106 protein-coding genes, 1 pseudogene and 1 riboswitch (2 of these 108 running past the window's edge) are annotated in these 115,343 nt (G+C 54.8%); of the genes and pseudogenes, 63 read left to right on the top strand and 44 right to left on the bottom strand.

The features are described from left to right. The 3 genes in view from EDF78_RS18990 to EDF78_RS18980 are tightly spaced (at most 15 nt apart) and all read left to right on the top strand, a layout consistent with a single transcriptional unit that may run on beyond the window. Positions 1-215: the 3' portion of an ABC transporter ATP-binding protein gene (locus tag EDF78_RS18990; RefSeq protein ID WP_095924311.1), read on the top strand. It extends 778 nt beyond the left edge of the window; the window shows 215 of its 993 coding nt (coding positions 779-993); its start codon lies beyond the left edge, outside the window; it ends in the stop codon at positions 213-215. Then, positions 212-868: an HAD family hydrolase gene (locus EDF78_RS18985; RefSeq protein WP_095924312.1), complete on the top strand. Its 657-nt coding sequence runs from the start codon at positions 212-214 to the stop codon at positions 866-868. Before EDF78_RS18990 ends, EDF78_RS18985 begins: the two co-directional genes overlap by 4 nt. 15 nt (positions 869-883) lie before the next feature. Further along, positions 884-2,536 carry a Na/Pi cotransporter family protein gene (locus EDF78_RS18980; protein ID WP_095924313.1) on the top strand — a complete coding sequence of 551 codons (1,653 nt, stop codon included), beginning with the start codon at positions 884-886 and terminating at the stop codon, positions 2,534-2,536. Positions 2,537-2,597: 61 nt separating this feature from the next. Here EDF78_RS18980 and panS read toward each other — a convergent pair whose 3' ends face one another. Continuing rightward, positions 2,598-3,515, bottom strand: a complete 918-nt coding sequence (gene panS / locus EDF78_RS18975) for a ketopantoate/pantoate/pantothenate transporter PanS (protein ID WP_095924314.1) — start codon at positions 3,513-3,515, stop codon at positions 2,598-2,600. A 90-nt stretch (positions 3,516-3,605) separates the two neighbouring features. Further along, complete coding sequence (gene lysC, locus EDF78_RS18970; RefSeq protein ID WP_095925258.1) at positions 3,606-4,997, bottom strand: lysine-sensitive aspartokinase 3; 1,392 nt, start codon at positions 4,995-4,997, stop codon at positions 3,606-3,608. A gap of 108 nt (positions 4,998-5,105) precedes the next feature. Beyond that, positions 5,106-5,294: riboswitch (Lysine riboswitch) on the bottom strand. A 228-nt stretch (positions 5,295-5,522) separates the two neighbouring features. Between lysC and pgi the strand changes: the two genes are divergently transcribed. The 4 genes from pgi to ubiA all read left to right on the top strand — a co-directional run bounded on the left by pgi (position 5,523) and on the right by ubiA (position 9,365). Beyond that, positions 5,523-7,169: a glucose-6-phosphate isomerase gene (gene pgi, locus EDF78_RS18965; protein WP_119823727.1), complete on the top strand. Its 1,647-nt coding sequence runs from the start codon at positions 5,523-5,525 to the stop codon at positions 7,167-7,169. Between the two features lie 251 nt (positions 7,170-7,420). Then, positions 7,421-7,828 carry a phosphate-starvation-inducible protein PsiE gene (gene psiE / locus EDF78_RS18960; RefSeq protein ID WP_095924316.1) on the top strand — a complete coding sequence of 136 codons (408 nt, stop codon included), beginning with the start codon at positions 7,421-7,423 and terminating at the stop codon, positions 7,826-7,828. Positions 7,829-7,917: 89 nt separating this feature from the next. Beyond that, entirely contained in the window at positions 7,918-8,457 is a 540-nt protein-coding gene (gene ubiC / locus EDF78_RS18955) for a chorismate lyase (protein ID WP_119823725.1), read from the top strand. Positions 8,458-8,498: 41 nt separating this feature from the next. Next, positions 8,499-9,365: a 4-hydroxybenzoate octaprenyltransferase gene (ubiA, locus tag EDF78_RS18950; RefSeq protein WP_133823668.1), complete on the top strand. Its 867-nt coding sequence runs from the start codon at positions 8,499-8,501 to the stop codon at positions 9,363-9,365. Positions 9,366-9,463: 98 nt separating this feature from the next. Here ubiA and plsB read toward each other — a convergent pair whose 3' ends face one another. Next, the gene (plsB, locus tag EDF78_RS18945; protein WP_095924319.1) at positions 9,464-11,947 is read right to left on the bottom strand and encodes a glycerol-3-phosphate 1-O-acyltransferase PlsB; all 2,484 of its coding nucleotides are present in this window, start codon (positions 11,945-11,947) and stop codon (positions 9,464-9,466) included. Between the two features lie 130 nt (positions 11,948-12,077). Between plsB and EDF78_RS18940 the strand changes: the two genes are divergently transcribed. The 4 genes from EDF78_RS18940 to EDF78_RS18925 all read left to right on the top strand — a co-directional run bounded on the left by EDF78_RS18940 (position 12,078) and on the right by EDF78_RS18925 (position 15,242). Then, the gene (locus EDF78_RS18940; RefSeq protein ID WP_095924320.1) at positions 12,078-12,446 is read left to right on the top strand and encodes a diacylglycerol kinase; all 369 of its coding nucleotides are present in this window, start codon (positions 12,078-12,080) and stop codon (positions 12,444-12,446) included. 119 nt (positions 12,447-12,565) lie between these two features. Continuing rightward, positions 12,566-13,174 (top strand): transcriptional repressor LexA, encoded by a 609-nt coding sequence (gene lexA, locus EDF78_RS18935; RefSeq protein ID WP_095924321.1) that lies wholly within the window; start codon positions 12,566-12,568, stop codon positions 13,172-13,174. Positions 13,175-13,477: 303 nt separating this feature from the next. Further along, complete coding sequence (dinF, locus tag EDF78_RS18930) at positions 13,478-14,833, top strand: MATE family efflux transporter DinF (protein WP_133823661.1); 1,356 nt, start codon at positions 13,478-13,480, stop codon at positions 14,831-14,833. Between the two features lie 199 nt (positions 14,834-15,032). Next, positions 15,033-15,242 carry a CsbD family protein gene (locus EDF78_RS18925; RefSeq protein WP_013577368.1) on the top strand — a complete coding sequence of 70 codons (210 nt, stop codon included), beginning with the start codon at positions 15,033-15,035 and terminating at the stop codon, positions 15,240-15,242. A gap of 134 nt (positions 15,243-15,376) precedes the next feature. Here the strand turns inward: EDF78_RS18925 and zur are convergent, their stop codons facing one another. After that, entirely contained in the window at positions 15,377-15,886 is a 510-nt protein-coding gene (gene zur, locus EDF78_RS18920) for a zinc uptake transcriptional repressor Zur (RefSeq protein WP_095924323.1), read from the bottom strand. Between the two features lie 264 nt (positions 15,887-16,150). Here zur and dusA point away from each other — a divergent pair, with 264 nt between their 5' ends. Together dusA and pspG are read left to right on the top strand one after the other, a co-directional pair. After that, on the top strand, positions 16,151-17,158 hold the full coding sequence (dusA, locus tag EDF78_RS18915; RefSeq protein ID WP_133823660.1) for a tRNA dihydrouridine(20/20a) synthase DusA: 1,008 nt from the start codon (positions 16,151-16,153) through the stop codon (positions 17,156-17,158). Between the two features lie 201 nt (positions 17,159-17,359). Further along, positions 17,360-17,596: an envelope stress response protein PspG gene (pspG, locus tag EDF78_RS18910; protein ID WP_095924325.1), complete on the top strand. Its 237-nt coding sequence runs from the start codon at positions 17,360-17,362 to the stop codon at positions 17,594-17,596. Between the two features lie 396 nt (positions 17,597-17,992). On the opposite strand, the gene EDF78_RS18905 is transcribed toward pspG, so the two are convergent. Next, positions 17,993-18,976, bottom strand: a complete 984-nt coding sequence (locus tag EDF78_RS18905; protein WP_095924326.1) for a quinone oxidoreductase — start codon at positions 18,974-18,976, stop codon at positions 17,993-17,995. Between the two features lie 182 nt (positions 18,977-19,158). On the opposite strand from EDF78_RS18905, the gene dnaB reads away from it, so the two are divergent. Further along, positions 19,159-20,565: a replicative DNA helicase gene (dnaB, locus tag EDF78_RS18900; RefSeq protein ID WP_013577363.1), complete on the top strand. Its 1,407-nt coding sequence runs from the start codon at positions 19,159-19,161 to the stop codon at positions 20,563-20,565. A 179-nt stretch (positions 20,566-20,744) separates the two neighbouring features. Then, positions 20,745-21,824, top strand: coding sequence for an alanine racemase (alr, locus tag EDF78_RS18895; RefSeq protein WP_095924327.1), 1,080 nt, complete (start codon positions 20,745-20,747; stop codon positions 21,822-21,824). 3 nt (positions 21,825-21,827) lie between these two features. Here the strand turns inward: alr and EDF78_RS18890 are convergent, their stop codons facing one another. Further along, positions 21,828-22,607: a transporter substrate-binding domain-containing protein gene (locus tag EDF78_RS18890; RefSeq protein ID WP_095924328.1), complete on the bottom strand. Its 780-nt coding sequence runs from the start codon at positions 22,605-22,607 to the stop codon at positions 21,828-21,830. A gap of 123 nt (positions 22,608-22,730) precedes the next feature. Here EDF78_RS18890 and EDF78_RS18885 point away from each other — a divergent pair, with 123 nt between their 5' ends. Together EDF78_RS18885 and EDF78_RS18880 are read left to right on the top strand one after the other, a co-directional pair. Further along, positions 22,731-23,195, top strand: a complete 465-nt coding sequence (locus tag EDF78_RS18885) for an Lrp/AsnC family transcriptional regulator (RefSeq protein WP_131694005.1) — start codon at positions 22,731-22,733, stop codon at positions 23,193-23,195. 245 nt (positions 23,196-23,440) lie between these two features. Next, positions 23,441-24,073 carry a YitT family protein gene (locus EDF78_RS18880; protein ID WP_133823659.1) on the top strand — a complete coding sequence of 211 codons (633 nt, stop codon included), beginning with the start codon at positions 23,441-23,443 and terminating at the stop codon, positions 24,071-24,073. An 88-nt stretch (positions 24,074-24,161) separates the two neighbouring features. On the opposite strand, the gene EDF78_RS18875 is transcribed toward EDF78_RS18880, so the two are convergent. Further along, entirely contained in the window at positions 24,162-24,911 is a 750-nt protein-coding gene (locus tag EDF78_RS18875; RefSeq protein WP_119823717.1) for a 3-oxoacyl-ACP reductase family protein, read from the bottom strand. A 127-nt stretch (positions 24,912-25,038) separates the two neighbouring features. Between EDF78_RS18875 and EDF78_RS18870 the strand changes: the two genes are divergently transcribed. Beyond that, the gene (locus tag EDF78_RS18870; RefSeq protein WP_133823658.1) at positions 25,039-25,983 is read left to right on the top strand and encodes a LysR family transcriptional regulator; all 945 of its coding nucleotides are present in this window, start codon (positions 25,039-25,041) and stop codon (positions 25,981-25,983) included. Positions 25,984-26,099: 116 nt separating this feature from the next. Further along, positions 26,100-27,293 (top strand): amino acid aminotransferase, encoded by a 1,194-nt coding sequence (locus EDF78_RS18865; RefSeq protein WP_095925259.1) that lies wholly within the window; start codon positions 26,100-26,102, stop codon positions 27,291-27,293. Between the two features lie 164 nt (positions 27,294-27,457). On the opposite strand, the gene EDF78_RS18860 is transcribed toward EDF78_RS18865, so the two are convergent. Further along, complete coding sequence (locus EDF78_RS18860) at positions 27,458-28,243, bottom strand: DeoR/GlpR family DNA-binding transcription regulator (protein WP_095924333.1); 786 nt, start codon at positions 28,241-28,243, stop codon at positions 27,458-27,460. A 36-nt stretch (positions 28,244-28,279) separates the two neighbouring features. Continuing rightward, positions 28,280-29,176, bottom strand: coding sequence for a sugar kinase (locus EDF78_RS18855; protein ID WP_119823715.1), 897 nt, complete (start codon positions 29,174-29,176; stop codon positions 28,280-28,282). 172 nt (positions 29,177-29,348) lie between these two features. Between EDF78_RS18855 and yihU the strand changes: the two genes are divergently transcribed. The 7 genes from yihU to EDF78_RS18820 all read left to right on the top strand — a co-directional run bounded on the left by yihU (position 29,349) and on the right by EDF78_RS18820 (position 37,769). Continuing rightward, a complete protein-coding gene (gene yihU / locus EDF78_RS18850; RefSeq protein ID WP_133823657.1) occupies positions 29,349-30,245 on the top strand; it encodes a sulfolactaldehyde 3-reductase in 897 nt (298 codons plus the stop codon). Positions 30,246-30,267: 22 nt separating this feature from the next. Then, a complete protein-coding gene (gene yihT / locus EDF78_RS18845) occupies positions 30,268-31,146 on the top strand; it encodes a sulfofructosephosphate aldolase (RefSeq protein ID WP_133823656.1) in 879 nt (292 codons plus the stop codon). Positions 31,147-31,161: 15 nt separating this feature from the next. Then, positions 31,162-32,403: a sulfoquinovose isomerase gene (gene yihS, locus EDF78_RS18840; protein WP_133823655.1), complete on the top strand. Its 1,242-nt coding sequence runs from the start codon at positions 31,162-31,164 to the stop codon at positions 32,401-32,403. 17 nt (positions 32,404-32,420) lie between these two features. Next, positions 32,421-34,457: an alpha-glucosidase gene (locus EDF78_RS18835; RefSeq protein WP_133823654.1), complete on the top strand. Its 2,037-nt coding sequence runs from the start codon at positions 32,421-32,423 to the stop codon at positions 34,455-34,457. Positions 34,458-34,513: 56 nt separating this feature from the next. Further along, positions 34,514-35,899: an MFS transporter gene (locus EDF78_RS18830; protein ID WP_133823653.1), complete on the top strand. Its 1,386-nt coding sequence runs from the start codon at positions 34,514-34,516 to the stop codon at positions 35,897-35,899. A gap of 23 nt (positions 35,900-35,922) precedes the next feature. Beyond that, positions 35,923-37,338 (top strand): MFS transporter, encoded by a 1,416-nt coding sequence (locus tag EDF78_RS18825; RefSeq protein ID WP_095924340.1) that lies wholly within the window; start codon positions 35,923-35,925, stop codon positions 37,336-37,338. 77 nt (positions 37,339-37,415) lie between these two features. Beyond that, the gene (locus tag EDF78_RS18820; protein WP_119823703.1) at positions 37,416-37,769 is read left to right on the top strand and encodes an MmcQ/YjbR family DNA-binding protein; all 354 of its coding nucleotides are present in this window, start codon (positions 37,416-37,418) and stop codon (positions 37,767-37,769) included. Here the strand turns inward: EDF78_RS18820 and EDF78_RS18815 are convergent. Then, positions 37,751-38,671, bottom strand: coding sequence for a pyridoxamine 5'-phosphate oxidase family protein (locus EDF78_RS18815; RefSeq protein ID WP_133823652.1), 921 nt, complete (start codon positions 38,669-38,671; stop codon positions 37,751-37,753). The two genes, EDF78_RS18820 and EDF78_RS18815, sit on opposite strands and share 19 nt — an antisense overlap. Positions 38,672-38,677: 6 nt before the next feature. Continuing rightward, complete coding sequence (locus EDF78_RS18810; RefSeq protein ID WP_133823651.1) at positions 38,678-39,298, bottom strand: glutathione S-transferase; 621 nt, start codon at positions 39,296-39,298, stop codon at positions 38,678-38,680. A 653-nt stretch (positions 39,299-39,951) separates the two neighbouring features. On the opposite strand from EDF78_RS18810, the gene EDF78_RS18805 reads away from it, so the two are divergent. The 3 genes from EDF78_RS18805 (at position 39,952) to EDF78_RS18795 (ending at position 41,853) form a co-directional block, all read left to right on the top strand. Further along, the gene (locus EDF78_RS18805) at positions 39,952-40,197 is read left to right on the top strand and encodes a hypothetical protein (protein WP_243839466.1); all 246 of its coding nucleotides are present in this window, start codon (positions 39,952-39,954) and stop codon (positions 40,195-40,197) included. A gap of 235 nt (positions 40,198-40,432) precedes the next feature. Next, the gene (locus EDF78_RS18800; protein WP_133823650.1) at positions 40,433-41,041 is read left to right on the top strand and encodes a hypothetical protein; all 609 of its coding nucleotides are present in this window, start codon (positions 40,433-40,435) and stop codon (positions 41,039-41,041) included. Between the two features lie 92 nt (positions 41,042-41,133). After that, positions 41,134-41,853 carry a hypothetical protein gene (locus EDF78_RS18795; RefSeq protein WP_133823649.1) on the top strand — a complete coding sequence of 240 codons (720 nt, stop codon included), beginning with the start codon at positions 41,134-41,136 and terminating at the stop codon, positions 41,851-41,853. A gap of 90 nt (positions 41,854-41,943) precedes the next feature. Here EDF78_RS18795 and EDF78_RS18790 read toward each other — a convergent pair whose 3' ends face one another. Continuing rightward, entirely contained in the window at positions 41,944-42,228 is a 285-nt protein-coding gene (locus EDF78_RS18790; RefSeq protein WP_133823648.1) for a hypothetical protein, read from the bottom strand. 305 nt (positions 42,229-42,533) lie between these two features. On the opposite strand from EDF78_RS18790, the pseudogene EDF78_RS18785 reads away from it, so the two are divergent. The 4 genes and pseudogenes from EDF78_RS18785 to EDF78_RS18770 form a co-directional block, all read left to right on the top strand. Then, positions 42,534-43,415: pseudogene (locus EDF78_RS18785) on the top strand (LysR family transcriptional regulator); the annotation flags it as partial. A 114-nt stretch (positions 43,416-43,529) separates the two neighbouring features. Next, positions 43,530-44,711 carry an esterase gene (locus EDF78_RS18780; RefSeq protein ID WP_133823667.1) on the top strand — a complete coding sequence of 394 codons (1,182 nt, stop codon included), beginning with the start codon at positions 43,530-43,532 and terminating at the stop codon, positions 44,709-44,711. Between the two features lie 79 nt (positions 44,712-44,790). Beyond that, entirely contained in the window at positions 44,791-45,831 is a 1,041-nt protein-coding gene (locus EDF78_RS18775) for a hypothetical protein (protein WP_133823646.1), read from the top strand. Continuing rightward, the gene (locus tag EDF78_RS18770; protein ID WP_133823645.1) at positions 45,810-46,565 is read left to right on the top strand and encodes a hypothetical protein; all 756 of its coding nucleotides are present in this window, start codon (positions 45,810-45,812) and stop codon (positions 46,563-46,565) included. The genes EDF78_RS18775 and EDF78_RS18770 overlap by 22 nt, the downstream gene beginning before the upstream one ends. 54 nt (positions 46,566-46,619) lie before the next feature. Here the strand turns inward: EDF78_RS18770 and uvrA are convergent, their stop codons facing one another. Next, positions 46,620-49,475, bottom strand: coding sequence for an excinuclease ABC subunit UvrA (gene uvrA / locus EDF78_RS18765; protein WP_133823644.1), 2,856 nt, complete (start codon positions 49,473-49,475; stop codon positions 46,620-46,622). Positions 49,476-49,800: 325 nt separating this feature from the next. Between uvrA and EDF78_RS18760 the strand changes: the two genes are divergently transcribed. Further along, positions 49,801-50,343, top strand: a complete 543-nt coding sequence (locus tag EDF78_RS18760) for a single-stranded DNA-binding protein (RefSeq protein WP_095924349.1) — start codon at positions 49,801-49,803, stop codon at positions 50,341-50,343. 88 nt (positions 50,344-50,431) lie between these two features. Here EDF78_RS18760 and EDF78_RS18755 read toward each other — a convergent pair whose 3' ends face one another. Together EDF78_RS18755 and EDF78_RS18750 are read right to left on the bottom strand one after the other, a co-directional pair. Further along, on the bottom strand, positions 50,432-51,850 hold the full coding sequence (locus EDF78_RS18755) for an amidohydrolase family protein (protein WP_133823643.1): 1,419 nt from the start codon (positions 51,848-51,850) through the stop codon (positions 50,432-50,434). A 95-nt stretch (positions 51,851-51,945) separates the two neighbouring features. Continuing rightward, the gene (locus EDF78_RS18750) at positions 51,946-52,800 is read right to left on the bottom strand and encodes a LysR family transcriptional regulator (protein ID WP_095924351.1); all 855 of its coding nucleotides are present in this window, start codon (positions 52,798-52,800) and stop codon (positions 51,946-51,948) included. Between the two features lie 258 nt (positions 52,801-53,058). Here EDF78_RS18750 and hpxO point away from each other — a divergent pair, with 258 nt between their 5' ends. Further along, positions 53,059-54,216: an FAD-dependent urate hydroxylase HpxO gene (gene hpxO / locus EDF78_RS18745; protein WP_133823642.1), complete on the top strand. Its 1,158-nt coding sequence runs from the start codon at positions 53,059-53,061 to the stop codon at positions 54,214-54,216. 126 nt (positions 54,217-54,342) lie between these two features. Further along, the gene (locus EDF78_RS18740; RefSeq protein WP_133823641.1) at positions 54,343-55,914 is read left to right on the top strand and encodes a hypothetical protein; all 1,572 of its coding nucleotides are present in this window, start codon (positions 54,343-54,345) and stop codon (positions 55,912-55,914) included. A gap of 96 nt (positions 55,915-56,010) precedes the next feature. On the opposite strand, the gene EDF78_RS18735 is transcribed toward EDF78_RS18740, so the two are convergent. Beyond that, on the bottom strand, positions 56,011-56,502 hold the full coding sequence (locus tag EDF78_RS18735) for a hypothetical protein (RefSeq protein ID WP_133823640.1): 492 nt from the start codon (positions 56,500-56,502) through the stop codon (positions 56,011-56,013). A 129-nt stretch (positions 56,503-56,631) separates the two neighbouring features. Here EDF78_RS18735 and EDF78_RS18730 point away from each other — a divergent pair, with 129 nt between their 5' ends. Together EDF78_RS18730 and EDF78_RS18725 are read left to right on the top strand one after the other, a co-directional pair. Continuing rightward, complete coding sequence (locus EDF78_RS18730; RefSeq protein WP_133823639.1) at positions 56,632-58,053, top strand: aldehyde dehydrogenase family protein; 1,422 nt, start codon at positions 56,632-56,634, stop codon at positions 58,051-58,053. A gap of 6 nt (positions 58,054-58,059) precedes the next feature. After that, a complete protein-coding gene (locus tag EDF78_RS18725) occupies positions 58,060-58,965 on the top strand; it encodes an AraC family transcriptional regulator (protein WP_119823682.1) in 906 nt (301 codons plus the stop codon). Here the strand turns inward: EDF78_RS18725 and EDF78_RS18720 are convergent. Further along, on the bottom strand, positions 58,955-59,863 hold the full coding sequence (locus EDF78_RS18720) for a LysR family transcriptional regulator (protein WP_119823680.1): 909 nt from the start codon (positions 59,861-59,863) through the stop codon (positions 58,955-58,957). The genes EDF78_RS18725 and EDF78_RS18720 overlap by 11 nt on opposite strands. A 119-nt stretch (positions 59,864-59,982) precedes the next feature. On the opposite strand from EDF78_RS18720, the gene EDF78_RS18715 reads away from it, so the two are divergent. The 3 genes from EDF78_RS18715 (at position 59,983) to EDF78_RS18705 (ending at position 61,438) form a co-directional block, all read left to right on the top strand. Further along, entirely contained in the window at positions 59,983-60,723 is a 741-nt protein-coding gene (locus EDF78_RS18715; protein WP_133823638.1) for an SDR family oxidoreductase, read from the top strand. A gap of 122 nt (positions 60,724-60,845) precedes the next feature. Then, entirely contained in the window at positions 60,846-61,094 is a 249-nt protein-coding gene (locus EDF78_RS18710) for a transcriptional regulator (protein WP_095924359.1), read from the top strand. Then, on the top strand, positions 61,094-61,438 hold the full coding sequence (locus tag EDF78_RS18705; protein ID WP_133823637.1) for a type II toxin-antitoxin system PemK/MazF family toxin: 345 nt from the start codon (positions 61,094-61,096) through the stop codon (positions 61,436-61,438). Before EDF78_RS18710 ends, EDF78_RS18705 begins: the two co-directional genes overlap by 1 nt. 7 nt (positions 61,439-61,445) lie before the next feature. Here the strand turns inward: EDF78_RS18705 and EDF78_RS18700 are convergent, their stop codons facing one another. Further along, complete coding sequence (locus EDF78_RS18700; protein ID WP_133823636.1) at positions 61,446-62,348, bottom strand: EamA family transporter; 903 nt, start codon at positions 62,346-62,348, stop codon at positions 61,446-61,448. A 189-nt stretch (positions 62,349-62,537) separates the two neighbouring features. Here EDF78_RS18700 and EDF78_RS18695 point away from each other — a divergent pair, with 189 nt between their 5' ends. The 4 genes from EDF78_RS18695 (at position 62,538) to EDF78_RS18680 (ending at position 65,682) form a co-directional block, all read left to right on the top strand. After that, positions 62,538-63,407 carry an AraC family transcriptional regulator gene (locus EDF78_RS18695; protein WP_095924362.1) on the top strand — a complete coding sequence of 290 codons (870 nt, stop codon included), beginning with the start codon at positions 62,538-62,540 and terminating at the stop codon, positions 63,405-63,407. A 25-nt stretch (positions 63,408-63,432) separates the two neighbouring features. After that, positions 63,433-63,966 carry a GNAT family N-acetyltransferase gene (locus EDF78_RS18690; protein ID WP_133823635.1) on the top strand — a complete coding sequence of 178 codons (534 nt, stop codon included), beginning with the start codon at positions 63,433-63,435 and terminating at the stop codon, positions 63,964-63,966. A 34-nt stretch (positions 63,967-64,000) separates the two neighbouring features. Then, on the top strand, positions 64,001-64,624 hold the full coding sequence (locus tag EDF78_RS18685) for a glutathione S-transferase (protein ID WP_095924364.1): 624 nt from the start codon (positions 64,001-64,003) through the stop codon (positions 64,622-64,624). Between the two features lie 200 nt (positions 64,625-64,824). Continuing rightward, complete coding sequence (locus tag EDF78_RS18680) at positions 64,825-65,682, top strand: PA4780 family RIO1-like protein kinase (RefSeq protein WP_095924365.1); 858 nt, start codon at positions 64,825-64,827, stop codon at positions 65,680-65,682. 20 nt (positions 65,683-65,702) lie between these two features. Here EDF78_RS18680 and modA read toward each other — a convergent pair whose 3' ends face one another. The 3 genes from modA to EDF78_RS18665 all read right to left on the bottom strand — a co-directional run bounded on the left by modA (position 65,703) and on the right by EDF78_RS18665 (position 68,359). Then, positions 65,703-66,443, bottom strand: coding sequence for a molybdate ABC transporter substrate-binding protein (gene modA / locus EDF78_RS18675; RefSeq protein ID WP_095924366.1), 741 nt, complete (start codon positions 66,441-66,443; stop codon positions 65,703-65,705). Between the two features lie 47 nt (positions 66,444-66,490). Continuing rightward, the gene (locus EDF78_RS18670) at positions 66,491-67,540 is read right to left on the bottom strand and encodes an ABC transporter substrate-binding protein (protein ID WP_229920964.1); all 1,050 of its coding nucleotides are present in this window, start codon (positions 67,538-67,540) and stop codon (positions 66,491-66,493) included. Between the two features lie 186 nt (positions 67,541-67,726). Beyond that, positions 67,727-68,359: a LysE family translocator gene (locus EDF78_RS18665; protein ID WP_095924368.1), complete on the bottom strand. Its 633-nt coding sequence runs from the start codon at positions 68,357-68,359 to the stop codon at positions 67,727-67,729. A 157-nt stretch (positions 68,360-68,516) separates the two neighbouring features. On the opposite strand from EDF78_RS18665, the gene EDF78_RS18660 reads away from it, so the two are divergent. Then, positions 68,517-69,320, top strand: coding sequence for an inositol monophosphatase family protein (locus tag EDF78_RS18660; RefSeq protein WP_095924369.1), 804 nt, complete (start codon positions 68,517-68,519; stop codon positions 69,318-69,320). Positions 69,321-69,545: 225 nt separating this feature from the next. After that, on the top strand, positions 69,546-71,108 hold the full coding sequence (locus EDF78_RS18655; RefSeq protein WP_133823634.1) for a methyl-accepting chemotaxis protein: 1,563 nt from the start codon (positions 69,546-69,548) through the stop codon (positions 71,106-71,108). 10 nt (positions 71,109-71,118) lie between these two features. Here the strand turns inward: EDF78_RS18655 and EDF78_RS18650 are convergent, their stop codons facing one another. Continuing rightward, entirely contained in the window at positions 71,119-73,212 is a 2,094-nt protein-coding gene (locus tag EDF78_RS18650; protein ID WP_133823633.1) for a bifunctional diguanylate cyclase/phosphodiesterase, read from the bottom strand. A gap of 268 nt (positions 73,213-73,480) precedes the next feature. Here EDF78_RS18650 and EDF78_RS18645 point away from each other — a divergent pair, with 268 nt between their 5' ends. The 3 genes from EDF78_RS18645 (at position 73,481) to EDF78_RS18635 (ending at position 77,892) form a co-directional block, all read left to right on the top strand. After that, positions 73,481-74,149, top strand: coding sequence for a glutathione S-transferase (locus EDF78_RS18645; protein WP_119823656.1), 669 nt, complete (start codon positions 73,481-73,483; stop codon positions 74,147-74,149). Positions 74,150-74,559: 410 nt separating this feature from the next. Beyond that, the gene (locus EDF78_RS18640) at positions 74,560-75,927 is read left to right on the top strand and encodes an NCS2 family permease (RefSeq protein ID WP_133823632.1); all 1,368 of its coding nucleotides are present in this window, start codon (positions 74,560-74,562) and stop codon (positions 75,925-75,927) included. Between the two features lie 315 nt (positions 75,928-76,242). Further along, complete coding sequence (locus tag EDF78_RS18635; protein ID WP_095924374.1) at positions 76,243-77,892, top strand: Na+/H+ antiporter; 1,650 nt, start codon at positions 76,243-76,245, stop codon at positions 77,890-77,892. Between the two features lie 81 nt (positions 77,893-77,973). On the opposite strand, the gene EDF78_RS18630 is transcribed toward EDF78_RS18635, so the two are convergent. Beyond that, a complete protein-coding gene (locus tag EDF78_RS18630) occupies positions 77,974-78,852 on the bottom strand; it encodes a LysR family transcriptional regulator (RefSeq protein ID WP_095925260.1) in 879 nt (292 codons plus the stop codon). A gap of 143 nt (positions 78,853-78,995) precedes the next feature. On the opposite strand from EDF78_RS18630, the gene EDF78_RS18625 reads away from it, so the two are divergent. Both EDF78_RS18625 and EDF78_RS18620 read left to right on the top strand, forming a co-directional pair. Next, positions 78,996-79,418, top strand: a complete 423-nt coding sequence (locus EDF78_RS18625; RefSeq protein ID WP_119823181.1) for a CidA/LrgA family protein — start codon at positions 78,996-78,998, stop codon at positions 79,416-79,418. Continuing rightward, positions 79,411-80,100 (top strand): LrgB family protein, encoded by a 690-nt coding sequence (locus EDF78_RS18620; protein ID WP_095924376.1) that lies wholly within the window; start codon positions 79,411-79,413, stop codon positions 80,098-80,100. The genes EDF78_RS18625 and EDF78_RS18620 overlap by 8 nt, the downstream gene beginning before the upstream one ends. 265 nt (positions 80,101-80,365) lie before the next feature. Here EDF78_RS18620 and EDF78_RS18615 read toward each other — a convergent pair whose 3' ends face one another. The 18 genes from EDF78_RS18615 to msrP form a co-directional block, all read right to left on the bottom strand. Continuing rightward, positions 80,366-81,127 carry an amino acid ABC transporter ATP-binding protein gene (locus EDF78_RS18615; RefSeq protein ID WP_013577309.1) on the bottom strand — a complete coding sequence of 254 codons (762 nt, stop codon included), beginning with the start codon at positions 81,125-81,127 and terminating at the stop codon, positions 80,366-80,368. An 8-nt stretch (positions 81,128-81,135) separates the two neighbouring features. Next, the gene (locus EDF78_RS18610) at positions 81,136-82,239 is read right to left on the bottom strand and encodes an amino acid ABC transporter permease (protein WP_095925261.1); all 1,104 of its coding nucleotides are present in this window, start codon (positions 82,237-82,239) and stop codon (positions 81,136-81,138) included. Between the two features lie 15 nt (positions 82,240-82,254). Continuing rightward, the gene (locus EDF78_RS18605) at positions 82,255-83,433 is read right to left on the bottom strand and encodes an amino acid ABC transporter permease (protein ID WP_095924377.1); all 1,179 of its coding nucleotides are present in this window, start codon (positions 83,431-83,433) and stop codon (positions 82,255-82,257) included. 184 nt (positions 83,434-83,617) lie between these two features. Further along, entirely contained in the window at positions 83,618-84,643 is a 1,026-nt protein-coding gene (locus tag EDF78_RS18600) for an amino acid ABC transporter substrate-binding protein (RefSeq protein WP_095924378.1), read from the bottom strand. 407 nt (positions 84,644-85,050) lie between these two features. Further along, complete coding sequence (locus tag EDF78_RS18595; RefSeq protein WP_119823090.1) at positions 85,051-85,236, bottom strand: hypothetical protein; 186 nt, start codon at positions 85,234-85,236, stop codon at positions 85,051-85,053. An 87-nt stretch (positions 85,237-85,323) separates the two neighbouring features. Then, positions 85,324-86,244, bottom strand: coding sequence for a kdo(2)-lipid IV(A) palmitoleoyltransferase (gene lpxP / locus EDF78_RS18590; protein WP_095924380.1), 921 nt, complete (start codon positions 86,242-86,244; stop codon positions 85,324-85,326). A gap of 424 nt (positions 86,245-86,668) precedes the next feature. Next, positions 86,669-87,097: a DoxX family protein gene (locus tag EDF78_RS18585; RefSeq protein ID WP_095924381.1), complete on the bottom strand. Its 429-nt coding sequence runs from the start codon at positions 87,095-87,097 to the stop codon at positions 86,669-86,671. 200 nt (positions 87,098-87,297) lie between these two features. Then, positions 87,298-87,594, bottom strand: coding sequence for a DNA-binding transcriptional regulator Fis (gene fis, locus EDF78_RS18580; protein WP_004097144.1), 297 nt, complete (start codon positions 87,592-87,594; stop codon positions 87,298-87,300). Between the two features lie 21 nt (positions 87,595-87,615). After that, entirely contained in the window at positions 87,616-88,581 is a 966-nt protein-coding gene (gene dusB / locus EDF78_RS18575; RefSeq protein ID WP_095924382.1) for a tRNA dihydrouridine synthase DusB, read from the bottom strand. A 388-nt stretch (positions 88,582-88,969) separates the two neighbouring features. After that, positions 88,970-89,722 carry a carbonic anhydrase family protein gene (locus EDF78_RS18570; protein ID WP_133823631.1) on the bottom strand — a complete coding sequence of 251 codons (753 nt, stop codon included), beginning with the start codon at positions 89,720-89,722 and terminating at the stop codon, positions 88,970-88,972. Positions 89,723-89,869: 147 nt separating this feature from the next. Beyond that, the gene (gene prmA / locus EDF78_RS18565; RefSeq protein ID WP_095924384.1) at positions 89,870-90,754 is read right to left on the bottom strand and encodes a 50S ribosomal protein L11 methyltransferase; all 885 of its coding nucleotides are present in this window, start codon (positions 90,752-90,754) and stop codon (positions 89,870-89,872) included. A 43-nt stretch (positions 90,755-90,797) separates the two neighbouring features. Continuing rightward, a complete protein-coding gene (panF, locus tag EDF78_RS18560; RefSeq protein WP_095924385.1) occupies positions 90,798-92,243 on the bottom strand; it encodes a sodium/pantothenate symporter in 1,446 nt (481 codons plus the stop codon). After that, a complete protein-coding gene (locus EDF78_RS18555; RefSeq protein WP_119823095.1) occupies positions 92,233-92,475 on the bottom strand; it encodes a YhdT family protein in 243 nt (80 codons plus the stop codon). The genes panF and EDF78_RS18555 overlap by 11 nt, the downstream gene beginning before the upstream one ends. Before the next feature lie 84 nt (positions 92,476-92,559). Further along, positions 92,560-93,909, bottom strand: a complete 1,350-nt coding sequence (gene accC / locus EDF78_RS18550; RefSeq protein ID WP_095924386.1) for an acetyl-CoA carboxylase biotin carboxylase subunit — start codon at positions 93,907-93,909, stop codon at positions 92,560-92,562. 11 nt (positions 93,910-93,920) lie between these two features. Beyond that, positions 93,921-94,382, bottom strand: coding sequence for an acetyl-CoA carboxylase biotin carboxyl carrier protein (accB, locus tag EDF78_RS18545; protein ID WP_095924387.1), 462 nt, complete (start codon positions 94,380-94,382; stop codon positions 93,921-93,923). 32 nt (positions 94,383-94,414) lie between these two features. Next, complete coding sequence (gene aroQ, locus EDF78_RS18540; protein ID WP_095924388.1) at positions 94,415-94,867, bottom strand: type II 3-dehydroquinate dehydratase; 453 nt, start codon at positions 94,865-94,867, stop codon at positions 94,415-94,417. Between the two features lie 241 nt (positions 94,868-95,108). Beyond that, a complete protein-coding gene (gene msrQ / locus EDF78_RS18535) occupies positions 95,109-95,711 on the bottom strand; it encodes a protein-methionine-sulfoxide reductase heme-binding subunit MsrQ (RefSeq protein WP_133823630.1) in 603 nt (200 codons plus the stop codon). Positions 95,712-95,729: 18 nt separating this feature from the next. After that, a complete protein-coding gene (gene msrP / locus EDF78_RS18530) occupies positions 95,730-96,764 on the bottom strand; it encodes a protein-methionine-sulfoxide reductase catalytic subunit MsrP (protein WP_233432886.1) in 1,035 nt (344 codons plus the stop codon). A 283-nt stretch (positions 96,765-97,047) separates the two neighbouring features. Here msrP and csrD point away from each other — a divergent pair, with 283 nt between their 5' ends. The 8 genes from csrD (at position 97,048) to tldD (ending at position 109,722) form a co-directional block, all read left to right on the top strand. Further along, on the top strand, positions 97,048-98,982 hold the full coding sequence (csrD, locus tag EDF78_RS18525; protein WP_133823629.1) for an RNase E specificity factor CsrD: 1,935 nt from the start codon (positions 97,048-97,050) through the stop codon (positions 98,980-98,982). Between the two features lie 354 nt (positions 98,983-99,336). Further along, positions 99,337-100,380: a rod shape-determining protein MreB gene (mreB, locus tag EDF78_RS18520; protein ID WP_013577291.1), complete on the top strand. Its 1,044-nt coding sequence runs from the start codon at positions 99,337-99,339 to the stop codon at positions 100,378-100,380. 274 nt (positions 100,381-100,654) lie between these two features. Beyond that, complete coding sequence (gene mreC / locus EDF78_RS18515) at positions 100,655-101,662, top strand: rod shape-determining protein MreC (RefSeq protein ID WP_095924392.1); 1,008 nt, start codon at positions 100,655-100,657, stop codon at positions 101,660-101,662. Further along, complete coding sequence (gene mreD, locus EDF78_RS18510; protein WP_095924393.1) at positions 101,659-102,147, top strand: rod shape-determining protein MreD; 489 nt, start codon at positions 101,659-101,661, stop codon at positions 102,145-102,147. Before mreC ends, mreD begins: the two co-directional genes overlap by 4 nt. Positions 102,148-102,154: 7 nt before the next feature. Beyond that, positions 102,155-102,748 carry a Maf family protein gene (locus EDF78_RS18505; protein WP_133823628.1) on the top strand — a complete coding sequence of 198 codons (594 nt, stop codon included), beginning with the start codon at positions 102,155-102,157 and terminating at the stop codon, positions 102,746-102,748. Continuing rightward, positions 102,738-104,207 carry a ribonuclease G gene (gene rng, locus EDF78_RS18500; RefSeq protein WP_013577287.1) on the top strand — a complete coding sequence of 490 codons (1,470 nt, stop codon included), beginning with the start codon at positions 102,738-102,740 and terminating at the stop codon, positions 104,205-104,207. Before EDF78_RS18505 ends, rng begins: the two co-directional genes overlap by 11 nt. A gap of 98 nt (positions 104,208-104,305) precedes the next feature. Then, positions 104,306-108,133 carry an AsmA2 domain-containing protein YhdP gene (yhdP, locus tag EDF78_RS18495; protein WP_133823627.1) on the top strand — a complete coding sequence of 1,276 codons (3,828 nt, stop codon included), beginning with the start codon at positions 104,306-104,308 and terminating at the stop codon, positions 108,131-108,133. Between the two features lie 143 nt (positions 108,134-108,276). Then, positions 108,277-109,722 (top strand): metalloprotease TldD, encoded by a 1,446-nt coding sequence (tldD, locus tag EDF78_RS18490; protein ID WP_095924396.1) that lies wholly within the window; start codon positions 108,277-108,279, stop codon positions 109,720-109,722. Between the two features lie 46 nt (positions 109,723-109,768). On the opposite strand, the gene aaeR is transcribed toward tldD, so the two are convergent. After that, positions 109,769-110,707: an HTH-type transcriptional activator AaeR gene (gene aaeR / locus EDF78_RS18485; protein WP_119823078.1), complete on the bottom strand. Its 939-nt coding sequence runs from the start codon at positions 110,705-110,707 to the stop codon at positions 109,769-109,771. Between the two features lie 274 nt (positions 110,708-110,981). On the opposite strand from aaeR, the gene aaeX reads away from it, so the two are divergent. The 3 genes from aaeX to aaeB are packed head-to-tail and all read left to right on the top strand — an operon-like array spanning position 110,982 to position 114,096. Further along, on the top strand, positions 110,982-111,185 hold the full coding sequence (gene aaeX / locus EDF78_RS18480) for a p-hydroxybenzoic acid efflux pump operon protein AaeX (RefSeq protein ID WP_015698919.1): 204 nt from the start codon (positions 110,982-110,984) through the stop codon (positions 111,183-111,185). Between the two features lie 7 nt (positions 111,186-111,192). Next, positions 111,193-112,128, top strand: a complete 936-nt coding sequence (aaeA, locus tag EDF78_RS18475) for a p-hydroxybenzoic acid efflux pump subunit AaeA (RefSeq protein ID WP_095924398.1) — start codon at positions 111,193-111,195, stop codon at positions 112,126-112,128. Between the two features lie 9 nt (positions 112,129-112,137). Continuing rightward, positions 112,138-114,096, top strand: a complete 1,959-nt coding sequence (gene aaeB, locus EDF78_RS18470) for a p-hydroxybenzoic acid efflux pump subunit AaeB (protein WP_133823626.1) — start codon at positions 112,138-112,140, stop codon at positions 114,094-114,096. Positions 114,097-114,103: 7 nt separating this feature from the next. On the opposite strand, the gene EDF78_RS18465 is transcribed toward aaeB, so the two are convergent. After that, the gene (locus EDF78_RS18465; RefSeq protein WP_133823625.1) at positions 114,104-114,685 is read right to left on the bottom strand and encodes a maltose acetyltransferase domain-containing protein; all 582 of its coding nucleotides are present in this window, start codon (positions 114,683-114,685) and stop codon (positions 114,104-114,106) included. Positions 114,686-114,778: 93 nt separating this feature from the next. After that, positions 114,779-115,343, bottom strand: the final stretch of a protein-coding gene (locus EDF78_RS18460; RefSeq protein WP_232770193.1) for an APC family permease. The gene runs 1,019 nt beyond the window's last position; the window shows 565 of its 1,584 coding nt (coding positions 1,020-1,584); its start codon lies off the right edge, out of view; its stop codon occupies positions 114,779-114,781.

Here is a 115,343-nt window from a genome sequence, read left to right as displayed (position 1 = left end):
GTCCCGAGTCGGTCACGATATGTGATCTGATTGAAGGCATTCCGGCTAAAATTCTCAGCCACAGCCTGCTCGGCAACGTCGTACGTTATCGCGTTTCAGCGCACGGTGTGGAGCTGTCTGTGGATGTCTTAAACCGCTCTGTGGCCTCACTTCGCGCTGATGGCAGCGATATTGGTCTACAGTTAGATCTTGTTACGTTACGGGAAGTTGCATGAAACTGGCGCTGTTTGATCTCGATGAAACCCTGATTAGCGGCGACTGTTCGAGTTTGTGGTCAGCCTATATGGTCGCGAAAGGCTGGGTGGCGGATGAGCAGGCTTTTCTGCAACAGGATGCCGCCCTGATGCAACAATATGCGGCAGGTCAGATGGATATGCAGGAGTACATGCGCTGTACCCTGGTGCCGCTGATTGGCCGCCGTGAAGATGACGTGGCGACGATGGTCGCCAGTTATATCGAGGATGTGATTGCCCCGCGTATTTATGCGCAGGCGCGTGAATGCCTCGCAGCACATCGCGCGCAGGGCGACCGGACGGTGATTATTTCCGCCTCCGGTGAGCATCTGGTGCAGCCGATTGCCCGTTTCCTCGGTGTGGAAGAAACGCTGGCCATCGGTGTTGAAATGAAAGACGGGCGCTTTACCGGTGCCACGCAGGGGACGATGACCTATCGCGAGGGAAAAGTGTCGCGGTTGCTGCATCTCATCAATCAGGACGAATCCCTGTTACAACACGCCCGTTTTTATTCGGATTCTCATAATGATCTGCCGTTGCTGACCCGCGTGGGCCAGCCGGTGGCAGTGAATCCGGACGCCATCCTGCTCCAGCACGCCCGGCAGGCAGGATGGCCGGTCTATGCCTGGCGTTAATGGAGCCGTTCTTTCGTGTTAACCCTTTTGCATCTGTTGTCTGCTATTTCTTTGCTCGTATGGGGTACGCACATCGTGCGTACCGGCATCATGCGTGTTTTTGGCGCCAATCTGCGCCGCGTTCTGAGTAACAGCGTCGAGAAAAAACCGCTGGCTTTTGTGGCGGGCATTGGCGTGACTGCGCTGGTGCAAAGCAGTAATGCCACCGCGCTGCTGGTCACGTCGTTTGTGTCTCAGGGGCTGGTGGCGCTGGCACCTGCGCTGGTGATTATTCTCGGTGCAGATGTCGGGACCGCCGTGATGGCGCGTATCCTGACGTTTGATCTCTCCTGGCTTTCCCCGCTGCTGATTTTCGTCGGCGTGGCCTTCTTCCTCAGCCGTAAACAAACCCGCGCCGGACAAATGGGGCGCGTCGGGATCGGTCTGGGTCTGATTTTACTGGCACTGGAGCTGATCGTTGGCGCAGCAACGCCGATCATGCAGGCGTCCGGCGTGAAAGTGTTGTTCTCTTCCCTGACCGGTGATGTGCTGCTTGATGCCCTGACCGGCGCAGTGTTTGCCATCATCAGTTATTCCAGTCTGGCGGCGGTTCTGCTGACGGCAACGCTCGCGGCCACCGGCGTGATTTCCCTCAAAGTGTCACTGTGTCTGGTGATCGGGGCCAACCTCGGCAGCGGCCTGCTGGCGATGATCAATGCCAGCAAAATGAACGCCGCCGGTCGTCGCGTGGCGCTCGGCAGTACGCTGTTTAAACTGATTGGTCTTGTGATTGTGCTGCCGTTTGTCGGGCCGTTATCCACGCAACTGTCGCGTCTTGGCATTCCGGATGAAGAACTGGTGATTTATTTTCACATGTTCTACAACCTGATCCGCTGTCTGGCGATGGTGCCGCTGACCGCGCCGATGGCGAAGATTTGCCAGCTGATGATTGCCGATGTGCCGGAAGACGATCCGCGTTTGCGCCCGCGCCATCTGGACGTCAGTGCGATTGATACGCCGACGCTGGCGCTGGCCAATGCCGCCCGCGAAACCCTGCGCATGGGCGATGTGGTCGAGCATATGCTGATCCTCAACCGCGAAGTGATGCACGGTAAACTGGCGCAGGATCGCGAAGTACGGCGTCTCGACGATGACGTTGATGTGCTGTATACCGCCATCAAACTGTATCTGGCGCAAATCAACAAAGAAGGGCTGGGCGAAGATGATTCCCGCCGCTGGGCTGAAATTATCGAAATGGCGCTGAACCTGGAACAGGCCGGTGACATTATCGAACGGATGACCGGCGATATCACCGCCAAATCCCACGCCACACGCCGGGCATTCTCGCCGGAAGGACTGGTGGAACTGGAAGCCTTACATGAAAAACTGCTGGATAACCTGCGTCTGAGTCTGGGGGTTTTCCTGTCAAATGACCTGACCAGTGCGCGCCGCCTGCGCCGCTCGAAACACCGTTTCCGCATTCTCGACCGCCGTTACGCCCATGCGCACGTTGACCGTTTGCATCAGCATAACGTGCAGAGCATTGAAACCAGTTCGCTGCACCTCGGCCTGCTGGGCGACATGAAACGTCTGAATTCCTTGTTCTGTGCGGTGGCGTATAACGTGCTGGATCAGGATGAGCAGGAAGATGAACAGCGCGAAACTAACGATGATGTGCAGCGGGTGTAAAACCAAAAAACGGGCGCTGAGGAAGGCGCCCGTTTCTTTTCACCTTTTTCCTGTCGGAAAATCAGTCTTTTTTAACCGGTTTACCGGACCAGTAACCCGCCAGCAAAGAACCTGACAGATTGTGCCAGACCGAGAACAACGCACCCGGCAGCGCCGCCAGCGGGGTGAAGTAAATTTTCCCCAGCGTCGCGGCTAAGCCTGAGTTCTGCATCCCGACTTCCATCGCCAGCGTGCGGCAGGTGGTTTCATCGAAGCCAAACAGTTTCCCGCCCCAGTAACCGCTCAGCAGACCGATGCCGTTGTGCAGGATCACCGCCACAATCACGATCAGCCCCACAGAACCGATAAAGCCCTGACTGCCCGCCACCACGGCGCTGATAATCGCCACGATGCAGACCATTGAGAACAGCGGCAGCAGCGGTTCGATACGTTTCACGGTTTTGGTGAACAGATGATGAATGATCAGACCGGCCAGAATCGGGATCACCACGATCTGCAAAATGCTCAGCAGCATCCCTTCCACATCTACCTTGATATGCGTATCGACATACAGACGCGTCAGCAGCGGCGTGGCGAAAACGCCGACCAGCGTGGATACCGCAGAAATCGTCACGGAAAGCGCGACATCACCTTTAGCAAGGTAAATCATGACGTTAGATGCCGTTCCGCTGGCGACGCTGCCGACTAAAATCATACCCGCCGACAGATCGGCGGGCATATGGAACAGCTTTGCCAGCACCCATGCGGCCAGCGGCATCACCAGATAATGCAGGAACGTCGCGGCAGCCACCGGGCCGGGCCGGGAAAGGACGCGTTTGAAATCACCGAATTCGAGGGTGACGCCCATGGCGAACATAATCAGCATCAGCAGGGTGGAAACATGCGGGCCGATCGGGGTGAACGTGCCGGGGGAGTAATAGGCCGCGACGGATAACAGCACGGCCCACAGCGGGAACAGGCGGGTGATTTTGGCTAACATTGAGGATGATCCTTGTCTTTGTTGTTTTGCAAAAGTACAGACAAAAAAAAGACCGGGCACATGGCCCGGTCTTCACAGATACCGCGCCCGTTATTGTTCGAATAGGTTGCGGTGTAGTGTTTTGACGACCTGATCGGCATCGTTGCCCGGCACCAGGAAGCACAGATTGTAGCTGCTTGCGCCGTAGCAAATCATGCGGATATTGAACGGATCCAGCACGCCGAAGACTTCTTTGCCGACGCCACAGGCCTGCGACAATTTGTTGCCGATAATCGCGATCAGCGCCAGATTTTCTTCCACTTCCACGCGGCACAGTGAGGATAATTCTGTCAGCAGCGAAGTGGTCAGCAGGCTGGCATCGGAAGAGGTCGAACCGGTGGTATCGAGTGTCAGTGCCACGCTGACTTCTGATGTCGTAATCAGGTCAACGGAAATGCTGTGACGCGCCAGAATGCCAAACACTTCGGCGAGGAAACCGCGTGAATGCAACATGCTCAGGCTGTGCAGCGTGACCAGCGTTTGTCTGCGACGCAGGGCAATCGCACGGAACAGCGGCGGGTTGTCGGTGGTATCGCACACCAACGTGCCGCCGCCCGACGGATCTTTGCTGGAGCCGACAAACACCGGAATGCCGCGACGCACCGCAGGCAGTAAGGTCGCCGGGTGCAGCACTTTCGCGCCGAAGGTGGCCATTTCTGCCGCTTCTTCAAAGGCGATGCGGTCAATACGTTTTGCTGCCGGCACCAGACGCGGGTCGGTGGTATAAATCCCCGGCACGTCAGTCCAGATATCCACACGGGAAACGCCCAGCGCTTCACCCAGCAATGCGGCGGTGTAATCGCTGCCGCCACGGCCTAAGGTGGTCGTGCGGCCTTTGCCTTCTGAACCGATAAAGCCCTGAGTGATCACCAGCGCATCCTGCAAACGCGGTTGCAGCTGTTGCACGGTCAGTTCGTTTAATGCCTGCGTGTCCGGCTCGGCACGGCCAAAACGATCGTTGGTACGCATGATTTTACGCACGTCGAACCATTCCACCGGCACGTTGCGCTGGCGGATGATTTCAACAAACAGCAGGGTAGACATCAGTTCGCCGTGACTGACCAGTTCGTCGGTCAGCGCCGTGGAGGTCGCGAGGCTCGCCGCTTCGGACAGCATGGCGATATTTTCCAGCATGCGGCCGATTTCTTCGCGGATCACCGTCGGATTATCGAGGCGGTCGATAATGGCACTCTGGATCCGGCGGATTTCATCCAGCAGGAACACCCGGCGTTCGGTTTCTTTGCCTTCGGCCAGCTCGACTAATAAATTGGTGATGCCCGCAGACGCGGAAAGAACAACCAGACGCACTTCAGGGCGCGCAAGCACGATGTCTGCGCTGCGGTTCATGGCGTCGAAATCCGCTACGCTGGTACCGCCGAATTTGGCGACGATAACGTTGCCCAGAGGCTGCGGGTTGGCGTTGCGGGATGCTGCGTAATTCATGTAAAACCTCGTGTCAGGGTCGTCATACCAGACGGCCATCTATTCCATCATTTCAAGAATTGGCACAAGGGGAGAGCGGGAAGGGGGCAGACGTAGAAATGCTACGATACACCCAGAAGCGCCCCACCTTGTCGACATCCTCGCGGATGCCCGGTGACAACCCAGGGGATTCAGCCCCTGTAGTCGATCGTATGCCTGCCGCGGGCTTCAGACCTCGGCGTCGCTCCCCCTGATGTACCTTCGCAGGATTTCGGCTCCTCCGATACACTACCTGGGCGACGCGCCTCTTCTGGCTCACGCGACACGCGCGCGAGTTAGGTGCTTAGGAATAACGGGTTCTCGCCCGTCTGTCAACGGTCTGGCGGCTCATGCGCCACATTTTGAACGATTCTCATCTAATATTGTTCTCTGTCATTGTGATTTAGCAGATCTAACCTATCGCAAGAAAAGGCATCTCTTCCCGGGAAGTTCAGGCTACAATCGGGTCAGTTATCTCATATTTATTCTCAGCCTAAGAGCATTGCTATGAAAAATATCAATCCAACTCAGACCGCTGCCTGGCAAGCCCTGCAGCAGCATTTCGACAAGATGAAAGATGTGCAGATTAGCCATCTGTTTGCTGAAGATGGTGATCGTTTCTCCAAATTCTCTGCCACGTTTGAAGACCAGATGCTGGTCGATTTCTCCAAAAACCGCATTACGACAGAGACTCTGGATAAACTGCAGGCGCTGGCGAAAGAGACTGACCTTCAGGGTGCCATCAAATCGATGTTCTCTGGCGAGAAGATCAACCGCACCGAAGACCGTGCTGTTCTGCACGTTGCGCTGCGTAACCGCAGCAACACGCCAATCGTCGTGGACGGCAAGGATGTGATGCCGGAAGTGAATGCGGTACTGGCAAAAATCAAAGGCTTCACCGAACGCGTTATCGGCGGCGAGTGGAAAGGTTATACCGGCAAAGCCATTACTGACGTGGTGAACATCGGGATCGGCGGTTCAGACCTCGGCCCGTTCATGGTCACCGAAGCGCTGCGTCCTTACAAAAACCACCTGAACATGCATTTCGTCTCCAACGTTGACGGCACGCACATCGCCGAAACGCTGAAAGACCTGTCGCCGGAAACCACGCTGTTCCTGGTCGCCTCAAAAACCTTCACCACCCAGGAAACCATGACCAACGCCCACAGCGCACGTGACTGGTTCCTGAAAACTGCGGGCGACAACCAACACGTGGCGAAACACTTCGCGGCGCTGTCGACTAACGGCAAAGCGGTGAGCGAGTTCGGTATCGATACCGACAACATGTTCGAATTCTGGGACTGGGTCGGCGGCCGTTACTCTCTGTGGTCAGCCATCGGTCTGTCCATCGCCCTGTCTGTCGGTTTCGATAATTTCGAACAGCTGCTGAGCGGCGCGCACGCGATGGATAAACACTTCGCGAATACCCCGGCTGAGAAAAACCTGCCGGTTCTGCTGGCGCTGATCGGCATCTGGTATAACGATTTCTACGGCACTGAAACCGAAGCTATCCTGCCATACGACCAGTACATGCACCGTTTTGCCGCGTACTTCCAGCAAGGCAACATGGAATCCAACGGTAAGTTCGTTGACCGTAACGGCAATCCTGTGGATTACCAGACTGGCCCGATTATCTGGGGCGAGCCGGGCACCAATGGTCAGCATGCGTTTTATCAGCTGATCCATCAGGGCACCAAAATCATTCCTTGTGACTTCATCGCCCCGGCCATCAGCCACAACCCGCTGAGCGATCACCACGCCAAACTGCTGTCTAACTTCTTTGCACAGACAGAAGCGCTGGCCTTCGGTAAATCTCTCGACGTCGTCGAGAAAGAATTCGCCGATCAGGGTAAAAAACCGGAAGACGTTAAACACGTCGCACCGTTCAAAGTGTTCGAAGGTAACCGTCCGACCAACTCCATCCTGCTGCGTGAAATCACGCCTTATAGCCTGGGTGCGTTGATCGCGATGTACGAGCACAAAATCTTTACTCAGGGCGTGATCCTCAATATCTACACCTTCGACCAATGGGGCGTAGAACTGGGCAAACAGCTGGCAAACCGTATCCTGCCAGAACTGGAAGGTGACAAAGATGTTACCGGCCACGACAGCTCGACTAACGGTTTGATTAACCGCTTTAAAAACTGGCGCTAATCCCTCGTTATCCTTCAGACTGTTTCAGCGTTGGCTGCGTGAACTCACCCCGGTCACTTACTTATGTAAGCTCCCGGGGCTTCGTTCCCTTGCCGCCTTGATCCAGCCCGAATGATTTAGAGGGACAGGTCGCAATATTTCTAAATAAAAGGGTTAGCCTTCACCGGCTGACCCTTTTTTAATGGCCGTTTTCTGCCGCGGACTCTGTGGTATTCTGCGGGTATTCATAACAAAAGTGGGATGTAGATCACATGGCAGGATCCAAGCGCGCAATGATGATATCCGTCATTATGCAGCGAATTTTGAACGTTTTCTTATTAGGGCTGGCCGCGATCCTGATGATTTTTATCGGGCGCGAAACCTACCATTTAGCGATGGTTCTGTTCGTGAATAACGACCAGTCTTCGTCGTATTTACTGATCGAGGGGATTGTCATTTACTTCCTCTATTTCGAATTTATTGCCCTGATTATCAAATACTTTTCGTCGGGTTATCATTTCCCGCTGCGCTATTTTATTTATATCGGCATCACCGCGATTATCCGCCTGATCATCGTCGACCATAAAAGTCCTTACGACACATTGGTTTACGCCTGCGCGATCCTCGTGCTGGTGGTGACGCTGTTCCTTGCGAACGGCGAACGTCTGCGCCGCGAATAAATCAGGCAATTACTGCCTCGCATTGATGCGCTAGAATGCGAGGCAGATAATTCATTGGAGGTATGAATGCCTCCATTACGGAGCCGTTGATGTCTGATTCCCACTCTCCCGAACAATCCCCGATCCACTGGTTCGACGATCCCTCACAAGTCCCTGCCGATGTGGCTGACTGGCTGATGGAAATGGGATCCATGACCCGCCGGTTTGAAAAGCAGGGTGTTACCGTCACCGTGAAACCGCAAAACGAATGTTTTGTCAGCCGTGAAGAACTGGGTGAAAGCGAAGCGCAGCAACTGCCGGAAAGCGCCCGTTACTGGATCCGCGAAATCGTGCTGTTTGGTGATGCACAGCCGTGGTTGCTCGGACGTACCGTTATTCCTGAAGAAACGCTGACCGGGCCGGATCTGGCGCTGGTCGATCTGGGCACTGTACCGCTGGGGCGCTATCTGTTCAGCGGCAATAACTTGTCGCGGGATTACATTCATTTAGGCCAGTTGCACAGTGAGCAGGGCGAATTATGGGCGCGCCGTTCCCGCCTGCGTCTGTCTGACAAACCCTTGCTGCTGACCGAAATTTTCCTCCCGGATTCGCCGGTTCACCGCCCAGAGGGCAAAGTGAGTAAGGCATGAGCCAGACTGATCAACAAGGAGAACAGAGAGTGTCAGGAAGTATGACTCAGGGCACATGGCGGGATTACTGCCGCCTGATGCGTATTGATAAGCCGATCGGCTCGCTGCTGCTGCTGTGGCCGACGTTATGGGCATTGTGGGTGGCCGGTGGCGGCATGCCGTCAGCCAAAATTTTGCTGGTCTTCGTACTGGGCGTATTTTTCATGCGCGCCGCCGGTTGCGTGGTAAATGACTACGCCGACCGTAAGTTTGATGGTCACGTCAAACGCACCGCGAACCGGCCATTGCCGAGCGGGGCGATCACCGGTAAACAGGCGAAAATCTTGTTCGTCGGGCTGGTGCTGGTGTCATTCGGGCTGGTGCTGTTGCTTAACCGCATGACCATTTTGCTGTCGCTGGCCGGGCTGGCGCTGGCATGGATTTATCCGTTCATGAAGCGCGTCAGTCATCTGCCGCAGGTGGTATTAGGTGCCGCGTTTGGCTGGGCGATCCCGATGGCATATGCCGCGGTGAGCGAAAGTGTGCCGCTCAGTTGCTGGTTAATGTTTGCGGCGAATATCTGCTGGACGGTGGCTTACGATACCCAATATGCGATGGTCGACCGTGACGATGATTTGAAGATCGGGGTGAAATCTACCGCCATTCTGTTTGGCCGTTTTGACACCCTGATTATCGGCCTGCTGCAACTGGCGACGCTGGTGCTGATGGGGTTTGTCGGGCATCTTTCCCAGCTTGGCGCGCCGTTCTACTGGTCGCTGCTGCTGGCTGCGGCGCTGTTTGTGCATCAGCAGAAGCTGATTGCCAAACGCGAGCGTGATGCCTGTTTTCTGGCTTTCCGCCAGAACAACTATGTCGGGCTGGTGCTGTTCCTCGGTATTCTGATGAGTCTGTCGGCGTTCACGTTGTAAGTGTTCCTGAACTGATTCAGCGACCATAAAAAACGCCCGGACTCTGTAAAAAGTCCGGGCGTTTTGTTTTACCGTCAGTTGGCGTGCGTTAATACCGGTTAGTGATCGGTATCGCGCACATCCATCTTAGGCTCAGCCGGTGGCTCTGTCGGTTGCGGCAGCTCGGAAGGCATTCCCGCACTCTCAATCGTCAGCTTGATATCCGGCGTCATCAGGTCACTGAGCATGAGGTAAATCTCACGCGTTTGTTCCTGAATGGCATCGCCGGTGTCACTGATATAGCCTTCGGCGCGCAGGGTACCGACCAGCGTCGAGAACACCGCTTTGTCGAAGAACTCAGGGGCATTAATACCGTGCAGCACGGATAAACGCTGCGCCATAATCCGGCTCTCTTTTTCCAGCGCACCACGGTTGATGCTTGGATTATTGGTGAGCAGGGAGAAAGTGATCGCGTAGCGTTGCAGCGTTTCACGTACGCCGGCAGCCAGCAGCTGCAACGTGCGGATACGCGCCGGATTGAGTGTCAGCTCATCATCTTCAAGATGAATGATTTGCTGACGCGCCAGTTCCAGCGTCAGAACATCCAACACCTGTGGCAGTTCAGACGTGTCGAAATGCATAAACAGTTCGGCTTTCAGCATCGGATAAATCAGTTCTACCTGACGCAGTAATTCCGCGCGGCTGACCTGACGATGATGCATCACAATGCTGGAAATCAGCGACGGCAACACCAGCATATGATGGATGTTGTTGCGGTAGTACGTCATCAGCACGGCCTGTTCACGAGGCAGAACGATGATGTCGCCGATGTTGTCTTTCTCAACCTGGAACTTGTTCATGTTCAGCGCATGATCGAGCAACTGATCGGCAGTCAGATCGGGCACCGTCGAATCCGCGTTGTAAGGCACATTACGCAGCAATTGCAGATAGCAGTCGATTTGCTCGGTCAGTTGTTCGCGGGTCAGTGAACGCTGACGGGAAGCCAGCAGCGCGGTACAACACAAGTTCATGGCATTGGCTGCCGCCGAATTGTTGATGCGCACCATGATCTGTTCTGCCAGATCCTGCACCGTTGGCGTCAGCCAGCTCGGACGTTGTGCTTCGATCGGATCGATGGCTTCACGCCAGGTCGGCACGTTCTGGTTCAGGTAAGTGGTCAGATGCAGCGGCTCACCAAAGTTCACATAACCCTGACCAAGGTTGCGCAGCTTGCGCAGGCCGTTAAGCATCTGCGTCAGACTTTCTTTCTCTTTGGTCGCACCGCGCAATTCTTTGGCGTAGGTGCCCACTTCCATCACATGCTCATAACCGATGTAAATCGGCACCAGCGTAATCGGACGTGAACCGCCGCGCAGCATGGCCTGAATGGTCATTGCCAGCGTACCGGTTTTCGGTTCCAGCAGACGTCCGGTGCGTGAACGACCGCCTTCGACAAAGTATTCCACCGAATAACCACGGCTAAACAGTTCGCCCAGATATTCACGGAAAACCGTCGAATACAGCTTGTTGCCTTTGAAGGTACGGCGGATGAAGAACGCGCCCAGACGGCGGAAAATCGGACCGGCTGGCCAGAAGTTCAGGTTGATACCGGCGGCGATATGCGGCGGCACCAGCCCCTGATGATAGAGCACGTAAGAGAGCAGCAGATAGTCCATGTGGCTGCGGTGGCAGGGCACATAGACGATTTCCTGACCGTCCAGCGCGAGCTGGCGTACACGTTCGGCATTATTAACATTGATGCCTTTGTACAGACGGTTCCACGTCCAGCTCAGCACACGATCAGACAGGCGCACGGCTTCATACGAGAAGTCGGCGGCAATCTCTTCCATCAGGGCGATGGCGTTTTGCTGGGCTTTTTCATGGGAAATCTTCTTGCTGCGCGCCTCGTCTTCAATGGCTTTTTCAATCGCTTTGGAGGCCAGTAATTTATTGAATAAATCCTGACGAGCCGGAAGACGCGGGCCAACGGCGGCCAGACGCTGGCGGGAGAAATGCATCCGCGCTACGCGGGCCAGTTTCTGCGCGATGGTTTTATCTGTACCGTGCTCTGTCGCCATATAGCGCAGGGAAACGGTATTGGAGAAACGGACAAAACTGTCGCGTCCCAGCCACAACACGGCGAAGAATTTCTGAATGCCGTTCAGCACGCGCAAATGTGGCGTATCGTCCTGTCCTTCACGACCCGGCGCACGGCCAAACATCACCGACACCGGCAACATCTGAATGTCTAACTCCGGATTATTGCGGTGTAAGTCCAGATAATCGTGGAACAGTTTTACCGATTCCTGCTTTGGCGTGTAATACGAGAAGACACGCGGCCCTTCGGCAATGAAAACGTGGCTTGGCAGCAGGGTTCCGTCGATTTCTAACGGGATCAGGGGATCGGGCAGATTCTGCGCCAGACATTGCGCACGCAACGTCAGCAAATCGGCTTTGGAGTTATAAGGCAATACGTACAGAATTGGCCGCGTCGGGTCTAAATGCAACTCGGTAACGGGATCTGAAGGTATGACCTTGCTCTTTACCAGCAATGAGAGTGGTAAATTCAATAATGTGTAATAAAGTCTACGCCAACCTGACATAAAAACGTGAAGCCTCTTGTTAGCCATTTCGCCGCAAGGATACCAGAAAGATCCGTGGAGATCTGTGGTCATATAAAAGCTAAAATACGGCACACTTTTAAGGACAACCCTTCAAGGATCAGTACCCCAAATGGCGAATCAAGTCACTGGATTTACCCGAATTTATAAAGCGGCTGGCTATTCCTGGAAAGGATTGAAAGCCGCATGGCAAAACGAAGCGGCTTTTCGCCAGGAAGCCAGTGTGGCTATCCCGTTAATTTTATTATCATTCTGGTGCGATGTCAGCAGCATAGAACGCATTCTGCTGATTGGCTCAGTGGTGTTGGTGTGCGTCACCGAACTGCTCAACAGCGCGGTGGAATGTGCGATTGACCGCATCGGCCCTGAATTTCACGTACTGTCAGGCCGCGCCAAAGATATCGGCTCCGCTGCCGTACTGCTGACCATCATATTGGCGATTTTTGTCTGGGTCAGCATCTTTTGGCCGCGATGGTTCTGATTTGGAATCTGCATTCCAGGAATCACCGTTATGCCCTGTTTTTATTCAATCTTAGGTTTTCATTGGCCGTTTAGCTGTATATACTCACAGCAAGACTGTATAAACAACCAGGGGGCGGAATGAAAGCTTTAACGACCAGACAACAAGAGGTCTATGACCTTATTCGCGATCATATCTCCACCACCGGTATGCCACCCACCCGCGCAGAGATTGCGTCACGTCTGGGGTTTCGTTCTCCCAATGCGGCGGAAGAGCATCTGAAAGCGCTGGCACGTAAGGGCGTTATCGAGATTGTCTCCGGTGCGTCACGTGGCATCCGCCTGCTGATGGAAGAAGAAGAAGGTTTACCGCTGATCGGCCGTGTGGCTGCCGGTGAACCGCTTCTGGCTCAGCAACATATTGAAGGCCATTATCAGGTCGATCCGGCGATGTTTAAGCCGAGCGCCGATTTCCTGCTGCGCGTCAGCGGTATGTCGATGCGTGATATCGGTATCCTCGACGGTGATTTACTGGCCGTGCATAAAACGCAGGATGTGCGTAACGGTCAGGTCGTTGTGGCCCGCATTGATGACGAAGTCACCGTGAAACGCCTGAAAAAACAGGGCAGCGTGGTGCAGTTATTGCCTGAAAATAGCGAGTTCCAGCCGATTGTGGTGGATTTGCGCGAGCAGAATTTCAGCATAGAAGGGTTAGCCGTAGGCGTCATCCGCAATGGCAACTGGATTTGATCTTCGTACTTCGAGCTATCTCTTCGTTGGCTGCCTTCGCGACCCCCGGTCACATACTGGTGTATGCTCCCGGTGTTCGCTCAGTTGCCGCCTTGATATAACTCGAATTACTCGCTCAAATTCGTGAGCCAGATGCTTCGATTTAGCGTCTGGTCTCGATAGTATCGAATATAGTTGAATAGGGATGGCGGCCGCCTCCGGCATTCATTTGAATTCAAAGAGAAAGCATTTTCTCTCATCGTCGCCCCTTTCGGGGCGATGTCATTTACAGGCATAACCTGAACCTCCGGCATGAGATTCTCTATGCAACATCATTCCCTGCGACAAAAATTCCAAAACACCTTTCTAAGTCCTGCCGATAAAGCACTGTGGATGCTGGCGTTGCCGATGATTTTTTCCAATATCACGGTGCCGTTGCTCGGGCTGGTGGATACCGCAGTGATCGGCCATCTCGACAGCCCGGATTATCTCGGCGGTGTGGCTGTCGGTTCTATGATCACCACTTTCCTCTTTATGCTGCTGTTGTTTCTGCGCATGAGCACCACCGGCATGACCGCGCAGGCGCTCGGCGCGAAAGACAATCAGCTGCTGGCGCGCGCCTTCGTACAGCCTTTTCTTCTGGCCGTGCTGGCCGGTGCCATCATTGTGTTATTCCGCCATCCGCTGATGGAACTGGCATTTCACATTGTCGGCGGTAGCCAGCCGGTACTGGAACAGGCGAGGTTGTTTATTGAAATCCGCTGGTTCAGTGCGCCGGCATCGCTGGCCAATCTGGTGATCCTCGGCTGGCTGCTGGGGATTCAGTATGTGCGCGGGCCCGTGATCCTGCTGATTGCCGGGAATCTGCTTAATATCATTCTGGATCTGTGGCTGGTGATCGGGCTGGGCTGGAACGTGCGTGGTGCCGCCATGGCGACCGCCAGTTCGGAGTATTTCACCCTGCTGATCGGATTGTATTTTGTCTGGCGGGTGATGAAACAACGCGGTATTACCGGTGAAGAAATCACCTCTGCATGGCGCGGTAACCTGCGTCGTCTGCTGGGGCTTAACCGCGACATCATGCTGCGGTCATTGCTGCTCCAGCTTTGCTTTGCCTCACTGACTATTCTGGGCGCGCGGCTGGGCAGTCACGTCGTGGCGGTGAACGCGGTGCTGATGAATCTGCTGACGTTTACCGCTTTTGCGCTGGATGGTTTTGCCTACGCCATTGAAGCGCATTCCGGTGAGGCGTTCGGTGCCCGTAACCGCGAAAAACTGCTGGATGTCTGGCACGCCGCGTGTCGTCAGGCCGGGCTGGTCGCCCTGTTTTTCGCGCTGGTTTATGCCCTGGCGGGTGACGCGATCATTAACGCGCTGACGTCCTTACCTGAGCTGCGTGAGCTGGCTGACCATTATCTCGGCTGGCAGATCATCCTGCCTCTGGTGGCCGTCTGGTGCTATTTGCTGGATGGTATGTTCATAGGCGCAACGCGCGGGCGGGATATGCGTAACAGCATGCTGGTGGCGGCGCTGGGATACGGTCTGACACTGTTCACCTTACCGCTGCTGGGTAACCATGCCCTGTGGCTGGCACTGATGGTGTTTCTGGGGCTGCGGGGGCTGTCGCTGGGCTGGATATGGCGTCGTTACTGGCGGCATGACACCTGGTTTACGTCCTGAACGGGGTGATTTTTCCGCATTTTTCAAAGGCATAAACCCCGACGTGTCGTTATTTTCTGCTTTGGATTAATCCTAATAACGCTTTTTATCCCTGTTTCGGGAGGATTAATCGGGATTCTCTACTAACCTTTAAAGTGTTAAGGACGAACTGCAAGCGAGAAATGCAGTTCACGAAACCCAAGGTAACAGGAGATATTTTATGAATAAGGACCAAGCCGACGGTAACTGGAAACAGTTCAAAGGGAAAGTGAAAGAACAATGGGGCAAGCTGACGGATGACGACCTGACAGTGGTTGAAGGTAAACGTGATCAGTTGGTCGGTAAAATTCAGGAGCGTTACGGCTATCAGAAAGACCAGGCCGAGAAAGAGCTCAATGAATGGGAAACCAAAAATAAATATCACTGGTAACACGCGACTCCCCCTCGCGTATCAGTGACGTATCCTGGCTTTAGCTGCTCCTACCCGGAACAATTCAGGATACGGGTACAAGGAAGTACCCAACCTTTACCCCCGCAAGTTATTCGTCGTTACCCCTTCATCCCTCAGCGTTTTTTCACCACAATACTGTGGTCGTGATCGCAGTGATCATGGCTGTCGCAGGTTTCCACGACTTTACATTCCGCACACAATCCATGCGCTTCCACCACCGAATGACGAAGTTCAAATCCGGACTCTGACGCCAGTTTTGCCAGGCGCTCTTCAATGCCATCCGTGGTTTTTTCGGTGACCAGCCCGCAGCGGTCGCAGATAAACAGCGCAGAGGTGTGGCTCGGCTCTTCAAAATGGTGGCACAGCACATAGCTGTTCGCTGACTCAACGCGGTGGATAAACCCTTGTTCCAGCAGAAAATCCAGCGCACGGTAAACGGTCGGCGGTTTTGCCTGCGGCTCGCTGACACGCAGCAAGTCCAGCAAATCATAGGCGCTGATCGCACCGGGTTGTTGCGTCATCAGACGCAGTACTTCCAGCCGCTGCGGGGTCAGGCGAACATTGCGCTGCTGGCAAAGTTCTTCAGCTTGTGAAAGTAATTTTTCCGGATTATTCAGGGTCATAGCAACGTTCTCTGAGCGCAGATGGGGGGAGGCAGGCCACATCATGCGACCTGTGTTGATTTTATCATGCTTGCGGCAAAACGCCGAATTATGCGCCATTCAGATGTGATACGGCGTCGTCATTCGTTCGCTTAACGGCACAAGATGCTGAATCTTTGTTCTGTGATATAATCAGCGATTACATTCCCTCTGGCGGTCACGCCGGAAGGAGCGCCACGAACCCCTTCAGCGAATGTCAGGCCGATGTCAGAAACTCAACACGCAATGCCCCGGACCACCCCTTTTTCCGCTCAGCGTTTTTCCGTTGCGCCCATGCTCGACTGGACTGATCGTCACTGCCGCCATTTTCACCGGCTGATGACCGGTCAGACCCTGCTGTATACCGAAATGGTGACCACCGGTGCCATCATTCACGGCAAAGGGGATTATCTGGGCTTTGGCGATGAAGAACATCCGGTGTCCTTGCAGCTTGGCGGCAGCAATCCTGCCGATCTGGCGCATTGTGCGAAGCTGGCGGAAGAACGTGGCTATGACGAAATTAACCTGAATGTCGGTTGTCCGTCGGATCGCGTACAAAACGGCATGTTTGGTGCCTGTCTGATGGGGCAGGCATCGCTGGTTGCCGACTGCATTAAAGCGATGCGCGATGTGGTTTCCATTCCGGTCACGGTCAAAACCCGCATTGGTATCGACGATCAGGACAGTTACGAATTCCTCTGTGATTTCATCCGTCAGGTGTCTGAAAACGGCGGCTGCGATACCTTCATTATCCATGCGCGTAAAGCCTGGCTTTCCGGCCTCAGCCCGAAAGAGAACCGTGAAATCCCGCCGCTGGATTACCCGCGCGTGTATCAGCTTAAACGTGATTTCCCGCATCTGACGATGGCAATTAACGGCGGCATTAAGACGCTCGAAGAAGCCAAAACCCATCTGCAATATATGGATGGCGTGATGGTGGGGCGCGAGGCTTACCAGAATCCGGGCATGTTGCTGAATGTAGATCGCGAGCTGTTCGGTGCCGACACGCCGCTGAAAACCGGGCCGGACATTATCCGTGCGCTGTACCCGTATATTGAAGCAGAGCTGAGCAAAGGAACCTACCTCGGCCACATTACCCGCCACATTCTGGGACTGTTCCAGGGCGTGCCGGGCGCACGTCAGTTCCGTCGCCATCTCAGTGAGAATGCACATAAAGCCGGTGCAGGTATTGATGTGGTTGAACAGGCATTGCAGATGGTCGCTCAGCAGAAGGAAATGGCGGCGCAGGCCTGACCGCGATAAAAAGCCAGTGAGCAAAATCACTATCAGTTAGTCAGATTCACTATCTCTGCGCAGGCCGTTCGCGCCTGCGTATTATTTTTCTCTTATGATTCAGCGGATTAATTCTCCTTTCATACTGGCACGTTTCTTGTAATAGCCAAGATGTGTTTTGACATCATGTCTTATTACACATGGCTTATTAAGGAGCACCCGATGCTGGAAATTCTCTTCGTGCTTGGTTTTTTCTTTATGCTGATGCTCACCGGCATCTCTTTGCTGGGCATGATTGCGGCGCTGGTCGTGGCCTTTGCGCTGATGATGTTGGGTGGCTTTTTGGCAATTGTTATTAAAATGTTGCCGTGGCTGGTTTTGGCGGTGGTGGCCGTCTGGATTTACCGGGCATTTATCCGACCAGATGAACCAAAATATCGTCGCCGTCGTTTACCGTAATCACGACGATCAATAATTGGTTCGCGTAACCCACTGAAAATATGATGATTGCTGGCTGTCTTTTAAGCACAAAAAAATGTAACCGTTGCAGCGATAACTTTTGCTTATGTGCTAGCGATCACAAGCTGGGTCAGAATGTGCGGTAGAAACGCATAAATCATATTTTTTAACATGGGTGACTGTTAGGATGGAATTCATTGGCAGCCAGCAGGCTGTAAACCGAATTCATCAAGTCCGCTGAGGCACACAATAGTCGCTTAAGTGACATCGCCCTGTGGATTTACCCGGCAGTACCCTACAGCAGTACCCGTCTGAAATCAGAGGTCGTCTGAGTCAGACAGTAAGAAAGGCTTTCACAACTGTGAAAGCCTTTTTTGCATTAGCTCAGGGACACTTTTATGGGATGAGTAAACTTGAACCCTGTGTCACGCGGCTTTCCAGCGTTTCATGTGCGCGTTTTGCCTCTGCGAGCGGGAATTTCTGCGCGTCGCTGACATCGACTTTTATCGCACCGCTGGCAATCAGTGAAAACAGCTCGCTGCTGGCTTCCTCGAGTTCTTCACGGTTGGTCACGTAGCCATTGAGGGAAGGGCGGGTGACAAACAGGGAGCCTTTCTGATTGAGGATCGCCAGATCCACGCCTTTCACCGGGCCGGAAGCATTACCGAAACTGACCAGCAAACCACGGCGTTTCAGGCTGTTAAGCGATTTCTCGAAGGTATCTTTACCCACCGAGTCGTACACTACCCCAACTTTCTCGCCACCGGTCAGTTCCGCCACGCGGGTCGCGATATCTTCTTTCTGATAGTTGATGGTCTCCCAGGCGCCCGCCTGTTTGGCGCGCTCTGCCTTTTCGTCAGACCCGACGGTGCCAATCAGTTTTACACCCAGGGCTTTCGCCCACTGACAGGCAATCAGACCCACGCCACCGGCGGCGGCATGGAAAAGAATGGTTTCACCGGCCTGCACTTCATGGGTTTTACGCAGCAAATAATAAACCGTCAGCCCTTTCAGGAAGGAGGCGGCGGCCTGTTCAAAGCTGATGGCATCCGGCAGCAGGGCAATTTTTTCCTGCGGCACGTTATGAAATTCACTGTAAGCGCCGAGCGCGGATTGCGCATACACCACGCGGTCGCCCGGTTTGATGCCGGTCACGCCGCTGCCGACTTTGCTGACCACGCCTGCCGCTTCGGTGCCTAAACCCGCCGGGAAACTCGCCGGTGGGTACAAACCGCTGCGCACGTAAGTATCGATATAGTTGATGCCGATGGCTTTGTTCTCAACCTGAACCTCGCCAGCCTGCGGATCTTGTGGCTGATAATCAACATATTGCAGAACGTCAGGGGTGCCTGTTTCAGAAAACTGGATGCGCTTCGCCATGTTTTTTCCTCGTGATGGAGCCTGATTTCAACCCTAGGCTAAATGTCCGGGACAATCCAGATTTTCGGCACTAAGGGTTAATACCCTTTTGAAATGGTTTATACTGTCGCGCGAGTCAGGCTCCGATTTTTGGAAACCCGACGCTCATAAAACAGGCGCTTAGAGCAGGAATTAATCCACAGATGGCAGCAAAAAAACCGACCAATCAACAGAACGAAAACCGCGATCGCCAGATGGAAGGGTTGAAACTTCCGCCGCATTCGCTGGAAGCTGAACAATCCGTTCTGGGCGGGCTGATGCTGGACAACGAACGCTGGGATAACGTCGCCGAGCGCGTGGTCAGCAATGACTTCTTCAGCCGCCCGCATCGCCTGATTTTTACCGAAATGCAGCGTTTGCTGGAAATGAGCAAACCGATCGACCTGATCACGCTTTCTGAATCTCTGGAACAGAAAGGCGATCTGGACTCCGTCGGCGGTTTCGCCTATCTGGCAGAACTCTCGAAAAACACCCCAAGTGCGGCAAACATCGGTGCTTACGCAGACATCGTGCGTGAACGTGCCGTAGTGCGTGAAATGATTTCTGTCGCCAATGAAATTGCCGACGCGGGCTATGATCCGCAGGGTCGCAGCAGCGAAGACCTGCTGGACTTAGCCGAATCCCGCGTATTCCAGATTGCCGAAAGCCGCGCCAGTAAAGACGAAGGCCCGAAAAGCATCGACCGCATTCTGGAAAGCACCGTTTCCCGTATCGAAGAACTGTTCCAGCGCCCGCATGATGGCGTAACGGGCGTCTCGACCGGCTATGCCGACCTCGACAAGAAAACCGCCGGTCTGCAAAAATCTGACCTGATCATTGTCGCGGCGCGTCCGTCGATGGGTAAAACCACCTTTGCGATGAACCTCGCCGAAAATGCGGCGATGATGCAGGATAAACCGGTGTTAATCTTCAGTCTGGAGATGCCCGGCGATCAGATTATGATGCGTATGCTGGCGTCACTGTCCCGCGTCGACCAGACCAAAATCCGTACCGGTCAGCTTGATGATGAAGACTGGGCGCGTATCTCCAGCACCATGGGCATTCTGCTCGAAAAGCGGAACATGTATATCGATGACTCGTCCGGCCTGACGCCAACCGAAGTTCGTTCGCGCGCCCGACGCATCTTCCGTGAGCACGGCGGGCTGAGCCTGATCATGATCGACTACCTCCAGCTGATGCGCGTTCCGGCGCTGTCCGATAACCGTACGCTGGAAATCGCCGAAATCTCCCGCTCGCTGAAAGCACTGGCGAAAGAATTGCAGGTGCCGGTAGTGGCGCTGTCGCAGCTTAACCGAAGCCTGGAGCAACGTGCGGATAAACGCCCGGTCAACTCCGACTTACGTGAATCCGGCTCCATCGAGCAGGACGCCGACTTAATCATGTTCATCTATCGTGACGAGGTCTATCACGATAACAGTGAAGAAAAAGGCATCGCGCAAATCATCCTCGGTAAGCAACGTAACGGCCCCATCGGTACCGTGCGCCTGACCTTTAACGGTCAGTGGTCGCGGTTTGATAACTATGGCGGCCCGCAATACGACGAAGATTAGTGCGGAGCTAGCTTACTTGCCATTTTGAACCCGGGCAGTGCTCACTTTTTTTGGAAAGATTGGCTCACGTACTTTGTGTACGCTCCGGTTTTTCCGCGCTGGCCGAACGCAAACTGGCTGCGCCAATAACGGCCCTTTAGGCTGCTAAAACCTCAATAATTTCATGCAAAGGACTTAAAATGAAAGCGGCTACGGCTGTCATTGATCGCCGCGCTCTGCGACACAATCTGCAACGGGTGCGTCATCTGGCGCCACAAAGTCGTCTGGTTGCGGTAGTGAAAGCAAACGCTTATGGGCACGGTCTGCTGGAGACGGTGCACAGTTTGCAGGACGCCGATTATTACGGTGTCTCCCGGCTCAGCGAGGCGCTGTCGCTGCGTAAAGCCGGTGTGGTGAAACCCATCCTCCTGCTCGAAGGTTTTTTCTCCGCCAGCGAATTACCGCTGCTGGTCGAGCATCAGCTAGATACCGCCGTTCACAGCATTGAACAACTTGAGGCGCTGGAAAACGCGCAACTGGCCCGTCCGCTGAATGTCTGGCTGAAAATCGACACCGGTATGCACCGTTTGGGCGTGCATCCGGCACAGGCCGATGCTTTTTATCAGCGCCTGAGCGCCTGTAAAAATGCGGTTCAGCCGGTCAATATCATGAGTCATTTCTGCCGCGCCGATGAACCGCAAAGTGACGCCACGCCGAAACAGCTGAACTGCTTTAACGCCTTTGCGGCAGGCAAGCCGGGGCAAAAATCTATCGCCGCTTCCGGCGGGATTTTGCTGTGGCCGGAATCACATATGAATCTGGTTCGTCCGGGGATTATTTTGTACGGTGTCTCGCCGATGGAAACCGGTACCGCCCGCGATTTCGGGCTGCAACCGGCAATGACCCTGACCTCCAGCCTGATTGCCGTGCGTGAGCATTTCGCCGGCGATCCGGTGGGTTACGGCAGTACCTGGGTCAGTGACCGCGATACCCGTCTGGGTGTGGTGGCGATGGGGTATGGCGACGGTTATCCGCGCAGTGCGCCGAACGGCACCCCGGTTCTGGTGAATGGCCGCGAAGTGCCGGTGGCCGGACGCGTGTCGATGGACATGATCACGGTGGATTTAGGGCCGGACGCTACCGATAAGGTCGGTGATGAAGTGATTTTCTGGGGCGAAAAATTACCGGTTGAGCGCATCGCGCAGGCAACCGGTATCAGTGCTTATGAGCTGATCACACAACTCAGCGAGCGCGTTGCCCGCATTTATACTGGCGACTAAACCTTACTTCTTCACGCCCAGCCACTGGCTGACAATTTTCTGATAATCACCGGTGGCTTTACTCAGGTGCAGCCACTGGTCGACATACATCTTCCAGCTCACGTCATCACGCGGCAGCATGTATGCCTTCTCGCCATATTGCAGCGGCTTTTTCGGATTCACCGCGCAGAGTTTCGGATAGTGTTTCTGCTGATACAGCGCTTCCGACGCATCAGTGATCATCACGTCCGCTTTCTTATCCACCAGCTTCTGGAAAATGGTCACGTTATCGCTCAGCGTCAGCGTGCCTTTCGGCAGATGGCTGTGCACGAAGGCTTCGTTGGTGCCGCCCGCCGGTTCAATCAGACGCACGGAAGGGCGGTTCAGCTGTTCAACCGTCTGGTACTGACGCACGTTTTCGCAGCGTACCAGCGGGATTTTCCCGTCCTGATCCAGCACATTGGCAAACCAGGCTTTCTGCTGGCGTTTCAGCGTGACCGAAATGCCACCCATCGCGATATCACAATGTCCGGCACTCATTTCGTCCGGCAGTGTTTTCCAGGTGACCGGCACCCAGTTCACTTTCACATCCAGACTCGCCGCCAGCGATTCGGCCATGGCGATATCAATGCCTTCGTACTGGCCGTTTTCTTTCAAAAACGTATACGGCTTATAGTCGCCGGTGGTGCAGACATTCAGCGAGCCTTTCTGTAATACGCGCTCAAGATGGGAAGACGTGGGATCCGCTTTTGCGAAACCGGGTAAAGCAGACAGTAAGGCAAGAGAACAGAGGACTTTTTTCATTATTTTTTCCTTGCGGTATCAATGTGCGCAAGTATAAGAAAAAACAGCCGATAAGTAATTAACCGGTATAGTCTTTGCAATACAATTCCGACTCATAAAAATTAAAACGACAGGAAAACTGCTATGTACAGCGTTGATGATTACGACCTGAAAATTCTGACCCTATTACAAGCCAACGGAAGACTGACCAATCAGGAATTAAGCGAACTGGTGGGGCTGTCGGCCTCACAATGCTCACGCCGCCGGATTGGTCTGGAGCAGGCGCAGATGATCCTCGGCTACCATGCCCGTCTGGCACCGGAAGCGTTAGGGTTGGGAATGATCGGTTTAATCGAAGTCCGCCTTATCAACCACTTACCTGCGCAGGTCGATGCCTTTCACAGTATGCTGGGCGAAGTGGATGCCATTATTGATGCCTATAAAACCACCGGCGATGCCGATTATTTACTTAAAGTGGCAGTCAAAGATTTAGCGGGTTTAAGTGCGTTGATTAGCCAAATCCTGTCAGTGCATAAAAGTGTTGCCCATGTGAAAACATCCGTCGTCCTTAACCGGTTAAAAGAAAACGGCTTATTGACGCTGGTCTGAGATTATTAACCTTATATTTCCCGTGCACTATAACGGGGATTTATTTTGGTGCAAGCTCACCGTGATGGTGCATTATTTTGCATGAGTATGCGTATTCTGTGCATGTAAAGAATAATTAACGCGTCGCAAAATCTTATTTTCGATTTTTAATGCAAATTCCGTGCGCGAATATTGCCTTAATTCCCCATCTCATTAATTATCCGGAAAGGGTAATTACGCATGAATATTTCGGGAACTGGGGAATTATGGCAAGTGTAGAAGACATCAAACAACCGGTTGAGCAGCCGCGTATCGGGCATACGCTGATTGAAGATGCGCTGGCGATCATTATCGGTACGCTGATGGTCTCTTTTGGCGTGGTGATGTTACGGCAGGTCGGCGCGCTGACCGGCGGCACCGCAGGAATGGCATTTCTGGCGCATTACGTGACGCAGGTGTCATTCGGTACCGCCTTTTTTATCATTAACTTACCTTTCTATTATCTCTCTTTCCGCCGTATGGGGTTGCAGTTCACCCTGAAAACCTTTGCCGCCGTCGCTCTGGTGTCGGTCTTCTCGGACCTGCATCCGATGTTTGTCCATTTCGATCATCTTCAGCCGTTCTACGCCACGCTGTTTGCCAATGTGATGATGGGCATCGGCTTCATTGTGCTGTTCCGCCATAAAGCCAGCCTCGGCGGCGTGAACATTCTGGCGCTGTTTCTGCAGGACAAATACGGTATCCGCGCCGGTAAACTGCAAATGGGCGTGGACTGCTGCATCGTGCTGGCATCGCTGTTCGTCGTGAGTTACGAAATGCTGATTGCCTCGGTGCTGGGTGCGGTGATTGTGAATCTGATTATCGCGATGAATCACCGTCCGGGGCGCTACAGCGTCTGACGATAAGGATAAAAAATGGCGCAACGCGTTGACCGGCAACGTGTGCGCCCTTTTTTTATCTACCGTTTTATACCTGCCGTGACCGCAATTACGCGCCGAAACCGCCGTCAATGGTCAGGTTCGCGCCGGTGATGTAACCCGCTTCCGGGCCGGAAAGATAAGCCACGAAGCTGGCGATCTCGCTGTCTTTGCCGTAGCGGTTGAGCGCCATGTAAGAACGCATACCGTCAGCCATTTCGCCGTCTGCCGGGTTCATATCGGTATCAACCGGGCCGGGTTGCACGTTATTCACGGTAATGCCGCGCGGACCTAAATCCCGAGCCAGACCTTTGGTCAGGCCGACGATGGCGGATTTGCTCATGGCATACACCGCGCCGCCCTGGAACGGCATACGGTCGGCGTTGACACTGCCGATGGTAATAATACGGCCGCCGTCAGGCATATGGCGCGCCGCCTGCTGGCTGGCGACAAACACGCTGCGCACGTTGACGGCGATGGTGCGGTCAAAATCATCCATCGTCAGCGCATCGATTTCGCCGAATGCCAGCACACCGGCGTTATTCACCAGAATATCGATTTTACCGAATGCGTTTGCCGCGCTGTCGATGGCGGTACGCACGCTGGTTTCATCGGCGCTGTCGGCTTTGATTGCCAGTGCTTTACCGCCGCTGGCCTCAATGCTTTTCACCAGCGCCTGGGCTTTGTCATCGGAAGAGACGTAAGTGAAAGCCACGCTGGCACCTTCGCTGGCCAGACGCTGAACGATAGCCGCGCCGATGCCGCGTGAACCGCCCTGAACGAAAGCGGCTTTGTCTTGCAGTGAATGTTGAGTAGTCATAATCAGATGCTCCGGATAAGGATGTTAATCGGGTTGGTGAACCGAGTATTCACCTGATCCGTGCGGTGAACTAGCCGGTAATCGCTATAATCATTTCAAACTGATGGTTTGAAATCGGAGAGAACGCATGCTTGTTCATCTGGATTGCTTTGTGATCAGCGCCGATACCGGCAGCTTTTCTGCGGCGGCGCGGCAACTCGGGCTGACCTCGGCGGCAGTGGGTAAGAATGTCACGACGCTGGAAACGCAACTCGGCGTGCGCCTGTTTCAGCGTAGTACACGCAAGCTGATGCTGACGGAGGCCGGTGAGCGATTTTTGCAGGAAGTGCGCGGCGGCCTGACCACGGTAAAAATGGCGATGCAGGGGCTTTCGACGTCGACTGAACGTCCTTCCGGCACGCTGAAAGTCAGCATGGGCACCTTTTTTGGTATGCACTTTATTTTGCCGCTGCTGGCCGAATTTTTGGAACTCTATCCGGATATTCAGCCCGACTGGGAATTCGATAACCGCAAAATTGACCTGATCGGCGAGCGGTATGATGCGGCGATTGGCGGCGGTTTCGAGCTGCCGCAGGGCATTGTGGCGCGCGAACTGGCACCGGTGCACGCGGTGCTGGCGGCGTCACCGGCGTATCTGCGCCAGCATCCGCCGTTTCTCGAGCCGGACGACCTGACGCGCGGACACGGCATCCGTATCCGTTCGCCGCAAACCGGCCGGATACGCAATTACATGCTGCGCAATGCCGCCGGACAGCAATCGCCGGTGGGATTGCCGTTGCGGATGACGTTCAACGAACCCGAAGCCTGTTGCCGCGCGGCGGTCATGGGGCTGGGGATTGTGATGGGCAATATGCCGGATTTGCTGCCTTCGCTGGAGAGCGGCGATCTGGTGCGGGTTTTGCCCGACTGGTATGCGGAAGCTGGCGGTATTTTTCTGTATTTTCCGACACATAAACTGCTTCCGGCGAAGACACGGGTCTTTGTCGATTTTATTATCGGGAAGTTTCGTGAGCACCAGATTGCGCGGCGTATTGATGCCCGGCTTTTTGTGCAAAAACCCGCCGTAAAATGACAACATAGTTGTCATCTTTTTTAACGAACTTTGATAGTCTGTGAAACAGTTGCGATGCGCCGGGCTGCCGGACGTGGATCGCAGCGCCACTCAACCAAACCAAGGAGATGTATACCGTGTTCCAACATGTCGATGCCTATGCCGGTGACCCGATTTTGTCGCTGATGGAAAGCTTCAAGACCGATCCGAGACAAGATAAGGTAAACCTGAGCATCGGTCTTTATTACGACGAGCAGGGTATTATTCCGCAACTGGCTGCGGTGGAAAATGCAGAGCAACAGCTGAACGCCGGGCCACAGGCCGCGTCAGTATATCTGCCAATGGAAGGTCTGCCGGCGTACCGCGCAGGCATTCAGGAACTGCTGTTTGGTGCGGATCATCCGGCATTGAAACAACAGCGTATCGCGACCATTCAGACCGTCGGCGGTTCCGGCGCACTGAAAGTCGGTGCGGATTTCCTCAAGTTTTACTTCCCGAATTCAGACGTTTACGTGAGCGACCCGACCTGGGAAAACCACGTGGCGATCTTTGGTGGCGCGGGCTTTAAAGTCCATACCTATCCGTACTTTGATCCGCAAACGCTGGGTGTGAATTTCACCGCGATGACTGAACGCCTGAAAACCTTACCGGCGCAAAGCATCGTGCTGCTGCACCCGTGCTGCCATAACCCGACCGGTTCTGACCTCACGCCAGCGCAGTGGGATCAGGTGATTGAAATTACCAAACAGCGCGAGCTGATCCCGTTCCTCGACATCGCCTATCAGGGCTTTGGCGCGGGCATCGACGACGACGCTTACGCCATCCGCGCGATGGCCGCTGCGGGCGTCAACTGCTTCGTCAGTAACTCCTTCTCGAAAATCTTCTCCCTGTACGGCGAACGTGTCGGCGGCCTGTCTGTGGTCTGTGAAGACAGCGATGCGGCGGGACGTGTACTGGGTCAGCTGAAAGCCACCGTGCGCCGCAACTACTCCAGCCCGCCGAACTTCGGGGCGAAAGTGGTGGCGAAAGTCCTGAGCGACAGCGCGCTGAATGCCCAGTGGAAAGCGGAAGTGGAGAAGATGCGCACCCGTATTCTGGAAATGCGTCACACGCTGGTCGACAGCCTGAAAACCGCCTTGCCGGGCCGTGATTTTGACTACCTGCTGCAACAGCGCGGGATGTTCAGCTACACCGGTTTCAGCGAAGCGCAGGTTGTCCGTCTGCGTGAGGAATTCGGTGTTTACCTGATCCTCAGCGGCCGCGTCTGTATGGCAGGTCTGAATCACCACAATGTGAAACAGGTGGCTGAAGCTTTCGCCGCCGTCCAGTAAATCCCCGCCATACTTCGGGCTACGGATGCGTTGGTTGCGTTCACTCACCCCGGTCACAGGGTACGTCCCTGCTCCCGGGGCTTCCTGAACTTACCGCCTTCCCGTAACCCAAATTATTCAGGGGATTGGATGTGTATAAGGCTGACAGAAATGTCGGCTTTTTTTTATTCCGATGCGCTGACTTTAATCACTTCGACCTGATGGTTTTTCAGCACCTTGAGCAATCCGGCGGGCGGAAGTTCGTCGGTGAACAGCGCCGTGGCCTGCGAGACGTTGCCGATTTCCACCGCTGCCGAGGCATGATATTTGGTGTGATCGGCCGCCAGCAGAATATGGCGTGAATGCGCCATCATGGTTTTCACTACGCTGGCCTCGTTGACGTCAAATTCCAGCAGGGCGCCGTCACCTTCAATCGCGCCGACGCTGGTCACCAGATAATCGGCACGGAATCCGGCGACAAACGCCGTGGCCGCCGGGCCGATAATCCCGCCGTTGTGCGGGCGCAACGTGCCGCCGGGCACCATCACTTCAAAGCGCGGATTCTTATACAAAATATGCGCGACGCGCAGACAGTTAGTGATAATCCGCAACCGGTTGTGATTGAGCAGCGAGTGCGCCACCTGCTCGACGGTGGTGCCGATGGTGATAAATACCGTCGAACCGTCGGGAATGTAATCAGCAATGGCTTCCGCAATGGCTTTTTTCTCTTCCGTCCAGGATATCTCGCGCTGCTCAAAGGCAGTATTGACCACGCTTGAGGCACGTCCCGCGCCGCCGTGATGGCGGGTGATCAGCCCCTGATCGCTGAGCTTGCGGATATCGCGGCGGGCGGTTTGGGTCGATACATCCAGCAGCGCCGCCAGTTCTTCAATGTTCATATAACCGCGTTCGGCAATCAGCCCGAGCAATTGATCGTGACGCGGATTGCCGGTCAGTTCAGTAAGACTCATGGATACATCCTTTAAAATGAGCGTATGAGTCGTATTCTATACAGAAAGTGACAAAAAAGACCGGGTCTGATCACAGTCAGGGATCCCCGCACGGCCACCCGGCTGTGTGCATTTCAGTGCGGCCACCCCGCTGGCAAAACGCACGGCTTCGCCGGAAGAGGCGCCCTGCGCCAGACTGACCGCCAGCGCACCGTGAAAAACATCCCCCGCGCCGGTGGTATCCACCACCCTGACGGCAAAACCCGGCTGATGATGCAGGCTGTCATTTTCCAGCCACAGACAACCTTGCCCGCCTTGTGTGACATACACCTGACCTTTTGTGAGCGTTTGGGCTTTGACTAACGCAGAACCGGCATCTGCTTCGCCGGTCAGCCGTTGCAAGCCGGGGGCAGAGAATGCGCTGTGATCGCTTAACGTCACCAGACCGGCGATATCCTGCGGCGTCACATCGGCATCCAGCACGGTGAGCACACCGGCCTGACGCGCCAGCGTAAACGCCTGTTTCGCGCCGTCGTGCCAGCGCACATCCGCCAGCACCACATCCCATTGCGAAAAGTCGAGCGCCTGCAACCAGGTCGCGGAAACGGGCAAGTCCGGGCTGGGATAATTGATGATGATCCGCTCCCCGTGCTGATCCACCAGGATGGCGGATTGTGACGAACGGGCCTGCTCAACGCGGCGGACATAGCGGGTGTTTACCCCCAGGGATTCCAGCTCCGCGAGCAGCCGGTTGCCGGTATCGTCATCGCCCACGCGGCCAATAAAGTCCACCTGCGCGCCCAGTTTAGCCGCCGCCACCGCTGCCGTGGCCGCCGGGCCGCCACCCACTTCATGATATTTTTCAGCGACATATTTCCCTCCTTCCGCAGGTAATTCATTCACGTAATAAATCCGGTCCATTACGGCGATCCCGACACAGGCAATGCGAATCATGGCTATTCCTTAAGCGTGTTTTGATGAGGTTATTTTAATTCAGCGAATTGTTAAAAAAGTGATGGCTGTCAATTTTTTGACCTGAAATTACAAATACGATCAAAAAACGACAAACAAAGACACCGCTGATTATCAAAAAGTGACATGGCTGATCAGCGCAAAGGAGAGACGCATGGCAAATGTGGCATTTATAGGGCTGGGGCAAATGGGCGCGCCGATGGCCGCCAATCTGATTAAACAGGGACACCGCCTCAGCGTGTTCGATGTCAATCCGCAGGCGGTGGCAGCACTGGGGCGGCAGGGCGCAACAGGCAGCAGGAGCGCGGCAGAGGCGGCGGAGGGCGCAGAATTTGTCATCACCATGCTGCCCAACGGTGATCTGGTGCGCGATGTGCTTTTTGGCCGCGACGGCATTTGCGAAACCCTGAGTCCGTCTGCGCTGGTGATCGACATGTCGACCATTCACCCGTTGCAGACCGACACGCTGATCGCACAGATGCACGAAAAAGGGTTCAGCCTGATGGACGTGCCGGTGGGCAGAACCTCGGATCACGCCGTCGCGGGGACCTTATTGCTGCTGGCTGGCGGTACGCAGGAACAGGTTGAGCGTGCCACGCCGGTGCTGATGGCGATGGGATCAGAGCTGATCAATGCGGGCGGGCCGGGCAAAGGCATCCGCGTCAAACTGATCAATAACTACATGAGCATCGCGCTGAATGCGCTCTCCGCCGAAGCCGCCGTGCTGTGCGAAGCGCTGGATCTCTCTTTCGATGTGGCGTTGCAGGTGATGAGCGGAACCCCTGCCGGAAAAGGCCACTTCACGACTTCATGGCCGAACAAAGTGCTGAAAGGCGATCTGTCACCGGCCTTCATGATTGACCTCGCCCATAAAGATCTCGGTATCGCGCTGGACGTCGCCAACCAGCTGCATGTGCCGATGCCGCTCGGTGCGGCTTCCCGCGAAGTGTACAACCAGGCGCGCGCCGCCGGGCGCGGGCGTCAGGACTGGACCGCCATTCTCGAGCAGGTGCGCACCAGCGCCGGTCTGCCTCAGAAAACACATCCGTAACGCATTAACCAAGGAAAGTTGCATGACTCACTACAGCCTTAACGATATCACCCGTCCTTCCGGCGGCTTCGCCATGCTGGCGGTCGATCAGCGGGAAGCGATGCGCTTAATGTTCATGGCCGCAGGCGCAAAAGCCCCGGTCACCGATCAGGTGCTGACCGATTTTAAAGTCAATGCGGCGCGGATTTTATCGCCGTACGCTTCCGGGATTCTGGTCGATCAGCAGTTCTGTTACCGCCAGATTGTTGAGCAACAGGCCATCGCGAAAAGCTGCGCGATGATTGTCGCGGCAGACGAATTTATTCCGGGCAACGGCATTCCGGTGGACAGCGTGGTGATCGACAACAATGTCGATCCGCAGCAGGTCAGGGAAAACGGCGGCAAGGCGCTGAAATTGCTGGTGCTGTGGCGCAGCGATGAAGATCCGCAACAGCGCCTGGAGATGGTGAAAGCCTTCAATCAACGCTGCCATGCGCACGGCTTGCTGAGCATTATCGAGCCGGTGGTCAGGCCGCCGCGTCGTGGCGACAAATTTAACCGCGAACAGGCGATTATCGATGCCGCAAAAGAACTCGGCGACAGCGGCGCTGACCTTTATAAAGTCGAAATGCCGCTCAGCGGGCGCGGCACGCAGGCCGAACTGCTGCGCGCCTCGCAACACCTCAATGAACATATTCATATGCCTTGGGTGATCCTCTCTTCCGGCGTCGATGAAAAACTCTTCCCGCGCGCGGTCAGCGTCGCCATGACGGCGGGCGCGTCCGGTTTCCTCGCAGGCCGTGCGGTCTGGTCATCCGTGGTCGGTTTACCCGATACCGGACTGATGCTCAGGGACATTTCCGCGCCGAAATTGCAGCGTCTGGGTGAAATCGTGGACGAAATGATGGCGCGCCGCCGCTAACGAAAGGAGTGGAAAATGAAATGGTTTAACACGATGAGCCACCACCGCTGGCTGGAGCAGGAAACCGACCGGATTTTCGATTTTGGTAAACATGCCGCCGTGCCCACCGGCTTCGGCTGGCTGGGCAATAACGGACAGGTGCGGGCCGATATGGGCACCCATTTGTGGATCACCGCCCGCATGTTGCACGTCTATTCCGTTGCCGCAGGCATGGGCCGTCCCGGTGCCTATTCGCTGGTCGATCACGGCATCCGCGCGCTCAACGGTGCGCTGGCGGATAAACAGCACGGCGGCTGGTACGCCTGCGTAAACGATGAAGGCGTGGTGGATGCCTCAAAACAAGGTTATCAGCATTTCTTCGTCCTGCTGGGCGCGGCCAGTGCGGTCACCACCGGCCATCCCGACGCCAGAGCATTGCTCGATCAGGCCATCGGTGTGATCGAAAAATACTTCTGGAGTGAAGACGAACAGATGTGTCTCGAGTCGTGGGATGAAGCGTTCAGCGAAACCGAAGCCTATCGCGGCGGTAACGCCAATATGCACGCGGTCGAAGCCTTCCTGATCGTTTACGACGTCACGCACGAGCGCAAATGGCTGGATCGCGCACTGAGAATTGCCTCGGTGATCATTCATGACGTCGCCCGCCGGGGTGAGTATCGCGTTAATGAACATTTCGATACGCAGTGGAACCCGATCCGCGATTACAACAAAGACAATCCGGCGCACCGTTTCCGCGCTTACGGCGGCACGCCCGGCCACTGGATCGAATGGGGCCGCCTGATGCTGCATCTTCATGCCGCGCTGGAAGCCCGTTTTGAAACGCCGCCAGCCTGGCTGCTGGAAGATGCCAAAGGGCTGTTCCACGCCACGATCCGCGATGCCTGGGCACCAGACGGCGCAGACGGCTTTGTTTATTCCGTTGACTGGGAAGGGCAGCCTATTGTGCGCGAACGGGTGCGCTGGCCCATTGTCGAGGCGATGGGCACCGCGTATGCGTTGCACTGCCTGACCGGCGAAGCGCAATACGAAAGCTGGTATCAGACATGGTGGGAATACTGCGTCAAATACCTGATGGACTATGAAAATGGCTCGTGGTGGCAGGAGCTGGATACCGACAACAAAGTCACCACCAAAGTCTGGGATGGCAAACAGGATATTTATCATCTTCTGCACTGTCTGGTGATCCCGCGCCTGCCGCTGGCGCCGGGGCTGGCACCCGCCGTGGCCGCCGGTCTGCTGGACATCAATGCAAAATAAACATCACGGAGACCATCATGAGTACCCTACAAAATAAAAATACTCAGATTGAATTTATCGCCGGTAATAATGAATTTTCGCTGATTTATCAGCAGCGCCTGATTTTACGTCATACCGCGCAAGCGCCCTGTTTATGGATTGGCGGCGGCGAGGCGGATATCGAGATGTTCCGTGGCAATTTCAGCATTAAAGATCGCCTGAATGAAAAGGTGGCCCTGACCGAGGTAAAAATTACCGCGCAGCCGGCGGGATGGGATTTGCATTTCAGCCGGGGCGACAGCCTCAGCGCTTCGCTTGTGATCACCACGGATGACAGCGGGCGTTTACAGCTTAACCTGCAAAACGACGACTGCGCGCATAACCGCATCTGGCTGCGGCTGGCGGCACAGCCAGAAGATCATATTTACGGCTGCGGCGAACAATTTTCCTACTTTGATTTGCGCGGCAAACCCTTCCCGCTGTGGACCAGCGAACAGGGCGTCGGCCGCAACAAACAGACCTATGTCACCTGGCAGGCCGACTGCAAAGAGAACGCAGGCGGCGACTATTACTGGACGTTCTTCCCGCAACCCACTTTTGTCAGCACGCAGAAGGTTTACTGTCACGTTGAAAACAGCGGCTATATGAATTTCGATTTCAGTGCGCCGGATTATCACGAACTGGCTTTCTGGGAAGACAACGCCACGCTGCGTTTTGAATGCGCCGACAGCTATATCAGCCTGCTGGAAAAACTCACCGCATTGTTAGGCCGCCAGCCCGAATTGCCGGACTGGGTGTACGACGGCGTGACGCTGGGCATTCAGGGGGGCACGGACGTCTGCCAGCAAAAACTCGACGCCATGCGTGACGGCGGCGTGAAGGTCAACGGCCTCTGGGCGCAGGACTGGTCAGGTATCCGCATGACCTCGTTTGGCAAACGCGTGATGTGGAACTGGAAATGGAACCGCGAACTGTATCCGCAACTCGATGAGCGTATCGCGCAGTGGAAAGAAGAGGGCGTGCAGTTTCTTTCTTACATCAATCCGTACGTCGCCAGCGATCGTGACTTATGCGCAGAGGCATCCGAACACGGCTATCTGACTAAAGACGCCCGTGGCGAGGATTACCACGTCGAGTTCGGTGAGTTTTACGCAGGCGTGGTCGATCTGACTCATCCCGCGGCCTATGAGTGGTTTAAAGACGTCATCAAGAAGAACCTGATTGAGCTGGGTTGTGGCGGCTGGATGGCCGATTTTGGCGAATATCTGCCTACTGATACTTTCCTGCATAACGGCGTCAGCGCGGAAATTATGCACAACGCCTGGCCCGCCCTGTGGGCGAAGTGCAATTACGAAGCCTTGCAGGAAACCGGCAAACTCGGCGAGGTGCTGTTCTTTATGCGCGCCGGATACACCGGCAGCCAGAAGTATTCGACCATGATGTGGGCGGGCGATCAGAACGTTGACTGGAGCCTGGATGACGGGCTGGCCTCGGTGATCCCGGCGGCGTTGTCGCTGGCGATGAGCGGCCACGGCCTGCATCACAGCGACATTGGCGGTTACACCACGCTGTTCGACATGAAACGCAGCAAAGAATTGCTGCTGCGCTGGTGCGATTTCAGCGCCTTCACGCCGATGATGCGCACCCACGAAGGCAACCGTCCGGGCGATAACTGGCAGTTTGACGGCGACGCGGAAACCATCGCGCATTTCGCCCGCATGACCGGCGTGTTTACCCATCTCAAGCCGTATATCCGTCAGGCCGTCAGGCAAAACAGCCAGAGCGGTTTGCCGGTGATGCGCCCGTTATTCCTGCATTACGAAGACGATGCCCGCACTTACACGCTGAAATACCAGTACCTGTTTGGTCGTGATCTGCTGGTGGCACCGGTGCATGAAGAAGGGCGCAGCGAGTGGTCGCTGTATCTGCCGCAGGATACGTGGATCAACGCCTGGACCGGAGAAACCCGGCACGGCGGCGATGTCACCGTGGCCGCGCCGTTGGGTAAACCGCCGGTCTTTTATCGTGCAGACAGCGAGTGGGCAGCGTTGTTCGGCGAATTACGTCACCTCTGATAAGGCTCAGCGGCCGGGGTTGAATCATCAGCCCCGGCAGATGAAGGAGAATAATAATGAGTCAGCCAACACCGGAAAACCCCGCGACCCTGCGCCTGCCTTTCAGGGAAAAACTGGCCTACGGCATGGGGGATTTAGGCTCCAATATCCTGCTCGATATCGGCACGCTGTATCTGCTGAAATTTTACACCGACGTGCTCGGCCTGCCGGGGACTTACGGCGGCATTATCTTTTTGATCGCCAAATTCTTTACCGCGTTTACCGATATGGGCACCGGCATCATGCTGGATTCTCGCCGTAAAATCGGGCCGAAAGGGAAGTTTCGCCCGTTCGTGTTATACGCCGCGTTTCCGGTGACGTTGCTGGCTGTCGCCAATTTCGTCGGCACGCCGCTGGAGATCACCGGTAAAACCGTGGTGGCAACGCTGCTCTTCATGCTGTATGGATTATTTTTCAGCATGATGAATTGTTCCTATGGCGCGATGGTGCCTGCCATCACTAAAAATCCGGACGAACGCGCCTCACTGGCGGCATGGCGTCAGGGCGGAGCCACGCTGGGGCTGCTGTTGTGTACCGTCGGGTTTGTGCCGGTAATGAACCTGCTGGAAGGCAGTGCGCAGCGCAGTTATATTTTTGCCGCGACGCTGTTCTCGCTGGTGGGCTTGCTGTTTATGTGGTTGTGTTATGCCGGGGTGAAAGAGCGTTATGTCGACGCGCAGCCCGCCAGTCACACGCAAAAACCGGGGTTGTTGCAGTTATTCCGGGCGATTGCCGGTAACCGTCCGCTGTTCATTCTGTGCATCGCCAATCTCTGCACGCTGGGGGCGTTCAACGTCAAACTGGCGATTCAGGTGTATTACACGCAGTACGTGCTCAACGATCCGATCCTGCTCTCCTACATGGGCTTTTTCAGCATGGGATGCATTTTCATCGGCGTGTTCCTGATGCCCGCTGCCGTGCGGCGGTTCGGCAAGAAAAAAGTCTATATCGGCGGTCTGGCGCTGTGGATTGTCGGCGACATCCTCAACTACTTCTACGGCAGCGGCTCGGTCAGTTTTGTGGCGTTCTCCTGTCTGGCGTTCTTCGGCTCGGCGTTCGTCAACAGCCTGAACTGGGCGCTGGTCTCCGACACGGTGGAATACGGTGAATGGCGCACCGGCGTGCGTTCGGAAGGCACGGTCTACACCGGTTTTACCTTCTTCCGCAAAGTCTCGCAGGCGCTGGCGGGTTTCTTCCCCGGCCTGATGCTGACGCAAATCGGCTATGTGCCTAACGTCGTGCAGTCGGCGGGCACGCAGGAAGGGCTGCGCCAGCTGATCTTCATCTATCCCTGCGCGCTGGCAGCGATCACCATCGTGGCGATGGGCTGCTTCTATAACCTCAATGAGAAAATGTACGTACGCATCGTGGCCGAAATCGAGCAGCGCAAGCAGACGGCATAAGGCATTCACTGTGAGGATCGATTATGAAAGAGTGTCATCACCCTGATCCGCTGACGTTGCGTGAGAAGTGCGCCTATGGAATGGGCGATTTTGGCTCGAACCTGATGTTGTGTATCGGCACGCTGTATCTGCTGAAATTTTATACCGATGAACTGGGGATGCCGGCGTTTTATGGCGGCATCATCTTTCTGGTGGCGAAATTTTTCACCGCCTTCACCGATATGCTGACCGGCGTGTTACTCGATTCACGCCGCCGTATTGGCGCGCGGGGCAAGTTCAGGCCGTTTATTCTCTATGCCTCGGTGCCGGTCGGGCTGGTGGCGACCGCGCAGTTTATGGCGAATGATTTTGGCCTGCCGGTGAAGACGGCGCTCGCCACCGTACTGTTTATGCTGTTCGGCCTGTTCTACAGCCTGATGAACTGTTCGTACGGTGCGATGGTGCCCGCCATCACCAAAAATCCGCACGAACGGGCACAGCTGGCAGCCTGGCGGCAGGGCGGCGCGACCCTCGGGTTGCTGCTCTGTACCGTCGGGTTTATGCCGGTGCAGGCATTGCTCGGCGCTTCCCCGTCGGTGGGGTATTTCTCCGCCGCGCTGATTTTCGCCACCTGCGGCATTTTGTGTATGGGCTGGTGCTATCGCGGCGTGCGGGAACGTTACGTTGAACTCACGCCTGCGGGGCATAAATCCGGCATTCTGCGGTCGTTCCGCGCCATATTTCGCAATCCGCCGTTGCTGGTGTTGTGCCTCGCCAACCTGTGTACGCTGGCGGCGTTTAACATCAAACTGGCGATCCAGGTGTATTACACGCAGTACGTCCTCAACGATATTCATCTGCTGTCGTGGATGGGTTTTTTCAGCATGGGCTGCATTCTGGTCGGCGTTTTTCTGGTGCCGGGCTGCGTGAAACGGTTTGGTAAAAAACAGGTGTATCTGGGCGGATTACTGCTGTGGGCGACCGGCGATATCTTTAATTTCCTGTGGGGAAACAGCTCGCTGAGTTTTGTGCTGTTCTCCTGCATGGCGTTCTTTGGCACCGCCTTTGTCAACAGCCTGAACTGGGCGCTGGTGCCGGATACCGTCGATTACGGCGAATGGAAAACCGGCATCCGCGCCGAAGGCTCGGTGTATACCGGTTACACCTTTTCGCGAAAAATCTCCGCCGCGCTCGCCGGTTTTCTGCCCGGCATCATGCTGACCCAGATCGGGTATATCCCGAATGCGGTACAAAGCAGCGCGACTTTACTCGGCTTGCGCCAGCTGATCTTTATCTGGCCCTGCTTACTGGCGATCAGCGCGGCGATCATCATGGGCGTATTTTACAAACTCAATGAAGCACGCTTTGCCAAAATCATTGAAGAAATCGGTGCGCGTAAGAAAGGAGACATTCCCCGTCCTGTCATTGAGAAAGAAAAGACTTCTGTGTTAAGCCTGTAAATCGTTCAGGTTTGCTATGGTTAACCGAGGGCACTTTCGTGCCACGTAGCTTTCACGTTACAAGGAGAAACCCAAACATGACCAGTTCGGAACTGCTGACCTATTGCATGGGGAAACCCGGCGCAGAGCAAAGTGTGGAAAATCAGCGCGGTGCAAATCAGGTAAAAGTGGGCGACGCGATGTTTGCCATGGTGTGTGAAATCGATGGCCGCGAGGCGATTTCGCTGAAAACCAGCCCGGAGCTGGCTGAGCAATTACGCGCCCAACACCCGGATATCGTGCCGGGTGATCATCTCAATAAAGCGCACTGGAACACGGTGTTCCTCGACGGTTCGCTGCCCGATTCCCAGTTTTATTATCTGATCGACGGTTCCTATCAGCTGGTGGTCTCCGGCCTGCCGGAAGCCGTACGTCAGGAAATTGGCCGCTGATTTTCCGGCCACTGACCGCTGCTGAGCGTGGCGGGGGAGAAATCCACCGCTTCAGCCCGCCACGGCAGTGCGGCGCGAAAACGCCACACACGGGTGATGTCCAGACTCCAGTAACGCTCTGCGCCTGCGGGGCCGGGAATGTCTTCCGGCTGCCAGTGGATCTGCGTGTGCCCCTGAACATGCAACAGGTCACCGTTTTCGAAATCGATAAACAGCAACGCTGCGCGCGGTTCTGCCAGTAAATTCCCCAGCGTATTCATATAACGGTTGCCGCGAAAATCCGGCACCCACAACCGGTTGCCCACCAGATGCGCAAACCCCGGCTGACCGCCGCGATGCGACACATCGGCACCGCCGTGGGCGTGGCTGGCGATAAAAAACGTATCGGCGCGGGCAATCAGTGCGCGGGCATCGTCATCCGGTTCGCTCATGTCTTCCCGTGCGGGAAGCGGCAAACGGACCGGCACATCGGCCAGTTTGCGGATCTGAATATACTGCGGACAATTGCCAAAACTCTGATCGACGAGGATCTCGAGGCGATTTTTATCCATGCGCCCGATCCTGCCGTTCACGCGGTTACGCCGCCGGTTGGAGAAATCGATCCCCAGCCCGCCGATCTGTTTCCCCGGCTGTAAGGCGGCCAGCGCCGGATCGTCATCCCGGCGCGGCGCATTGATCCGCAAATGGCTGTCATCCGGCGTACGGATAAACCCGGCGGGGCCGGTCAGCAGGGTTGCCACCGGCCAGCCGCTGTCATCCAGCGTCGAGATAAACAGATACGGCAATGCGGCGAAAAACAGCCGGTGCTGTTCCGGCATCGCTTCGCGGATACCGTGCGCGGTGACGTCAAACCCTGCCATGTCCTGAGCCAGGATTTCGTCTGCATGGAAAGGGTTATTCATCGTCTTTTACCCCGCAATTTCAGGCAGTGGCAACGCCGGAAGTGGCGTAAAGCCCGGCAGGCTTTCAATCCGTTTCAGCCAGCGTTGAATGGCCGGATAATCGGCCAGAGAAACCCCGCCTTCCGGTGCTGTGGCGACATAGCCGTAACAGGCCAGATCGGCAATCGTGGCGCGCTCCGTCGCCAGAAACTCCCGGCTTTCCAGATGCTGTTCAAGCTGCGGCAGGAATTTCGCCGTCACTTTCAGCGCACTTTCATACACTTCCGGTGCAGAAAACTGTTTCACCATGCGCGCAGAGGCCGGACCGTAGCGCACTTCACCGGCGGAGCGGGACAACCATTTTTGCACTTCAGCGGCCTGCAGCGGATCTTCCGGTAACCAGTGGCTGTCCGGCGCATAGCGTTTCACCAGATACACCAGAATCGCATTGCTGTCGGTGAGCACGTGTTCTGCGTCGATAAGTACCGGCACCTGTCGCAGCGGATTGAGTTGCGCGAATCCGGCGCTCTGACGCACTTCCTGACCGCCGTCTTTCGTCTCAAACGGCAGGCTGAGCATGTTCAGCAGCAGGGTCACGCGGTGGCAGTGGCCGGAAAGCGGGGTACTGTAAAGTTGAATGGCGGGCATGGGCTGTCTCCTTTAGGGTCTGACGTCAAGATTACTCTTGCACTAAATGATTGTGATCCACGAAGATTGAAATTGAGCGTTTCACCAGCACAGGCCATTTACTTACACGTCTCCGGAACACCACACTCACATTACAGACAGGTCGGCTTTTTAAATACCCATCTTTCGTAAGATTCGCTTTGCTGCGGTCTTGACGTTTTGTTGTGGTTCGTTGGATCTCTCCGGAGATGATTTCCATCTCTCGTTGAGTTCCTTCGCCGCATTGGCGGAGTACATTTCACCTCCCGACGGCCACGGAGACTTTGTTTCTCTCAGCCAGGGCGAAGGGACTTAACGGGAATGGGGATAGGGGATTATCAACGAACTACAACCCGACGAGACGCGAGCAGGGCGAATGTCGAGGCGGCCTACAGTGGGCCCTGATGAAATCAGGAATTGCCGGTGTGTTGGTGTCTAAATTCAGAAGGGGGGGGCTGCGGTCAGCAATGCCCCCGTAACTGCCGCCTCACCAAATCAAGATCAGTATAATGTTAAAATAAGATACTCAGCAAAAAAGCCCCGCAAGAAACATTTATTCAGCACGAATATGACGTATCTTAATTGTGAACAATTTTTTTGCATGACTCTGCTTTGTTACCCATTTGGAGAAATCCATGATTAAACATTCTCAGTACAAGCTTGAAAGCAGAACCGAAAAGCTCGGTCGCTTCGACGTACCTGGTGTTCATGGCTCCTTTGAAGTACGCAAATTGACTGGTCGTAAAGAACGCCCTGTTTTAATGGTTGTTCGTGCTGGCTGGGAAAAAGCACCTTCGTTCGAGGATGTTACACCTGTCATTGAGGTTTTTTTCGAAAAATGGTCAAACAAAACCGGCCGACCAAGTTTCTCATTGGCGTGACTTGGGCAAAGCAGATTTTGATTTTGCGGCTAAAGCTATCGAAGTATTCAAACAAAAACACTCACACTCTAAGAAATTTCTACAACCTTTTAAAACTCCGACTGTTTAAGTTCCGTCAGAGTCCAAAAGTCGGGCTAACAAAAAATTAATTTAAGTATTTTCAATTAGCCCTGAGTAATCATAACTTTTTTTACATTTTCATCAGGAAAGCGTAAAATAGCAGACGGTAAATTCAATGACATTATTTAAGGACGAATTGATGCGTATGTTTATTCTTGCGGCCATGTTATTTTTACAAGGATGCTCTGACACCAAAGATATCACCTTACCCTTCGAAGAAGCTATAACAATGCCGGGATATGGTTATATTCAAATTGACCTTAGTCATTCTACGCTGGCAGATCAGGATGACAGCAGGCTAAGGGACTATCATCTATTTTATGTTGGTGATGGTAAATACTTATCAGTAACGGTCCCAGACGCCATCCCAAGAGGGCGTGTGATTTATGCCTATGCTCCGTTCTACAAAGACTTTGAACTGTATAGTATATCCACAGGATACATGAATTTTAAATGTGAAAGATGCGGGCGAGACATAATTAGTGGCTCTGTTGAGGTGTACTTGACAAATACAACAGGCCCGGCGTGGTGTGAAGAGACAAATTACACGAATAACAAATCATTTAATTACACTGATGGATGTAAAAGAGAAGCCCCGCAAAATAATGGAAAGGGTATTCATAACGCGTTTATGGGTGATATTTATTTAACGCCAAAAGTTAATGACATTCATTATTCCTTTACTAACAGACAACGACCAGGACATCAAAGTGCAGGTTCATAAACAATGATCTCACTATTAATATAACTTGACTAAATCATCTAGCCAAACGATGAGCCATTAATGTAACTTGTTTCTCTTAAAAGGACTTAAAAATGAATTTTAAAACGAAGGCTCTATGTATTTCGCCACTTATCTTCTTAGCTATCTCATGCTCTAATAAAGAAGACTATAAATTAGACGGTTCAAATATACCCGGTTATTTTAATAATCAATTCTATGGAAAAATTGAATTCAGCAGGAAAGATGGGCTACTAGAAAAGTCAGCAAAAGACTTAACTATCATCTATAATAACCCAGACTCTCGGTACTCTAGCGACTTTAATGTTCTTGATACAGGGCCTTTAGTCTATATATTACCCATACCGTACCCCACAATTAAAAAAATAGACCTCTACGAAACAGATGTACGAATTCAAGCTATCGAAAAAAATAACACGTTAACTTTCGAGGTAAGGAAGTTTAAGGATAAATACTACCTCAAGAGCTTTTTTTTATATGGCTTGGAGGCAGGTCATTATCATGAAGAACAAAAGCTATATGCTACAGTCCTTTATCCAGAAATAAAATACACACCATGCGATAAGAAAGGTAGAAATGAAACTTTTCTGATCGAACCGACAGGTATATCTTATGAGTTTTGGAGATATATGGAAGAGAAGGATATCCAGAAAGTCGCTGATTCGGCGAGCGCAAACAGTCAGTTAACTATGAAATTAATTAATTTCGATGGATGCTTAACACTTTATAGAAACCCGAATCGTGAGTATAAAGAACTTCCTGCGGCAAAGAAACTTCCTTTAGATTTGTTATAAATATTCAATCAAAAGACATTTGTAATGCAACCAACGTGCTCGAGCCCGTTGGTTGTATTAACATTGCATGCTACATATCCTAACTCATTGTTATTTATAATTTGCCGGCTTGGAATTTCTTATCATCACATCTATATCCTGAGCGGATATATCTCCTGATGTAGCAAGCAGATAATAATGACCTTCATATTCGTGAACTTGTACAGAATATTTGTCAGTTAAAACTTCAGATACAGGAGCTGGTTTGTCACGTTCACAGAATTGAGCCATTGGCTGCATATCGCGGGGAAGTTCAATTTGTTGAGAATCGTAGAGGCCATTAAAAACTTTCCCATGTAGCTCTCCACCCACGACCAGGTAATCAACATAATGCATTGTATTCTCCTTTAAATTAAATAGGCTTTTCAGGTTCCATACGTCCAAGCTGCGTCTTCATAGTCCTGAGCAATCTCTAAACGAATTGCAGACTTTGCTTCTGGCTCGTTTTGACACAATGATCAGTACATTGATGCCTGAGTTTGTTGATAAAGACAAAGCCTGCAAAGCGTTAGTTCTTCCAGATAATGAGTTTTTGGACTGCTTTATTCAACCACGCTGGATATCTCACGTCAGGCCGTAAATTTACGCATGAAAGGGAACAAACTGCTGGCGTTTAAAAAAATAGCGATTTTGTTTTCCCAGTACTTCAGTATGGCAGCCTGGCGGAAGCTGCCCGCAAACTTCACCGTTCGCCTCCGGCGATCACCCGCGCCATTGCCTCGCTGGAACACCGTTTTGGCGCGAGGCTGGTGGAGCGCACCACCCGCAGTCTGGCACCGACAGAAGCGGGCGCACGGCTGGCGGAAAAAGCCCGGCTGCTGCTCAGTCAGTATCAGAACGCGGTGGAAGACACGGCAGAAACCCAGCTCAGCGGCCTGCTGCGCATCACCGCGCCGGTGCAGTTCGGCCGTAAACACGTCGCGCCGCTGGTGATGGAATTTCTGGCGCAACATCCTGATATGCAAATTGAAATGATGTTCAATGACCGCAATCTGGATCTGATCGACGAAGGGCTGGATCTGGCGGTGCGTATCGGCCATCAGGAAGATTCAGGCAAAGTGGCGCGCAAGGTCGCCGAAGTCACCCGCGTGCTGGTCGCCAGCCCGGCGTATCTGGCGCAGCATGGCGAGCCGCAGCATCCGTCGGAACTGGCTGCGCATCAGACGATTATGGGCACGCTGCGCACGCAAATCCGCGAATGGCGTTTCGGGCCGCACGAGGACGAACTGCGCGTCCGGTTGTCGCCACGTCTGCTCTCCAATGACGTGGAATCGCAGTTGCTGGCGGTGCGCAGCGGGCAGGGGATCGCGCGGCTATTGTCGTATCAGGTGAGTGACGATGTGCAGGCGGGCACGATGGTGCGGATCCTGACGGATTTCGAGCCGCTTCCGTTGCCGATACAACTGATGGCGCAGCATGTGCAGCAAATGCCGCGCAAGGTGCGGACATTCTGGGACTTTGCTTATCAGCGGCTGAGTGCGCTTCCGCAACTTCATGCGTTAGACGCATCCTCTGAACAGTGATGCGGATCACGCTCGCGGGCGGCAAAAATAACCTACTCTGAGAGTTGTGCAAAAACAGTGAGTTACTTGAGGACCGGTGTCCGTTTGCTCACGCCAACCCAGAAGGAAAGGATGATGACCCGTAACCGGCTGAATCTTGCCACGCTTTTGATTCTGGCGCTCAGTGCGCCGTTCCCCCTGACCGTCTCTGCGCAAAGTCTGCCGCAGGATCCTGATGCGTCGGTGCCTGCGAAGCATTACATCACGGCGGTAAATCCCGATTTAACCATCACTTACCGGCTGTATGCGCCGACCGCCGAACATGTCGATGTGGTGACCGGTGCCACGCCGGTGACCTACATTCCGCATCAGATGACCAAAGACGATAAAGGCGTCTGGAGCTGGACATCGCATGCCCAGAAACCCGATCTGTATGAATATTTCTTCAACGTTGATGGCTTGCGGATTGCCGATCCGGGCAGTGCGATGCCAAAACCGCAGCGTCAGGTGAACACCAGCCTGATCCTGGTGCCGGGCAGTATTCTGGATGTGAAAAACGTGCCGCACGGCGAAGTCCGCACGCTGACCTATCATTCCGCCGCGCTGAATTCTGAACGTCAGGTCGCGGTGTGGACGCCGCCGGGTTACAGCGATGCCTCAACGCCGCTGCCGGTGCTCTATTTCTACCACGGTTTTGGCGACACCGGCCGCTCGGCGCTGGATCAGGGGCGCATTCCGCAAATCATGGATAACCTGCTGGCGGAGAAAAAAATCGCGCCGATGCTGGTGGTCATTCCTGATACCGAGACCGATGCCAAAGGCGTGGTGCCGGAGGATTACGTCACCAAAGATCGCCGGAAGGAATTCTATCCGCGCAATGCTGCCGCCGCCGATAAAGAACTGACCGGTGACATTATCCCGCTGATTTCCAAAACTTTCCGCGTACGTGATGACGCCGCAGGACGCGCTTTGGCGGGGCTTTCACAGGGCGGCTATCAGACGCTGGTCAGCGGCATGACCCACCTCGACCAGTTCGGCTGGCTGGCGACACTCAGCGGTGTCAGCACCACGACGGTGCCGAATGCCGACGTAGAGAAACGCTTTGCCGAACCGGAAAAAATCAACGCGCAGCTGAAAAACTTCACCGTGGTTGTCGGTGAGAAAGATGTGGTGACGGGCAAGGACATTGCCGGATTGAAAACCGAGCTGGAAGAGAAAAAGATTAAATTCGATTACCACGAATACCCGAATCTCGGCCATGAAATGGACGTCTGGCGCCCGGCCTATGTGGAGTTTGTGCAGAAGATATTTAAGTGATCTCAGCGTGTAAAGTCACTTTTAGTGTATAAAGCAGTATGGTTTATACTGTAAAAAATGGCTTTACACGGATCCGCAAATGACACAGAAAATAACTGAACTGGTCGGTTACCTTGAAACGGTCTTAGGCTTTCGCACCACAGCTACTGAAGTGAAATTATCGGTGTCATTCAATCTTCAGGCGTTGTTTGGTTTCTACGAGCTGGAAGTAAGTGTGCCGGGTGGCGAGCCTCTGGCTCTGCTGGCGGCTTTACAGCAGGATGACACCTATCCGGGTATTGTCGCGCTCAGGAAGCGTCTGTCACTTATTGAAAAGGTGACAGATAAGGTCGTTGTCTATGTCTGCGAAAATATGAATCTGGCGGAACGCCGCAGCCTTATTGACCATCACATTAATTTCATCGCGATCAAAAAGCAGTTCTTTGTTCCTGAGTTAGCCATGGATTTGCGTGATGCCTTCAGAATTTGCAAAAAAAGCGCTGGCAAAGAAGGGCAAAGTGATTTTTCTCCTGCCACTCAGGCTATGCTCATCCAGCTGTTGTTGGATGAGTCTTTTTTCAAACCCGGCATGACTTTTACGGCTGAGCAGTTAATGGGCTCATACCAGTACAGCCGCGTGACGCTCTCCAAGGCCATTTCTGAACTGACAAAATCCGGGCTTCTTGCGTCAACGCAGGTGAAAGATTTTTCGACCCGATTGTATTCGCTCAGATTTTCACGTTCAGAGACCTTTGAAAAAGCCCTTCTGCTGATGCGCAATCCGGTTAAGAAAGCCGTCCGGGTTAATCAAATCCCACCATTAGATGCGGGAGTTTGTTATGCCGGAGACAGTGCCTTAGCGGAATATACCCTGCTTGCCCACAGCGCTAAGCCCGTGTTTGCGATGACCCGGGAAGTGTTCACTTCACTCGTTAAGAATGGAGAATTTGATGAAGTCACTCATATTGACAGCGCTGTGGCGACAGTTGAAATCTGGCGCTATCAGAGCCCTAAAGCCTCAATACATATTGTTGATGAGATATCGCTTTATCTGACTCAGAAAGACAGTAAGGACGAGCGCGTCAGGTTGGCGCTCAGCGAATTAAGGGAGCAATACGCATGGATGAAATTCGGGGATTAAAGCTGTTTGGCGAGTTCTTTAAAGATTATCAGGACCAATACGTTCTCATCGGGGGTGTTGCCTCATGGATCACCATGGATGAAGCGGGGGAAGAGTTTCGGGCCACCAAAGACCTGGATATTGTGCTTATTATCGAGGCCCTGAACCCTGATTTTGTCAGCCGGTTTTGGGCGTTTATAAAGTCAGGCAACTATGAGATCCGCCAGAACGGTGAGGGAAAGCCGATTTTCTACCGGTTCGGTAAACCTGACAACACCACTTATCCCGTCCAGATCGAACTGTTCTCGCGTTCTCCACAGGGAATGGAACACCCGGAAGATTTACAGATTATCCCGATCCCCAAAGATGAAGGTATTTCCAGCCTCTCTGCCATCCTCCTCGATGAACATTATTATTCCTTCCTTAGGGAGGGCGTCCTGCGCACGGAATTAGTCTCCTATATCGGAGCAGACAGGTTAATTCCTTTAAAAATGAATGCGTGGTTGGATCTGTCAACCCGCAAGGCGGCAGGAGAAGCTGTGGATTCCCGTGTTGTGAATAAGCACAGAAATGATGTGATCCGGTTATCAGGTCAGCTAACAAGAAAGGCCGTCACCCTTCCCGGGAACATCCGGGCTGACATGGAAAATTTTCTCACAAAATTGCCAGATGAGAATATTGATCTCAGGTCACTGAATGAGCGGGGCTGTGTAGAAGACGTCATCAAAAGGATCAGAGAAGGATTTGGTCTGTAAGCATGGCAAACAAAAAGGCCTTCCGTCGGGAAGGCCTTTTACTTCATCAAAACTTTAAGCGCTTTTCTTCGCCTGCTGGCTGTGGCGTTCCAGCAGCGGTTTCAGGAAGCGTGCGGTATGCGATTCTTTGCATTCCGCGACGGTTTCCGGCGTCCCGGCGACCAGGATCTGACCGCCGCCCGCGCCGCCTTCCGGCCCGAGATCGACAATCCAGTCCGCGGTTTTAATCACGTCCAGATTGTGTTCAATCACCACAATGGTGTTGCCCTGATTGCGTAACTGGTGCAGCACTTCCAGCAGTTGCTGAATATCGGCAAAGTGCAGGCCGGTGGTCGGTTCGTCGAGAATATACAACGTCTGACCGGTGCCGCGTTTGGACAGCTCACGCGCCAGTTTCACGCGCTGCGCTTCACCGCCGGACAGCGTGGTCGCTGACTGGCCGAGGCTGATGTAGGTCAGACCGACGTCGATCAGCGTCTGCAATTTACGCGCAAGGGCAGGGACGGCATCGAAGAAATCACGCGCTTCTTCAATGGTCATCTCCAGCACTTCGTGGATGCTCTTGCCTTTGTATTTAATTTCCAGCGTTTCGCGGTTATAGCGTTTGCCTTTGCACTGATCGCACGGCACATAAATATCCGGCAGGAAGTGCATTTCGACTTTGATCACGCCGTCGCCCTGACAGGCTTCGCAGCGTCCGCCTTTGACGTTGAAACTGAAACGGCCCGGCGTATAACCGCGCGAACGGGATTCCGGTACACCGGCAAACAGTTCGCGCACCGGCGTGAAAATACCGGTGTACGTCGCCGGGTTGGAACGTGGTGTACGGCCAATCGGGCTCTGGTCGATGTCGATGACTTTATCGAAATGCCCCAGACCTTCAATTTCGCGATACGGTGCCGCTTCGGCAATGGTCGCGCCATTCAGTTCGCGCTGTGCCAGCGGGAACAGCGTGTCGTTAATCAGCGTCGATTTACCGGAACCGGATACGCCGGTGATGCAGGTAAACAGGCCTACCGGCAGCGTCAGCGTGACGTCTTTCAGGTTGTTGCCTTTGGCGCCGGAAAGTTTCAGCACTTTGGTGGCATCTGCCGGAACACGCTGCGCCGGGACGGAGATTTCACGTTTACCGCTGAGGAACTGGCCGGTCAGTGAATTCTCGGTCGCCATAATGTCTTCTGCGGTGCCTTCTGCCACCACTTCGCCACCGTGCACGCCCGCACCCGGACCGATATCAATAATATGGTCAGCGGCGCGGATCGCGTCTTCGTCGTGCTCGACCACAATCACGGTATTACCGAGGTCGCGCAGATGGATCAGGGTTTCCAGCAGACGCTCGTTGTCGCGCTGATGCAGGCCGATAGACGGCTCATCCAGCACGTACATCACGCCCACCAGACCGGCACCAATCTGGCTCGCCAGACGGATACGCTGGGCTTCGCCGCCGGACAGCGTTTCCGCAGAACGGGACAGCGAGAGATAGTTCAGACCAACGTTCACCAGGAATTTCAGGCGATCGCCGATCTCTTTCAGCACTTTTTCCGCAATTTTGGCGCGCTGACCGCTGAGTTTCATATTGCGGAAGAAATCCATCGCATGACCGATGCTGAAATCAGAGATTTCCGGCAGCGTGGTTTCTTCCACGAACACGTTACGCGCTTCCTCGCGCAGGCGGGTGCCCCGGCAGGACGTACATGGACGGTTGCTGATGTATTTCGACAGTTCTTCACGTACTGCGCTGGATTCCGTTTCTTTATAACGGCGCTCCATATTGTGCAGCACGCCTTCAAACGGATGGCGACGAATCGAAGTATCACCGCGATCGTTGATGTATTTGAATTCAATGGTGGTTTTGCCGGAACCGTGCAGGATGGCGTGCTGCACATCGCTGCTCAGTGCGTTAAACGGCGCTTCCACGTTGAAATCATAATGCTCACCGAGAGAGCGCAACATCTGGAAGTAATAGAAGTTACGGCGATCCCAGCCACGGATTGCACCGCCCGCCAGTGAAAGCTCAGGGTTCTGCACCACGCGATCAGGGTCGAAGAACTGCTGCACGCCCAGACCGTCACAGGTCGGACAGGCACCGGCCGGGTTGTTGAACGAGAACATCCGCGGTTCCAGCTCGCGCATGCTGTAGCCACACACCGGACAGGCGAAGTTGGCAGAGAACAGCATTTCTTCGGCTTTCGGATCATCCATATCGGCGACCACGGCGGTACCGCCGGAAAGCTCGAGCGCGGTTTCAAAGGATTCCGCCAGACGCTGCGCCAGATCATCACGCACTTTAAAGCGGTCAACGACCACTTCAATGGTGTGTTTCTTCTGCAATTCTAATTTTGGCGGATCGGACAAATCACAGACTTCGCCATCAATACGTGCACGGATATAGCCCTGCGACGCCAGGTTTTCCAGCGTCTTGGTGTGCTCACCCTTGCGGTCTTTAATGATGGTCGCCAGCAGCATCAGACGCTGGCCTTCCGGCTGCGCCAGTACGTTATCCACCATCTGGCTGACGGTCTGGGCTGACAGCGGAATATTATGATCCGGGCAGCGCGGCTCGCCCACGCGGGCAAACAGCAGACGCAGGTAGTCGTGGATTTCGGTGATGGTCCCGACGGTAGAACGCGGGTTGTGTGACGTTGATTTTTGCTCAATCGAAATCGCCGGAGACAGACCTTCAATATGGTCGACGTCCGGTTTTTCCATTAAGGATAAAAATTGGCGTGCGTAGGCCGACAGCGACTCGACGTAGCGGCGCTGGCCTTCGGCGTACAGCGTATCGAACGCCAGAGAGGACTTGCCTGAACCGGATAAGCCGGTGACAACAATCAGTTTGTCGCGCGGGATAATCAGGTTGATATTCTTGAGATTATGGGTGCGTGCGCCCCGAACTTCGATCTTATCCATTCATCATTCCCGGATTAACTTGATAGCTCACCGTGCCGGTGACCGCCGTGAAAACCAGTTTCGCGCCAGCCATCGAATCGGGCACAGAGAAGAACGTAACGCGCAATTATGACACAAATCACAGCCCATGCCACCCCAAAACCTGAATGTATATCCAGTACTCGATGTAACGATGGAATGTTTGCTGAACAATCTGGAAAGAAAATCGCAACGTTTTACATCCGTGGTACGAAGGCACCGTTTTGTGGTTATAATGTCGCGAAGTGAGTTCCTCACACCCCAAACTGTGGTTTCAGCCACGACATACATCATCAGGAGAATCCACATGGCCAGCAGAGGCGTAAACAAAGTTATTCTCGTCGGTAATCTGGGGCAAGACCCGGAAGTCCGCTACATGCCTAACGGCGGCGCGGTTGCCAACATCACTCTGGCAACGTCTGAAAGCTGGCGTGACAAAGCCACCGGCGAGCAGAAAGAAAAAACCGAATGGCACCGTGTTGTGCTTTTCGGCAAATTAGCGGAAGTCGCAGGCGAATACCTGAAGAAAGGTTCTCAGGTTTACATCGAAGGCGCACTGCAAACCCGTAAATGGACCGATCAGGCTGGCGTTGAAAAATACACCACCGAAGTTGTCGTTAACGTGGGCGGCACCATGCAGATGCTCGGCGGCCGTGCCGGCGGCGGCGCACCAGCAGGTGGCGGTCAGCCATCCGCAGGCGGCCAGCAAGGCGGTTGGGGTCAGCCTCAGCAGCCACAAGGCGGCAACCAGTTCAGCGGCGGCCAGCAGGCTCGTCCGGCTGCGCAAAACAACGCGCCAGCACAGAACAACGAACCACCAATGGATTTCGACGACGATATCCCGTTCTGATGGGTTGCCTTCGGGCATCAACGTACAGAACAACAAAAAGCCCCGAAAGGGGCTTTTTGCTATCCGGCATTCAGAAATCTTTAATCCCTCACACTTTCCCTACCGCCCCAAACACCAGCCGTCCCTGATGGAATGTCGCCTTCACCTCCGACACCCGCGCCACCGCTTCGGCGGAGCAACTGGTGTCGACCAGGATCATTTCGGCGTTATCGTTGATCGCAGGCCACTGGCGTTTGCCGCTGTCGTCGAGCGGCAGCACGTTGCCGGTGGCGATGGCGAGAGAGCGGGTCAGGCCGAATTCGTCGGAGTTGCCGTAGAGCTGGGCGTAGAGGCTGGCTTTTTCCAGCATGCTGCCGGTGCCGAACGGTGACCAGTGGTCGATCACGCTGTCGGTGCCGGTCATGACAAATACGCCGTTCTGACTGAGCTGCGGCAGTGGCATGTTCAGTTTGCCGAGCGGGATAGTCGAGGCGACGGTGAACTGCTGTTCGGCAAGCCCGGCGATCACTTCATCGAGTTCCGCGCCCTGCATCATCGCCAGGGCAAAACCGTGGCTGAGCGTCACTTTGCCTTTCAGCTGTGGGTTTTTCTCCACGGTCTGAATCATGTATTTCACCGCCGCAATCCCGGCGGGTGTGGTTTCATGCAGATGAATATCCACGCCTTTGTGGGTATCCAGCGCAATCTGGAACATCGCATCGAGGGATTTTTCCATCGCGCCGTCCACGTTAGTCGGGTCCAGCCCGCCGACGTACTGCACGCCCATTTGCATGGCTTCGCGCATCAACCCATCGACTTTCGAATGCAGCAAACCGTGCTGCGGAAACGCCACGATTTCACAGCTGAAATCCTGCTGATGTTTTTCCAGCGCACGCTTCAGATGCTCAAGACTTTTCAGGCCGCTGACCGGATCGATATTGCAGTGGCTGCGCGCCACCGTGGTGCCTTTGGAATGCAGCAGGCCGATGATCGCTTCGGCGTGTTCCACCGACGTCGGCAACAGTTGGGGGATCAGAACCTGTTCGCGGGCAATCATGTCCATGATGGTTTTGCCTTTGCGCGGACGCGGCGCTTCCCATTTGCCGCCGTAAAAGGTTTTGTCGAGGTGAATGTGCATGTCGCGCGTGGCGGGCAGCAGGAGTAATCCTCTGGCATCAAAAGCCGGCAAGGTGCTGGCGGGGGCGTCTTTTGCCGGCTGGATCGCCACGATTTTGCCGTTGTTGATCTCCAGGTTGTACAGCCCGGTTTGGGTGGCAATAACGATATCGCCTTCGCGCTCAAAACCCTCTTCCAGCCGCACATTGCGCAACTGGTAATGCGGCGCAGAAATCGCGTTGATCTGGCTGGTATCGTCACATTTTTCGTTCATGGCACCCGGTTTGAACGGGGAGGCCGATGCCATGCCTGCCGTGAGCAGCGCGCCGGTGGCGGTGATTTTGGCGCTGTGCGAGAGAAAATGTCTGCGGCTTTGTTGCTGAGGATTTTGCACGTCGAATTCCTTAATCATGATGCGGGAGGATGCTGGCTTTCCCTTCACCTTAAAAGATGACGCCGGTTCCGGCTGTGATGTTTCCCACTGCCTGCCAGTGGAAAACACAATAGCTAGCTGAGCTGGCAAAAATCCTTTAGTTTTCCGGCCAGTGCGATTTGCGCAGGCGTCGCGTCGGGGCGGTAAAACAGCGCCAGTTCGACGTTATCCACCGGCGGCAATCCGCTTTCTGTCCCTAAAATCCGGTGCTCCGGCTGGCGGCAACTGGCGGGCAATAAAGTGACGCCTAATCCGGCTGCACTGGCCGCAACCAGCGCGGCGAGGCTGGCGCTGCTGTAACTGATACGCCAGCTGCGCCCGAGAGCATCCAGTGCCTGACAGAGTTCCTCGCGGTATAGCCCGTTGAGCGGAAACAGCACCAGCGGGATCGGATCCCGTTCAAATGCCGGAAACGCGGCGCTGTCGAGCCACAACATCGGCTCGGGACGCGCGGCGTTGGCCTTCTCACCGGTCAGTTGTTTCACCAGAATGATGTCCAGCATCTCCTGCTGCCAGGCGCGGCGCAGTTCGTGGCTCAGGCCGCTGGTGACATCGAGGCGGATATGCGGATGGGCGCGGCTGAACTGCGCCAGAAGGGAAGTGGTCGCTGCGGCAAAATCCTCCGGCACGCCGAGACGCACCACGCCGTCCGGCCACTGGTCGCTCAGCGCGTCATGTGCTTCACCGTTGAGCGCGATAATCCGCCGTGCATAACCGAGCAACCGTTCGCCTTCTTCCGTCAGTTGCACCTGATGAGACGTGCGTTCCAGCAACGGTTTGCCCAGCGCGTCTTCCAGTCTGCGGATTTGCTGGCTGACCGTCGATTGCGACAGGTATACGCGGTCGGCAGCGCGGGTAAAACTGCCGGTTTCGCAGACGGCGACAAAACTGAGTAACTGCTGCGGGCTGAACATCGGATAGCGATTCATTTTATAAATACTTATGGTTTGGGTATTCGAAATATCAATACCCGGCAGAGTATCAACCTTCGCCCTCCTGCACCAGAGTGACTCACTGCGCCGCATTTACGCCATTCCTGCTCCAAAAGAACGCCTCGTTTTAGGGCATTTCGCCTGTCCTTCGGCCGTTACAGATTTACCTTAAGATTGTATACAAGGCTTCGGCGGCAAATTGCTGTTCTGGTACAGAAATTGCTTTTCCCTAAAGAGACTCAGGGGAGAAAAAATATGAAAGCGATCGTGATTGGTGGCGGTATTGGCGGTGCGTGTGCGGCGATTGCGCTGAAGCGTTTTGGTATCGAAACGGCGGTATACGAGGCGGTGAAGGAGATCAAACCGGTGGGCGCGGCGATTTCCATCTGGCCTAACGGCGTGAAGTGCCTGAATTATCTCGGCATGAAAGAGGCGCTGCGCGAACTCGGCGGCAACATGCGCTTTATGGCGTACAAAGAGTATCAGCAGGGACAGACCATGACGCGGTTCAGCATGGATCCGCTGATCCAAAGCGTCGGCGAACAGCCCTATCCGGTGGCGCGCGCGGAACTTCAGTCGATGCTGCTCGAGACGTATGGCCGCGATCAGGTGCAGTTCGGCAAGCGCGTGACGCATGTTGAGGAATCCGCCGACAGCGTCACGGCCTGGTTTGACGACGGCACGTCTGCGACCGGCGATCTGCTGATCGCCGCCGACGGCACTCATTCCATTATCCGCCAGCACGTTCTGGGTTATGCGACAGAGCGCCGCTACGCCGGTTACGTCAACTGGAACGGTCTGGTGGAAATTGACGAAAGCATCGCGCCAGCCGATCAGTGGACAACGTTTGTCGGCGAGGGGAAACGCGTTTCGCTGATGCCGGTGAGCGGCAACCGTTTTTACTTCTTTTTTGATGTGCCGCTGCCGAAAGGCTTGCCGCAGGATCGCACCACCGTGCGCGATGATTTGCAGGGCTACTTTGCGGGCTGGGCGGAGCCGGTGCAGAAACTGATCCGCCAGATCAATCCGGAAACCACTAACCGCGTCGAAATCCACGACATCGAACCCTTTATGCAACTGGTCAAAGGCCGGATTGCACTGCTCGGTGACTCCGGTCACAGCACCACACCAGATATCGGGCAGGGCGGCTGCGCGGCGATGGAAGATGCGGTGGTGCTGGCCAATATGCTGCAAACCAATTCGTTAGGCATTGAAGATGCACTGCTGCGATATCAGGAAAAACGCGCGTATCGTGTGAAGGATCTGGTACTGAAAGCGCGTAAACGCTGCGATGTCACCCACGGCAAAGAAATGGCCGTGACCGAACAATGGTACGAAGATCTGAAAACCGAAACCGGCGAACGCATTCTCTCCGGAATGTGCGAAACCATTCTGGGCGGCCCGCTGGAATAACGCGGGACGTCAAAGAAACAACTTTTTACACATCCTTAAAGTTTCCTGTGTTTTTGCCGAAAATAGCATCAGAAGGATCAAGGTATCCACTGGCGCTATGGCGCAAAAACATAGGGACTCATCGGGATGACAGTTATCTCTGCGACAGGTAATCAGGCGCTTAATACGCTGGTTACGTCAACAAAATCACTGACGGCAGTCACTACTACAGCCAGTCAGCAGCAGGCTTCAACGACACAATCCACCGCAGTGATGATCGGCCAGACGGAATCTGCGTCGCCGGTATACAGCATCACCAAACCGGCACTGGTCTGGGAACGTTCATCCAGTGATCTGATGTCTTCAAAACTCGCCTCGAATTTCAGCAACGCCGGCAATGCGGCGCGGTTTACCGGACTCGGTGCGGCGCTGCTTGAACGATTTACTACCGACAGCGGCAGTTATTCCCAGTCGGTGATGAAGCAGACTTCCGCTCAGTCAGCCAGTTCAGCGGGCAACGTCGCCGCACAAACCCAGCTTCATACCAAAGCCGATAATCAGATAAGCCTGAGCATTAAAACCGCCAGCGGCGCGCTGGTCGATATCACGCTCAGCAGTGATGATGATGCGCTTGGTGTACAGATGAATGTCAGCAAAGGCACGCTCAGCGATACGGATCGTAAAGCGCTGGCCGGACTGGCAGAAGGTTTTCAGAAAGCGATTGATGGCCTGACGGCACAGCCGCCGAAACTGGATCTGAGCGGGCTGACGAAGTTCGATACCTCTGCGTTGTCGTCGGTGGATTTACATGCCTCGCTGGGCACCACCCATACCCAGACGCTGGATTTCCACGCCGATGCCAGTACGCGTTCTGTGAAATCAACGGGTATTGCCGGTACGGTGGATATCAGCGTGGACATGAGTAAACGGGCACTGTTGGGCACTGAAAGTCAGCAGAAGCAGGCGCTGAACAGTTATCTCAAACAAATCAGCAGTGCAGGCAACCGTGGTAATGCTGACGAATCGCTGATGGCCATGTTCAAAGATGCCTTTACCGCCCTGAACAGCAATTACGGCGATACGTCGACGACGTACAAAAGCCGGGGGGCTGAGCCGGTATATTTCTCGCTGACCAAAACCGATAAAAACCTGATGACCGGATTGGCAGATTTCACCGCGTCAGTCATGCAAACGCCGGTCGATTCCACCAATCCAATGCGTCAGGATGAAACCGATACGTTCTCTTATCAGCTATCGCAGGCCAGCACGATCACCGGCACCAGCACGCAAGATCGCAACATCACACAGAAGCAGCAATCACATCTGGTCGCCAGCTATCATGAGTCGCTGACACCTGGGTTGAAACTCAATCTGACCAGCGACCGCAACTCACAGAATTACCTCTACTATCAGATTGATGACACGGCAGAAAGCACGACGTCCGTGCAATACCAGAAAGGCGTGCTGGTCAGTGCGTCGGTAGATCAGTCTGCCAGCCACTCAACGCATATTCAGAAATACGTCAAAGGCGCGCTGGAATCTGATATCACCACGCCGGAGTCCACCTCGAAAACCACCGATTTGCTGGGTAAATTGCAATCCGCATGGGAAAATAATGCCCCTCGTATGTCATTCCGGGATTATCTGAATCATCAGACACTGCCGGATCTGAGCGGACTGGTGTTGATGGAAACGGATCCTGCGGCATATCGTTCTTAATTATTACGACACACACAGGCAGGCAATCCGCAAACCCTGATCTCAGGCTAACGGATTAACAGCCCCATCCGGGGCTGCTGTTTCGCCTTAATTTGTTTATCTCTGCATCTCAAACTTCGTCCCTTTCACCACGACTTCATCAAATTGCAGATGATGCATAAATTCACGCAAAATCAGCAAGGTGGCGGCGAAATCATTGCCGTCAGGGATGCCTTCGAATTGCGCGGGGCGGCCGTTGATTACCAGCGCCAGCCGGTCAAAGGTGCGCTCTACGGCGTCGAGGGACAGTGTCATCACTTCGTTTTCCGCCTCACCGGCAATGCGGGCCAGCGCGCGGATATCGTTGTCCGAGCTGAACAACCGGGCACCCGGCGGGATGTAGTGGCGGATGCGGATCACTTCGTCTTCGACTACCATAATGGCGGTTTCCATTTCATCCGGCGTCGGCGGCGTGTGGCGGAAATAGCCCACGGAGGTCAGCTGTGAACCCAGTGTTAATGGCAAACTCTTGTCTTCGCTATCCTCATTTCTGACGATAACCAGCGTCTCTTCGCTGCCGATATGCAGCAATACAGCAGGTGTTGTCATCGGCTTCTCCCAATCGTTAACGTTCTGAATGTTTCCCGACAGCAGGATCAGGCAATCCTTGCACAGTAATGGTCTATCTCCGTTTTGCGCACAGGTCTTAGCATGAAAACTCATTCACCGGAGGCATTCATGAAACAGATTAATCAAATCTATATTAATGGCGAATTCGTTACCCCGCACGGCAAAGAGGTGATGGACCTGATTAATCCTGTGACCGAACAGGTCGCGGCGCAGGTTCGTCTGGCCGACGAAACCGATACCCGCCAGGCTATTGCGGCGGCAAAGGCGGCGTATCCGGCGTTTTCGCGCAGCACAAAAGCGCAGCGCATTCAGTATTTGCAGCAATTGCACGATGCCGTTCTGGCGCGGGCGGATGAGCTGGAAACGGTGATGAGCGCAGAATACGGGGGTTCGCTGGCGATGGTGCGCGGTACGGTAGCGCGGGCTTCCGGTGCATTTTCACAGGCGATAAAACTGCTTAATGACTATGATTTTGTGCGTCAGGTGGGACGGGCAAAAGTGGTGATGGAACCGCTCGGCGTGGTCGGGCTGATTACGCCGTGGAATGCGAATTACGGGTTCATCTGCAATAAAATGGCTACCGCACTGGCCGCAGGCAGCGCGGTGGTGATTAAGCCGAGCGAACTGAGCGCGGTACAAACCCGGTTGCTGACGGAATGTCTGCACGCGGCAGGATTGCCGGCCGGTGTGTTCAATATTATCACCGGGCGGGGTGACGTCGTGGGTGCCGAAATGACCCGCCATCCGGATATCGCCAAAATCTCGTTTACCGGTTCGACGCTGGTTGGCAAAACCATTGCCCGCGACGCGGTGGATACCCTGAAACGCGTCACGCTGGAACTGGGGGGCAAGTCGCCGAATATTTTGCTGCCGGACGCTGACCTCGCGAAAGCCATTCCGCTGGCGCTGGCGGTCGGTACGATGAATAACGGTCAGGCGTGTATCGCCGGAACCCGTTTACTGGTGCCGGAACAACGTCTGGAAGAGGTGAAAACGCATCTGTTGCGCGCGGTGGCGGATATCCATGTCGGCGACCCGACTCAGGAGGAAACGCAAATCGGCCCGCTGGTGACGGCAAAACAGTATGCCCGCGTGCAGAACTATATCCGTCTGGGCATTGAGGAAGGTGCGGAGCTGCTGTGCGGCGGCGAAGGGCGGCCAGAGGGATTAAGCCGCGGTTATTTCGTGAAACCGACGGTGTTTGTGAACGTCACGCCGGAAATGACCATCGCCCGCGAAGAGATTTTCGGACCGGTGCTTTCAGTGCTCACCTATCGCAGCATTGAGGAGGCGGTACAAATGGCGAACGACACGGTGTATGGCTTGCAGGCCTACGTCAGCGGGGAAAACTGTCAGCAGGCGCGTGAGGTGGCGAGTCAAATCGTGGCCGGGCGGGTGTTCGTTAACGGCATGTACGATGCGCCGGATGCACCGTTTGGCGGCTTCAAACAGTCCGGTCTGGGGCGCGAATTTGGCACTTACGGGCTGGAAGCGTATCTTGAGCCGAAGACCCTGATCGACGATGAGTGAGGTGCTATGACGTTAATGACATCCCTGAGCGCGCGCGTGTTGCGTGCTTTTGCCACCCTGCCGCCGGAAGAGCTTTCCTGCCCGACGGCGCTGCCCTGGCTGTCATTTATCCGCTTTACCCATCCGACGGCGCTGAACAAAGGCATGCTGGAACCTTCGATGTGCCTGATTTTACAGGGTCAAAAAAAGGTGCTGATCGGCACGGAGGTGGTGGAATACGGCGCGGGCAGTTATCTGCTTTCCGCCATTGATATGCCGGTTTCGGGGCAGGTCACGCAGGCATCAGCGGATCTTCCGTATCTGGGGATCCGCATCGATCTTGATCTGAAAGAAATGGCGGATCTGATGATCGACATGCAGCTCGATCAGCGGTTGATCCCGACATCCGGCAGCGTCACCTATGTCGCAAAATCCGATGACTGTCTGGCCGACGCATTTTTGCGGCTGGTGACCCTGCTTGAGCATCCGCAGGATTTGCAGGCGCTCGGGCAACTGGTGAAAAAAGAGATTTTCTACCGGCTGATCACCGCCCCCGAAGGCGGTCATTTTTATCAGCATTTGCTGTCGTATTATCAGGGCAAGGGCGTCAGTGAGGCGATTCAGTGGATCAAAGCCAATTTCGCGCATCCGCTGCGTATGGACGAGCTGGCGAAAACGGTCGGCATGAGCGTGTCGAATCTTCACCACCGGTTTAAAGCGCTGACGGTGATGAGCCCGCTACAATATCAGAAACAAATCCGTCTGCTCGAGGCGCGGCGGTTGTTGCTGAGCGGCAATATTGACGCGGCGACGGCGGCGTTTCGGGTGGGTTACGAAAGCCCGTCGCAGTTTAACCGGGAATATCGTCGTTCGTTTGGCGCGCCGCCCTTGCAGGATATCGGCCAGCTCCGCCAGCAGGGCGTCACGTTGTAAGCGGATGCGGATCGCGCCGCGCAAACTCTTTCACCATCCAGTCGATAAATACCCGCACACGTGGCGAAAGCTGGCGGTTGCGCGGGTAAAGCAGGGAAACCGGCAGCGAACCGGCCGGATAATCCGCCAGAATCTGCACGAGACTGCCCTGCGCCAGATCTTCCAGCAGGCCGTAATGCGGCACCTGAATAATCCCCATCCCGCGCCGTGCCGCTTCTTTCATGCTTTCCGCGCCGTTGACCGACAAACTGGTCGGCAGCATAACGTCACGCAGTTTACCTTGCTGCTGAAACACCAGCGGCAACAGACCACCGGTCGCACTGGACCGGAAACCAATCATCCGGTGACCGGCGAGATCGTCCGGTGTTTCCGGTATGCCAAAACGTTGCAGATAGTCCGGGCTGGCGCAGGTAATTTCCGGCAACGTACCGAGCGGCCGCGCCACCATATCGCTGTCTTTCAGCTCTCCGGCGCGGATCACACAATCGATGCCTTCCCGCACCAGATCCACCAGCCGGTCGCCTTCGCTCATGTAAAACTCAATGTCGGGATACTGCGCCAGAAAATCCGGTAAGCCGGGCAGCAGAAAATGTCGCGCCATCGAACCGTGTACATCCACCCGCAATAACCCTTTCGGCTGCGCACCGGCAAAGGCCATTTCGGCATCTTCCACATCCGCCAGAATACGCAGACAGCGCTGGTAATAGGCTTCGCCATCCAGCGTCGGACTGACGTGACGGGTCGTGCGTTGCAGAAGCCGGATGTTGAGCCGCGTCTCTAGCTGCTTAATTGCGTCGGTCACCGTCGAGCGTTTCAGGTTCAGCGCCTGTGCGGCCTGCGTAAAACTGCGCAGTTCCACCACGCGGGTGAATAACTGCATGCTGTCGAGTTTATCCATGATGATTGTTCGCCTTTTTCGGATAGTGATAACGAATATCGGGTAATTATCCGGCAGCGTCAATCGGCTACGCTTTCTTCAGCAGCAATGAATCCGGACAACTCAAAAGGAAACACCTCATGACTTCATCAAAACAGAAAGTCGCTCTGGTCACCGGCGCATCCCGTGGTATCGGCGCAGCGATTGCCCTGCGTCTGGCGCGGGACGGTTTTACCGTGATTGTGAACTATTCACGCGGTGCGGCAGAGGCCGACGCGGTGGTCAGCAAGATTGAACGGGCAGGCGGCAAGGCCATCAGCGCGCAGGCGGATGTCAGCGACGCGGCGGCGGTCAGCCGGATGTTTGCCAGTGCGGAACAGGCGTTTGGCGGCGTGGATGTGCTGGTCAATAACGCGGGCATTATGACGCTTTCTGCCATCGCCGATACCGACGATGCGGCCTTCGATCGCCTTATCGACATCAATCTGAAAGGGACCTTCAACACCCTGCGTGAGGCGGCGAAACATCTGCACAATGGCGGGCGCATCATCAACTTTTCATCGACGGTGGTGGGGTTGTATCAGCCGACGTACGGCGTGTATGCCGCAACCAAAGCCGCTGTCGAGGCGCTGAGCCGTGTGCTGACCAAAGAAATGCGCGGCCGCCAGATCACCGTCAATACCGTTGCGCCCGGCCCGACGGCAACGGATTTATTCCTCAACGGCAAATCGGATCAACTGGTGGACACCATCGCCAAAACCTCACCGCTTGAGCGCCTCGGTCAGCCGGAAGACATCGCCTCCGTGGTCGCCTTCCTCGCCGGTCCCGACGGTGCCTGGGTGAACGGCCAGACGCTGAAGGCGAATGGCGGGATTATTTAACATTCCCGATTAAGGCAGAAAGATAAATAGTCTGAATGCAGCTCGCAAAAGCCTGTAACGAAAATAACGTTACGGGCTTTTCGTTGTATACTCTTTGTAGATACAACGGTGGAGGAATGAACATGCGAACTCAGGCCACATTACAGAAATGGGGTAACAGCATCGCGCTGCGGTTGTCAGGAAATTTGAAGTCAATTCCACAATTCGAAGAAGGCGATGTTGTTGATATCGAGATTTCTGAAGAGGGGCTGCAAATTCGAAAAGCCGGGAAGCAGAAGGTCACTGAGGCCAGCTTGCTATCGGGTCTGAGCGCGTATAATGCTCACGCGGATGAATTGGCAGAACCGACTGACAGGGAGCTTGATTATTAATGTATTTACCAAAGCGTGGCGATATTTGCTGGCTGGATTTTGAGCCAACCAAAGGAAAGGAAATAGGCAAATATCGCCCTGCGCTTATCCTGTCTCATGAAACTTATAATCAGGTCACCGGGCTGGTGATTTGTATGCCGGTGAGCACCAGTATTCGTGGCGCACCGACCGAAGTGCCGGTTAAGAATTTGAGTGCACCGAGCGTGGTCGCCACAACATTGATCCACACAATGGACTGGCGTCACCGGCAGGCTAAGTTTATCGCTGTTGCGGAAAGTGGCGTGTTTGACGACGTGCTTGCCAGAATCATTCCGCTGATTGGCGGTGAGAGCTTAATGGCCTGATATCAAATTATGCCACTGCCGCCTTCCTGAACATTTCCAGCCAGTTCGGGCGGCAGAACATCACCAGATTGCCCATGAGGATCAACGCCAGACCGATAATCGCATTGATGTGCCACTGATAGCCTTCATAGAACGTGGACACCGTCAGGGCGACCAGCGGGAATAGCAGGGTGCTGTAGGCGGCCTGACTGGCACCGATGCGGCCGACCAGCGTGAAGTAAATCCCGAAGGCCAGCACTGAGCCAAACAGCGACAGATAGACCAGGGAGCCGAGGTATTGCGGGGTCAGATCGATGGCGAATGACGCGCCCTGCATCAGGCTCAGTGCGCCCATAACGGCCGTGCCGTAAAACATCGCGTAAGTATTGGTGGAAAGCACATCCAGCCCGTGGCGCTGGTGGCGGGAACTGATCATGTTGCCGAGTGAAAATCCGTAGGTGCCGAGCAGGCTGAGACCGATGCCTTTCAGCAGTTCCGGCGCGATGTGTGCCGCGCTCAGATCATGCCAGAACAAGGTGATAATGCCTGCCAGTCCGAGAACCGACGCCGGGATCACCGCCGGTGCCAGTTTCTGGCGGAAAAACACCATGCCGTTGAAGGCGTTAAACAGCACGGCCATGGAGAAAATCACCGATTCCAGTCCGCTGGTGATATAGGCTGCCGCGTGATAGAAACAGTAAAAATTGAAGCAAAAAACGCAGCACCCCTGCACCATGCAGAACAGGTGATCTTTCAGCGCCAGACGTCGCAACCGGCGCGTTGCCAGCAATGCCACCAGCATGATCACCGCCGCCAGCAGGAAGCGGTAGAAAATCGACACCGTCACCGGGACATCGCCCTGTTGCAGGTAGATGGCAAACCAGGTAGTGCCCCAGATAATAATCACCAGAATATAAAGCAGCGCGTTCATAGCCTTCTCTCGTTTCACATGACATGTTGAGCGGAGTGTGCGGGAATGCGCGCTGGCTGGCTGTCAGCCGTTTGCGGCGGGTTGCATATTCTTGCGCTTTTTTTCGCTGCGTCACGCAGCAAAATCTGGCTCTGCGGCGGGGAAAAACCGTAAACTGTGACTCTTCTTTCCTCCACCGGGTGTGCTGGCATGACCAGGGTTTATCAGGCATTTGAAACGCTGCGCAAGCACAAAGCGGTGCTGCATGACAGTCTGACGCTGGGGTCAGGTATTCAGCTGGCGGCGTGGTCGAACAAAAATGACATCGTCAATCAGGAAAGTGCCGATCACCACACGCTGAGCCTGTACGTCGCCGACGGTTATGAGTGTTATCACAAAACCCGCAGCGGCTGGCGCAATGGCGGCGGGCCGGATCGTTTTTGTCTGATGCCGAAAGACAGCATGTCGAGCTGGGATGTGCGCGACGATTTGTCGTTTGTGCATCTGTATTGCTCCGACGAACATTTACGGCATCTGGTGGAACAAACCTGGGATCGCAGTCCGGCGGCGATCCGCATGGAAGAGCATACGTTCGGAGAAGATCCGCAAATTACCCTGCTGTATCGCCACTTTTTACTCAGCAGTCAGTGGCAGGAAAACAGCAATCAGCTGATGCTCAGCAGCGCGGCAAATCTGCTGCTGGCGCATCTGGTGAAACATTACACCCACCTGCAATGGGCGCTGCCCACGGTACGCGGCGGGCTGGCACCGCATATTCTCAATCGCGTGAAAGATTACATTCACGCGCATCTTGCGGAACCCTTGCTGTTGCCGGACCTCGCCGCGCTGGCGGAACTCAGTGAATTCCATTTCGCCCGTATGTTTAAACAAAGTATGGGCATGGCGCCGCATCAGTACGTGATGAATGCCCGGCTGATCCGTGCGGAAATTTTATTAAAAACCAGTCAGATGGATATCACCACCCTTGCGCTGGAATGCGGATTCAGTTCCGCCAGCCATTTCAGTAACCGCTTCAAAGCCGTGCGCGGCATGACGCCGACGGCGCTGCGCCGCGGCTAATTCATCTTATCCTTCAGGAAAAACCATGCAGACCCTCGCTCCCGTTATTGAAACCGAACGACTGATTTTACGCGGCCATCATGTGGATGATTTTGAACATATCGCCGCGCAATGGGCCGATCCGGCTGTGGTGAAATATATCGGCGGCACGCCGTCCGGCCGCGAGGCGAGCTGGAGCCGCCTGCTGCGTTATCCCGGCCACTGGCAGATGCTGGGCTTCGGTTACTGGATCGTATTCGAAAAAAATCACGGCGCAGAAGGCGCGTTTGTCGGTGAGATCGGTCTGGCGGATTATCAGCGGGAAATTACCCCATCGCTCAATGGCATGGCAGAAATGGGCTGGGTGGTTTCTCCGGCGTTTCACGGCAAAGGCTATGCGTTTGAAGCCGCACAGGCGGTACTGAACTGGGCCGGTACACATCTCGATCGTCAGCTATGCTGCATTATTGCGCCGGCGCATCAGGCTTCCATCCGTCTGGCGGAAAAATGTGGTTTCGTGGCAAAAACCGATACCACCTATCATGGGTCAGAAACGCGGATTTTTGTCCGTCCGGCGTAACCGGCCATTTACGTTCCACTTATCAGGGGAAATCATGCTGAAGATTCTGGGTAAATCACCGTCGATCAATGTGCGTAAAGTGTTGTGGACCTGTCACGAACTGGGGCTGGAATATGAACAGGAGCAATTCGGTTCAGGTTTTCAGACCACACAGACGCCGGAGTTTAAGGCACTGAACCCCAATGCGATGGTGCCGGTGCTGCTCGACGGCGAGTTTGTGCTGTGGGAATCCAATGTGATTTGCCGCTACCTGACGGCGCGGGAAGGGCGTGAGGATTTGCTGTCATCTGATCCGAAACGCCGTGCGCTGACGGAACAGTGGATGGACTGGCAGGCCGGTGAGCTGAATAATTCGTGGCGATATGCGTTTCCGGCGCTGGCGCGCAACAGCCCGCAACATCAGGATCCGGCGCTGATTGATGCCGGTGTCAGCGAGTGGAACCGTCATATGCAGATGCTGGAAGAACAGCTTCAGCGCAGCGGCGATTACGTGCTGGGCGATAATTTTACCCTGGCGGATATTCCGATCGGGCTGGCGGTGAACCGCTGGTCGATGACCCCGATGTCGCGTCCGGCGTTACCGGCGGTGTCGGCGTATTATGATCGCCTCAACCAGCGCGAAGGTTATCGTTTATTTGGCAGAAACGGTCAGGTTTAGCGTTAAGAAATAGCAAGATGACAGGCAATAACCTGTGCGCAGAAAGTATCCACACCCTCGTCACTACGTTAAACTGTACCCCTGAAGACAGTCAGCGATAAGGATCAAGAAAGGATGACGCGAACCGCGTGTCTGGTGTGTAATGCAGGGAATATTGCGCAGGTCATTCCCTCATGCGCTGAAATAAGGTACAAGGCTGCATGAAAATCCCAAATAGAATCCAACCTCTGGTGGATGACGGCCTGATTGATGATGTGGTCCGTCGACTGAAAAGTGGCAAAGAGGCCGACGTTTACACCGTGTTATGCGGTGAAGAGATCCGTTGTGCCAAAGTTTACAAAGAAGCGACACAACGTAGCTTCAAACAGGCTGTGCAGTATCAGGAAGGCCGTAAAGTGCGCAATACCCGTAATGCACGTGCGATGCAGAAGGGGTCAAAGTTCGGCCGTAAGCAGCAGGAAGAATCCTGGCAGACGGCGGAAGTGGATGCGCTGTTTCGTCTGGCGAATGCCGGTGTGCGCGTGCCGCAGCCCTATATTTGTCTGGACGGCGTGCTGCTGATGGAGCTCATCACCGACGCCGACGGCGTGGTCGCGCCGCGTCTCAGTGATGTGATCCTGACCGAAGAAGAAGCCGTCGCGGATTTTGAGACCATGATCCGTAACATCGTGCGCATGTTGTGCGCCGGTATCGTGCATGGCGATTTGTCAGAATTTAATGTGCTGATGGATGCCGACGGGCCGGTGATTATCGACCTGCCGCAGGCCGTCGACGCGGCAGCCAACAACCATGCCGAATCGATGTTTGAGCGCGATGTGAATAACATGACCGAGTATTACGGTCAGTTTGCGCCGCAGTTGCTGGAAACGCGTTTTGCCAAAGAAATCTGGGCATTGTACGAAGACGGCAAACTGACGCCGGAAACCATTCTGACCGGGCAGTTCACCGAAGATACGCACAAAGCAGATGTGGATTCGCTGCTGGATGAAATCATTGCCGCCGAAGATGAGTACTATGATCGTCAGCGGGCAATGAAGGAAAGGGACCTCGATCACTGAGGTATATTTTTTCCTTTTTTCTATTCCGGCATCACCGCATGTCTCCCGCAAAAACCGGCATTCTGCAAAATATGCTGGCCGGTTTCTGAAAGAATAAAATCTGCCAGCGGTTTGCCTTTCTCCGTGCAGGTCGCCAACGCGTATCTGGCCCGCACGTTGTAATCCGCCGGAATGTTGTAGACTTCCAGCGCATCGTTTTCCCGCAGCAGCGTGGCATAACTGGTATAGCCGATAAACACATCGGCCTGACCGCTGCAAATCAGCCATTCCGCCGCCAGTTTGCCTTCCGGTACTTTCGCCGATTTCTCACCGCCCACCAGCCGCAGCGCTTTATTGCGCAAAATCGCCCCCGCATCAGGATGCCTTCTTTCGATCTGCTCGAACATCTGCCAGGTGTAATCGCCGGAAGGATCGCTTTGCGGCGTCGAGGTCGCCAGACGAAAACGCGGATCCAGCAACACGCTCAGCCAGTTGAGTTTCTCCAGCTCGGGCCCTTTTCTGGCCGTCACGCACAGGCTGTTGCCGCAAAAGGCTTCCACCTCCAGCGCCTTGCCATGTTGTTGCAACGTCAGCGGATGCGCGGTATTGGCCGAGGCAAACAGATCGACTTTTTCACCCTGTTCGATGCGCTCGCGCAGCAATCCGGCGGGGCCGAATTCCACGTCGATTTTGTCGCCCGTTTCTTCCGTAAAGGCATCACACAACGGTGCCCACGCACGGCGCAGACTCCCTGCCGCCAGCACTTTTATCGTCTTTGTCATCAGGTCTCCTTGTCACATTGCCTCAACATAAAGCGCCGGAGACGAGGCTATTTCCCCGCGCGCGCCGCTTCTGTCGCGGGCTTATAATTTGTCCGGTAGAAGCGTTGATAATAGTCATCAGCCTGTTTTTGCATGTCGATGTCGGCGAATTTTTGCGGGTAGAGTTTTTTCGCCATCCACAGTTCGCCAATGGCCAGGGCTTCGGGCATCGGGTAGCCCCAGGCTTTGGCGTATTCCGGCATCAGATAGACACGATGGTTTTTCACCGCATCAATACCCTGCCACTTCGGATCCTGCTGGATCTGCCCGACCACGTCAGGATAACGATCCTGCACGAAGATCACCTGCGGGTTCCAGGCGATCACCTGCTCCAGCGCGACCTGTTTAAATCCTTTCACCGTGGACGCCGCCACGTTCATGGCACCGGCATGCGCCATCATCAGGCCGGTGTATTTCCCCGAGCCGTAGGTGGTCAGATCGGGATTGGCCATATAAGTGCGGATCCGCTGACTGGCCGGAATACTTTTCAGCCGCTCGCCGGTTAACCGGCGCTGAGAAAAAGTATAGTCGATCAATGCCTGCGCCTGTTTCTGGTGATTCACCACCTCACCGATCAGCGCGATGCCTTTTTTCAGCCCCTCGGAGTAGGCCTTGTCTTCATCCGGCAGCACCGGATTCATCTTATGTTCTTCGCCTTTCGGATCATCACGCAGCGATACCGCCACCACAGCGATGCCGGTCTGGCTGATCTGGTCGATCATTTCCTGCGGTGCATAGTTGGTGACGAACACCACCTGCGGATGCAGCGCCACCACGCTTTCCAGATTAACGCTGGTCAGGTCACCGACCACCGGTGTTTTTGCCAGTTCCGGTGCGAGGCGCACATAACCACTGCCCAGTTGCTGCTGCCAGTTGTTCAGCACGCCGACGATGTCCCGGGTGGCATCAAGCTGCACCAGCAGATTAAGGGTCTGGTGTTGCAACACGACGACGCGATCCACCTGATCGGGAAGAGTGACCTGACGGCCAAGCTGATCGGTGATCTGACGTGTAGCCAACGCGGAAGGGGAAGCCAAACTCAGGGCCAGGCCGAGCAGGGCTGCCGGAGTCAAAAAGCGGGATGAAAATACGCGCACGGAAAAATCCTCTGGTTTCGTTGTGCAGAGGATTATATAGCGTTCGCGGTAAAGTGAATATGACTGGTGATAAGTGCCACGTTTTTATCAATCGACAGTTTTTAGAAACTGATGGTTTTATAAACAGATGGTCTTGTAAACAGAGCGTTATTTGCGCCCGTCGAGCAGCATACGCACCGCCAGTCCGCCCAGCACCGCGCCCATAAACCAGCGCTGAAGCACCATCCACAGAGGGCGTCCCGCCAGAAAGCCCGCGATATAGCCTGCGGAAAGTGCCACCAGCGCGTTAACCGTCGTGCTGATCAGAATTTGCGAGCTGCCCAAAATCAGCGACTGTGCCAGCACATGCCCCTGTTCCGGCACGATAAATTGCGGCAACAGCGTCAGATACAACACGGCGGCTTTGGGATTCAGCAGATTAGTGACCAGCCCCATGGTGAACAGTTTTTTATGACTGTCGCGGGGTAAATCTCTGACCTGAAACGGCGAGCGACCGCCGGGTTTCACCGCCTGCCAGGCCATATACAGCAGATACGCCGCGCCGCCGATGCGCAGGGCGTCGTAGGCGAACGGCACCGCCATCACCAGCGCGGTAATGCCCAGCGCAGCGAAAAGCATATAAAACAGGAATCCCAGCACCACGCCACCCAGCGAGATCAGCCCGGCTTTCGGACCCTGACACAGCGAACGCGAGATCAGGTAAATCATGTTAGGTCCGGGTGTTAACACCAGACCGAGACAAATCAGCAGAAAGGGCAACCAATGGGCGGCATCGGGCATGGAAAACTCCGGCAAAATTCATAAAGTTGAAGCACACAGATATAGAGTGTTTTACGCTGTTTTAGCAAGCGGCAGGTTGTCATTTTTTATTCATCGATTCCGGTGCATTCTATGAAGACAGCTTTTGTTCCTTCCGACTGAAAACTCAGGATTTGTCATGACTAACACTATGATGTCCCCGCGTCTGGCGGTTGCCAGTCAGATTGCGGCGCAGGCCGCCAGACTGGCGCTGGACTTTTTTCACCGCCGGGACGCTATCGAAATCAGCAGTAAGCGCACGCAGGATTTTGTTTCTGAAGCCGATCTGGCGGTTGAGCAGTTTATCCGCACCCGGCTGGCAGAGCATTTTCCGCAGGATGCGGTGATCGGTGAAGAGATGGGTGGCATTCTGACCGACGCGCCGTGCTGGGTGATTGATCCTATCGACGGGACTTCGAATTTCCTGCGCGGTTCGCCGCTGTGGGGCGTGTCGCTCGGGCTGGTGGAAAATAAACAGCCGGTGATGGGCATAGTGGCGCTGCCGGTTTTAAACGATCTGTTTGCAGCAGAATCCGGAAAGGGGATTTTCCTCAACGACAAACCCTTCCGTCGCGATGACCGTTTTGAAGATGTACAGATTGTGTCGCTGGGCGACAGCGCCGATGACCAGCTGGACGAGGCCTCGGCCTTTTATCAGGGGATCCGCGCGGCTGACTGGTCAGTACATTGTTATCGCTGTACCACGGTCGGCATGGTGTTTGCGGCAAAAGGCATTATCGACGGCCATCTGCAACGGCGCACCACGCTGTGGGATATCGCTGGCGGCACGGTGTTGTGTCAGGAAGCCGGGCTGGAAACGGTGGTGAAATTCGCGAAGACAGCGGACGGCAGCGACAATTTCCGACACATGTCGGTGGCGGCGGGGACGGCGAAGTTGTTGTCGGGCGTCAGCCCGTTATGGCCGGATTTTGAGCCAAAGTGAGTTGCGGTGATTGCCCTCTCGCCCTGAGAGGGCAAAACCGGTAAATGCGTGGCAGATCATGTTTTTATCGCATTGCGGTAACATGAAAAATTTGTCCGGTAACCCTGAAATTACATTTCGAAAGTCAGTGTTTAACAAAATGAAATATAGTTTCATTTTGCCTAAAGTTCCCCTGCGTTTGGCCGTTATGAGAGTTTCCTGTCACTGACTTCCCGATGTGTCCAGATGAAAAAGATCACTAACCTCACCATCCTTGCCCGTTTACTGGGTGCTTTCGCGCTCGTCCTGTCGCTGATGCTCATTCTGGCGGCCATGTCGGCCTGGCTGCTCAACAGCAGCAATCAGCAGATTGAAAATTACCGCGCTTACCGGCTGCCCGGCGTGCAGTTTCCGCTGGTCATGCGCGGAACGCTGGCCGAATTACGGCTGCAACAGGTGCAGTACATTGCCTCGCCGCAGGGTACGCCGCGTGACGGTCACCGGGTCGAAATCCTGCAGGCGGTAGCCACTTTTAAAGAGGCTGAAAACGCATACCAGAAACTGAACAGTGGCGGCAGTAAATCGGATCTGTTTAAACAAATCGTCCGTAATTTTGAACAGTTTTCGCTGGCGAACGATCAGGTGATCGCGGCGGTGGAACGCAACGATATCGCGCAGGCCACGCAAATCAGCGGCGATAACTCGCGCAAGTACCGTACGCAACTGATGGCGGATCTGGCGACACTGGTCAAAAACGAACTGACAAACAGCGAACAGGCCGCCGCCGGGGCGCGCAGCAGCTATCACACGGGCAGCGCGATGTTCTTAGTGCTGGTGGGTGTGGCCTTTGTACTTTCACTGGCGATGGCGCTGCTGCTGGCGCGCAATCTGGTGAAACAGCTGGGCGGTGAACCGGCCTATGCCGCCTCTATCATGCGCGAAATTGCCGCCGGTAATCTGGCGGCAAAAATCACCCTGAAACCGGGTGATGACGGCAGTTTGCTGGCCTCCCTCAACGGGATGAATCAGCAACTGAATAAAACCATTCATCAGATTATGCAAGGCAGCGAATCCATCAGTCATGCCGCCAGTGAAATTGAACAGGGCAACGTGGATTTATCACAGCGCACTGAAGAACAGGCGGCCTCGCTGGTGCAGACCAGTTCCAACATGCAGAACCTGACCACCACCGTCAGCCAGAATGCGGATAACGCGCGACAGGCCAGCCACCTGGCGCTGGAAACCTCGAAAACGGCGTCTCAGGGCGGGGCGATCGTGACGGGAATGCAGGCGCATATGCGCGATGTGTCCGGCAGTTCGAATGAAATCATTAATATTATCAGCGTGATTGAAGGTATTGCCTTCCAGACCAACCTGCTGGCGCTGAATGCCGCCGTCGAAGCGGCCCGAGCCGGTACGCAGGGCAAGGGCTTTGCGGTAGTGGCGAGTGAAGTGCGGGTGCTGGCGCAAAAAAGCGGACAGGCGGCGAAAGAGATTAAAGACCTGATCCAGGGCACCGTCAGCAAAATTGCCGAAGGATCTCAGCAGGCCGATCGCGCCAGTAAAGCCATGAACGAGATTGTCAGTTCGGTGAATAAGGTGGCGGGAATTGTCAGCGAAATTTCGACGGCAAGCTCGGAGCAGCACACCGGTATTCATGAAGTGGGGATTGCAGTCGATCAGATGGACCGGGTGACGCAACAGAACGCCGCGCTGGTCGAACAGGCGGCGGCCGCGGCGCAATCCCTGACGGAGCAAAGTGTCGAATTGCGCAACGCCGTGCGTTTCTTCCGCACGGCGGCCGTCTGAGCAGGGCGCGTCAGACTTTTTGCGTAATGGTGATCTGCGGTTCCCAGTCTGAATCGGGATGCTGGGCAATCTGTTGTGGCGTCATCGGACGTCCCAGCAGATAGCCCTGCAAGGTGTCGCAGCCCAGCTGGGTCAGGAAATCCTGCTGCTGGGTGGTTTCCACCCCTTCGGCCACCACTTTCAGGTTGAGGGTCTGGCCGAGGGCAATGATCGCCGACACGATGCTGGCGTCTTCACTGCCGGCAATCAGATCGTTAATGAAGGCACCGTCGATTTTCAGCTCGCTGGCGGGCAGACGTTTCAGATACAGCAGGCTGGAATAGCCGGTACCGAAATCATCAATCGAGGCTTTAACGCCGTATTGCGTCAGACGCTCCAGAATTTCCACGCTCACATCGGGATTGCGCATCGCGGTGGTTTCGGTCACTTCCAGCGTCAGCATTTCAGGCGGGATCTGATGGCGCTCAATGGTATCAATCACCATTTCCACCAGATTGGTCTGCTCAAACTGCAACGTGGATAAATTCACCGCCACCGTCCATTGCGTATGCCCCTGCAGATGCCATTCGCGCAACTGGCGGCAGGCTTCGTTCAGCACCCATTCACCGATGGGAATAATCAGACCGGTTTTTTCCGCCAGCGGCAGGAACACATCCGGGCTGAGGGTTTTGCCGTCGCGCTCCCAGCGTAACAGCGCCTCGAAACCGCTGACCGGCCCGTAAGGCGCGATAAATTTTGGCTGATAGTGCAGACGCAATTCGTGGTGTTCCAGCGCCAGACGCAAATCATTGAGCATCTGCAACTGGTTCTGCGCATTGGCGTTCATCGACGGCTGGAAGAAACTGTGTCCGTTACGGCCTGAATTCTTGGTGTGGTACATCGCGGCGTCGGCATTGAGCATCAGCTCGCGCTCATTCTCGCCATCGCCCGGATACACCGCAATGCCCACGCTGGCGGACACCAGCAGTTCGTAGCGGGACACATAGAACGGACGCGCAATCAGATGCACCAGTTTATCGGCCAGCTGCGACGCGTCGGTCGGCTCGGTGATCTCAACCAGCAGCACAAATTCATCGCCCCCCAGTCGCGCCAGTGTATCCGTCGCACGCAGCTGAGATTTCAGGCGCTCGGTAACGGAAATCAGCAGCTGATCACCGATGTGATGGCCGAAAGCATCGTTCACGGCTTTAAATCCGTCGAGATCGAGGAACAACACCGCAAACTGTGATTCGCCGCGAGAGGCTTTCTGAAACGCCTGACTGAGACGGTCTTCCAGCAACAGACGGTTCGGCAACCGGGTGAGATTGTCATGCAGCGCCAGTTGCGTCAGCTCGCGGTTGGCCTGCGCCAGTGACGATGCCAGAATCGACGTGCGGGCCTGCATACGGCCATCCAGAATGGAAATGATCAGCGTGATCGCCAGAATGGCCAGCGTGACCACAATCACCAGCAACGCCAGCCAGTTATTGTCCACGCCGCTGAATGCCGCCATGCTGTGGCTGTCCATCGGAAATTCGGCGGCGGCCATACCGATGTAATGCATGCCGACAATGGCCGTGCCCATCACCACTGCGGCGCTGATGCGCAACAGGCGCACGTTAGGCGACTGCTGACGTAAATGGAATGCCATCCACAGCGCCGCACCGGAGGCGACAATCGCCACCGCCACCGATAACGCGACCCAGCGGTAATCGTAAACAATCGGCGGCATCATCAGCATCGCCGACATACCGGTGTAATGCATCGCGGCAATGCCACCGCCCATCAGCAAGGCCCCCGCCAGTAACCGTCTGACCGGTAATTCCTGCAGACACACCAGCCACAGCGCAAAGGCTGACGAAATGATGGCGATAAACATGGAAAGCAGGGTAATGACCGGGTCGTAACCCATTGGCATCGCAGAATTAAAGGCCAGCATGCCGATAAAATGCATCGACCAGATACCGATACCCATTGCAATGGCGCCACCAATTAACCAAAGTCGGGAAGCCCTTCCCTCCGTGGTGGCAACCCGGCCAGCCATATCAAGTGCGGTATAAGAGGCAAGCATTGCAACAATGAACGAAAACATAACGAGCACATTGTTGTAATTACTGGAAAACATGTGAGGCTCCACAAACATAGAGTCGAAAGCGACGGGCTGATTTTTTATCCGGCGATAATGGCATTAAGAGTTATTAAAGGCGAATGAAGTTACGATTATTTTTTTCATGTAATTAAGATTAATCCGTAAGTGATTTTAATCAAATAAAAAGATTCTGGCGCAAATAAACCCGATAAATAGCAGGGTTTTTAATGTATTTGTGATACGGGTTTTGAAAGCGTTGTCTATAGTTAACAAATAATTAAATCAAACGGGGCAGAATACCTTTATGTTAACAGTGCATCATTTGGATAATTCACGATCACAGCGAATCTTATGGATGCTCGAAGAGCTGGGCGTCCCTTATGAAATCCAGCGTTATCAGCGGGATAAAAAATCCATGCTGGCGCCGGAATCGCTGAAAAAAGTCCATCCGCTGGGCAAATCACCGGTGCTGGAGGACAGCGGCATGATCCTCGCGGAATCCGGTGCCATCATTGAATACCTGCAGGAAGTGTACGATGAGGCGGGCACGCTGAAACCGGCCGCTTTTGCCGAACGTCAGCAATACCGTTACTGGATGCATTATGCGGAAGGTTCGCTGATGCCGTTGCTGGTGATGAAGCTGATTTTCAGCCGTCTGGGCAAACCGCCGATGCCGTGGCTGATCCGTCCGGTCGCCGGCGCGATCGGGCAGGGCGTACAGAAAAACTATCTGGATAAGCAGATTTATACCCACATGGATTATCTGGAACAGCATCTGACCACGCATCCTTATTTCGCCGGTTATCAGTTCAGCGCGGCAGATATTCAGATGAGTTTCCCGATAGAAGCGATCAATGCCCGCGCCGGTTTGGGAAAATATCCGCGACTCAATGCCTGGCTGGCGAATATAACGGCGCGTCCGGCCTATCAGAAGGCGCTGGAAAGTGGCGGGCCGTTTACTATCTTGCGTTAATCCCATTCTGCATTTTTATATTTCGACACGTTCATGGCGGGCAGTTTTTTATGCAATGAACGTGTCGAAAAAATAAACCTTAATAAATCTCCTGTTATTTTTTCTTTCCTGTCTTTTTTGCCTTTTGCGTCTCACTTTTCTTCAACGGGTAAATTTCCACCACAACCGCGTTTTTATTGACCGGACAACGGTAAATTGTCGGCGAACGGAGTTGAAATGGGAGTACCAAAGGCCGGATAATCGTTTGCGTTAATTTTTGTCCCGCCACACGCGATGCGAGTTAAACGTTTGCCTTGCCGTTCTGACGCTGTTTTCGGCGATGTCAGGCGACAAATATGGAAGTGAACGTGCAGAAACGGTTTCATAATGACCACGCCGGCTAATCAGTAAAGACATTCAGAGGATTTTCCATGTCGAGTCAACAACCTCAGGCGGGCCGCGCAATTGCGCCAAAAGGCCCGCTTGATGCTTTTTTCAAAATCAGTGCGCGTGGCAGTAATGTCCGTCAGGAAGTGATCGCCGGTTTAACCACGTTTCTGGCGATGGTGTATTCGGTCATTGTGGTGCCCTCAATGCTCGGCAAAGCGGGCTTCTCGCCAACGGCGGTGTTTGTCGCGACCTGTCTGGTCGCCGGTTTTGGCTCCCTGCTGATGGGGCTGTGGGCGAATCTGCCTCTGGCGATCGGTTGCGCCATTTCTCTGACGGCCTTTACCGCGTTTAGTCTGGTACTCGGCCAGCATATCAGCGTGCCTGTCGCGCTCGGCGCGGTGTTCCTGATGGGGGTGTTGTTCACCATTATCTCGGTGACCGGTATCCGTTCGTGGATTTTGCGCAACCTGCCAGCAGGCGTTGCGCACGGTACCGGCATCGGTATCGGCCTGTTCCTGCTGCTGATTGCCGCCAACGGCGTCGGTCTGGTGGTGAAAAACCCGCTGGATGGCTTACCGGTAGCCCTCGGCGCCTTCACCTCTTTCCCGGTAGTGATGACGTTGCTCGGTCTGGCCGTGATTTTTGGTCTGGAGAAACTGCGCGTGCCGGGCGGCATTCTGCTGGTGATTATCGCCATTTCCATTATCGGTCTGATTTTCGATCCGACAGTGAAATATCAGGGTTTATTCGCGATGCCTTCTCTGGCGGGCGCGGACGGTAAATCCGTGATTTTCGATCTCGACATCATGGGCGCGCTGAAAGCCGCCGTATTGCCAAGCGTGCTGGCACTGGTGATGACTGCGGTCTTTGATGCCACCGGTACCATCCGTGCGGTCGCCGGGCAGGCGAACTTACTGGATGAGAACGGCCAGATCATCAGCGGCGGTAAAGCCCTGACCGCTGACTCCGTGAGCAGCATTTTCGCGTCTCTGGTCGGTGCATCGCCCGCTGCGGTGTACATCGAGTCCGCCGCCGGTACAGCGGCGGGCGGCAAAACCGGCCTGACCGCAACCGTGGTCGGCGTGCTGTTCCTGCTGATGCTGTTCCTGTCTCCGCTGTCGTATCTGGTTCCGGCTTACGCGACCGCACCTGCGCTGATGTACGTCGGCCTGCTGATGCTCAGCAACGTTACCAAACTGGATTTCAGCGATTTCGTGGATGCGATGTCAGGGTTACTGTGCGCGGTATTTATCGTGCTGACCTGTAATATCGTCACCGGCATCATGCTCGGTTTCAGCGCGCTGGTAATTGGCCGCATCTTCTCCGGCGAATGGCGCAAACTTAACCTCGGGACGGTGATTATCGCCGTCGCGCTGGTGGTGTTTTATGCGGGCGGATGGGCGATCTGATGCCAACTGCCTTTCTCCCTCCCCTGCGAAGGGGAGGGTTGGGGTGGGGTATTAATGACGAATCAGCAGGTTGAAGTGTGCTTTGGCATGAGTTTTGTCATTAAAACCCCCTCCCGCCTCCCCCTTCGCAGGGGGAGGAGCACGAAAAAGCCTTCATTCCGGCTCCTGAGACGGGTAAGGAGCAAACCCTCTCTGATGTAACCGCACGCACTGATTTAAATCACATCCCCTTTTGATCTACTATTCCTTAGTTCGCTCCGGACTCACTCACCTGCGTCTGGCTGAAATTCATAAAAACAAGAGTCTAAGGAAAGCATGGAAATCTTCTTTACCATTCTGATTTTGATTCTGGTGGTGTCGCTCTCCGGTGTCGTCACCAGAATGTTGCCGTTTCAGGTTCCTCTTCCATTAATGCAGATTGCTGTCGGGGCCTTGCTGGCCTGGCCGAATTTTGGTTTGCATGTGGATTTCGATCCTGAGCTGTTTCTCGTCCTCTTTATTCCGCCGTTGCTGTTTGCAGATGGCTGGAAAACCCCGACCCGTGAATTCCTCCACCACGGGCGCGAAATTCTCGGGCTGGCGCTGGTGCTGGTGTTACTCACCGTCGTCGGCATCGGCTATCTGATTTATATGATGGTGCCGGATATCCCGCTGGTGGCGGCGTTCGCGCTGGCGGCGGTGCTTTCACCGACCGATGCCGTGGCACTGGGCGGCATTGTCGGCAAGGGCCGCATTCCGAAGTCGATCATGGGCGTGCTGGAAGGTGAGGCGCTGATGAACGATGCGTCCGGCCTGGTCTCCCTGAAGTTTGCTATCGCCGTGGCGATGGGCACGATGATTTTCACCGTCGGCGGTGCCACGGTGGAATTCCTCAAAGTGGCGATCGGCGGTCTGATGGCCGGTGTGGCGGTGACGTGGCTGTACAGTAAATCGCTGCGCATCATGAGCCGCTGGAGCGGTGATGATCCGGCGACGCAAATCGTCTTCCTGCTGCTGTTGCCGTTCGCGTCGTACCTGATTGCCGAACACATCGGCGTGTCGGGCATTCTGGCTGCGGTGGCTGCCGGTATGACCATCAGCCAGTCCGGCATTATCCGTAATGCGCCGCTGGCGATGCGCCTGCGCGCGAACAGCGTCTGGGCGATGCTCGAGTTTGTGTTCAACGGCATGGTGTTCATCATGCTGGGTCTGCAACTGCCGGGCATCCTTGAAAACTCAATTGATCAGGCGACACACGATCCGTCCATCGTCACCTGGCATCTGTTTGCCGACGTCGGGATTATCTATTTTGCGCTGCTGATCCTGCGTTTTGTCTGGCTGTGGGTGATGAAGAATTTCAGCAACCGTTTCCTGAAAAAGAAACCGCTGCTGTTTGGCAGCTACAGTACGCGTGAGCTGTGGGTGGCGTCTTTTGCCGGTGTACGCGGGGCGATTACCCTGGCCGGTGTGCTGTCCATTCCGCTGTTCCTCGCTGACGGTTCGGCGTTCCCGTCGCGTTATCAGCTGGTATTTCTGGCGACCGGCGTCATTCTGTTCTCCCTGATTGCCGGGGTGATTGCCTTGCCATTCCTGCTCCGGGGCGTGGTGGTGGCCGATGGCACAACCTATCGTGAAGAAGAGCGCATGGCGAAATCGATCGCGGCGGAAGTGGCGATTGAAAGCCTGCACAAGATGGAAGAGCGTCTGGCGGCGGATACGGAAGAAAACATCGATGAACAGACGCTGAAGGAAATCAGTTCGCGGGTGATCGGCACACTGCGGCGACGCACGGCCAATCGCGATGATATGGAAACCGCGCTGAAGCTGGAAAACCTCGAGCGTCGCTTCCGTCTGACCGCACTGCGCGCCGAACGGGGTGAGCTGTATCACCTGCGCGCCACGCAGAAAATCAGTAACGAGACCCTGCAAAAACTGCTGCATGATCTCGATTTACTCGAAGCGCTTCTGGTAGAAAAAGAGGTGTAGCGTCTGTCAGAAATAAAAAAACCGCGTGCGCTGCAAGGTTCACGCGGTTTTTTATTGCCTGCTATTTCCCGTTGCTTCCCGCTATTTCCAGTAATCCCTGCACAGGGTGATCCACGCCTGTGCGCTGTGTGAAAGATAACTGCCCTGATGCCAGATAAGGCCCAGTTGCCACGGCATCAGCGGATCCAGCGGCAGCCACATCAGCGCGTTTTTATCCAGCCGCTGACAGATAGGTTCCGGCAAAATCGCCACGCCCATGCCGGTCTGCACCATCGCCGCTAAGAAGTCCCACTGTCCGCTGCGGGCCGCTATTTTCGGAGTGAAACCGTGTGACGCAAAGGCATCCATCAGCTGACGGTAAAGGGCAAAATCCTCGTTATAAATCAGGATGCTTTCTTCCGCCAGTTCACTGATCGCCATACGGGTACGGTTCAGCCAGTGCGGCGTACGTGGCACCACGACGCACAGCGGATGACTGAACAGCAGCAAGGAGGCGATGGACGGCACGGCATCGGCGGGCAGGGCGGTGAGCGCCAGATCCAGCTCGCCGGAAATCACCGCCTGTTGCACGGTCAGCCCGCCAAACTCAGAAATTATCAGCTCAATACCGGGATACTTCTGGCGGAAACTGCCGATCAGCGGCGCGATTTGTGTCCCGACCATCGGCGGAATACCCAGCCGCAAATGGCCGGATTTCAGCGAGTTGATGTCTTCCAGTTCCGCTTCCAGCTGACGGAATTCCTCGAGGATATTCAGCCCGCGCTGATACAGCGCCTGGCCGCTGTCGGTCAGCCGTAAACGCCGTCCTTCGCGGATGATCAGCGTGCATTCCAGCTCGTCTTCCAGATGGCGCAGCATTTTGCTGATCGTCGGCTGGGTGACGAACAGTTTTTCCGCCGCGCGGGTAAAGCTTTGCTGGCGAACCACTTCGACAAAATAACGTAAGGTACGGACGTCCATGGGCTGAGGTTTCCCGGTCAGATCGGCGGGTGACAAAGTATTCCAAACTGGAATCATTTTTATGATTTTAATTCATTTCTTTACCGGTTTCCTGCCAGCGTATACTTCATTTTCACTCTTTTTCCTCTTTCGAGGTTGTCCCCATGTTGTTGGCGTTGCGCACTAAAGCGCCGTCCCTGCTGACCCGCTGTCAGATCCCCGTTCAGGTGGTGCTGTACGCGGTGTTATTCGTGATTGCCGATCGTCTGGTCACCACATTGCATCTGCCTTTACCTGCCAACATTGTCGGCATGCTGATGCTTTTGTTGCTGATCATGTTCCGCATTTTGCCGGTGAAATGGGTGAAAGCCGGTTCCCGCTGGCTGCTGGCGGAAATGCTGTTGTTCTTCGTTCCGGCGGTCGTGGCGGTGGTGAATTACGCCCAGTTGCTGATGATTGAGGGCTGGAAAATCTTTCTGGTGATCGGTGTCAGCACCTTGCTGACCCTCGGCGCGACGGCGGTGGTGGTCGATAAGGTGTACCGTCTGGAACAGCGTCTGGCGGCGAGGAAGGCGAGCCGTGACTGATTTGCTTATCAGCGTGTTGTGTTTTGTGATCACGCTCGGGCTGTATTACGCCAACAAAAAACTCTACCGCCAGAAACGCACACTGCTGCTGATGCCGCTGGTATTCACCCCCATCGTGCTGGTGATTTTGCTGGTGGTGACGCACACCTCGTATCAGGATTACATCGGGGAAACGCACTGGCTGTTGTGGCTGCTCGGGCCGTCGACCATCGCGTTTGCGGTGCCGGTTTACGAGAATATGGCGGTGATCCGTCGTCACTGGATGTCGCTGAGTGCAGGCGTGCTGACGGCCATTGTCGTTGCCGTCAGCAGTTCCGTCTGGCTGGCGCGGCTGCTGACCTTGCCGGAAGAAATCCAGCGCAGTCTGGCGGTGCGTTCCATCACCACGCCGTTTGCACTGGCGGCGGCGAAGCAAATGGGCGGCCAGCCGGATCTGGTGGCGCTGTTTGTGGTGATCACTGGCGTGTTCGGCATGGCGGTCGGCGATATGCTGTTTCTGCGTCTGGCGGTGAAAAGCGGCCTGGCGAAAGGTGCCGGATTCGGTGCCGCGTCCCACGGTGCGGGCACCGCACGTGCCTACGAACTGGGTGCCGAAGAAGGCGTGGTGTCGAGTCTGGTGATGATGCTGGCGGGTGTGGTCACCGTGGTGATTGCGCCGATGATCGGGGTAGTGATGTGGTGATGATTAAGGCTCCCTCCCCTGCGAAGGGGATGAGTAAGACGAAAATCAGTTCGGGTTTTATTGCAGCGGAGTGCGAAACACGATTAGCTCCCTCCCCTGCGAAGGGGAGGGCTGGGGTGGGGTGTTAAGGTCAAAAACTACATTCAAAGTATGCTTTAACTTATTGTTTTGTATTTAAAAACCCCTCCCAGCCTCCCCCTTCGCAGGGGGAGGAGCAAAAGCCAAACCTTTAATGGTTCCCCTTTTGTGAAGGGGAGGAGCAAGCTCAATGAATCACCTGTGACAAGAACTCCCGCGTCCTGGCGGATTTCGGATTGGCAAAGAATTCCAGCGGCGGCGCCTGCTCGACGATTTCCCCGCGATCCATAAAGATCACCCGGTCGGCGACGGTTCTCGCAAAGCCCATTTCATGCGTTACACACAACATGGTCATGCCTTCTTCCGCCAGCGTGATCATGGTGTCCAGCACCTCTTTCACCATTTCCGGATCCAACGCAGAAGTCGGTTCGTCGAACAGCATGATTTTCGGCTTCATACACAGCGAGCGGGCGATCGCCACACGCTGTTGCTGACCGCCGGAAAGCTGTCCGGGGAATTTATGCGCATGTTCGGCGATACGGACGCGTTTCAGATAATGCATCGCCAGTTCTTCTGCCTCTTTCTTCGGCATCTTGCGCACCCAGCACGGGGCCAGGGTGCAGTTCTGCAACACGGTCAGATGCGGGAACAGATTGAAGTGCTGGAACACCATACCGACTTCAGTACGCACGCGTTCGATGTTACGCAGATCGTCGTTCAGTTCGGTACCGTCCACCACGATGCGCCCTTGCTGGTGCTCTTCAAGATGGTTGATGCAACGAATGGTCGTTGATTTCCCTGAGCCGGAAGGGCCGCACAGCACGATGCGCTCGCGCGGTTTCACGCTCAGATTGATGTCTTTCAATACGTGGAATTGTCCGTACCACTTATTCACGTTTTCCAGCGTGATCATCATATTTTGGTTTTCTGTGACTTGATGGTCGCTCATGGTTTACCTCAGTGTGCGGAACGTCCGGTGTGAAAGCGTCTTTCCAAATGCTGGCTATAACGCGACATGCTAAAACAGAAAATCCAGTAGACGGCGGCGGCGAAGACGTAGCCTTCGGTCGACATACCGAGCCATTCAGGATCGACGGTGGCTTGCTGGACGCTGCTGAACAGGTCGAACAGGCCGATGATGATCACCAGACTGGTGTCCTTGAACAGCGCGATGATGGTGTTCACCAGACCCGGTATCACCATTTTCAGCGCCTGCGGCAGAATGACTAATCCCTGCGTTTTCCAGTAACCGAGTGCCAGTGATTCAGCAGCTTCGGTCTGGCCCTTCGGCAGCGCCTGTAATCCGCCGCGCACCACTTCCGCGACATACGCCGACTGGAACAGCACCACCCCCACCAGCGCACGCACCAGTTTGTCGATACTTGTCCCTTCGGTCATAAACAGCGGCAGCATCACCGACGACATGAACAGCACGGTGATTAACGGCACGCCGCGCCAGAATTCGATGAAAATCACCGAGAGAATGCGCACGACAGGCAGACGTGAACGACGTGCCAGCGCCAGCATAATGCCCAGCGGTAATGCGCCTGCGATGCCGACCGCAGCGATAATCAGCGTCAGCGTCAGGCCGCCCCACTGGCGGGTTTCGACACGGCTCAGACCGAAGAATCCACCGTACAACATGAACCAGGTGAAAATCGGGAAGAGCACCATCCAGCAGGCAATATATCGCCCGCGGTGTGGCGTGGCTTTAAAGAAGATCGGCGCAAGAGTCAGCAGGCCAACAATCAGCGTGACGTTGATGCGCCAGCGTTGATCGAACGGATACAGCCCGTACATGAACTGGCCGAAACGTGCGTGGATAAACACCCAGCAGGCCCCGGCTTTGGTGCAGTCAGTGCGCGCGGTGCCTACCCAGTTAGCCTGAAAAATCACCCAGTTCAGCAGCGGAGGAATAATCAGCCACATCAGCCATACACAGAACAGCGTCAGCAGGCTGTTAAACCAGCTCGAGAACAGATTTTTACGCGCCCACAGCACGGCGGTACCCATTGGCGTGCCGGGCTTCACGGCTCTGACTCCCGGAGGAAGTGTTGTCATTGTCATGGGGTTCCCTTAACGCTCGACCAGCGCAATACGCCGGTTGTAAATGTTCATCAGGAACGAAATGCCCAGGCTGATGATCAGGTAAACCGACATGGTGATGGCAATGGTTTCAATCGCCTGACCGGTCTGATTCAGCACCGTACCGGCGAACAGCGAAACCATATCCGGATAACCAATTGCGGCAGCCAGAGAGGAGTTTTTAACGATATTGAGATACTGACTGGTCAGCGGCGGAATGATCACCCGCATCGCCTGCGGCAAAATCACCTGACGCAGCGTGACCGGATTCGGCAAGCCTAACGAACGGGCGGCTTCATGCTGACCGTGCGAAACAGACTGAATACCGGAGCGGATCACTTCGGCGATAAACGTCGAGGTATAGACCGATAACGCCAGCGTTAACGCCGCCAGTTCCGGGATCAGCACCATGCCGCCACGGAAGTTAAATCCGCGCAATGCCGGTACATCCCAGTGCAGCGCAGGCCCGAAGAACAGATGCGCTATGGCCGGAAAGACCACCAGCATGGCAATCGCCCACGGCCAGATATGCCAGACGCGTCCGGTGTGGATCTGGCGGAAATGGTTGTAGCGTTGCAGTGCGATGATGCCAAAAATCGCCAGCAGAACGGCGATAAATCCCGCCAGACTGCCCGGTGACAGTTCCGGCGACGGCAGATACAGACCACGGTTACTGACGAACGCCAGATCAAACGCATTCAGGCTCTGGCGCGGTCCCGGCAGGTTGCGCAGTACGGCGAAGTACCAGAAAAAGATTTGCAGCAGCGGAGGAATATTACGGAACGTCTCGATATACACCGTCGAGACTTTACGGATCAGCCAGTTATCGGAGAGACGTCCTAAGCCGATAATGAACCCGAGAATGGAGGCAAAAACGATACACAGCGCGGAAACCAGCAGTGTATTCAGCAAACCGATAACAAATACGCGGGCGTAAGTGTCACCTTCCTGGTAGTCGATAAGATGCTGAACAATGCCGAAACCGGCACCTTTCTCAAGAAACGCAAATCCCGAGGTGATCCCTCGTGTAGTCAGATTGGTAATGGTGTTGTGGAGCAGGTAACCCAGACAGGCTACCAGCAACACCACCGCGACAATTTGGTAAATCCAGGCGCGTACCGCTGGGTTGGTCAGCGAGAACGAAGCCTTTACGGTTGGGCGTTGCGACATAGTAATGACCTCGAAATCCCCGTCGTACTTGACGCCGCAGCTGCGTTGGCTGCACGTGCTCACCCGAATCACTTACCTGAGTAAGCTCATCGGGATTCACTCGTTTGTCGCCTTGCTGCAACGCCAATTACTTTGGGGATTTTGTATGCAATTTCTTAAACAAATCTTATTTTAAAAAACTGGATCAACGGACGGGTGGTGCGTACTGGATCCCGCCTTTATTCCACAATGCGTTCTGACCCCGTTTGATTTTCAGCTCGCTGCCCTGACCGACGTTACGTTCGAAGCTTTCGCCGTAGTTGCCGACTTGTTTCACGATTTTAACCACCCAGTCGTTAGGCACTTTCAGGTCAGCACCGTAAGTACCGGTTTTGCCCAGCAGGTTGCTCATATCCGGTGTGGTCGGGCTGGCGGCCAGCTGATCGACGTTGGCAGAGGTCACGCCCATTTCTTCGGCGTTCAGCATGGCGAACAGTGACCAGCGGACGATCGCCAGCCAGTCTTCATCACCACGGCGAACCACCGGACCCAGAGGCTCTTTAGAGATCACTTCTGGCAGTACGATGAATTCGTTTGGTTTGCCCAGTTTGATACGCAGGGCATACAGCTGAGACTGGTCAGACGCCAGCGTATCGCAACGGCCTGAGTCCAGAGCTTTGGCACTTTCGTCTGAACGGTCGAAGGTCACCGGGGTGTAAGTCATTTTGTTGGCTTTGAAGTAGTCAGCGACGTTCAGCTCGGTATCCGTACCGGCCTGCAGACAGACGGTGGCGCCATCAAGTTCTTTGGCGCTTTTCAGGCCCGCTTTCTGGTGAGTCAGGAAGCCGATACCGTCGTAGTAGTTTACGCCGGCGAAAATCATCCCCATGCCTGCGTCGCGGGAAGAGGTCCAGGTGGTGTTACGGGACAGGATATCCACTTCGCCAGACTGCAGCGCGGTGAAACGCTCTTTCGCCGTCAGCGGGGTGTATTTCACTTTTTCAGAATCACCAAACACGGCTGCTGCCACCGCGCGGCAGACGTCAACGTCGATACCGGTGAATTTGCCTTTGGAGTCAGCGTAAGAGAAGCCCGGCAGGCCGTCGCTGATACCGCATTGAACAAATCCTTTCTTTTTAACTGCATCCAGAGTGGTACCTGCATGAGCCTGACCAGCCAGTGTCACGAAGCTTGCTGCGGCAATCAGCGTTGAGAGCAATATTTTTTTCATAAAGCGTCCTGTGAGACAAAACTGAAAATTATTATTGTATGAGTGCCGGAGCACCCTGTCTGTTTATGGGGCAACGCCCTCTGCACCTGTCTTTGCAAAGGGAGTGCCAACATCGAAAACGCCCCGTCAATCAAGTCACGTAGAGGAATTGCACAGTAACATTGACGGGGCTTATAAAATTTATTGCCCCGTTTCAGTGCGCGGTCAATGTGGCTGCTTTAAAAGAGTGCGGAATATTTCAATATTGGAGTGCAGATCGCGCAGTTTGCAGCGAAGTGAAATGTACGGTCATATTTGGAAAAAAATTGAGGCGAAACGATGAGTAAATCTCTCAGACCGGCGGGTCTGAGAGAGATATCGGTATGACGGGATCGGAAGCAGGGACGTTATCAGTGCAGCGGGGCGACTTATTTGGTCTGGTCTTTACTGCCCTGGATCAGTTTGCGGGCGGCAGCAATCTGGTCGTTGTCCGGCGCTTTGGGTTTGGCTTTATTGAGTGCCGTGCTGAGGCCGGAACGGCCCCAAAGGTCAAAGCCGTCATCTTCTTTCAGATGATCAAAGATGGAAGGGGTCGCATCGGTTTTTTTAGCCATGAGGATTACCGGTCTCTTAGTGGAGGTTATGAAAAGAAAAAGCCCGACGCGGTGGCATCGGGCTGGGTGTTTTATCACATCGGGCGCTTATCGATAAAGCGAAGGCGCACCCGCCGGGCGGGTTTTAAAGCGGCGGTGCAGCCAGAGGTACTGATCCGGCGCGCGCATGATCTCTTTTTCGATCACGCGGTTCATGTAGGCCGCTGCGGCCATTTCGTCATCGATAGGGTAATCCTGCAATTGCGGCTGAATGACCAGCTCGTAACCTTTACCGCAGGCTTTACGCACCAGCACCACGGTCACCAGCGCCGGTTTTGCCAGACGGGCCAGCATGAACGTGCCGCTGGTGGTGGCGGCCTGATCAACGGCAAACAGTGGCGCAAATACGCTGCCGCGCGGGCCGTAATCCTGATCCGGTGCAAACCAGACGGCTTCGCCCTTTTTCAGCGCGTGAACCATGCCGCGTAAATCTTTGCGATCCAGCATCGCTTTGTTGGAACGCATACGGCCCCAGGTCTGCACGAATTCCATCGCTTTATTGTTGTGCGGACGGTACATCGCCATCATCGGCTGGCACAGACCCATCGCGCGGCCTCCCAGTTCGAGAGACATAAAGTGCACGCCAATCACCAGCACGCCTTTGTTGTTTTCCTGCGCCTTTTTCAGGTTGTGCAGGCCGCTGACATCAAACCAGCGTTTTACCCGGGCGTCCGACCAGAACCAGGCCATGCCGGTTTCCAGCAGACCCATACCGAGGGATTCAAAGTTGCTGATAATACGGGCTTCAACCTGATCGGCGCTCAGATCCGGGAAGCACAGTTGCAGGTTGCGACGTGTAATAGACACGCGGCGTTTCAGAAAACGCATCGACGTGCGGCCGAGCCAGTTCCCCAGACGGTATAACACCGGATAAGGAAGCTGAACCAGCAGGAACAAGACGCCAAGGCCAAACCAGGTCAGCCAGTAACGTGGATGTAAAAATGATGCGCGAAAACGAGGAGAGGTCATAAAAGCCTAATCATCTGCATTTAAAAAAAACCGGGGTAACGCGTCAGGAGTTGGCTCAGTCGCGATACGGATTGTCTGTCAAAGAGTGGGACAACAGGGGTGTGTAAACGTTTTCGGTAACACACAAATTGACTCACTTTTACCTTATCGAGACACAATTAAAAGGCGGGATCGCGAAGCTGAAGGGCTGTCCGTAGGCGTTGAGCGAGGCGAATACGACTCTTGTCACAAGTATAACATGCAGCGTGATCGAACCGCAGAGGGTAATTGTCCGATAAACGCACTATTTACTGTTTATTTACGTGTGGGTTTGCACAAAAAAACGAAAAGGTTACGGAAAGAAGGGATTAGCTTTTGGAACCCGAAACCTCCCCAGTATGATATTTCAGCATGCTCCTTTCGCAAAGCATGCTGAACAGGCATATCAGCGGTAGAGCGGGTTGCTCATCACGGAATAGCGGCCACTGCCATACAGCGCAATCACGACGGCTGCCATAAAGTAGTAGATGATATCTTCAATCGCCCACGCCCCGACCGGAGACAGCGCGAAGGTATGATGAATACCCACCATCAGCCAGGCGACGATCATGGTCGCGGCCGCCGAAAGTGCCGCGAGACGGGTGAAAATGCCCAGCATCATCATAACCGGGGCGATGACTTCGCCGATAATCACGCCATAAGCGACAAACGCCGGAATGCCATAACCTGCCAGCATGCCCTGAATACCGCCCAGCCCGTCATGCAGTTTATGCCAGCCATGAAAAATCAGCAGGCCGTAGGTGAGCCGCAGCAGCAAAATGGCCAGATCCGGTTTGTTCAGCGCCGCGGTAAAACGGAGATAAAGTTGCTTCATCAGTGTGACTCCAGGAGACGTATTATTGTCTCTATAAGGTAATTCTTAATCACTGAATGCGGCGGATAATTATTCTCATTTGGGTTGATCTGCGTTAGGTTTTGCGCAAATTTTCGGCTAAAGGTTTGCGGGTAAAGCAGAAAACAAAAAGGCGCTCCCCTTGCGGAAAAGCGCCTTTTTAAGACATCGACTGATTAGTATCAGTTCATGCCGTATTTTTTCAATTTCTTACGCAGCGTACCGCGGTTGATACCCATCATCAGGGCCGCACGAGTCTGGTTGCCACGGGTGTACTGCATCACCATGTCTAACAGTGGCTGTTCAACTTCAGCCAATACCAACTCATACAGGTCATTCACGTCCTGACCATTCAATTGAGCAAAATAGCCCTTAAGTGCTTGTTTTACCGAGTCACGCAGGGGTTTTTGGGTTACCTGATCCTGAGAATTAACGGTAGAAACGGTCAGTACGTCAGAATTCACGCGTTGTTCGAACATAGTTCTGTCAGCTCTTTTTTGTTACGCAAGATTTTCGAAATATGCTTCCAACGCCTCCAGCTGTTCGCTGGCATCCTCTATGGCGTTGAAGGAGCGCCGAAACTGGTCATTTGGGGCATGCTCCTGGAGATACCAGGAAACGTGCTTACGGGCGATACGGAATCCCTTGCCTTGACCGTAAAAGTCGTGCAATTCCCGTACGTGCCCTAGTAACAAGCGCTGAACCTCACCCATAGGAGGTGGAGGTAACAGCTCCCCTGTGTCCAGATAATGCTGGATTTCCCGGAAGATCCAGGGTCTCCCCTGAGCGGCACGTCCTATCATCAGAGCATCAGCTCCGGTGTAGTCGAGCACCGCCCTGGCTTTATGCGGGTCAGTTATGTCGCCATTCGCGATAATCGGAATGGAAACACTCTGCTTAACTGTCCGAATACTGTCGTACTCTGCTTCTCCATTGAAGAGGCAGGCACGGGTTCGGCCATGAATCGTCAGGGCCTGAATTCCACAGTCTTCAGCCAATTGGGCAATTTGTACACAGTTACGGTGTTCCGGTGCCCATCCAGTACGAATTTTCAACGTGACTGGCACATCTACCGCATTCACAACGGTAGTCAGGATTTGTTTCACCAAATCCGGATACTGCAATAATGCAGAACCTGCCAGTTTGCGGTTCACTTTCTTGGCCGGGCAGCCCATATTGATATCAATGATTTGCGCACCGCTTTCCACGTTAATTCGTGCAGCAGCCGCCATATCGTCGGGGTCACAACCGGCAATTTGCACGGCGCGGATCCCCGGTTCATCGTTATGTACCATGCGCAAACGTGACTTATCCGTCCGCCACACCTCCGGATTGGAGGAGAGCATTTCAGATACTGCCATTCCAGCCCCCATCGCATGACATAAGGCACGAAATGGTCGGTCTGTGATACCGGCCATCGGGGCCGCAATCAGGCAATTTGTAAGCTGGTGGTGTCCGATGCGCATGAACTAGGAATGACCATACTGATGTCCGCAAGGGCGCGTATATTACGCATTTTCGCCACGATATGAAAGGCCAAACTTTGAGCAATTCATGAAGAAAAACCCTTGCCAGGGGTGAAATACAGCGGGATTTGTTTTTTTATCGAGGTTTTACATTGAGTTATGTGATGGCGGTCAAATTGTGCGCTTCAGCAAATTCCTAATATCTCTCTGAATCATCCTGTTATATCAGTTGATTCTAAGGGTAGATTTGTCGTTTTAAGCAGCAACAACCACAAAAATCCGTGATGCGGATCTCTTTTTGTTCAAAAAGTGACTCATTTTCAGAAAGCTTAACAAGCGGCAGAAAGAAGCGCAGAAAGGGTATCTGCGCCTCTTCACTCAGAGCAGATTATTCGGCGACAACCACGCGACCGTGCAGACCCTGTACAGGGCGGTTATTTGCATGATGCATCGCATGCCGGAATTTCTCCAGTTGCGCTTCAGACAGCGTCTGAGGCTGTTTAACGACCAGCCAGCGAACGCCTTCCGTGCAGGGAGGGGTGGTCAGCGAACCGCTGAACCGGTAATGGGTCAGATCTTTTGGCAGCAGGCCATCAAGACTGACTTTTTGTTTCAGCGCGACAGGCTCGCCCGCCTTTTCCGGCATCTGCTGCCAGATTTTTTCCAGTTCAGCATTGGCCTTGCCGGTTTCAAACATCACGGCAATCACCGCAATTTCACCGTCCGCATTCATATGAACAAAGTGCGCTTCCATCGGGAAGGATTTCCCGTTGAGGGTATTTTCGCTCGGGGAATGGAAGTGGAATTGCTGAAGGACGAATTTTTCGCCGTCGAGGGTGACGAAATCTCCCTCCCGGACGTTCACCTGCACGCTGTGGCCGTTATTGATGACGCTGACCGGCGGCAGCTGATAGCTGAGGTTCAGCGGGCGAGGGTGCACTTCCAGTGCATCTTTGATATCGATAGGTGACTGCGCTTTGCCTTGCTCACACAGATGGAAGTCGGGGCTGAGTTTCGACCAGTTTTGCGGGGCGGCCTCGCCATCATAGGACCAGTGTGGCGCTTCATTTGCGAAGACGGGCAGGGCGGTCACTGACAGCGTCAGGGCGGCCAGCGCGGCAGAGAGAATTGTTCCTTTCACGAGATATCCCTTTCATTTAATGAGTAATAAAACCTCGCGAAGTGTAAGGGTTTTGTGCGGCAGGAGAAATATGAGAAAAGGCCGGAATTGGACTTTAGGGGAAAACCCGCTCTTTCTGCACAAGCAGAAAAAGCGGGAGACGATAAATCAGGCTTTTTTAACCCCGGTAATGCGGCACCATTCTTCTTTCTCGGCCACCGCATCCAGTTCAAATTTATCGTTGTAGGCATCCGCCACGCTTTGCGCCTGGCTGGCCAGTACGCCGGAAAGCCCCAGATGGCCGCCCGCGACCGGCAATACGCTGATAAGCGGTGCCAGCTCACGCAGAGGACCGGCCAGAATGTTAGCGACGACCACGTCGGCTGACAGGTTCTCAGGCTGATCTTTCGGCAGATACAGCGACAGACGCTCTGAAACGCCATTACGCTCTGCGTTATCACGGCTGGCCTGAATCGCCTGCGGATCGATGTCGATCCCGACCACGTGTTTTGCGCCGAGCTTCAGGGCCGCGATCGCCAGAATGCCGGAGCCGCAACCGAAGTCGATCACCGTTTTATCGGTCAGATCCAGACTGTCGAGCCATTGCAGGCACATCGCGGTGGTCGGATGGGTGCCGGTACCAAACGCCAGACCCGGATCCAGCATCACGTTCACCGCATCCGGATCCGGCACATCGCGCCAGCTCGGGCAAATCCACAGACGTTCGCCAAAACGCATCGGGTGGAAATTATCCATCCATTCGCGTTCCCAGTCTTTGTCTTCGAGTTGCTCAATTTTGTGCACAAACCCTTTACCCAGCAGCGGTTCGTTTTCCAGCATGGCGACCACTTCGGCCATGTCGGTTTCTGCATCGTAAAGGCCGATAGCATCGGTATCGCCCCACAGCAGGGTTTCGCCCGGCAGGGGTTCGAAGACCGGATTATCGTGTGTGTCCTGGAAAGTCACGGACACGGCGCCACTTTCGATAAGCGCGTCGCTCAGCGTTTCCGCGTCGTTACCGGTGGTATTAATTTTCAGTTGGATCCAAGGCATAGCCATTCTCTTCTTAACAATCTGTAAAATCAGTGCCGCCCGGTCAGGACGGCTTGAATGCGGTTTCGCGTGGCGGTTTGCCAAAGGTATTGCCGACATAAAACGCCAGCAGACTCAGCAACAGCGACGGCACAATCGGGTGCAGACCGGCAATATGCAGGTCGATACTGGCGAGCAGGGTATAACAAACCGCGCCAACAATCATTGAGCTGAGCGCGCCCGTGGCATTGGCCCGTTCCCAGTACAAACCGAGCACCAGCGGCCACAGGAACACCGCTTCCAGCCCGCCGAACGCCAGCAGGTTAAGCCAGATAATCATTTCCGGCGGACGCCATGCGGCCAGCAGCACCAGTAAACCCAGCACAAAGGTTGCCCAGCTTGAGAAGCGTTTTAACTTGCGCTCGTTGGTCAGCTGTTCCGGTTTCACGCCGAGGTATAAGTCTTTAACGATAGTCGCAGATGACTGCAAAAGCTGTGCATTGATGGTCGACATAATGGCGGCCATCGGCGCGGCAAGGAAGATACCGGCGGCGTAAGGCGGCAGCACGGTGATCATCAGCGTCGGGATCACCTGATCGGGAATTTTCAGATCAGGCAAAACCGCGCGCCCGAGTGCCCCCGCCAGATGCATACCGAACATCAGCACCGCGACCACCAGCGTGCCGAGCACAATGCCCCGGTGCACGGCCTTGCTGTCTTTGTAGGAGATACAGCGCACGGCGGTATGCGGCAGGCCAATCACGCCAAAGCAAACCAATACCCAGAAAGACGCCATAAACGGCAGTGAAAGGACGTCACCTCCGCCATGCACGGACACCAGTTTAGGGTCGATTTGCTGGAGTTTATCCACTGCGCTGTGCAGGCCACCGGCGGCGTGGATCACCGCGACCAGCAGCAAAATGGTGCCCAGAAGCATCACCAGCCCCTGCATGGCGTCGTTCAGCACGCTGGCACGGAAGCCGCCAAACGCGGTATACAGCGCAATGCTGACACCGAAAATCAGCAGACCGGTGTCGTAAGGAATCCCCGCGGCGGTTTCCAGCAGGCGTGCGCCACCGATGAACTGCACGGTCATCGCCCCCAGAAACGCCACCAGCAGGCTCAGGCTGGCCAGCCAGACCAGCAGACGGCTCTGATAGCGGGCAAACAGCATGTCATTCAACGTGACCGCGTTGTAGCGGCGCGCCAGAATGGCGAATTTTTTACCCAGTACGCCCAGCGACAGCCAGACGGCAGGCAGCTGGATCATCGCCAGTAATACCCAGCCCAGCCCAAATTTGTACGCTGCGCCGGGGCCGCCAATAAACGAGCTGGCGCTGATATAGGTAGCGGTCAGGGTCATGGCCAGCACGAAACCGCCCATCGACCGGTTACCGAGGAAATATTCGGTCAGGAAGTTGCCCTGTTCGCGGCGGGTATAGGCATAAACCGACAGCCCGAACACCAGCAGCAGATAGGCGATCAACGGTAATAAGACTTCAGTCTGCATCACTGTCCTCCAGCGGAATTTCGCGGTAAATCACGCGAACCATCAGCCAGCTTAAAAGAACGAATATCAGCGGAACCAGCAGGCAGGCCATTTCAAACCAGTGCGGCAGGCCGGTGATGCCCTGTTTATCGTCAGGAATATAAGCCGCACAGCCCCAGGCCAGCAGATAGGCGATCGTCAGCCCAAATGCCCAGCGGGCCTCGCGGTTAGCCTGTAAGAAACGTGTATCCAACGCCATTTACTTGTCTCCCCTCTGAACGTAAAAAAGGCCGGAATATCCGGCCTTGATAAGAGAGTACGCAACGGTACGGTCTTTTTATTTTTCCTGCAAACCGAGTTTTTTCTCGAGATAGTGGATGTTAGTGCCACCGTGCTCGAAGTTCTCGTCGTTCATAATGCGCATTTGCAGGTCAATGTTGGTTTTGATGCCGTCGATGATCAGTTCTGCCAGCGCATTTTTCATGCGGGCGATGGCCACTTCACGGGTTTCACCGTAAGTGATCAGTTTACCGATCATGGAATCGTAGTACGGAGGCACCGTGTAGCCTGCGTAAATGTGCGATTCCCAACGAACACCGAAGCCGCCAGGTGCGTGGAAGCGGGTGATTTTGCCCGGGCTTGGCAGGAAGGTGTTTGGGTCTTCCGCGTTAATACGGCATTCCACCGCATGGCCTTTGACTTTCACTTCGCTTTGTTTGATCGACAGAGGCTGGCCGGACGCAATGCGCAGCTGTTCTTTGATCAAATCCACACCGGTGATCATCTCGGTAACCGGATGCTCAACCTGGATACGGGTGTTCATTTCGATGAAGAAGAACTCCCCGTTTTCATACAGGAACTCGAACGTCCCTGCACCACGGTAGCCGATATCCACACAGGCTTTGGCGCAACGTTCGCCGATGAAACGACGAAGTTCTTCCGTAATGCCCGGTGCCGGCGCTTCTTCCACGACTTTCTGGTGACGGCGCTGCATGGAGCAGTCACGTTCTGCCAGATAAACCGCGTTGCCCTGACCATCGGCCAGTACCTGAATTTCCACGTGACGTGGGTTTTCCAGGTATTTTTCCATATAAACCATGTCGTTGTTGAAGGCCGCTTTGGCTTCAGCACGGGTCATGTTGATGGACTGCTCGAGATCTTTGTCGCTGCGCACCACACGCATACCACGACCACCGCCGCCGCCAGAGGCTTTGATGATGACCGGATAGCCGATGCGTTTTGCGAAGCCACGGTTTTGATCCATGTCGTCGCCCAGCGGGCCGTCAGAGCCAGGTACACAAGGTACGCCAGCCGCTTTCATCGCGTGGATCGCAGAAACTTTATCGCCCATCAGACGGATAGTTTCCGCTTTCGGGCCGATGAAGATAAAACCAGAACGCTCAACCTGCTCTGCAAAATCCGCATTCTCGGACAGGAAACCGTAGCCCGGGTGGATAGCCACCGCGCCAGTGATTTCCGCCGCAGCGATAATGGCAGGGATGTTCAGATAGCTTTTTACTGAAGGTGCAGGGCCGATACAGACGGTTTCGTCTGCCAGCAGCACGTGTTTCAGGTCACGGTCAGCGGTGGAGTGCACAGCAACGGTTTTGATGCCCATTTCTTTACAGGCACGCAAAATACGCAGGGCAATCTCGCCGCGGTTCGCGATAACAATTTTATCTACCATGGTACGCCTCGTTATTCGATGACGACCAGCGGCTCGTCGAATTCAACCGGTTGGCCGCTTTCTACCAGAATTGCTTTAACAACACCGGATTTGTCTGCTTCGATTTGGTTCATCATTTTCATCGCTTCAACGATACACAGGGTATCGCCGGCGTTCACTTTCTGACCCACTTCGATGAAGGCTTTTGCGTCCGGGCTTGGCGTACGGTAGAAGGTCCCTACCATCGGTGAACGGACGATATGACCGCTGATGGCAGCCGGTGCAGCTTCTGCGGGTGCAGCCGCTGGCGCAACCGCAGCAGCCAGACCTGGCTGTTGGACAGGCATAGCGTAAGCCTGTTGCATCATAGGATAAGCCTGCGCAGGTGCAGCACGGCTGATACGAACTGACTCTTCACCTTCAGAAATTTCCAGTTCAGAAATACCTGATTCTTCAACCAGTTCGATCAGTTTTTTGATTTTACGAATATCCATGGGTGTGATTCCGTACTCTTTTTGCGTAGAAATTAGTGGGTTTTTGACAAGCGGTTAACCGCTGCCTGTAATGCAAAGTGGTAGCCATCTGCGCCAAGTCCGCAAATAACGCCCACTGCGATGTCGGAAAGATAAGAATGGTGCCGGAACGCTTCGCGGGCATGTACATTCGACAGATGGATCTCGATAAACGGAATCGATACCCCCAGTAATGCATCGCGCAGCGCCACGCTGGTATGGGTAAAGGCCGCGGGATTGATCAGAATAAAATCGACGTTTCCGCGTGCCTGATGAATACGTTCAATCAGGACATGTTCTGCGTTGGATTGCAGATGGCTCAGTGCCACACCGGCAGCGGCAGCCTGAACTTCCAAACCTTTAACAATATCGTTGAGCGTGGTGTGTCCGTACGTTTCAGGCTCACGGGTCCCTAACAAATTCAGGTTAGGACCGTTCAGTAGCAAAATGTCAAACTTATGCGCCATTGTGAGCCTATCTCCGGCAATTAGACAAAGATTGTAGAAAATACCCTGATGTCACCGATTTGTCACCTATTTCGCGGCAAATCGACCCGTCTCTTCGGCATGAGGTCGGGCATTATAATGATATCGTGGCAATTCGCAGCTAAATACTGGTCTTATCAGCGAAGATAATCAACCCTCGGCCGGTGAATGCGCGCGCAATTGGCACTATTCTGAGAGGCAACGCCCGCCTGTTTCCCCCGGTTTATCGCAGCCACTGGCGGAATTTTTTATAGCGAAAGGCCAGCAGGATCACGGCAAGTGTTGCGTAGATGATCGGTTGCGGTGACAACACTTTGACCGACCAAAGGTAGTGGATCGGTGCCAGTATGGCGATCAGATAGATGAGATTATGTAACTTTTGCCAGCCAGCGCCCATTTTCCGCTGCGCCCACAATGTCGAGGAGCAGGCCAGCGCCAGCAGCAGGATCCAGCAAATAATGCCGAGCGTCAGATACGGGCGGGAAATCAGTTCACTGCCCAGCAGGCGAAGGTTGCTGATACCCAGTTCGAGGAACGAATAGCTGAGAAGATGCAGCGTTCCCCACGCAAAACACCATAAACCCAGCAGACGGCGGGTGCGGATCAGCAGCGGTTGTTTGCCATAGCGCGCAACCGGCGTCACCAGCAGCGTGACCAGCAGGAATTTCAGCGTCATCCGGCCGGTAAAATGCTGAATATCTTTTGCCGGATCGGCGCTGAACCAGCCCTGATCGACGGAAAGTATCAGCCATATGAAGGGCAGAATGGCGGCAAGGTAAATGATCACCTTCAGCCAGGTAATGTTGGCAGGGCTTAAACGACGCATAGCTGAGCGGCCTCTTCCTTAATAGAACTTACGTAAATCCATACCGTGATACAGCGAGGCCACCTGTTCCGCGTAGCCGTTGAACAGCAGTGTCGGCTGGCGTTGCACATCCAGCAAACCGCCGGAACCAATAAAGCGTTCCGTGGCCTGTGACCAGCGCGGGTGATCGACGTGCGGATTCACATTGGCGTAAAATCCGTATTCGTTGGCGGCAATCTGGTTCCAGGTGGTCGGCGGCTCATCATGGGTGAATTTAATGTTCACGATCGACTTGATTCCCTTGAAACCGTATTTCCACGGGATCGTCAGGCGAATGGGCGCGCCGTTTTGCGGCGGCAGTGCTTTGCCATAAACACCGACCGTCAGCATCGCCAGCGGGTTCATCGCTTCATCTATACGCAGCCCTTCGACATAGGGATAATCCAGCCCGCCGCCGATAAACCGGTCTTTTTGCCCCGGCATATGTTCAGGGTCATATAAGGTGGTAAACGCCACGTATCGCGCATTACTGGTCGGTTCGGCCAGTTTCAGGATTTCACTGAGCTGGAATCCGACCCACGGCACCACCATTGACCAGGCTTCAACGCATCGCATGCGGTAGATCCGCTGTTCGAGCGGGAAACGCTTCATGATGTCGTCCATATCCAGCGTCATCGGTTTAGCGACTTCGCCTTCTATTTTTAACTTCCACGGAGACGTCACCAGTTGCCCGGCGTTCGCAGCGGGATCGGCTTTATCCAGCCCGAATTCATAGAAATTGTTATAGCCGGAGACTTTGTCTTCCGGCGTCAGCGGCAGATCATTTTGATAAGCGGCGGGTTTGGTGAAATCCAGGGGTTTACCGGCGGGCGCAGGGGCGCGGTCGTGGCCTTTAAACCAGGAAAGCAGGTCCGCCTGCGCGTTTTGCGGCAGGGCGAGTGCGGCGGCGCTGATCCCCAGCGCCTGCAATACTTTGCGCCGGTCATGGAAAAGACTTTCGGGAGTGACATCGGCTTCGGTCAGTTTGCGGGGTTTGAACATAGCATTCTCCGGCATTCTCATTTTATGGTTCATTATTATGGTTATAGACAGAGCATGGCGTGAAACTGACCGCTTTGCGAGACGTAGTCTTAAAATACCGCGTTTTGTGGCAGAGAAAGGCCACCACGTTTATCGTTTATATAAGAATTCTGAATTGATGCGCTGTTGGATTGCTATGCTATGAATGTAAGCAAAGGTCTCTTTGGTAAATTTCTCCTTTCAGCGTGTTTTTCTGTTTTATAGTAGCGGCGCATTTTCGTAACAGGCCCAGAGAACGGGTTTGTTTCCACCCCACCGTAGCGAGTAAGGCACAGGGATGCGATTTACTACCAGACTCTCGGCACTGATGACGATGTTAGTCGCGCTGGCAATGTTACTGATGTTGCTCGGCGTCACTTTCAGCTTTATCTACCTGAACAAACAAGACACTGAACAACATCTTCAGGCTCTTGCCACGACCTATGATCAGGCGTTGCTGACACATACGCCTGCCGAAGCCCGGCGCTGGATGCCGCAGGCGATGCGCATGCTCGACATCACGGATATCGACGTCAAACTCGATAACGCCACCATTTATGAATACCACGAGCGGCCGGATTTATACCGTTCGTGGGACAGCGTGATGCCGGAATATAACACCGCCATTATCCCGCTGATGCAAAACCACGCCATGACGCTGCACATTTCCTATGTCGATCCGGTCAGCAGCTATATCCGCTCCCTGCGTTCCACCTTCACGATTGGTCTCGCCATTCTGGCCATGCTCGCCATGCTGCTGCTCAGTTTCCGTTGGCTGAGAAAAGAAACGGACGGCGTGGAAAAACTGGAAGACCGTGCAGTGCGGATTTTGCGCGGTGAACGTGAAGGTTTAACCGGCGATGTGGGCGAATGGCCGCATTCTGCCAGCAGCGCGATCGACCGTCTGCTGGGGGATCTGAATGAAGCGCGCGAACAGCGCAGCCGGGTGGATACCCTGATCCGCGCGTACGCCCAGCAGGATGCCCAAACCGGACTGAGCAACCGCCTGTTCTTTGATAATCAGCTGGCGACGCAACTGGAAGAAAAGGGCGCGCACGGCGTGCTGATGTTATTACGCCTGCCTGATTTCGACACCATGCGCGAAACGCACGGTCAGACGATCGTCGAGGAACTGCGTTCGGCGATGGTCAATCTGTTATCCACCTTTGTGATGCGTCATGTTGATGCCTTGCTGGCGCGCTATTTCCACAGTGATTTTGCCGTGCTGTTACCCCACCGCACATTAAAAGAAGCGGAAGTGATGGCCGGTCAGCTGGTCAATGCGCTTGGTGTTTTGCCCACGTCTTCGCTGATCGACCGTGAAGCTCTGATGTACATCGGGATCAGTGCTTATCGTTTTGGCCAGACGCCGGATCAGGTGATGGACATGGCGGAACAGGCCACGCGGCATGCGGCTTTCCAGGGCAGCAACAGCTGGTTTATCTACGACAAAAATGTGCCGGAAAAAGGCCGCGGCAGTGTGCGCTGGCGGACCTTGCTGGAAAATACGCTGGCGCGCGGCGGCCCGCGCCTTTATCAGAAACCGGCCTTCACCCGCGATCACAAACAAGATCACCGTGAGATCCAGCGACGCGTCTTCGACGGTGAGCAGGAGCTGCTGGCCGCAGAGTTTATTCCGCTGGTGGTGCAGTTCGGCTTATCGCAAAGTTTCGACCGGGTGATGTTAAGTCAGATTATTCCGTTACTTAACCGCTGGCCGGACGAAACGTTGGCATTTCACCTGACGGTTGATTCATTATTGCAGCGCTCATTTGTACGCTGGTTACGCGATACCTTGCTGCAATGCGAAAGAACTCAACGAAATCGAATATTGATTGAACTTGCAGAGGCGGATCTCTGTCAACATACCGACCGGCTGCGTCCTGCGATCAGATTGCTGCAGGGTTTAGGCTGTCGTCTGGCGGTTTCACAGGCCGGACTGACGGTGGTCAGCACCTCTTATCTGAAAACTTTCCCGGTGGAGAGAGTCAAACTTCACCCCGGCTTAGTGCGCGATATTGATAAAAGGGTAGAGAATCAACTTTTTGTCCAAAGCCTGCTCAGTGCATGCGAAGGGACTCAGGCGCTGGTATTTGCCTCCGGCGTGCGGACAAAAGAGGAGTGGGCCGTCCTGCTGAAAAGCGGGATCCACGGCGGTCAGGGCGATTTCTTTGCCGGTCCGGAGCCTGTTGAACCGGTCGGTAAAAAATATTCACACAACCGCGATGTTTAAGTGACCGTTAATGCATTATTTAACGTAGAATGAGCCAGCTTTTGACCTACGCCCTTGTCTGGTAACCGGTGCTTGTGCTCTGACCGCAGATAGACGGAAAATGTCGGTAAAAGTGTAAGAATTTATGTGCGGTGTTGCTACTTCGCCTGGGTGCCTGCCCGAGGTAAACCGAGCCTGCGAGACAGATTTTCTCACAGTGCCATCAGCCTCAAAAAGACACAGCAAGTGAATGGCGACATCGCGGACAATTTTCACGGAAGCAGGACGTTTTTGCGCCTTGTCGCTGCTTCGCGTGGTTGGTAAAGTAGGCGGATTTTATTTTCCGCCCCCAGCTAGCAGGATTATCCCTTCGTTATGTTTAAGAAATTTCGTGGCATGTTTTCCAACGACTTGTCCATCGACCTGGGTACCGCCAATACCCTCATCTATGTAAAAGGACAAGGCATCGTGCTGAATGAGCCATCAGTTGTGGCTATTCGTCAGGATCGTGCTGGTTCACCTAAAAGCGTTGCTGCTGTTGGTCACGACGCGAAACAGATGCTGGGTCGTACTCCTGGCAATATCGCAGCCATTCGTCCAATGAAAGACGGCGTTATCGCTGACTTCTTCGTGACTGAAAAAATGCTGCAACACTTCATTAAGCAAGTTCACAGCAACAGCTTCATGCGCCCAAGTCCGCGCGTGCTGGTGTGTGTGCCGGTCGGCGCAACGCAGGTTGAACGCCGCGCGATCCGTGAATCTGCACAAGGTGCAGGCGCGCGTGAAGTGTTCTTGATTGAAGAACCGATGGCTGCGGCGATCGGTGCAGGTCTGCCCGTCTCCGAAGCAACCGGTTCAATGGTGGTGGATATCGGTGGTGGTACCACAGAAGTGGCCGTGATTTCCCTGAACGGCGTGGTGTACTCCTCTTCTGTACGTATTGGTGGTGACCGTTTCGACGAAGCGATCATTAACTACGTTCGTCGTAACTACGGTTCACTGATTGGTGAAGCGACTGCTGAGCGTATCAAGCACAGCATCGGTTCTGCGTATCCGGGCGATGAAGTGCACGAAATTGAAGTGCGTGGCCGTAACCTGGCTGAAGGCGTTCCGCGTGGTTTCACGCTGAATTCCAACGAAATTCTGGAAGCCCTGCAAGAGCCGCTGACCGGTATTGTCAGCGCGGTCATGGTCGCACTGGAACAGTGTCCGCCAGAGCTGGCTTCCGACATCTCCGAGCGCGGTATGGTGCTGACCGGCGGTGGCGCATTGCTGCGTAACCTCGATCGTCTGCTGATGGAAGAAACCGGTATTCCGGTGGTTGTCGCAGAAGATCCGCTGACCTGCGTTGCACGCGGCGGCGGTAAAGCATTAGAAATGATCGACATGCACGGCGGCGACTTATTCAGCGAAGAGTAATCCCAGCGAAGACGTGTGGTTTTGAATAAGGCTTGTTTGAAGCAAGCCTTATTGCTGTAAACGACATCAGTCTGTCCGGGAAGGTGGTTGTCCGTCAGGTAAAACCTGCAACGTGAAGTGTGCAGTGTTCAATGTGGATCCGCGCAAACACTGGCTGAGCGATGATGCTTTGCCGGTGCTTTGGCTATCCCATGAGATTGCCGCCTTTTCTGTCAGGTGAAGTCTTTACTTCGACTGGCTGAAACCTTCTGTTGCCGAGGAACTCGCATATTTTATGAAGCCAATTTTTAGCAGGGGACCTTCCCTGCAGCTGCGACTTTTTTTGGCTATTCTCACGGCCATTGTCCTGATTGTTGCCGACAGTAAAATAGGTACGTTTGTTAAAATTCGCACCTATATGGATACTGCCGTCAGTCCCTTCTATTTTTTGTCGAATGCCCCGCGTGAATTCTTAGATCAGGTCTCCTCGACCTTTGCCACACGCGGTCAGCTGGAACTGGAAAACCGTGCCCTGCGCCAGGAATTGTTGCTGAAAAACAGCGACCTGATGCTGCTCGGCCAGTACAAACAGGAAAATGCCCGTTTGCGTGAACTGCTGGGATCACCGCTGCGTCAGGATGAGCACAAAATGGTGACGCAGGTTCTGTCGACCAGCAATGACCCGTACAGCGATCAGGTGGTGATCGACAAAGGCAGCAATAACGGCGTGTATATCGGGCAACCGGTGATCAGCGACAAAGGCGTTGTCGGTCAGGTGGTGGCTGTGGCCGCGCTGACCAGCCGTGTTTTGCTGATTTGTGATGCGTCACATGCGCTGCCGATTCAGGTGCTGCGTAACGACATCCGTGTTATCGCGGCCGGCAGCGGTTGTGCTGATGACCTGCAACTCGAGCATCTGCCAAGCAATACCGATATTCGTGTCGGCGATGTGCTGGTGACCTCAGGTCTGGGCGGACGTTTCCCGGAAGGTTATCCGGTGGGCGTGGTGTCTTCGGTGAAAGTCGATAACCAGCGTGCTTACACCGTGATTCAGGCGCGTCCGACCGCCGGTCTGCAACGTCTGCGTTATCTGTTGTTGCTGTGGGGTTCTGACCGTAACGGCGAGCATCCGCTGCCGCCGGATGAAGTCCATCGCGTGGCGAACGAACGCCTGATGCAGATGATGCCGCAGGTATTGCCGCCTCCGGGCGATATGGGGCCGCCTGCGCCGGTTCCTCCTCCGGCAACCGGCACCGTGACGGCGCCAGTCAGCGCTCCGGCAGTACAGGGAGCGACGCAATGAACAGTTACCGGAGCCACGGACGTTGGATTATTTGGCTATCCTTCTTAATAGCCATGCTGCTGCAGGTGATGCCGTGGCCTGAACAGCTCTATATGTTCAGGCCGTCATGGCTGATGCTGATCCTGATTTACTGGGTGATGGCGTTACCGCATCGCGTCAACGTGGGTACCGGTTTTATTGTCGGTTTCATTATGGATCTGATCCTGGGATCGACTCTGGGCATCCGGGCATTGGCGTTTGCCATCACGGCCTATCTGGTCGCGTTCAAATTCCAGTTATTCCGTAATCTGGCGCTGTGGCAACAAGCACTGATTGTCATGGTGCTTTCGCTGGCGGTGGACGTCATGGTGTTCTGGGGTGAATTTCTGGTGGTCAACGTATCGTTCCGCCCGGAAGTTTTCTGGAGCAGTGTGGTTGATGGCGTTCTCTGGCCGTGGCTGTTCCTGCTGATGCGTAAAATTCGCCGTCAGTTTGCTGTGCAATGAGGATGTTATGACCGCACTTTATCTGGCTTCCGGTTCGCCGCGCCGCCGTGAATTACTGGCCCTGCTGGAGCAACCTTTTGAACGTCTGGTCACCGACGTTGCCGAAGAACGCCAGCCTGATGAAGCGCCGCAAGCTTACGTATTACGGCTGGCGAAAGAGAAAGCGCAGGCCGGTGTGGCGGTAGCAACAGAGGATCTGCCGGTGCTCGGCGCCGATACGATTGTGGTCCTCGACGGTAAAGTGTTGGAAAAGCCGCGTGACGAAGCGCAAGCCGCTGTTATGCTTAAATCATTGTCCGGCAGACAGCATCAGGTGATGACCGCCATTGCGTTTGCCGACAGGCGGGATTGCCTCAATACGTTGGTTGTGACCGATGTCACCTTCCGTTCACTATCCCCGGATGACATTGCACATTATATTCTGAGCGGTGAGCCCATGGATAAAGCGGGCGCTTATGGTATTCAGGGAAAGGGCGGTTGTTTCGTCCGTGAAATTCGCGGCAGTTACTATGCAGTGGTGGGTCTTCCTCTGGTGGAAACCCAGGAACTGCTAAATGAATTTTCTGCCTTACGCGAGCTTAGGAGAAAACATGACAGCTGAATTACTGGTCAATGTCACCCCGTCTGAAACCCGCGTGGCCTACATTGACGGTGGCATTCTGCAGGAAATCCATATTGAGCGTGAGACCAAGCGCGGGATTGCCGGCAACATTTATAAAGGACGTATCAGCCGGGTTTTGCCTGGTATGCAGGCCGCTTTTGTCGATATCGGCCTTGAAAAAGCGGCGTTTTTGCACGCGTCCGACATCATGCCGCACACCGAATGCGTGGCGCGTGATGAGCAGAAAAATTTCCATGTGCGTGATATTGCTGAGCTGGTGCATCAGGGACAGGATCTGATGGTGCAGGTGGTGAAAGATCCGCTCGGCACCAAAGGCGCACGCCTGACCACTGACATTACGCTGCCTTCCCGCTATCTGGTGTTTATGCCCGGCGCGTCACACGTGGGTGTGTCGCAGCGTATAGAAAGCGAAGCGGAGCGCGACCGCCTTAAACGTATCGTCTCGGAATATTGTGATGAGCACGGCGGCTATATTATCCGCACGGCGGCCGAAGGCGTGGGCGAAGAAGAACTTAAGCAGGATGCGGCCTACCTGAAACGCTTGTGGACCAAGGTGATGGAGCGCAAACGTCGCAACAAAACCAAGTGCAAGCTGTATGGCGAACTGGCGCTGGCGCACCGTGTGCTGCGTGATTTTGCCGGTGAAGCACTGGATCGTATCCGCGTGGACTCCCGCCTGACCTATGAATTGCTGGTGGAGTTCACCAGCGAATACATGCCTGAAATGACCAGTAAGCTGGAGCATTACAGCGGCAAGCAGCCCATTTTCGATTTGTTCGATGTGGAGAACGAGATCCAGCGCGCGCTTGAGCGCAAGGTGGAACTCAAGTCCGGCGGTTATCTGATTATCGACCAGACCGAAGCCATGACCACCGTGGATATCAACACCGGTGCGTTTGTCGGCCATCGCAATCTGGAAGACACCATTTTTAACACCAACACTGAAGCGACGCAGGCCATTGCCCGTCAGCTGCGACTGCGCAATCTCGGCGGCATCATCATCATCGACTTCATTGATATGTCGAATGAAGATCACCGCCGTCGCGTGTTGCACAGCCTTGAGCAGGCGCTGTCGAAAGACCGCGTGAAAACCGGCATTCATGGTTTCTCGGCGCTCGGTCTGGTGGAAATGACCCGTAAACGCACCCGTGAAAGCGTCGAACATGTGTTGTGCAGCGATTGCCCGACCTGTCATGCGCGCGGCACGGTGAAAACCGTGGAAACCGTCTGCTATGAAATTCTGCGTGAAATCGTGCGCGTGCATCATGCGTATGATTCCGACCGTTTCCTGGTCTATGCGTCTGCGGCCGTCGGTGAGGCGCTCAAGGGAGAGGAATCCCATGCACTGGCCGAAGTGGAAATCTTCGTCGGTAAGCAGGTCAAAGTGCAGATTGAGCCGCTCTACAGTCAGGAACAGTTCGACGTCGTCATGATGTGATCAGATGGCTATTCGCCTGAAGCATCAGGAAGTTAAAGGTTTCCATTGCCGTCTGTGCGGGTGAAAACCGGCATGGAATGGAAAACAAGGAGAGAGGTTTGAGGCGACTGCCCGGTATCTTATTAACCACCAGCGCAACCCTTGTCGTGATAGTGGCTTTGGTGATCAGTGGCCTGCGTCTGGCATTGCCTCAGCTGACCCGCTTTCAGGATCAGCTGGTCGGGAAAGTCGAGGCGGTCACCGGCGTACCGATCGAATTGTCGCAAGTCAGCGCGAGCTGGAAAACCTTTGGCCCGGTTATGGAGATCCGTGGCCTGCAGGTGACCTTACCGGACGCCAAATGGCAGGTTCAGCGCATCACCATGGCGCTGGACGTCTGGCAATCGCTGCTGCACCTGCGCTGGCAGTTCCGCGATCTCACCTTCTACAATCTGCAACTCGATCTCAACACCCCGCTGGGTGGCGATGCCAATAAAGGCAGCGGCATCAAGCCGGGGCGTGTCAGCGATATTTTCCTGCGGCAGGTCGACCATTTCGATCTGCGCAACAGCCGCATTTCTTTCCCGACGCCTTCCGGCCCGCGTGCAGAATTTGATATTCCGCAGCTCACCTGGCTGAACAGTCACAACCGTCACCGTGCCGAAGGGCAGCTTAGCCTGTCGAGTTTCAACGGGCAGCACGGTGTTGTGCAATTGCGTATGGATCTCAATGACACCAACGGTCTGCTCAATAACGGTAAAATTTACCTGCAGGCGGACGACATTGATATGAAGCCGTGGTTCAGCCGCTGGCTGCGCAGCAATACCGGTCTGGAGAATGCCAACTTCAGCCTGGCGGCGTGGCTGACCGTGCGCAACGGCGAGATTTTTGCCGGAGACGCCTTGCTGAAAAAGGGTTCCGCCATCTGGAAAACCGGCACGGATGAACACCGGCTGGATGTGGATAATCTGACGCTGCACGGTAATCGTCAGGGCAATGGCTGGCAGGTCGGTACGCAGCAGCTGAACCTGAAAACCGATGGCGTGGCCTGGCCGAAAGGTCGCCTTGAGGCGCTCTATCTGCCGGAAAATACAGATTTTCTCGGGCCGACGCAGGGTGAAGAGTTACGCATCCGCGGCACGAATTTGCAGCTGGAACGTTTAGGGCCGGTGATCCCGACGTTTTCCTTCCTGACACCGGCGCTGCTGGAACGCTGGCAGGATTTAAAACCCGCCGGTAACGTCAATCGCCTCGCGCTGGATATTCCGCTCAAACAATTGGATCAGACCCGCTTTGATGTGAACTGGCACGATGTCAGCTGGCAGCGCTGGAAACTGCTGCCGGGCATCAACCATTTCAGCGGTGGCCTGAAAGGCAGTGTGGCAGGCGGTCAGATGACCGTGAAATTGCAGGACAGCCTGCTGCCGTACGGCGAAATGTTCCGCGCACCGCTGGATGTCAGCGCCGCGACCGGGACCTTTAACTGGACGAACGGCAAGGATGGCTGGATGCTGTCGGGCAAAGACGTGGATGTACAGGCCAATGCGCTGTGGGCCAAAGGGGATTTCCGCTACAACCAGCCAGTCAAAGGCGAACCCTGGCTGAATATTCTGGCCGGTATCCGCCTGTATGATGCGGGGCAGGCGTGGCGCTATTTCCCTGAACCGCTGATGGGCAAACATCTGGTGGATTATCTGAGCGGCGCCATTCAGGGCGGTCAGGTGGATAATGCCACGCTGACCTTTAACGGCAATCCGCATCATTTCCCGTTCAAAAAGAATGAAGGGCAGTTTGAAGTCTGGGTGCCGCTGCGCCATTCGACCTTCCAGTACCAGCCAAAATGGCCTGCGCTGACCGATCTGGATATCGATCTCGATTTCCTTAACGACGGCCTGTTTATGAAAGCCGCGCATACCAAACTGGGCAACGTTGATGGCAATAACGTGGTCGCCAATATCCCTGACTACCTGAAAGAAAAACTGTTTATCGATGCCGATCTGCACGGCTCAGGTAAAGATATCGGCGATTACTTCATGAATACGCCGCTGCACGACTCGCTGGGTTCGGCTTTACAGGAACTGCAAATCGGCGGCGATGTGAATGGTCGCTTACATCTGGATATCCCGCTGGATGGCGAGCTGGTGCGCGCCTCCGGGGGCGTCACGCTCAATGACAACAGCCTGTTTATCAAACCGCTGAACAGCAAAATCAACAATCTCAGCGGCCAGTTCAGTTATGACAATGGCAACCTGCAAAGTAACCGGCTCACCGGCAACTGGTTCGGGCAACCGGTTAACGTGATGTTCAGTACGCAGGAACTGCCGGATGATTTCAGGGTTCAGGTCGGGCTGGATGCCAACTGGCAATTGTCCAAAATTCCGGGTCTGCCTGCGGCGGCAGCCAGCAAGATTTCCGGCGGTACGCCGTGGAAAGGCGACGTCAATATTACCCTGCCGCACAAAGGCACGCCGACATACACCGTCGATGTGAACGCCGATCTGAAAGATGTAAGCAGTCACTTACCTGATCCGCTGAGTAAGAAAGCCGGGCAGGCAATGCCGCTGGTGGTGAATGTCAAAGGCGACCTTCACAGCTTTACCCTGCAAGGCGTGCTGGCGGGCAAGGACCATTTCAACAGCCGCTGGCTGCTGGGTAAACAGCTGAAACTGGACCGCGCGTCATGGCAGGCAAACAGCAAAAAAACGCCGCCGTTGCCGGAAGACAGCAGCCTGACGCTGCATCTGCCTGCGCTGGATGGCGAGAACTGGCTGGGCCTGCTGTCGCCGGAAAAAGCGACACAGGATACCAAAAGCAAAGTGGCCGGTTTCAGCTTCCCGCACCAGATTATCCTGACCACACCGGCACTGACGCTGGCCGGACAGGTCTGGAACGACCTGACCCTCACCTCGGTTCAGGGGCATCAGGGCATGGAAGTGACGGCCAAAGGGAAGGAAATCGACGGCAAGCTGAACATGAATGACAACGGCCCGTGGCTGGCGAATCTGAAATATGTCTATTTCAATCCGCAATGGACCGTGGCGGATGTCGCCAGCAGCGACCAGCCGGCGGGCAATCCGCTGGCAGGCGATAAGATTTCGTTCTCGGGCTGGCCTGCATTGCAGCTACGTTGTGAAGCCTGCTGGTTCCTCGGACAGAACTTCCGCAAAGTGAACGCTGACCTGACGCCGCAGGGCGATAAGCTGATGTTGCGTAACGGTCTGATTGATACCGGCGTGGCGCGCCTTGATGTGCAGGGTGACTGGACGCAGAACGGACAGGGCGAGAATACCGGCCTGAAAGGCAAAGTTGCCGGTAAAGATATTGAGCAGGCCATGTCATTCTTTGGCGTGACCACGCCACTGAAAGGCGCGCCGTTTGACGTCAACTTTGACCTGCACTGGAAATCCCTGCCGTGGAAACCGGATATCAGCACGCTGAACGGCACGCTGAAAAATACGCTGGGCAAAGGCGAAATCGCAGATGTCGGCACCGGCCGCGCCGGACAATTACTGCGTCTGGTCAGCTTCGATGCCTTACTGCGTAAATTGCGCCTCGATTTCAGCGATACCTTTGGTCAGGGCTTCTACTTTGACTCGATCAAATCGACCGCCTGGATTAAAGACGGTGTGATGCACACGGACGACCTGCTGATAGATGGTCTGGAAGCGGATATTGCCATCACCGGCAAGGTCAACTTCGTGAATCAGCAGCTGGATCTGGAAGCGGTGATTGCACCGGAAATTTCCGCCACGGTTGGCGTGGCGACCGCCTTCGTCATTAACCCGGTGGTCGGCGTCGCCGTCTTTGCCGCCAGTAAAGTGCTGGCGCCGCTGTGGAATAAAATCTCGCTGATCCGTTATCAGATCAGCGGCACCATTGCGGATCCGCACATCAACGAAATTCTGCGCAAACCCGTGGAGCATCCGAAAGCCGCCGTGGCACAGTAATCTCAGCTGCGAAGGTGGCAGGAAACCTCGTGCGGGCTGTGTTAGGCTGTAAATAACCTTGTCACAATGGATTGTCTGGCAGGCGGACCGTTTTTATCACGGTCAGCCCGCCGGATTGTCGTCTAAAAAGAGAGTGAACATCTATGAGTCTGGCCTTAGTCAGTGAGCAGTTACTAACTGCCAATAATCTGAGTCATCAGGATCTGTTTTCGGTGTTGGGCCAGTTGTCTGAACGTCGTCTTGATTATGCCGATCTCTTTTTCCAGTCCAGTTTCCATGAAGCCTGGGTGATCGAAGACAGCATCATCAAAGATGGTTCTTACAATATCGATCAGGGCGTGGGCGTCCGTGCGATAAGCGGCGAAAAGACCGGTTTTGCTTACGCCGACCAGATCACCCTGAATGCCCTGAACCAGAGCGCGACAGCCGCCCGCAGCATTGTCCGTGAACAGGGCAATGGCAAAGCGCATACGCTGGGCGAAATTGCCTATAAATCTCTTTATTCTCCGCTGGATCCGCTGCAAAGCCTGCCCCGCGAAGCGAAAATCGAATTGTTGCACCGCGTCGACAAAATTGCCCGTGCGGCAGATAAACGCGTGCAGGAAGTCAGCGCCAGCATTACCGGCGTGTATGAAACCGTGCTGGTGGCGGCGACCGACGGGACGCTGGCGGCGGATATCCGTCCGCTGGTGCGTCTGTCTGTCAGCGTGCTGGTCGAGCAGGATGGTCGTCGTGAGCGTGGCTCAAGCGGCGGCGGCGGTCGTGTCGGTTATGACTATTTCCTCGAAACGGTTAACGGCGAAGTCCGTGCTGAAGCCTTTGCCCGTGATGCGGTGCGGATGGCATTACTGAATCTGACCGCAGTGGCGGCGCCTGCGGGCGGCATGCCGGTGGTTCTGGGCGCGGGCTGGCCGGGCGTGCTGTTGCACGAAGCGGTCGGACACGGTCTGGAAGGCGACTTCAACCGTCGCGGCACCTCGGTCTTCAGCGGTCAGATGGGCAAGCTGGTGGCGTCTGAACTCTGCACCGTGGTGGATGACGGTACGATCCCGAATCTGCGCGGTTCGCTGGCGATTGATGATGAAGGTGTGCCGGGTCAGTACAACATGCTGATCGAAAATGGCGTGCTGAAAGGCTATATGCAGGACAAACTGAATGCGCGCCTGATGGGTGTTGCGCCGACCGGCAACGGCCGCCGTGAATCCTATGCCCATCTGCCGATGCCGCGTATGACCAACACCTATATGCTCGGCGGCAAATCCACGCCTGAAGAGATCATCAGCAGCGTGGAGTATGGCCTGTATGCGCCAAACTTCGGCGGCGGCCAGGTGGATATCACGTCCGGTAAATTCGTGTTCTCCACCTCTGAAGCGTACCTGATCGAAAAAGGCCGTATCACTAAACCGGTGAAAGGCGCGACGCTGATCGGCTCCGGTATTGAAGCGATGCAGCAGATTTCCATGGTCGGTAACGATCTGGCGCTCGATAAAGGCGTCGGCGTGTGCGGTAAAGAAGGCCAGAGCCTGCCGGTCGGGGTCGGTCAGCCAACCCTGAAACTGGATAATCTGACCGTCGGCGGTACTGCGTAACAGAAGATGATTTCGGTGTTTTCCCTCCTCTTTGATAAGGGGAGGGTTAATTCCATTGCGTGACTTTTTTGCCCTGCCTATAGCCCTGATACACCTTGCTTACCCGTTTGAAATAATCCGTCAGATAATCAATGCACACCTGCACTTTCAGCGGCAGCTTGTCCTTTTCGGTATACAACGCGTAGACCGGACGGGGATCCGACTGATAGCTCCTGAACAGGATTTCCACCTCACCGGCATTGATCTCCTCAATCACCCACATCAGCGGCACATAGGCGATACCGACCCCGGCTTTCAGCCAGCGGATCATGGTCTGCGAATCGTTGGTGACGAAACGGCCCTGCGGCGTAATGCGTGTCGAAATACCTTCGGGGGCGATCAGCTCAAATTCGCTGTCAGGGCGGACGCTGTATTCCAGCCAAGAGAAATTCACCATATCGGCGGGTTTTTCCGGGGTACCGTGTTGCGCCAGATAACTGCGCGCCGCGCACACCACCATCGGCATCGATCCTAAGCGGGTGCAGAACAGGCTGGAATCCTGCAACGCACCGACGCGGATCACCACGTCCAGCCCGTCGGCGATCAAATCCGGTGCCGGAATGCCGGTGACCAGATTGACGGTCAGTCCGGGGTATTCGGAGAGCATTTCCGCCGTCATCGCAGCAAGAACATTTTGTGCCATTGTGGAGGAGCTGCCGATGCGTAATGTACCGGTCGGGGTGTTGTTGAAGGCATACAATTGTTCATGCACTTCACGCACGTCATGCAGCATTTTCCGGCAGCCCTGATAGTACAGCTTACCGGCTTCGGTCAGGCCGATACTGCGGGTGCTGCGGTTTAATAATTTGATTTGTAAATCATTTTCCAGTTTTGAGACAGTCTGGCTGATGGCGGAAACGCTCATGTCGAGACGTCGTGCGGCCGCGGTGAAGGAGCCGCTTTCCACCACCTGAGCAAAGATCGACATGCGTTTTAATCGGTCCATTGTTAACTCTGGCTTAAAAGTGATTTAGATCACAGAACGTTGATTACTTGATAATAAGCACGCTAATATACCCTTCCGGGTGATAAACCTCAGGTTTCAGTATTCCTGACTGACTGCTTACCTTCGCACACTTCCCTGGCAACCCCATGGTTTTACCGTTCACTTCCGCTGAATTTATTTTTCAACGGGGTCGCGTGCCGTTGCCTAAAATAATGAATAATGCGTGCGCGGGACGATACTGGTTTGTCCGTCGTAATAATGTAAGGAATTTTTGATGAGTTTGCTTCCGGTAATGGTGATTTTCGGATTGTCGTTTCCTCCGGTGTTTTTTGAAATACTGCTGGCGCTGGTGGTGTTTTTCCTGCTGCGGCGCGTATTGCAACCTACCGGGATCTACGACTTTGTCTGGCACCCGGCGTTGTTCAACACAGCGTTGTACTGCTGTCTTTTTTACCTGATCTCCTGCATGTTCGTCTGAGGGCGTTGTGAAAAATTTCTCCATAAAAATAATACGTTATGCAATAACGTTGATTCTTGTCGTGCTGGCTGTCATCGCAATCTTCAAAGCCTGGGCGTTCTATACCGAATCTCCGTGGACCCGTGATGCCAAATTTACCGCAGATGTCGTGTCTATCGCGCCCGACGTCACCGGTCTTATCACCGATGTGCCGGTGATTGATAACCAACTGGTGAAGAAAGGCCAGGTGTTGTTCAAAATCGACCAGCCGCGCTACCAGCAGGCGCTGGACGAAGCGAGTGCTGACGTCGCCTATTACCAGGCGCTGGCAGCCGAGAAAAAACGCGAAGCCGGACGTCGTGTGAAACTGGGCGTGCAGGCCATGTCACAGGAAGAGATCGACCAGGCCAATAACGTGCTGCAAACCGCCCAACATCAGCTGGCGAAAGCGCAGGCTGCGCGGGATCTGGCGGTGCTGGATCTGGAACGTACCGTGGTGGTTGCGCCTGCCGATGGCTGGGTGACGAACCTGACCGTGCATCCGGGCAACTACATCAACCGTGGCTCTACCGCCGTGGCGCTGGTGAAGAAAAATTCTTTCTACATTCTGGCTTATCTGGAAGAAACCAAATTGCCGGGGCTGAAAAAAGGTGACCGTGCGGAAATCACGCCGCTGGGCAGCAACCGCATCATGCACGGTACGGTCGACAGTGTGGCGGCCGCAGTGACCAACAGCTCTTCCTCTGCGGCGACCAACGGTCTGGCGACCATCGACAGTAACCTGGAATGGGTGCGTCTGGCGCAGCGTGTGCCGGTGAAAATCGTGCTCGACGATGAAGATCAGCAACATCCGTATCCGGCAGGCACCACGGCCACCGTGGTTATCACGGGTCAGCATGACCGTAAACAAGATGAAGGATCTCCGTTCCTTCGCCTCCTGCATCGCCTGAGAGAGTTTGGTTAAGGCCGGAAAATGAATAGCGTACTTATCCCGCGCGTCCGTTTTGCCTGCAAGCTGACATTCGCCATCCTCGGCGCGCTGGTTCTCGGGTTCTATTTGCAACTCGAAACCCCGCGCTGGTCAGCCATGACTGCCGCCATTGTCACCTCCGGCCCTGCGCTGGTGGCGGGTGGCGAACCCTTTGCCGGGGCTATTCGTCACCGTGGTTTCCTGCGCGTGATCGGCACTTTTATCGGCTGTATCGCGGCGCTGGTGATTGTTATCGCCACCGCCCGCGCGCCGGTAGTGATGTTGCTGTTGTGCTGTATCTGGGCCGGTGTCTGCACCTGGTGGTCTTCACTGGTGCGCGTTGAGAACTCCTATGCACTGGGGCTGGCCGGTTATACCGCGCTGATTATTGTGGTGACCTCCGCCAGTGCGCCGCTACAGACACCGCAGTTTGCGGTGGAACGTTGCAGTGAAATCGTCATCGGGATTTGCTGCGCCATTGTCGCCGACCTGTTGTTTTCTCCCCGTTCCATCAAAAAAGATATCGACCGCGCCGTCAGTCAGCTGATGTTGGATCAGTTTGCGCTGATGCGGATTTGCGTGAATATCGGCACCCGCGAAGAAATTGATAAGTCGTGGAATAATCTGGTGAAAAGCACCACGGCGTTGAACGGCATGCGTGGCAGCCTGATGATGGAATCCTCGCGCTGGCAGCGGGTCAACCGTCGTCTGAAAGCGCTGCACAGCACGTCGCTGAGCATGATTACTCAGGCGTGCGAAACCTACCTGATCATGCAAAACACGCCGGAACGGCTGTCTCCTGAGCTGAAAGCGATGTTTGCGGAACCGGCTGAAAACGTGGCGGATGTGCATCGCAGGCTGAAACAGTTGCGTCAGATCATCACCGGCACGCACAGCGACAACGTGCTGATGACCCTCAGCGCGTGGACCGGCGCCGGTACCCGTGCGCTGTTGCTGATGAAAGGCATCCATACCAACAGCAGCATTAACAATGTTGAAAGCGGTGTGCTCGACGGTGAAGTGGTGGTGCGTCCAGTTTCTGCGGAACGCCATCATGCGCTGGTCAACGGCCTGCGGACCTTTACGGCGACCGCCATCGGCTGCCTGATGTGGTTGTGGACCGGCTGGACGTCGGCCAGCGGCTGCGTGATTATCATCGCCGTCGTGACCTCGCTGGCGATGCGTACGCCGAACCCGAAAGGCATGGCGATGGACTTTATCGTCGGCATGTTGCTGGCGATCCCGGTCGGCTCGATGATGTTTATGCTGATCATGCCCGCGACGCAGCAAAGCCTGTTTTTGCTGTGTCTGATGCTGGGGATTTTCACCTTCTTTATCGGTATCGAAGTCACCAAGCGCCGCCTCGGCATGCTTGGCCTGCTGGCGGGCACCATCAACATTCTGGTGCTCAGCAACCCGATGGTGTTTAACGTGACGTCGTTTCTCGACAACGCGCTGGGGCAGGCGATTGGTACGGTAATCGCCATGGCGGTGTTGCTGATTATTCGCGATAAATCCCGCGAGAAAACCGGTCGTACGCTGCTTAACCGCTTCATGAGCAGTGCGGTGTCGGCGCTGACCACCAAAGCGTACCGTCGTCGGGAAAACCATCTTCCGGCGCTGTACCATCAGCTGAACCAGTTGCTGGTGATGTTCCCGAATGACATCGGCAAATACCGTCTGGCGCTGATGCTGATTATCGCCCATCAGCGTATGAAGCTGGCCGAAGTGCCGGTGAATGACGAGCTGTCAGCGTTCCACAAAAAAATCCGTAACACCGCCGATCATGTGGTGTCGTCCTCAGGCGAAGGCAAACGCACCTATTACTATCAGCGTTTACTGAAAGAGCTGGGCGAATATCAGGAAAAACTGGTGGAGTACGACGCACCGCTGAAAGTCACTGAGCCGGTGAGGCGTCTGACCGAGATGCTGCACCGTTATCAGCATGCGTTCCTTGCCTGACCGGCGGCTATTTCAGGAAAGCCTCACGGTCGCTGGCGGTGATCGGACGTAATACGCGGCAGGGTACACCTGCCGCGACCACATCCGGGGGAATGGATTTGGTCACCACACTGCCAGCTCCAATCACGCTGTTACGCCCAATCGTCACCCCCGGATTGACTATCACGCCGGTGCCCAGCCAGACATTATCTTCAATGACGATAGGCAGCGAGAATTGCTGACCGGTGATGCGGATGTCAGGATCGATGGGATGTCCGGCAGTGGCGAGGGTGACGTTCGGTGCGAACATCACGTTATCGCCAATGGTCACGGTGGCGTCATCCACCACCGTGAGATTGAAGTTGGCGTAAAAGTGGTTGCCGATATGAATATGCGTGCCGTAGGCGACACGCAGCGGCGGCTCTATCCAGCAGGACTCCCCCAGACTGCCCATAATACTTTTGAGCAATTGCAGGCGCTTTGCCTCTTCAGAAGGGCGCGTGAGATTGAAATCATACACCCGCTCTTTTCCGGCACAGCGTTCCTCCGGCAATCCTTCGCCCATGTCCGTATACAGCTCACCCTTATTCATCTTTTCGCGCGTCGACATTGCGTGTTCCTTTGTCAGAGAATGGCGGAGTAAAACCCGCAGTCTACTGACAAAGAAACGCAATGTGAACGTACGACAATTTCATTACATCAACTATGCGACACGGGTCTCGCGGCGCGGGCTGACCGGTGTGTCGTCTTCCTCGTCATCCTGCGGGATTTCCAGTTTTTCATGCCCGGAAGCCACGCCCCAATAATAGCAAACCAGCGTCACGACCACGACCAGCACCATGTCCAGCGGGCTGGAAATCGCACCCGTTCCGCCGTAGGTGCCGAAGTAAGAGAGAATGAAAATCGCGATGTAATAAGCCAGCAACCACCACGCGCTCTGCACATCACGTTTGAAATGCTGATCTTTCTTGCCGAACAAAACGTACGCCACCCACGCAATGACCAGGATCGGGATCAGCAATTCGTTCACCGACCAGCCGCTCCAGTAAATCAGCAGGGTACTGGCGACAAACGCCAGCGGGCTGAGCAGGCCAAACACCGGCAACCGGAACGGACGTGGCAGATTTGGTAACCGTGAGCGCATAACACCGGCGTTGACCGGACCGGGCATATAGGTGAACACGGTCGCGGACGTCACTGCACCGATCAGCCCGCCCCAGACCTGAAATTCAGACGGCAGCGTCCAGGCAATGGCCAGAATCAGCGAC

The sequence above is a fragment of the Rahnella sp. BIGb0236 genome (assembly GCF_004364755.1).
Classification (GTDB): domain Bacteria; phylum Pseudomonadota; class Gammaproteobacteria; order Enterobacterales; family Enterobacteriaceae; genus Rahnella; species Rahnella victoriana.
Note: the sequence above shows the minus strand (reverse complement) of the source record. Positions and strands in the feature narration are given on the sequence as shown.

Excerpts from the sequence above, each read along its gene's own strand:
- EDF78_RS18985 (WP_095924312.1), top strand. The coding sequence starts at position 212 with ATGAAACTGGCGCTGTTTGATCTCGATGAAACCCTGATTAGCGGCGAC.
- panS (WP_095924314.1), bottom strand. The coding sequence starts at position 3,515 with ATGTTAGCCAAAATCACCCGCCTGTTCCCGCTGTGGGCCGTGCTGTTA.
- lysC (WP_095925258.1), bottom strand. The coding sequence starts at position 4,997 with ATGAATTACGCAGCATCCCGCAACGCCAACCCGCAGCCTCTGGGCAAC.
- pgi (WP_119823727.1), top strand. The coding sequence starts at position 5,523 with ATGAAAAATATCAATCCAACTCAGACCGCTGCCTGGCAAGCCCTGCAG.
- psiE (WP_095924316.1), top strand. The coding sequence starts at position 7,421 with ATGGCAGGATCCAAGCGCGCAATGATGATATCCGTCATTATGCAGCGA.
- ubiC (WP_119823725.1), top strand. The coding sequence starts at position 7,918 with ATGTCTGATTCCCACTCTCCCGAACAATCCCCGATCCACTGGTTCGAC.
- ubiA (WP_133823668.1), top strand. The coding sequence starts at position 8,499 with ATGACTCAGGGCACATGGCGGGATTACTGCCGCCTGATGCGTATTGAT.
- plsB (WP_095924319.1), bottom strand. The coding sequence starts at position 11,947 with ATGTCAGGTTGGCGTAGACTTTATTACACATTATTGAATTTACCACTC.
- EDF78_RS18940 (WP_095924320.1), top strand. The coding sequence starts at position 12,078 with ATGGCGAATCAAGTCACTGGATTTACCCGAATTTATAAAGCGGCTGGC.
- lexA (WP_095924321.1), top strand. The coding sequence starts at position 12,566 with ATGAAAGCTTTAACGACCAGACAACAAGAGGTCTATGACCTTATTCGC.
- dinF (WP_133823661.1), top strand. The coding sequence starts at position 13,478 with ATGCAACATCATTCCCTGCGACAAAAATTCCAAAACACCTTTCTAAGT.
- EDF78_RS18925 (WP_013577368.1), top strand. The coding sequence starts at position 15,033 with ATGAATAAGGACCAAGCCGACGGTAACTGGAAACAGTTCAAAGGGAAA.
- zur (WP_095924323.1), bottom strand. The coding sequence starts at position 15,886 with ATGACCCTGAATAATCCGGAAAAATTACTTTCACAAGCTGAAGAACTT.
- dusA (WP_133823660.1), top strand. The coding sequence starts at position 16,151 with ATGCCCCGGACCACCCCTTTTTCCGCTCAGCGTTTTTCCGTTGCGCCC.
- pspG (WP_095924325.1), top strand. The coding sequence starts at position 17,360 with ATGCTGGAAATTCTCTTCGTGCTTGGTTTTTTCTTTATGCTGATGCTC.
- EDF78_RS18905 (WP_095924326.1), bottom strand. The coding sequence starts at position 18,976 with ATGGCGAAGCGCATCCAGTTTTCTGAAACAGGCACCCCTGACGTTCTG.
- dnaB (WP_013577363.1), top strand. The coding sequence starts at position 19,159 with ATGGCAGCAAAAAAACCGACCAATCAACAGAACGAAAACCGCGATCGC.
- alr (WP_095924327.1), top strand. The coding sequence starts at position 20,745 with ATGAAAGCGGCTACGGCTGTCATTGATCGCCGCGCTCTGCGACACAAT.
- EDF78_RS18890 (WP_095924328.1), bottom strand. The coding sequence starts at position 22,607 with ATGAAAAAAGTCCTCTGTTCTCTTGCCTTACTGTCTGCTTTACCCGGT.
- EDF78_RS18885 (WP_131694005.1), top strand. The coding sequence starts at position 22,731 with ATGTACAGCGTTGATGATTACGACCTGAAAATTCTGACCCTATTACAA.
- EDF78_RS18880 (WP_133823659.1), top strand. The coding sequence starts at position 23,441 with ATGGCAAGTGTAGAAGACATCAAACAACCGGTTGAGCAGCCGCGTATC.
- EDF78_RS18875 (WP_119823717.1), bottom strand. The coding sequence starts at position 24,911 with ATGACTACTCAACATTCACTGCAAGACAAAGCCGCTTTCGTTCAGGGC.
- EDF78_RS18870 (WP_133823658.1), top strand. The coding sequence starts at position 25,039 with ATGCTTGTTCATCTGGATTGCTTTGTGATCAGCGCCGATACCGGCAGC.
- EDF78_RS18860 (WP_095924333.1), bottom strand. The coding sequence starts at position 28,243 with ATGAGTCTTACTGAACTGACCGGCAATCCGCGTCACGATCAATTGCTC.
- EDF78_RS18855 (WP_119823715.1), bottom strand. The coding sequence starts at position 29,176 with ATGATTCGCATTGCCTGTGTCGGGATCGCCGTAATGGACCGGATTTAT.
- yihU (WP_133823657.1), top strand. The coding sequence starts at position 29,349 with ATGGCAAATGTGGCATTTATAGGGCTGGGGCAAATGGGCGCGCCGATG.
- yihT (WP_133823656.1), top strand. The coding sequence starts at position 30,268 with ATGACTCACTACAGCCTTAACGATATCACCCGTCCTTCCGGCGGCTTC.
- yihS (WP_133823655.1), top strand. The coding sequence starts at position 31,162 with ATGAAATGGTTTAACACGATGAGCCACCACCGCTGGCTGGAGCAGGAA.
- EDF78_RS18835 (WP_133823654.1), top strand. The coding sequence starts at position 32,421 with ATGAGTACCCTACAAAATAAAAATACTCAGATTGAATTTATCGCCGGT.
- EDF78_RS18830 (WP_133823653.1), top strand. The coding sequence starts at position 34,514 with ATGAGTCAGCCAACACCGGAAAACCCCGCGACCCTGCGCCTGCCTTTC.
- EDF78_RS18825 (WP_095924340.1), top strand. The coding sequence starts at position 35,923 with ATGAAAGAGTGTCATCACCCTGATCCGCTGACGTTGCGTGAGAAGTGC.
- EDF78_RS18820 (WP_119823703.1), top strand. The coding sequence starts at position 37,416 with ATGACCAGTTCGGAACTGCTGACCTATTGCATGGGGAAACCCGGCGCA.
- EDF78_RS18815 (WP_133823652.1), bottom strand. The coding sequence starts at position 38,671 with ATGAATAACCCTTTCCATGCAGACGAAATCCTGGCTCAGGACATGGCA.
- EDF78_RS18810 (WP_133823651.1), bottom strand. The coding sequence starts at position 39,298 with ATGCCCGCCATTCAACTTTACAGTACCCCGCTTTCCGGCCACTGCCAC.
- EDF78_RS18805 (WP_243839466.1), top strand. The coding sequence starts at position 39,952 with ATGATTAAACATTCTCAGTACAAGCTTGAAAGCAGAACCGAAAAGCTC.
- EDF78_RS18800 (WP_133823650.1), top strand. The coding sequence starts at position 40,433 with ATGACATTATTTAAGGACGAATTGATGCGTATGTTTATTCTTGCGGCC.
- EDF78_RS18795 (WP_133823649.1), top strand. The coding sequence starts at position 41,134 with ATGAATTTTAAAACGAAGGCTCTATGTATTTCGCCACTTATCTTCTTA.
- EDF78_RS18790 (WP_133823648.1), bottom strand. The coding sequence starts at position 42,228 with ATGCATTATGTTGATTACCTGGTCGTGGGTGGAGAGCTACATGGGAAA.
- EDF78_RS18780 (WP_133823667.1), top strand. The coding sequence starts at position 43,530 with ATGACCCGTAACCGGCTGAATCTTGCCACGCTTTTGATTCTGGCGCTC.
- EDF78_RS18775 (WP_133823646.1), top strand. The coding sequence starts at position 44,791 with ATGACACAGAAAATAACTGAACTGGTCGGTTACCTTGAAACGGTCTTA.
- EDF78_RS18770 (WP_133823645.1), top strand. The coding sequence starts at position 45,810 with ATGGATGAAATTCGGGGATTAAAGCTGTTTGGCGAGTTCTTTAAAGAT.
- uvrA (WP_133823644.1), bottom strand. The coding sequence starts at position 49,475 with ATGGATAAGATCGAAGTTCGGGGCGCACGCACCCATAATCTCAAGAAT.
- EDF78_RS18760 (WP_095924349.1), top strand. The coding sequence starts at position 49,801 with ATGGCCAGCAGAGGCGTAAACAAAGTTATTCTCGTCGGTAATCTGGGG.
- EDF78_RS18755 (WP_133823643.1), bottom strand. The coding sequence starts at position 51,850 with ATGATTAAGGAATTCGACGTGCAAAATCCTCAGCAACAAAGCCGCAGA.
- EDF78_RS18750 (WP_095924351.1), bottom strand. The coding sequence starts at position 52,800 with ATGAATCGCTATCCGATGTTCAGCCCGCAGCAGTTACTCAGTTTTGTC.
- hpxO (WP_133823642.1), top strand. The coding sequence starts at position 53,059 with ATGAAAGCGATCGTGATTGGTGGCGGTATTGGCGGTGCGTGTGCGGCG.
- EDF78_RS18740 (WP_133823641.1), top strand. The coding sequence starts at position 54,343 with ATGACAGTTATCTCTGCGACAGGTAATCAGGCGCTTAATACGCTGGTT.
- EDF78_RS18735 (WP_133823640.1), bottom strand. The coding sequence starts at position 56,502 with ATGACAACACCTGCTGTATTGCTGCATATCGGCAGCGAAGAGACGCTG.
- EDF78_RS18730 (WP_133823639.1), top strand. The coding sequence starts at position 56,632 with ATGAAACAGATTAATCAAATCTATATTAATGGCGAATTCGTTACCCCG.
- EDF78_RS18725 (WP_119823682.1), top strand. The coding sequence starts at position 58,060 with ATGACGTTAATGACATCCCTGAGCGCGCGCGTGTTGCGTGCTTTTGCC.
- EDF78_RS18720 (WP_119823680.1), bottom strand. The coding sequence starts at position 59,863 with ATGGATAAACTCGACAGCATGCAGTTATTCACCCGCGTGGTGGAACTG.
- EDF78_RS18715 (WP_133823638.1), top strand. The coding sequence starts at position 59,983 with ATGACTTCATCAAAACAGAAAGTCGCTCTGGTCACCGGCGCATCCCGT.
- EDF78_RS18710 (WP_095924359.1), top strand. The coding sequence starts at position 60,846 with ATGCGAACTCAGGCCACATTACAGAAATGGGGTAACAGCATCGCGCTG.
- EDF78_RS18705 (WP_133823637.1), top strand. The coding sequence starts at position 61,094 with ATGTATTTACCAAAGCGTGGCGATATTTGCTGGCTGGATTTTGAGCCA.
- EDF78_RS18700 (WP_133823636.1), bottom strand. The coding sequence starts at position 62,348 with ATGAACGCGCTGCTTTATATTCTGGTGATTATTATCTGGGGCACTACC.
- EDF78_RS18695 (WP_095924362.1), top strand. The coding sequence starts at position 62,538 with ATGACCAGGGTTTATCAGGCATTTGAAACGCTGCGCAAGCACAAAGCG.
- EDF78_RS18690 (WP_133823635.1), top strand. The coding sequence starts at position 63,433 with ATGCAGACCCTCGCTCCCGTTATTGAAACCGAACGACTGATTTTACGC.
- EDF78_RS18685 (WP_095924364.1), top strand. The coding sequence starts at position 64,001 with ATGCTGAAGATTCTGGGTAAATCACCGTCGATCAATGTGCGTAAAGTG.
- EDF78_RS18680 (WP_095924365.1), top strand. The coding sequence starts at position 64,825 with ATGAAAATCCCAAATAGAATCCAACCTCTGGTGGATGACGGCCTGATT.
- modA (WP_095924366.1), bottom strand. The coding sequence starts at position 66,443 with ATGACAAAGACGATAAAAGTGCTGGCGGCAGGGAGTCTGCGCCGTGCG.
- EDF78_RS18665 (WP_095924368.1), bottom strand. The coding sequence starts at position 68,359 with ATGCCCGATGCCGCCCATTGGTTGCCCTTTCTGCTGATTTGTCTCGGT.
- EDF78_RS18660 (WP_095924369.1), top strand. The coding sequence starts at position 68,517 with ATGACTAACACTATGATGTCCCCGCGTCTGGCGGTTGCCAGTCAGATT.
- EDF78_RS18655 (WP_133823634.1), top strand. The coding sequence starts at position 69,546 with ATGAAAAAGATCACTAACCTCACCATCCTTGCCCGTTTACTGGGTGCT.
- EDF78_RS18650 (WP_133823633.1), bottom strand. The coding sequence starts at position 73,212 with ATGTTTTCCAGTAATTACAACAATGTGCTCGTTATGTTTTCGTTCATT.
- EDF78_RS18645 (WP_119823656.1), top strand. The coding sequence starts at position 73,481 with ATGTTAACAGTGCATCATTTGGATAATTCACGATCACAGCGAATCTTA.
- EDF78_RS18640 (WP_133823632.1), top strand. The coding sequence starts at position 74,560 with ATGTCGAGTCAACAACCTCAGGCGGGCCGCGCAATTGCGCCAAAAGGC.
- EDF78_RS18635 (WP_095924374.1), top strand. The coding sequence starts at position 76,243 with ATGGAAATCTTCTTTACCATTCTGATTTTGATTCTGGTGGTGTCGCTC.
- EDF78_RS18630 (WP_095925260.1), bottom strand. The coding sequence starts at position 78,852 with ATGGACGTCCGTACCTTACGTTATTTTGTCGAAGTGGTTCGCCAGCAA.
- EDF78_RS18625 (WP_119823181.1), top strand. The coding sequence starts at position 78,996 with ATGTTGTTGGCGTTGCGCACTAAAGCGCCGTCCCTGCTGACCCGCTGT.
- EDF78_RS18615 (WP_013577309.1), bottom strand. The coding sequence starts at position 81,127 with ATGAGCGACCATCAAGTCACAGAAAACCAAAATATGATGATCACGCTG.
- EDF78_RS18610 (WP_095925261.1), bottom strand. The coding sequence starts at position 82,239 with ATGACAACACTTCCTCCGGGAGTCAGAGCCGTGAAGCCCGGCACGCCA.
- EDF78_RS18605 (WP_095924377.1), bottom strand. The coding sequence starts at position 83,433 with ATGTCGCAACGCCCAACCGTAAAGGCTTCGTTCTCGCTGACCAACCCA.
- EDF78_RS18600 (WP_095924378.1), bottom strand. The coding sequence starts at position 84,643 with ATGAAAAAAATATTGCTCTCAACGCTGATTGCCGCAGCAAGCTTCGTG.
- EDF78_RS18595 (WP_119823090.1), bottom strand. The coding sequence starts at position 85,236 with ATGGCTAAAAAAACCGATGCGACCCCTTCCATCTTTGATCATCTGAAA.
- lpxP (WP_095924380.1), bottom strand. The coding sequence starts at position 86,244 with ATGACCTCTCCTCGTTTTCGCGCATCATTTTTACATCCACGTTACTGG.
- EDF78_RS18585 (WP_095924381.1), bottom strand. The coding sequence starts at position 87,097 with ATGAAGCAACTTTATCTCCGTTTTACCGCGGCGCTGAACAAACCGGAT.
- fis (WP_004097144.1), bottom strand. The coding sequence starts at position 87,594 with ATGTTCGAACAACGCGTGAATTCTGACGTACTGACCGTTTCTACCGTT.
- dusB (WP_095924382.1), bottom strand. The coding sequence starts at position 88,581 with ATGCGCATCGGACACCACCAGCTTACAAATTGCCTGATTGCGGCCCCG.
- prmA (WP_095924384.1), bottom strand. The coding sequence starts at position 90,754 with ATGCCTTGGATCCAACTGAAAATTAATACCACCGGTAACGACGCGGAA.
- panF (WP_095924385.1), bottom strand. The coding sequence starts at position 92,243 with ATGCAGACTGAAGTCTTATTACCGTTGATCGCCTATCTGCTGCTGGTG.
- accC (WP_095924386.1), bottom strand. The coding sequence starts at position 93,909 with ATGGTAGATAAAATTGTTATCGCGAACCGCGGCGAGATTGCCCTGCGT.
- accB (WP_095924387.1), bottom strand. The coding sequence starts at position 94,382 with ATGGATATTCGTAAAATCAAAAAACTGATCGAACTGGTTGAAGAATCA.
- aroQ (WP_095924388.1), bottom strand. The coding sequence starts at position 94,867 with ATGGCGCATAAGTTTGACATTTTGCTACTGAACGGTCCTAACCTGAAT.
- msrQ (WP_133823630.1), bottom strand. The coding sequence starts at position 95,711 with ATGCGTCGTTTAAGCCCTGCCAACATTACCTGGCTGAAGGTGATCATT.
- msrP (WP_233432886.1), bottom strand. The coding sequence starts at position 96,764 with ATGAACCATAAAATGAGAATGCCGGAGAATGCTATGTTCAAACCCCGC.
- csrD (WP_133823629.1), top strand. The coding sequence starts at position 97,048 with ATGCGATTTACTACCAGACTCTCGGCACTGATGACGATGTTAGTCGCG.
- mreB (WP_013577291.1), top strand. The coding sequence starts at position 99,337 with ATGTTTAAGAAATTTCGTGGCATGTTTTCCAACGACTTGTCCATCGAC.
- mreC (WP_095924392.1), top strand. The coding sequence starts at position 100,655 with ATGAAGCCAATTTTTAGCAGGGGACCTTCCCTGCAGCTGCGACTTTTT.
- mreD (WP_095924393.1), top strand. The coding sequence starts at position 101,659 with ATGAACAGTTACCGGAGCCACGGACGTTGGATTATTTGGCTATCCTTC.
- EDF78_RS18505 (WP_133823628.1), top strand. The coding sequence starts at position 102,155 with ATGACCGCACTTTATCTGGCTTCCGGTTCGCCGCGCCGCCGTGAATTA.
- rng (WP_013577287.1), top strand. The coding sequence starts at position 102,738 with ATGACAGCTGAATTACTGGTCAATGTCACCCCGTCTGAAACCCGCGTG.
- tldD (WP_095924396.1), top strand. The coding sequence starts at position 108,277 with ATGAGTCTGGCCTTAGTCAGTGAGCAGTTACTAACTGCCAATAATCTG.
- aaeR (WP_119823078.1), bottom strand. The coding sequence starts at position 110,707 with ATGGACCGATTAAAACGCATGTCGATCTTTGCTCAGGTGGTGGAAAGC.
- aaeX (WP_015698919.1), top strand. The coding sequence starts at position 110,982 with ATGAGTTTGCTTCCGGTAATGGTGATTTTCGGATTGTCGTTTCCTCCG.
- aaeB (WP_133823626.1), top strand. The coding sequence starts at position 112,138 with ATGAATAGCGTACTTATCCCGCGCGTCCGTTTTGCCTGCAAGCTGACA.
- EDF78_RS18465 (WP_133823625.1), bottom strand. The coding sequence starts at position 114,685 with ATGTCGACGCGCGAAAAGATGAATAAGGGTGAGCTGTATACGGACATG.